Origin of the sequence: Microbacterium sulfonylureivorans, assembly GCF_003999995.1 — a bacterium.
GTDB classification, from domain to species: Bacteria; Actinomycetota; Actinomycetes; order Actinomycetales; family Microbacteriaceae; genus Microbacterium; species Microbacterium sulfonylureivorans.
Genome location: NZ_RJAD01000001.1, coordinates 1,888,176 through 2,003,518, shown reverse-complemented (window position 1 = coordinate 2,003,518; position 115,343 = coordinate 1,888,176). Strand labels below are relative to the sequence as shown.

General features: G+C 71.0%; 87 protein-coding genes (1 of these 87 only partly in view). 36 read left to right on the top strand and 51 right to left on the bottom strand.

Annotated elements, in window-relative coordinates; translation table 11 throughout:
* Window positions 1-620, bottom strand: partial view of a polysaccharide biosynthesis protein gene (locus EER34_RS08760; RefSeq protein ID WP_127474090.1) — the 5' portion only. Its footprint begins 790 nt before the window's first position; 620 of the gene's 1,410 nt are visible here — the first part of the coding sequence; the start codon lies at window positions 618-620; its stop codon lies beyond the left edge, outside the window.
* Window positions 621-914: 294 nt separating this feature from the next.
* On the opposite strand from EER34_RS08760, the gene EER34_RS08755 reads away from it, so the two are divergent.
* Window positions 915-1,730: a glycosyltransferase family 2 protein gene (locus EER34_RS08755; protein ID WP_338067940.1), complete on the top strand. Its 816-nt coding sequence runs from the start codon at window positions 915-917 to the stop codon at window positions 1,728-1,730.
* On the opposite strand, the gene EER34_RS08750 is transcribed toward EER34_RS08755, so the two are convergent.
* The 26 genes from EER34_RS08750 to EER34_RS08630 form a co-directional block, all read right to left on the bottom strand.
* Window positions 1,718-2,734: a Stealth CR1 domain-containing protein gene (locus EER34_RS08750; protein ID WP_127474088.1), complete on the bottom strand. Its 1,017-nt coding sequence runs from the start codon at window positions 2,732-2,734 to the stop codon at window positions 1,718-1,720. The genes EER34_RS08755 and EER34_RS08750 overlap by 13 nt on opposite strands.
* The gene (locus tag EER34_RS08745) at window positions 2,712-3,608 is read right to left on the bottom strand and encodes a glycosyltransferase family 2 protein (RefSeq protein WP_127474087.1); all 897 of its coding nucleotides are present in this window, start codon (window positions 3,606-3,608) and stop codon (window positions 2,712-2,714) included. The genes EER34_RS08750 and EER34_RS08745 overlap by 23 nt, the downstream gene beginning before the upstream one ends.
* Window positions 3,608-4,720, bottom strand: a complete 1,113-nt coding sequence (locus tag EER34_RS08740) for a glycosyltransferase (RefSeq protein ID WP_164743511.1) — start codon at window positions 4,718-4,720, stop codon at window positions 3,608-3,610. Before EER34_RS08740 ends, EER34_RS08745 begins: the two co-directional genes overlap by 1 nt.
* Window positions 4,721-4,764: 44 nt before the next feature.
* Window positions 4,765-5,784, bottom strand: coding sequence for a glycosyltransferase (locus EER34_RS08735; protein WP_127474085.1), 1,020 nt, complete (start codon window positions 5,782-5,784; stop codon window positions 4,765-4,767).
* A 98-nt stretch (window positions 5,785-5,882) separates the two neighbouring features.
* The gene (gene tuf / locus EER34_RS08730) at window positions 5,883-7,076 is read right to left on the bottom strand and encodes an elongation factor Tu (protein WP_127474084.1); all 1,194 of its coding nucleotides are present in this window, start codon (window positions 7,074-7,076) and stop codon (window positions 5,883-5,885) included.
* A 158-nt stretch (window positions 7,077-7,234) separates the two neighbouring features.
* Complete coding sequence (gene fusA, locus EER34_RS08725) at window positions 7,235-9,349, bottom strand: elongation factor G (protein WP_127474083.1); 2,115 nt, start codon at window positions 9,347-9,349, stop codon at window positions 7,235-7,237.
* A 101-nt stretch (window positions 9,350-9,450) separates the two neighbouring features.
* Window positions 9,451-9,921 (bottom strand): 30S ribosomal protein S7, encoded by a 471-nt coding sequence (gene rpsG, locus EER34_RS08720; RefSeq protein ID WP_056117669.1) that lies wholly within the window; start codon window positions 9,919-9,921, stop codon window positions 9,451-9,453.
* 5 nt (window positions 9,922-9,926) lie between these two features.
* Window positions 9,927-10,295 (bottom strand): 30S ribosomal protein S12, encoded by a 369-nt coding sequence (gene rpsL, locus EER34_RS08715; protein WP_018171438.1) that lies wholly within the window; start codon window positions 10,293-10,295, stop codon window positions 9,927-9,929.
* A 326-nt stretch (window positions 10,296-10,621) separates the two neighbouring features.
* Complete coding sequence (locus EER34_RS08710; RefSeq protein ID WP_127474082.1) at window positions 10,622-11,248, bottom strand: hypothetical protein; 627 nt, start codon at window positions 11,246-11,248, stop codon at window positions 10,622-10,624.
* Window positions 11,245-12,057 carry a hypothetical protein gene (locus EER34_RS17475; RefSeq protein WP_164743510.1) on the bottom strand — a complete coding sequence of 271 codons (813 nt, stop codon included), beginning with the start codon at window positions 12,055-12,057 and terminating at the stop codon, window positions 11,245-11,247. Before EER34_RS17475 ends, EER34_RS08710 begins: the two co-directional genes overlap by 4 nt.
* Window positions 12,050-12,643 (bottom strand): hypothetical protein, encoded by a 594-nt coding sequence (locus EER34_RS08700; protein WP_127474081.1) that lies wholly within the window; start codon window positions 12,641-12,643, stop codon window positions 12,050-12,052. The genes EER34_RS17475 and EER34_RS08700 overlap by 8 nt, the downstream gene beginning before the upstream one ends.
* A gap of 33 nt (window positions 12,644-12,676) precedes the next feature.
* Complete coding sequence (locus tag EER34_RS17470; RefSeq protein WP_164743509.1) at window positions 12,677-14,050, bottom strand: hypothetical protein; 1,374 nt, start codon at window positions 14,048-14,050, stop codon at window positions 12,677-12,679.
* A complete protein-coding gene (locus EER34_RS08695; protein WP_127474080.1) occupies window positions 14,047-14,343 on the bottom strand; it encodes a flagellar protein FlgN in 297 nt (98 codons plus the stop codon). The genes EER34_RS17470 and EER34_RS08695 overlap by 4 nt, the downstream gene beginning before the upstream one ends.
* 78 nt (window positions 14,344-14,421) lie before the next feature.
* The gene (locus EER34_RS08690; RefSeq protein ID WP_127473386.1) at window positions 14,422-14,709 is read right to left on the bottom strand and encodes a WXG100 family type VII secretion target; all 288 of its coding nucleotides are present in this window, start codon (window positions 14,707-14,709) and stop codon (window positions 14,422-14,424) included.
* A 95-nt stretch (window positions 14,710-14,804) separates the two neighbouring features.
* Complete coding sequence (locus tag EER34_RS08685) at window positions 14,805-19,289, bottom strand: FtsK/SpoIIIE domain-containing protein (RefSeq protein WP_127474079.1); 4,485 nt, start codon at window positions 19,287-19,289, stop codon at window positions 14,805-14,807.
* On the bottom strand, window positions 19,286-20,656 hold the full coding sequence (locus EER34_RS17840; RefSeq protein WP_164743508.1) for an RDD family protein: 1,371 nt from the start codon (window positions 20,654-20,656) through the stop codon (window positions 19,286-19,288). Before EER34_RS17840 ends, EER34_RS08685 begins: the two co-directional genes overlap by 4 nt.
* Window positions 20,657-20,682: 26 nt before the next feature.
* A complete protein-coding gene (locus EER34_RS08675; RefSeq protein WP_127474077.1) occupies window positions 20,683-21,480 on the bottom strand; it encodes a hypothetical protein in 798 nt (265 codons plus the stop codon).
* Complete coding sequence (locus EER34_RS08670) at window positions 21,477-22,931, bottom strand: DUF5684 domain-containing protein (protein ID WP_127474076.1); 1,455 nt, start codon at window positions 22,929-22,931, stop codon at window positions 21,477-21,479. The genes EER34_RS08675 and EER34_RS08670 overlap by 4 nt, the downstream gene beginning before the upstream one ends.
* On the bottom strand, window positions 22,928-25,441 hold the full coding sequence (locus EER34_RS08665; protein ID WP_127474075.1) for a transglutaminase-like domain-containing protein: 2,514 nt from the start codon (window positions 25,439-25,441) through the stop codon (window positions 22,928-22,930). Before EER34_RS08665 ends, EER34_RS08670 begins: the two co-directional genes overlap by 4 nt.
* Window positions 25,438-26,811 carry a DUF58 domain-containing protein gene (locus EER34_RS08660; RefSeq protein WP_127474074.1) on the bottom strand — a complete coding sequence of 458 codons (1,374 nt, stop codon included), beginning with the start codon at window positions 26,809-26,811 and terminating at the stop codon, window positions 25,438-25,440. The genes EER34_RS08665 and EER34_RS08660 overlap by 4 nt, the downstream gene beginning before the upstream one ends.
* Window positions 26,808-27,773, bottom strand: a complete 966-nt coding sequence (locus EER34_RS08655) for an AAA family ATPase (RefSeq protein WP_127474073.1) — start codon at window positions 27,771-27,773, stop codon at window positions 26,808-26,810. Before EER34_RS08655 ends, EER34_RS08660 begins: the two co-directional genes overlap by 4 nt.
* Before the next feature lie 44 nt (window positions 27,774-27,817).
* Window positions 27,818-33,766, bottom strand: a complete 5,949-nt coding sequence (locus EER34_RS08650; protein ID WP_127474072.1) for an Ig-like domain-containing protein — start codon at window positions 33,764-33,766, stop codon at window positions 27,818-27,820.
* Window positions 33,766-34,902, bottom strand: a complete 1,137-nt coding sequence (locus tag EER34_RS08645; protein ID WP_127474071.1) for a serine/threonine-protein kinase — start codon at window positions 34,900-34,902, stop codon at window positions 33,766-33,768. Before EER34_RS08645 ends, EER34_RS08650 begins: the two co-directional genes overlap by 1 nt.
* 130 nt (window positions 34,903-35,032) lie before the next feature.
* Window positions 35,033-35,689 carry a spermidine/putrescine ABC transporter substrate-binding protein gene (locus tag EER34_RS08640; RefSeq protein ID WP_127474070.1) on the bottom strand — a complete coding sequence of 219 codons (657 nt, stop codon included), beginning with the start codon at window positions 35,687-35,689 and terminating at the stop codon, window positions 35,033-35,035.
* A gap of 83 nt (window positions 35,690-35,772) precedes the next feature.
* Complete coding sequence (locus EER34_RS08635) at window positions 35,773-36,258, bottom strand: hypothetical protein (protein WP_205791426.1); 486 nt, start codon at window positions 36,256-36,258, stop codon at window positions 35,773-35,775.
* Window positions 36,259-37,203, bottom strand: coding sequence for an ABC transporter (locus tag EER34_RS08630; RefSeq protein WP_127474069.1), 945 nt, complete (start codon window positions 37,201-37,203; stop codon window positions 36,259-36,261).
* A gap of 136 nt (window positions 37,204-37,339) precedes the next feature.
* On the opposite strand from EER34_RS08630, the gene EER34_RS08625 reads away from it, so the two are divergent.
* Window positions 37,340-37,933 (top strand): hypothetical protein, encoded by a 594-nt coding sequence (locus EER34_RS08625; protein WP_127474068.1) that lies wholly within the window; start codon window positions 37,340-37,342, stop codon window positions 37,931-37,933.
* 1 nt (window position 37,934) lies between these two features.
* Here EER34_RS08625 and EER34_RS08620 read toward each other — a convergent pair whose 3' ends face one another.
* The 3 genes from EER34_RS08620 to rpoB form a co-directional block, all read right to left on the bottom strand.
* The gene (locus EER34_RS08620; protein WP_127474067.1) at window positions 37,935-38,552 is read right to left on the bottom strand and encodes a hypothetical protein; all 618 of its coding nucleotides are present in this window, start codon (window positions 38,550-38,552) and stop codon (window positions 37,935-37,937) included.
* Between the two features lie 171 nt (window positions 38,553-38,723).
* The gene (rpoC, locus tag EER34_RS08615; protein WP_127474066.1) at window positions 38,724-42,614 is read right to left on the bottom strand and encodes a DNA-directed RNA polymerase subunit beta'; all 3,891 of its coding nucleotides are present in this window, start codon (window positions 42,612-42,614) and stop codon (window positions 38,724-38,726) included.
* Between the two features lie 40 nt (window positions 42,615-42,654).
* The gene (gene rpoB, locus EER34_RS08610; RefSeq protein ID WP_127474065.1) at window positions 42,655-46,149 is read right to left on the bottom strand and encodes a DNA-directed RNA polymerase subunit beta; all 3,495 of its coding nucleotides are present in this window, start codon (window positions 46,147-46,149) and stop codon (window positions 42,655-42,657) included.
* Window positions 46,150-46,463: 314 nt separating this feature from the next.
* On the opposite strand from rpoB, the gene EER34_RS08605 reads away from it, so the two are divergent.
* Together EER34_RS08605 and EER34_RS08600 are read left to right on the top strand one after the other, a co-directional pair.
* Window positions 46,464-49,088 carry an ATP-binding protein gene (locus tag EER34_RS08605; protein ID WP_127474064.1) on the top strand — a complete coding sequence of 875 codons (2,625 nt, stop codon included), beginning with the start codon at window positions 46,464-46,466 and terminating at the stop codon, window positions 49,086-49,088.
* A complete protein-coding gene (locus EER34_RS08600; RefSeq protein WP_127474063.1) occupies window positions 49,082-51,721 on the top strand; it encodes a DUF4062 domain-containing protein in 2,640 nt (879 codons plus the stop codon). Before EER34_RS08605 ends, EER34_RS08600 begins: the two co-directional genes overlap by 7 nt.
* A gap of 28 nt (window positions 51,722-51,749) precedes the next feature.
* Here EER34_RS08600 and EER34_RS08595 read toward each other — a convergent pair whose 3' ends face one another.
* Both EER34_RS08595 and EER34_RS08590 read right to left on the bottom strand, forming a co-directional pair.
* Entirely contained in the window at window positions 51,750-53,291 is a 1,542-nt protein-coding gene (locus EER34_RS08595) for a 5-oxoprolinase subunit B/C family protein (protein WP_240642197.1), read from the bottom strand.
* Entirely contained in the window at window positions 53,285-54,040 is a 756-nt protein-coding gene (locus tag EER34_RS08590; protein WP_127474062.1) for a 5-oxoprolinase subunit PxpA, read from the bottom strand. Before EER34_RS08590 ends, EER34_RS08595 begins: the two co-directional genes overlap by 7 nt.
* 103 nt (window positions 54,041-54,143) lie before the next feature.
* Here EER34_RS08590 and EER34_RS08585 point away from each other — a divergent pair, with 103 nt between their 5' ends.
* Complete coding sequence (locus EER34_RS08585) at window positions 54,144-55,895, top strand: ABC transporter ATP-binding protein (RefSeq protein WP_127474061.1); 1,752 nt, start codon at window positions 54,144-54,146, stop codon at window positions 55,893-55,895.
* 75 nt (window positions 55,896-55,970) lie between these two features.
* Here EER34_RS08585 and EER34_RS08580 read toward each other — a convergent pair whose 3' ends face one another.
* The 3 genes from EER34_RS08580 to EER34_RS08570 all read right to left on the bottom strand — a co-directional run bounded on the left by EER34_RS08580 (window position 55,971) and on the right by EER34_RS08570 (window position 59,729).
* On the bottom strand, window positions 55,971-56,933 hold the full coding sequence (locus EER34_RS08580) for an ABC transporter permease (RefSeq protein ID WP_127474060.1): 963 nt from the start codon (window positions 56,931-56,933) through the stop codon (window positions 55,971-55,973).
* Between the two features lie 34 nt (window positions 56,934-56,967).
* A complete protein-coding gene (locus tag EER34_RS08575) occupies window positions 56,968-57,972 on the bottom strand; it encodes an ABC transporter permease (RefSeq protein ID WP_127474059.1) in 1,005 nt (334 codons plus the stop codon).
* A gap of 89 nt (window positions 57,973-58,061) precedes the next feature.
* Window positions 58,062-59,729, bottom strand: coding sequence for an ABC transporter substrate-binding protein (locus tag EER34_RS08570; RefSeq protein ID WP_127474058.1), 1,668 nt, complete (start codon window positions 59,727-59,729; stop codon window positions 58,062-58,064).
* Window positions 59,730-59,985: 256 nt separating this feature from the next.
* On the opposite strand from EER34_RS08570, the gene EER34_RS08565 reads away from it, so the two are divergent.
* The 3 genes from EER34_RS08565 (at window position 59,986) to EER34_RS08555 (ending at window position 62,040) form a co-directional block, all read left to right on the top strand.
* A complete protein-coding gene (locus EER34_RS08565) occupies window positions 59,986-60,849 on the top strand; it encodes a spermidine synthase (protein WP_127474057.1) in 864 nt (287 codons plus the stop codon).
* 141 nt (window positions 60,850-60,990) lie between these two features.
* Entirely contained in the window at window positions 60,991-61,518 is a 528-nt protein-coding gene (locus EER34_RS08560) for a hypothetical protein (protein ID WP_127474056.1), read from the top strand.
* 30 nt (window positions 61,519-61,548) lie between these two features.
* A complete protein-coding gene (locus EER34_RS08555) occupies window positions 61,549-62,040 on the top strand; it encodes a SprT-like domain-containing protein (RefSeq protein WP_127474055.1) in 492 nt (163 codons plus the stop codon).
* A 3-nt stretch (window positions 62,041-62,043) separates the two neighbouring features.
* On the opposite strand, the gene EER34_RS08550 is transcribed toward EER34_RS08555, so the two are convergent.
* Window positions 62,044-62,694, bottom strand: coding sequence for a 2-phosphosulfolactate phosphatase (locus EER34_RS08550; protein WP_127474054.1), 651 nt, complete (start codon window positions 62,692-62,694; stop codon window positions 62,044-62,046).
* A gap of 99 nt (window positions 62,695-62,793) precedes the next feature.
* Here EER34_RS08550 and EER34_RS08545 point away from each other — a divergent pair, with 99 nt between their 5' ends.
* The gene (locus tag EER34_RS08545; protein WP_127474053.1) at window positions 62,794-63,297 is read left to right on the top strand and encodes a hypothetical protein; all 504 of its coding nucleotides are present in this window, start codon (window positions 62,794-62,796) and stop codon (window positions 63,295-63,297) included.
* A 75-nt stretch (window positions 63,298-63,372) separates the two neighbouring features.
* Here the strand turns inward: EER34_RS08545 and EER34_RS08540 are convergent, their stop codons facing one another.
* Window positions 63,373-64,842, bottom strand: a complete 1,470-nt coding sequence (locus EER34_RS08540; RefSeq protein WP_420845970.1) for an ABC transporter permease — start codon at window positions 64,840-64,842, stop codon at window positions 63,373-63,375.
* Complete coding sequence (locus tag EER34_RS08535; RefSeq protein WP_127474052.1) at window positions 64,839-65,624, bottom strand: ABC transporter ATP-binding protein; 786 nt, start codon at window positions 65,622-65,624, stop codon at window positions 64,839-64,841. Before EER34_RS08535 ends, EER34_RS08540 begins: the two co-directional genes overlap by 4 nt.
* 138 nt (window positions 65,625-65,762) lie before the next feature.
* Here EER34_RS08535 and EER34_RS08530 point away from each other — a divergent pair, with 138 nt between their 5' ends.
* Window positions 65,763-66,452, top strand: a complete 690-nt coding sequence (locus EER34_RS08530; protein ID WP_127474051.1) for a hemerythrin domain-containing protein — start codon at window positions 65,763-65,765, stop codon at window positions 66,450-66,452.
* A gap of 53 nt (window positions 66,453-66,505) precedes the next feature.
* On the opposite strand, the gene EER34_RS08525 is transcribed toward EER34_RS08530, so the two are convergent.
* Entirely contained in the window at window positions 66,506-67,024 is a 519-nt protein-coding gene (locus tag EER34_RS08525; RefSeq protein WP_127474050.1) for an SRPBCC family protein, read from the bottom strand.
* Between the two features lie 85 nt (window positions 67,025-67,109).
* On the opposite strand from EER34_RS08525, the gene EER34_RS08520 reads away from it, so the two are divergent.
* On the top strand, window positions 67,110-67,583 hold the full coding sequence (locus EER34_RS08520; protein ID WP_127474049.1) for a winged helix-turn-helix transcriptional regulator: 474 nt from the start codon (window positions 67,110-67,112) through the stop codon (window positions 67,581-67,583).
* 5 nt (window positions 67,584-67,588) lie between these two features.
* Here EER34_RS08520 and EER34_RS08515 read toward each other — a convergent pair whose 3' ends face one another.
* Both EER34_RS08515 and EER34_RS08510 read right to left on the bottom strand, forming a co-directional pair.
* Window positions 67,589-68,233, bottom strand: coding sequence for a response regulator (locus EER34_RS08515; RefSeq protein WP_127474048.1), 645 nt, complete (start codon window positions 68,231-68,233; stop codon window positions 67,589-67,591).
* Between the two features lie 256 nt (window positions 68,234-68,489).
* Window positions 68,490-69,671 carry a sensor histidine kinase gene (locus tag EER34_RS08510; protein WP_127474047.1) on the bottom strand — a complete coding sequence of 394 codons (1,182 nt, stop codon included), beginning with the start codon at window positions 69,669-69,671 and terminating at the stop codon, window positions 68,490-68,492.
* A 282-nt stretch (window positions 69,672-69,953) separates the two neighbouring features.
* Between EER34_RS08510 and EER34_RS08505 the strand changes: the two genes are divergently transcribed.
* The 9 genes from EER34_RS08505 (at window position 69,954) to EER34_RS08465 (ending at window position 80,452) form a co-directional block, all read left to right on the top strand.
* Window positions 69,954-70,802 carry a nitrilase-related carbon-nitrogen hydrolase gene (locus EER34_RS08505; RefSeq protein WP_127474046.1) on the top strand — a complete coding sequence of 283 codons (849 nt, stop codon included), beginning with the start codon at window positions 69,954-69,956 and terminating at the stop codon, window positions 70,800-70,802.
* A gap of 142 nt (window positions 70,803-70,944) precedes the next feature.
* Complete coding sequence (hydA, locus tag EER34_RS08500) at window positions 70,945-72,408, top strand: dihydropyrimidinase (RefSeq protein WP_127474045.1); 1,464 nt, start codon at window positions 70,945-70,947, stop codon at window positions 72,406-72,408.
* A gap of 129 nt (window positions 72,409-72,537) precedes the next feature.
* Entirely contained in the window at window positions 72,538-73,554 is a 1,017-nt protein-coding gene (locus EER34_RS08495; protein ID WP_127474044.1) for a TIGR03842 family LLM class F420-dependent oxidoreductase, read from the top strand.
* Window positions 73,551-74,507, top strand: coding sequence for an ABC transporter permease (locus tag EER34_RS08490; protein WP_240642194.1), 957 nt, complete (start codon window positions 73,551-73,553; stop codon window positions 74,505-74,507). Before EER34_RS08495 ends, EER34_RS08490 begins: the two co-directional genes overlap by 4 nt.
* Entirely contained in the window at window positions 74,507-75,343 is an 837-nt protein-coding gene (locus tag EER34_RS08485; RefSeq protein WP_127474043.1) for an ABC transporter ATP-binding protein, read from the top strand. The genes EER34_RS08490 and EER34_RS08485 overlap by 1 nt, the downstream gene beginning before the upstream one ends.
* On the top strand, window positions 75,340-76,173 hold the full coding sequence (locus tag EER34_RS08480) for an ABC transporter permease (RefSeq protein ID WP_127474042.1): 834 nt from the start codon (window positions 75,340-75,342) through the stop codon (window positions 76,171-76,173). The genes EER34_RS08485 and EER34_RS08480 overlap by 4 nt, the downstream gene beginning before the upstream one ends.
* Before the next feature lie 87 nt (window positions 76,174-76,260).
* On the top strand, window positions 76,261-77,415 hold the full coding sequence (locus EER34_RS08475) for an ABC transporter substrate-binding protein (protein ID WP_127474041.1): 1,155 nt from the start codon (window positions 76,261-76,263) through the stop codon (window positions 77,413-77,415).
* 114 nt (window positions 77,416-77,529) lie between these two features.
* Complete coding sequence (locus EER34_RS08470; RefSeq protein WP_127474040.1) at window positions 77,530-78,867, top strand: aspartate aminotransferase family protein; 1,338 nt, start codon at window positions 77,530-77,532, stop codon at window positions 78,865-78,867.
* Window positions 78,868-78,919: 52 nt separating this feature from the next.
* Window positions 78,920-80,452 carry a CoA-acylating methylmalonate-semialdehyde dehydrogenase gene (locus tag EER34_RS08465; RefSeq protein WP_127474039.1) on the top strand — a complete coding sequence of 511 codons (1,533 nt, stop codon included), beginning with the start codon at window positions 78,920-78,922 and terminating at the stop codon, window positions 80,450-80,452.
* Between the two features lie 468 nt (window positions 80,453-80,920).
* On the opposite strand, the gene EER34_RS08460 is transcribed toward EER34_RS08465, so the two are convergent.
* Together EER34_RS08460 and EER34_RS08455 are read right to left on the bottom strand one after the other, a co-directional pair.
* Complete coding sequence (locus EER34_RS08460; protein ID WP_240642192.1) at window positions 80,921-81,883, bottom strand: diacylglycerol/lipid kinase family protein; 963 nt, start codon at window positions 81,881-81,883, stop codon at window positions 80,921-80,923.
* 446 nt (window positions 81,884-82,329) lie between these two features.
* Window positions 82,330-82,812, bottom strand: a complete 483-nt coding sequence (locus EER34_RS08455; RefSeq protein ID WP_127474038.1) for an Lrp/AsnC family transcriptional regulator — start codon at window positions 82,810-82,812, stop codon at window positions 82,330-82,332.
* Between the two features lie 117 nt (window positions 82,813-82,929).
* Between EER34_RS08455 and EER34_RS08450 the strand changes: the two genes are divergently transcribed.
* The 3 genes from EER34_RS08450 (at window position 82,930) to EER34_RS08440 (ending at window position 86,283) form a co-directional block, all read left to right on the top strand.
* Complete coding sequence (locus EER34_RS08450; protein ID WP_164743507.1) at window positions 82,930-84,372, top strand: DUF6421 family protein; 1,443 nt, start codon at window positions 82,930-82,932, stop codon at window positions 84,370-84,372.
* Window positions 84,365-85,060 (top strand): SDR family NAD(P)-dependent oxidoreductase, encoded by a 696-nt coding sequence (locus EER34_RS08445; protein WP_127474037.1) that lies wholly within the window; start codon window positions 84,365-84,367, stop codon window positions 85,058-85,060. Before EER34_RS08450 ends, EER34_RS08445 begins: the two co-directional genes overlap by 8 nt.
* Window positions 85,061-85,212: 152 nt before the next feature.
* Entirely contained in the window at window positions 85,213-86,283 is a 1,071-nt protein-coding gene (locus EER34_RS08440) for a threonine aldolase family protein (protein WP_127474036.1), read from the top strand.
* 93 nt (window positions 86,284-86,376) lie between these two features.
* Here EER34_RS08440 and EER34_RS08435 read toward each other — a convergent pair whose 3' ends face one another.
* The 8 genes from EER34_RS08435 to EER34_RS08400 form a co-directional block, all read right to left on the bottom strand.
* Complete coding sequence (locus EER34_RS08435; RefSeq protein ID WP_127474035.1) at window positions 86,377-88,017, bottom strand: coiled-coil domain-containing protein; 1,641 nt, start codon at window positions 88,015-88,017, stop codon at window positions 86,377-86,379.
* 294 nt (window positions 88,018-88,311) lie between these two features.
* Complete coding sequence (locus EER34_RS08430) at window positions 88,312-90,234, bottom strand: M3 family metallopeptidase (protein WP_127474034.1); 1,923 nt, start codon at window positions 90,232-90,234, stop codon at window positions 88,312-88,314.
* 25 nt (window positions 90,235-90,259) lie between these two features.
* Complete coding sequence (locus EER34_RS08425; protein ID WP_127474033.1) at window positions 90,260-90,928, bottom strand: NUDIX hydrolase family protein; 669 nt, start codon at window positions 90,926-90,928, stop codon at window positions 90,260-90,262.
* A gap of 72 nt (window positions 90,929-91,000) precedes the next feature.
* Window positions 91,001-92,593 (bottom strand): dipeptide ABC transporter ATP-binding protein, encoded by a 1,593-nt coding sequence (locus tag EER34_RS08420; protein WP_127474032.1) that lies wholly within the window; start codon window positions 92,591-92,593, stop codon window positions 91,001-91,003.
* Window positions 92,590-93,453 (bottom strand): ABC transporter permease, encoded by an 864-nt coding sequence (locus EER34_RS08415; RefSeq protein ID WP_127474031.1) that lies wholly within the window; start codon window positions 93,451-93,453, stop codon window positions 92,590-92,592. Before EER34_RS08415 ends, EER34_RS08420 begins: the two co-directional genes overlap by 4 nt.
* Window positions 93,450-94,406, bottom strand: coding sequence for an ABC transporter permease (locus tag EER34_RS08410; protein WP_127474030.1), 957 nt, complete (start codon window positions 94,404-94,406; stop codon window positions 93,450-93,452). Before EER34_RS08410 ends, EER34_RS08415 begins: the two co-directional genes overlap by 4 nt.
* A 37-nt stretch (window positions 94,407-94,443) precedes the next feature.
* The gene (locus tag EER34_RS08405) at window positions 94,444-96,078 is read right to left on the bottom strand and encodes an ABC transporter substrate-binding protein (protein WP_127474029.1); all 1,635 of its coding nucleotides are present in this window, start codon (window positions 96,076-96,078) and stop codon (window positions 94,444-94,446) included.
* Complete coding sequence (locus EER34_RS08400; protein ID WP_127474028.1) at window positions 96,075-97,754, bottom strand: amidohydrolase; 1,680 nt, start codon at window positions 97,752-97,754, stop codon at window positions 96,075-96,077. The genes EER34_RS08405 and EER34_RS08400 overlap by 4 nt, the downstream gene beginning before the upstream one ends.
* A gap of 152 nt (window positions 97,755-97,906) precedes the next feature.
* Between EER34_RS08400 and EER34_RS08395 the strand changes: the two genes are divergently transcribed.
* The 13 genes from EER34_RS08395 (at window position 97,907) to EER34_RS08335 (ending at window position 115,258) form a co-directional block, all read left to right on the top strand.
* Window positions 97,907-98,590 (top strand): TetR/AcrR family transcriptional regulator, encoded by a 684-nt coding sequence (locus EER34_RS08395; protein ID WP_127474027.1) that lies wholly within the window; start codon window positions 97,907-97,909, stop codon window positions 98,588-98,590.
* A gap of 46 nt (window positions 98,591-98,636) precedes the next feature.
* Window positions 98,637-99,308: an alpha/beta hydrolase gene (locus EER34_RS08390; RefSeq protein WP_127474026.1), complete on the top strand. Its 672-nt coding sequence runs from the start codon at window positions 98,637-98,639 to the stop codon at window positions 99,306-99,308.
* Between the two features lie 282 nt (window positions 99,309-99,590).
* Complete coding sequence (locus tag EER34_RS08385) at window positions 99,591-101,246, top strand: ABC-F family ATP-binding cassette domain-containing protein (RefSeq protein WP_127474025.1); 1,656 nt, start codon at window positions 99,591-99,593, stop codon at window positions 101,244-101,246.
* Window positions 101,247-101,318: 72 nt separating this feature from the next.
* Window positions 101,319-101,501 (top strand): PspC domain-containing protein, encoded by a 183-nt coding sequence (locus EER34_RS08380; protein ID WP_127474024.1) that lies wholly within the window; start codon window positions 101,319-101,321, stop codon window positions 101,499-101,501.
* A 61-nt stretch (window positions 101,502-101,562) separates the two neighbouring features.
* Complete coding sequence (locus tag EER34_RS08375) at window positions 101,563-106,302, top strand: ATP-dependent helicase (protein ID WP_127474023.1); 4,740 nt, start codon at window positions 101,563-101,565, stop codon at window positions 106,300-106,302.
* A complete protein-coding gene (locus tag EER34_RS08370) occupies window positions 106,295-107,098 on the top strand; it encodes a DNA-formamidopyrimidine glycosylase family protein (protein ID WP_127474022.1) in 804 nt (267 codons plus the stop codon). Before EER34_RS08375 ends, EER34_RS08370 begins: the two co-directional genes overlap by 8 nt.
* Before the next feature lie 280 nt (window positions 107,099-107,378).
* Window positions 107,379-108,548 carry an ABC transporter ATP-binding protein gene (locus EER34_RS08365; RefSeq protein ID WP_127474021.1) on the top strand — a complete coding sequence of 390 codons (1,170 nt, stop codon included), beginning with the start codon at window positions 107,379-107,381 and terminating at the stop codon, window positions 108,546-108,548.
* Window positions 108,549-108,620: 72 nt separating this feature from the next.
* Window positions 108,621-109,805, top strand: a complete 1,185-nt coding sequence (locus tag EER34_RS08360) for a polyamine ABC transporter substrate-binding protein (RefSeq protein ID WP_127474020.1) — start codon at window positions 108,621-108,623, stop codon at window positions 109,803-109,805.
* Entirely contained in the window at window positions 109,798-110,739 is a 942-nt protein-coding gene (locus EER34_RS08355; RefSeq protein ID WP_127474019.1) for an ABC transporter permease, read from the top strand. The genes EER34_RS08360 and EER34_RS08355 overlap by 8 nt, the downstream gene beginning before the upstream one ends.
* On the top strand, window positions 110,736-111,653 hold the full coding sequence (locus tag EER34_RS08350) for an ABC transporter permease (RefSeq protein ID WP_127474018.1): 918 nt from the start codon (window positions 110,736-110,738) through the stop codon (window positions 111,651-111,653). Before EER34_RS08355 ends, EER34_RS08350 begins: the two co-directional genes overlap by 4 nt.
* A gap of 62 nt (window positions 111,654-111,715) precedes the next feature.
* Window positions 111,716-113,371, top strand: coding sequence for an amidohydrolase (locus EER34_RS08345; RefSeq protein WP_127474017.1), 1,656 nt, complete (start codon window positions 111,716-111,718; stop codon window positions 113,369-113,371).
* Between the two features lie 103 nt (window positions 113,372-113,474).
* Entirely contained in the window at window positions 113,475-114,911 is a 1,437-nt protein-coding gene (locus EER34_RS08340; RefSeq protein WP_127474016.1) for an NAD(P)/FAD-dependent oxidoreductase, read from the top strand.
* Complete coding sequence (locus tag EER34_RS08335; RefSeq protein WP_127474015.1) at window positions 114,908-115,258, top strand: cupin domain-containing protein; 351 nt, start codon at window positions 114,908-114,910, stop codon at window positions 115,256-115,258. The genes EER34_RS08340 and EER34_RS08335 overlap by 4 nt, the downstream gene beginning before the upstream one ends.
* Window positions 115,259-115,343: the final 85 nt, after the last annotated feature.

The window sequence follows — 115,343 nt, the reverse complement described above, 5'->3', positions numbered from 1 at the left end:
ATCCGCTCGACTCTTCTGCGGTTCTTCACATCCCCGACCACGATCCGCAGCCGGCTGTCACCCAGCCGATTGGCGAGGTGGAACAACCCGTTCTCCCACCAGTCGAAGGCGGTTACGGACTCCGCTCCGAGCTGCAAGAGATGTTCCGTCAGACGCGAACCGATCGAGCCCGCGGCACCCGTCACAAGCGCACGTCGCCCGGAAACCAGTGCCTCCACCTCGAGCAGGTCGTGCTTCACCGGCCGGCGTCCGACCAGCTGGAGGACATCGACATCGGTGAGATCGCCAATGCCCACCGTCTCGGTGCTGATGGTCTTGTATGTTCGCGGAAGCATCGACAGACGGAGGTCGGATTCGAAACCCGCGATGAACTCGCGCAATCGTCCAGCCTCGATCGTGGGAATAGCGAAGTAGATGGTGTCCACGTGGTTGTCGTGGACCACCTGGTTGACATCGGAGAGCCTGCCGAGGACATCAGGCGAGCTGGGGTTGTCGTCGAGGAATCCGACGACATTGTGGCCCTTCGCGCGGGCGTCGTCGGCGATACCCTGCCCAGCGACGCCGTGCCCGACCACGAGAATCCGCTGCGCGTCGATCGTAGGGGCTTCGTCGTCAGTCACTTGTCGATCCTAACGGAGCGCCCGAGGCGGGCAGAGCCCCGCTGAAGAGCGGCGTCGGTCTCTCGCCCTGCGCTCGAAGCACCGTGTGCGCAATGCTTGCGGCTCCAGCTGATCGCAACCCGGCACCGCGTCCTCGTCTGCCACGCGGACGAGTTGTCCCGGGGGCGGCCAGGTATGCTGGCTCGATGCTCTGGCGGCGACACGCGCCGCGGCGACTCGCCGACGGGTGCGGGCAATCCCGAGCAGTGCACCTGGGGCGGCGTCCGCCGAACGCCCGATTCATGAAAGCAGACCGTGGAAGGCACGTTGCCGGATTCAAGCCCGCGCCGGTCACTGATCACGGTGACCTTCAACAGTCGGGAAGCGCTGATGCGTTTCTGGCGCGACCGAGACGACGACGCTCAGACCGAGTGGATCGTGGTCGACAACTGCTCCAGCGATGACAGCGCGGCGCTCGCGGAGACGCTGGGGGCACGCGTCATAAGACTGCCGAAGAACGTCGGCTTCTCCGCTGCCAACAACATCGGCCTCGCGTCGGCGCGCGGAGACTTCATCGGATTCGTGAATCCGGACGTAGGGATCGACAAGGCCACGATCGATCGCCTCGAAGGCATCGCCCGCGAGACGGGCGCCGTCGTGGGCCCGCAGCTCCTCGACCCCGACGGGACGATCCAGCCCAACGGACGGGGCTACCCGTTGCTGACGGCCAAGATCCGAAATCGTCTGCGTGGGGACGACCACCGATACCTCCTGACCTCTGATGGCGCGGATCCTTATCCCGTCGTCTGGCTGATGGGCGCCGCGGTCTTCGGCACCCGCGCGACCATCGACCGGATCGGAGGCTGGGACTCGCGCTTCTTCATCTATTACGAAGACTCCGACATCGGGCTGCGCGCTTGGCAGGCGGGGGTGCCCGTCCTTCTCGCACCCGCGGCGACCGCTACCCACGGTTGGGCGCGCGAGACGTCGGGAAAGTTCCGCTGGATGCCCTGGCTCAGGGAGATCGCGTCGATGACGAAGTTCTACAGCCGGTACCCGGAGATGATCTGGTCCCACCGTGTCGCCAGTCGCGCTCACCCCGCCATCACCCGGGCCGTCTACCCCGGCTGAGTGGCCGGCTCCCGCTCGAAGGTGGAGGGATGCGGAAAACGTGCGTCCAGCAGGGCGTGCAGGCCTTCCCGCACACCGTCCGCGTCGGCCGCAGGTCCGTCATTCAGACAGACGAACATCGACGCGCTCGATCGCAGGTGTGCTTCGACAGCATCCAAGGACGCGGCGTTCACCTCGAAGAATCGGCCGTAGGCGTCGGGTGAGACCGGGCTGAAGTCACCGGTGCAGAGCTGCCAGTAGCGGTACAGGAAGGGACTGACGTCGCTGAGCGATCGCACCCGAGATCTTGTCGTCATGTCGATCAGCTCGGGAAGCCTACGTCGAACCTCTTCGAATGTCTCGGTGCGCAGAACCATCGGAACGTGCGGCTCGAAGAACCCCGTGAACGATCCCCACGGAAGCAGCGCGATGTTGCGGATCAGATAGCGTCCGTAGCGCGGGCTGAACCACTTCGCGGGTCGAGACCGCATCACACGGCGTTTGTCGAAGACGGCGTTCACGGCGCCCACCGCGTTGAGCACCCAGTGCGACCAGTCGTTGGAGGCAGTGAGGGCGTTCTGAACGGCGAATCCCGCCGGGCGACCCCTCGGGACGATGTCGCGGGCGGTCGTCTCCCGCAGGACGAGCATGTCGTCGTTGAAGTACACGAAGGTGGGGGCAAGATCCGGGATCCTGTCCAGGTTCACCTCCACAGCCATGGAATTGAACGAAGGCGACGCATCCGCTGGGAGGATCACACGCTGGTCGACCACCGAGAGGCGCGGATGGTCCTCAACCAGCCAGTGCGGAGCCTGGCCTGGCGTCACGAGATGAACTCGCCGTGCCCACGGGCAGTACTGTTCGATGCTCCGGAGGAGGTAGCGGAGCGTATCCCACTCGTTGTTCGCGCCGGTGTACCGCGTCTCTCCCGAGACCCCCGTCGCGGCGGCGCGAGCGGCCTGCCAAGCGGGATCGCCGACGTCGACCCACAAGATCACGACGTCAATAGGATCGACGGCGTCCATCGAGCCTCCGCTTCAACGTCCCGGTGTAGTCGCTGATCGACGAGAACCACATCACGCCCAGAGTATGACGCACCCGCTCCCGGATGCCGACCGCGGAGGCCGCTCTGGCGACACTGATGCGGCGCCTCACCAACCGGATGGACTTTCGGTCCATCTCCGATCGGTGCACCTCGATGAAGTGCTCCAAGCCGAGGGCCCGGCGCTCTGATGCCGACGAGAGGTGACCGGCTCCCCTGCCTTCGAGATACACGAGGCGCTCCCGCGCGGCGACGATACGAGTGCCGGCCGCGCGCGCACGGACGAAGAAGTCCACATCGTTCATCACCCACATAGCCGGATCGAATCCGTCGATGCGATCGAACGCTCTCCTGGTCACGACGATGTTCGATCCGGTCATCCCCGGACGGAAGGTCGAGAAGCTCGGCTCGCTGGGAGTCATGAACGGTCGCCGCTCCTCGTCGATGACGATCCAGTTCGGCGTCACCACCATCTCGGCGTTCTCGGCGCGCAGGGTGGTCATGGCTTGCGCCAGGTATTCGGCATCCCACCAGTCGTCGTCGTCGAGGAACGCGAGAACGTCGCCTCGCGAGACTCGGGCTCCGGTGTTCCTCGCGGCCGATGCCCCGTGGGCGTCCGGCGGCGTTCGCGCCAGCAGGAGTGACGGGCCGAATTCTTCCTCGAGCTCGGCCATGATCGCGCGGGTATCAGCATCATCCGCGTCGTCAACGACGATCACCTCGCTCGGCGCGAGACTCTGCGCGAAGGCGGCGCGCACGGCCCGCGGCAGGAGATCCGCGCGCTTGTAGGTGGGAATCACCACCGATATCAGCGGGCGCACCTCCACGCCGCCATCGGCGTCAGCCGGCTGCGCCACTACCCAGCACCTGCCACGCGGTCAAACTCGTCCTCCAGTTCGGCGGTGCACGCGCGGATGTCGAACTCGTCGACAACTCGGCGCCGGCCCGCGTCTCCCATCCGGCTGCGAAGCTCGGCGTCGCCGAGCAGCCGAGCGATGGCGTCGGCAAGCCCTACGGTATCCCCCTCGGGAACGAGGACTCCGGTGACTCCGTCAACGACGGCCTCGCCCACACCGCCGTGGTCGTACGCGATCACCGGGCGTCCCGCCCGCGCCGCCTCGAGGAAGACCATTCCGAATCCTTCCGCGTCGCCGTCGGGAGCTGTGCGAGAGGGTGCCACGAAGAGAAGGGAGCTCCGCATCGCCGCCTCCACCTCGTCGGGGCTTCGCGCGCCGACGAACGTCGCGTTCACACCCCGCGCCCGCGCTTCAGCCTCGAGCTGTTCCCGCAGCTTGCCGTCACCGATGATCGTGACCGACGGAGGAGGAATCCGGCGACCGGCCAGCTCGACCGCTGTCAGAAGATCGCTGACCCCCTTCTTCGCGACGAGTCGCCCCGCGAAGAGGATGTCTCGCTGAGGCTCTGTCGCCTCGGGTGACGACGCGGTCGGAACGCCGATTCGCAGCACCGTCACCTTGTGGGCGGGAACGGCATAGCCGGTGCATACCTGTCGCGCGATGAAGTGCGACACGGCTATCACGCTGGTCGCGTAGCGCAGCGCGGCCGTCAGTCGCCGTGCGTAGGCGCGTCCCTCGCGGTCACCCGTCCCCGACCGCAGGTCGGTCCGCGTCACGTCGTTGCCATGGACCGTCACGATGAGAGGGATTCCCAGGCGCCGCGCGGTGCGCGCGATACTGACCGCCCCCATGCCGAAGTGGGCATGGATGAGGGTGACTCCGCGCCTCTTCAGCAGACGGTCGAGCCGTGGAGACCAGCCCGACAGCGAGAAGAGCCGCCGTTCGACGCGTCCGAGGAACGATTCGTCGAAGAGCACGACGTCGGTGTCTCGCCGGATCGGTGACTCGATGCTGCGAACACCTGCCAGAACGGGTTCCCAACGCGTCATCGCGTCGACCTGGTTCCGGATGAACGTCTCTGAGCCCGGCAGCACGAGGTCACGCCACACCATCACGCGCCTCGCCGCCGTGGGCGGAGCAGCACTGCGCCGAAATCTCATGCAGTCGGCCCGTCGGAACGATTCCGACGCCACACGCGGCCCATCGGGTAGCCCGCCATCTTCGCCAGATCACCGGTGATCACGATCACCGGCGCCAGCAGCACGGCACGGACCAGTTCGCCTCGGGTGAACCGGGCACGCCGGGCGAGCACGCGCTGCTCCGGGCGGATCATGTAGACGGCGAAGCCCCCGCAGCCGACGAGAAACAGCACCGGCAGCTTGGTTATCAAGAGCAGCGATGCCAGCGCATACGAGTAGGCGACGTATCGTGCGACATGTCGTCGTGGAAACAGACCGGCCTTCCCGTCGCCTCTGGCATACCGGAAGTACTGCTTCGCGAACGCGCGGAGGTTCGGCCGTCCGATCCATCCCACGATCGCCTTCGGCTGGAACTCGAAGCGCGCGCCGGAATCGCGCAGCGCGAAGTCGAAGACCAGGTCCTCGCAATAATCGAGCCACTCCGGATAGCCGCCCGCTCGCATCCAGGCATCGCGGCTGAACAGCACGGATCTGCTGGACGGCATGAAGCTCTCGGGACGGATCTCGGCCGCAGTCGGGGTGATCGTCGCCGCGATGGCCCGCTGCGCGAACGTGCCGCCCGCGGGCTCGAAGAATCCACTGACCACGTCGGGCGGATCGGCGCGGGAGAGGGGCTCTGTGATCTGCTCGAGCCAGTCGCCGCGGAGTTCGGTCCCGGCGTCCGTGACGGCGATCCATCCCATGGGCGTCGCCGCGATCGCCGCATTGCGACCGGCGGCGATGCCCGCGCCGGGTTCGACGATGACACGGACCCTGCAGCCGCACGTCGGCCGCCACGCCTGCATCTCGGCGACGGTTCGGTCCGTGGAGCCGCCGTCGACGACGACGATCTCCTGCGGGTGGACGGTCTGGCGGCTCAGGCCATCCAGAAACGCGTGGATGGTCGACTCTTCGTTCCGGACCGTGGCGACAAGCGCCACGCCTTCGTGAACGCGGTGCCCGCTCATCTGGCTCCGCGCGTCCGGTTGCTCGATCATCTCCCGACCATCCTAGGCAACGGGGCGGAACCGCATCGACGACGGAACCCCCCAGGCCGAAGCCTGGGGGGTTCCGTGTCAGCGTTCTGAAGTGGCGATTACTTCAGGATCTTCGTGACCGTGCCGGCGCCGACGGTGCGGCCACCCTCACGGATCGCGTAGCCGAGGCCCTCTTCCATGGCGATGGGCTGGATCAGCTCAACGGTCATGTCGGTGGTGTCGCCGGGCATGACCATCTCGGTGCCCTCGGGCAGCGAGATGACGCCGGTGACGTCCGTGGTGCGGAAGTAGAACTGCGGGCGGTAGTTCGTGAAGAACGGGTTGTGACGGCCGCCCTCCTCCTTGGACAGGATGTACGCCGTGCCCTCGAAGTTGGTGTGCGGGGTGACCGAACCGGGCTTCACGACGACCTGGCCGCGCTCGACGTCGTCACGCTTGGTGCCGCGGAGGAGCAGACCACAGTTCTCGCCGGCCCAGGCCTCGTCGAGCTGCTTGTGGAACATCTCGATGCCGGTGACGATCGTCTTCTGCGTCGGGCGCAGACCCACGATCTCGACCTCGGAGTTGATCGCGAGGGTACCGCGCTCGGCGCGGCCCGTGACGACCGTGCCACGGCCGGTGATGGTGAAGACGTCCTCGATGGGCATGAGGAACGGCTTGTCCTTGTCACGCACCGGGTCGGGGATCGACTCGTCGACGGCGTCCATGAGCTCGACGATCTTCTCGACCCACTCGGCGTCGCCCTCGAGCGCCTTGAGGCCCGAGACGCGGACGACGGGGGCGTTGTCGCCGTCGAAGTCCTGCGACGAAAGCAGTTCGCGAACCTCGAGCTCGACGAGCTCCAGGATCTCCTCGTCGTCGACCATGTCGCTCTTGTTCAGCGCGACCAGCAGGTAGGGAACGCCGACCTGCTTGGCGAGCAGCACGTGCTCACGCGTCTGAGCCATCGGGCCGTCGGTGGCGGCGACCACGAGGATCGCGCCGTCCATCTGGGCAGCACCGGTGATCATGTTCTTGATGTAGTCGGCGTGACCCGGGGCGTCGACGTGCGCGTAGTGGCGCTTCGGCGTCTCGTACTCGACGTGCGAGATGTTGATCGTGATGCCGCGCTGGCGCTCCTCGGGAGCGGAGTCGATCGACGCGAAGTCGCGCTGCACGTTGGTGGCCGACGGGTACTTGTCGGCGAGCACCTTCGAGATCGCTGCGGTGAGCGTGGTCTTGCCGTGGTCGACGTGACCGATCGTTCCGATGTTCACGTGCGGCTTGGTGCGCTCGAACTTGGCCTTAGCCACTGGGTCCTCCTCAGGACGTTCGTGTAGTGATTGCCGGACGCTGGTGTGCGCCGGATCTCTACGGGGATTTCTCTAGCTTAGTAGAGAGGTTTCTGTTGAATCTGTGTGAAGTTGTGCCCCCGGGATGCTCGTCGCCGAGGCATCCCGGGGGAAAAGGGCTACTCGCCCTTGGTCTTCTGGACGATCTCGTCCATGACGTTGCGCGGGACCTCGGCGTAGCTGTCGAACTCCATGGAGTAGACGGCGCGGCCGGAGGTCTTCGAGCGGAGGTCGCCGATGTAGCCGAACATCTCGGACAGCGGAACCAGCGCGCGCACGACCTTGACGCCCTGAGCATCCTCCATGGACTGGATCTGCCCACGACGCGAGTTCAGGTCGCCGATGACGTCGCCCATGTACTCCTCGGGCGTACGCACCTCGACGGACATGAGCGGCTCGAGGATGACCGGGTTCGCGCGGCGGACGGCCTCCTTGAAGCCCATCGAGCCGGCGATCTTGAACGCCATCTCGGACGAGTCGACGTCGTGCGAGGCGCCGTCGAGGAGGATCGCCTTCACGCCCACCATGGGGTAGCCGGCGAGCACGCCGACGTTCATGGCGTCCTGGAAGCCCTGGTCGGTCGGGCTGATGTACTCGCGCGGGATGCGGCCACCGGTGACCTTGTTCTCGAACTCGTACGTCTTGTCGGCCGTGACCTCGAGGGGCTCGATCGTGAACTGGATCTTCGCGAACTGACCCGAGCCACCCGTCTGCTTCTTGTGGGTGTAGTCGTGCTTCTCGACCGACTTCTTGATCGTCTCGCGGTACGCGACCTGGGGCTTGCCGACGTTCGCCTCGACCTTGAACTCCCGCTTCATGCGGTCGACCAGGATGTCGAGGTGCAGCTCGCCCATGCCCTTGATGACGGTCTGACCGGTGTCGGAGTTCTGCTCGACGCGGAACGTCGGGTCCTCCTCTGCGAGCTTCTGGATCGCGAGACCCAGCTTCTCCTGGTCGGCCTTGGTCTTGGGCTCAATCGCGACCTCGATGACCGGCTCGGGGAACGTCATCGACTCGAGAACGACCTGGTTCTGCGAATCGCAGAGCGTGTCGCCCGTGGTCGTGTCCTTGAGTCCGATGACCGCGTAGATGTGACCGGCGGTGACCGCGGGGACCGGGTTCTCCTTGTTGGCGTACATCTGGAAGATCTTCCCGATGCGCTCCTTCTTGGACTTCGTCGAGTTGACGATCTGCGCGCCGGAATCCAGGTGACCGGAGTACACGCGGATGTAGGTGAGGCGACCGAAGAAGGGGTGCGTCACGATCTTGAACGCCAGCGCCGTGAAGGGCTCCTCGCGGTCGGAGTGGCGCAGGATGACGGTCTCTTCGTTCTTCGGGTCGTGGGCCTCGATGGCCGGCACGTCGAGCGGCGACGGGAGGTAGTCCACGACCGCGTCGAGCATCGGCTGCACGCCGCGGTTCTTGAACGCCGAGCCGCAGAGCACGGGGTAGATCTCCGAGTTGACGGTCAGCTTGCGGATCGCAGCCTTGATTTCAGCGACCGTGAGCTCCTCGCCACCGAAGTGCTTCTCGAGAAGCTCTTCGTCGGTCTCGGCAACCGTCTCGAGGAGGATCTCGCGGTACTCCGCGACCTTGTCGGCCATGTCGGCCGGGATCTCCTGGATGTCGTACTTGGCGCCCATGGTGACATCACCCTTGGCGTCGCCCGCCCACACCAGTGCGCGCATCTCCACGAGGTCGACGACGCCGATGAAGTCGTTCTCGACGCCGATCGGCAGCTGGATGACGAGGGGCTTGGCCTTGAGCTTGTTGATGATCGTGTCGACCGTGAAGTAGAAGTCGGCGCCGAGCTTGTCCATCTTGTTGACGAAGCAGATGCGCGGGACTTCATACTTGTCGGCCTGACGCCAGACGGTCTCGGACTGGGGCTCGACGCCCTCCTTGCCGTCGAAGACGGCGACGGCGCCGTCGAGGACGCGGAGCGAGCGCTCCACCTCGACCGTGAAGTCGACGTGACCGGGGGTGTCGATGATGTTGATCTGGTTCTTGTCCCAGAAGCACGTGACGGCGGCCGACGTGATCGTGATGCCGCGCTCCTGCTCCTGCTCCATCCAGTCGGTGGTCGACGCGCCATCGTGCGTCTCACCGATCTTGTGATTGGTGCCCGTGTAATACAGGATGCGCTCGGTCGTCGTCGTCTTGCCGGCATCGATGTGCGCCATGATGCCGATGTTGCGGACCTTGGTCAGGTCGGTGAGCACTTCTTGTGCCACGGGGTTCTTCCTTACTTTGGAAATCCAGTCGATCGTTCGTGACGATCAGGCGGGTGGGGCGGCCGGATCGAGGGGATGCCTCGACCCGGCCGCCGCGCTGGTTACCAGCGGTAGTGCGCGAAGGCGCGGTTCGACTCGGCCATCTTGTGGGTGTCTTCGCGGCGCTTGACCGCGGCACCCAGGCCGTTCGAGGCATCCAGGATCTCGTTCTGGAGGCGCTCGGTCATCGTCTTCTCACGACGACCCTTGGCGTAGCTCACGAGCCAGCGCAGGGCGAGCGTGTTGGCACGGTGAGGCTTGACCTCGACCGGCACCTGGTAGGTCGAGCCACCGACGCGGCGGCTCTTGACCTCGAGGGTCGGGCGCACGTTGTCGAGCGCCTTCTTGAGCGTGGCGACGGCGTCCTGGCCGTTCTTCGCCTCGACACCCTTGAGGGCCGTGTACACGATCGACTCGGCGAGCGACTTCTTGCCGTCGACGAGGATCTTGTTCACGAGCTGGCTGACGATCGGTGCGCCGTAGACCGGGTCGTTGACGACGGGGCGCTTCGGGGCGGGTCCCTTACGAGGCATGTTCCTTAACCCTTCTTCGCGCCGTAGCGGCTGCGAGCCTGCTTACGGTTCTTGACGGCCTGCGTGTCGAGCGCGCCACGGACGATCTTGTAACGGACACCCGGAAGGTCTTTCACACGGCCGCCGCGGACGAGCACGAGCGAGTGCTCCTGCAGGTTGTGGCCTTCGCCGGGGATGTACGCGGTGACCTCGGTGCCGTTGCGGAGCTTGACACGGGCGACCTTGCGCATCGCCGAGTTCGGCTTCTTGGGCGTGGTCGTGTACACACGGGTGCAGACACCCGCCTGCTGCGGGTTCGCCTTGAGCGCCGGCGCCTTGGTCTTCGAGACCTTGGGCGAGCGACCCTTGCGAACCAACTGCTGAATGGTTGGCACGTTCTCTCCTTGTTGTTGCTGCACGGTGACAGCATTCGTGTCTCCCCCGCAGCATCCGGATCTTGCGATTCGTGACGCGGCGGGCTCACATTCATCCACCGGCGAGGCATGATGGTGCCGCGCGGTTGTGTGGTGGATATGCCGTGGGGGTGACCTGTTCGCAGGCCGTTCCCTGAGATGCGGCGCTCGCAGACCGCCTCCGCGCCGAGGCACGGCGGACGGCGCGCGCGAACGCACACCCGGTCAATGATACGCGGGATGCCGGGGGCCGGTCAAACGCGGGCGGTCCGACGCTCGACGCCCTCAGCGAACGGGCTGGATCCGGGTCACCCGCGGGCGACGGGAGCGGGGCGCCAGCGCATGGTCCCCATGATGACGTCACCGAGCACCACGAGCGTCTCGGCCGCGGCGGCGGCCTCCTCGCTCGGCGCGACCAGCACCGAGAAGTGGAACAGCAGCGCCCTGCGGGGCGACTCCTCGGGGACCGGTACCAGGAAGTACGCGTCGCGCGACGCCATCGTCGTCTCGGAGTCCGCCACTCGGCCGTCACGCCGCCACACCCACATCCGGGTCTCGGTGAAGTCGGCGAGCTCCGCTCCGCGCCCCTGCGCGAGCCGGCCGATCGCCTCGTCCCACGTCGTCCCCGACGGGAGGACGAACGGCGAGACCTGCAGCACCGCCGGCGCCGGCGACTCCCCGTCGACCGTCGGCGGCAGGTAGACCTCGAAGACCTTGGACTCCATCGCGGCCCGGCGGTACTGGGCAAGCATGCCGCGCATCTGGAGGACGAGGTCGGCCCGCCCGGCGGCCTTCATCTGCGCGAGGCTCGAACGCGTCGCGTCGCCGTCCCACAGGTCGGCGGGAGCGACACGTCGCCACCCCGGGGGCAGGAGGATCGTGTACGGAGTCGGAACCGCAGCGCCGGCGCCGAGCTCATCGCGCAGCGAGCTCATGTCGCGAGGCTCTTCCACGCGGCCTGGGGCCCGCGCGTCGCGGCGGCCGCGGCATCCGCCTCGGTCAGCACCTTGCGCTCCTGCAGGCGGTCGAGCGCCGCGCTGTACGCAGTCTGCACGGCATCGCGCTCCTGAGGTGTGAGGACGCCGTCGACGTCGCGCCACCAGTGCGACATGTCAGGATCGCCGGCGTGCGCATCGACGGTCGTCTCGGCCGCCGCGTCCGCCTTCCGCGCCCGCAGCCAGAGCGGCACGGTCCCGGCGGCGGCGGCGAGCATCATGAGGATGCCGATGATCACGGGGGCGGGGTCGTCGACCTCGTCCCACCGGAGCAGGACGATCGACGCGGCGAGGAGCGTCCACACGATGCCGTACACGAGGTACAGGCGCGGCGGAGCGTTGTGCCCCGCGAAGAAGGCGCTGCTGCGGCGGTAGGGCTCGAGCCAGACGAAGAGTCCGAGCGTGGCGAGCGCGCACAGCCCCGCGGGGATCATCCCCGCGTTGAGCGACAGCGCGCTGGAACCGCCGCGCGGCGACAGCGCGACGAGACCCGGCACCAGCAGGCCGAGCACGACGGCGACGACGAAGAACACCTCGTGCACGCGGGTCGCCTGGCGCGCGCCGGCCGCGGGCGCGCCCGACGTGCGCGGCGCGTCGCCGCGGCGGACGGTGTCGTGACTGCGCTGCATGTCGGGGACCGCGGCGAACAGTGCGATGCGGGACGCCTCGCCCACCGCTCCCTCGCGGGTGCCGCCGGCGCGCAGCCACAGGTCGACGCGCTTGCGCGCCTCGCGGACAGGATCAGACATCTCCGACCTCCGATGCGATGTCGAGAGCGGCGAAGAGCGCGTCACCGTCGTCGAGACGTGCCCGCAGCTGCGCGACGTCATGGTCGCCGCTGACCGCATAGGCGACCCAGGTTCCGCTGATGCCCAGCCATTCGGCCTGGGGGAACAGCACCGGCTCGGCCTCTTCGCCGGGCAGCACCGCGTTGAGCGTCAGACGGCGCACGGCGGACGTGAAGCCGGGCGCCGCGAGCGGCTCGACGACCGGGTCGACCAGCGTGAATCCCGGCTCGGGGAGGAGATCGGCCGCCGCGGTGCCGTCGGCGTCGCGCTGCTGGACGAACAGGTCGATCATGCCCGTGGGGTCGCCGTCGACGGGGTAGTGCCAGAAGCGCGCCGTGACGTGCGCCGCGGGGAAACGGGCTGTCTCCAGCGCCTCCGCGCGGATCGCCTCCGCGATCTCGGCGCCCCCCTCGCGACCGCGGGTCGCGGACTCGGCGACCCACTGCGCCCACTCGGCGGCGTCCGCCCACGGGGTGCCGTCGTAGTCGAGCGGGACGTGGATCCACGCGTCCGGGTCATAGGGGACGCTCAGCGGGGTGGAAGGCACGACCGGCTCCGTTTCGAGTGGGACCGGGCCATGCTACCTGTCGCCCGTGCTGAGCTCGACGACGGCGTCGACCACGTCGGTCGCCCCCGGGATGTCGACGGCCAGCTGGACGACCTGGTAGTTGCCGTTCGCGAAGTTCCAGACGTTCACGCCCTGTGCGACAGCCCCGGGCATGCCGTTCTGCGCCATCCAGTTGAGCGCGCGGTGCGAGGCGCGCCCTGCGCCGGGCCACTCCGAGGCCATCCGCGACGACATCGTCTGAGCCATCCCGCCCCAGCGGTCGCCGCCGGTGCGGAGCGCGTTCAGCGCGTTGCGCCCCCACGCGCCCTCGACGCCGCGGAGGAAGTCGTCGGCGAGGCCCGGGGCGCGCAGCTCGCGGGCGGCGCGGTTGCCGACGTTGCGGCCGGCGCCCGTGATCGAGCGAAGGTCGAGCGCGACCGCGTTACGACCCGTGCGCAGGGTGGCGCTGGTCGCGCCGCCCATGCCGGACGCGACGCGGAGGGAGGCCATGACACCGCGGCCGGCCATCGCGCCCTTCGCGAACGATCCGAGGAAGGGCGCGACGGCGATCAGGTCGATGACGATGTCGCCCCATGAGACCCGCTTGGACCCGGCCGCCATCATCGTCAGGTGGGCGGCGAGGGTCACCACCGCCGCGATCGTGGCGATCACGAGGAAGATGGGGCCGCCGATCACGATGGCGAGGACGATCGCGATCGCTCCGATGACGGTCATCGCATCGGCGATGCCGTCGAGGAGGTCCTCCCACCAGGAGTCGTTGACGCCCGAGGCGTCGATCGCGTCGCCGACGCCCTCGACCGCGGCGTCGTACGCCTCCTCCCACGCGCCGTAGCCGCTCTCGAACGACTCCCACAGCGAGGTGAGGGTGCTGTTGGCGCTGTTCGCGGCGCGTCGCGCGTCGGAGAGGGCGGATGCCGCGGCCGCGCGGTCCTCGTCGGTGGGGTCGTCCTCCCAGATCCATGTGGTGTCGAGATCGTCGACCTTGCCCTGCGCGTCGTCGAGCGACTCCCCCGCCGTCTCGGCCGCTTCGTGAGCCGAGCGGATCCGCTCGACGTACGGGTCGACGGCGACGTTCCGCGCGGTGCGCAGCGCCCCGGCGTACGTGACGAGCACGGGCCCGGTCTGCACGTACCGCACGGCTGCCTTGCGCAGCTCGCCGTGCAGCTCGCCGGCCGATTCGCGCACCTTGTCGAGGCTGTCCGCCTTGTACTTGGTGTCGTCGGCGAGCTTCTTCAGCTCGTCCGCCGTCCAGTCCATCTGCTCGCCGATCGCGCTGTAGTGGAGTCCGGCCGCCTCGATGTCGTCGGGGTTCCCGTCGAGCTCCTGCAGCACGAAGTGGCGGTTCGGAGAGGTCAGTCCGCCGTTGTAGCCGTAGCCGTAGGTCATGAGCCGTCGCCTGCCATCTTCGTGTCGGTCTCCGAGAAGCCGTCCACGATCGCCTTGATGTGCTCGTGGACGTTCTTGAGGGACTCGAGGATCACCTCGCGGTTGCCGTTCCAGCCCTCTTCGAAGTCGTTGACCTTGGAGCGCAGGCGGCTGTCGCCCGCGGGCCGGCCGACGGCGCCCTCGACGTCGTCGGTCGTGTCGTCGATGTTCTCGAACTCGGTGACGAAGGTCCCGAGATTCGTGCTCATCACCCGCAGGTCATCCAGATTCAGATCGACGTCCGGCTCAGCCACGTGCGCGCGCTCCTCGTGTCAGTGGGGTGAGGACGAGCCCGGTCCGCCGCGGTGACGCGGTCGGCCGGGCTCGTCAGGTCAGTTGCCGGCGAGTGCCTGGTCGGTGTCCTTGATCGCCTGCTGCATCTTGCGCAGCGACTCGCCCATGTCGGAGATGCCCTCGATGGCCTTCTCCAGACCGGTCGTCAGCTCGGTGTAGCCCTCGCCGAACTTGCCCGACGCGTGCTGCGTCTTGAAGTCGTCGCCCAGCAGACGGTCCACATCGCTCTTCAGACGGCGAAGGACATCGCCGATCTCCTCACGACCGCTGTCGAGCTTGCCCGACATCGCTTCCATCTCGCCGTAAGAAGCCTTGAAGTCCGCCATGGTCATTCCCTTCGTCGGTGGAGCCGGAACCCGCCCGGCACCACCACGCTAACCGCACCCGCCGGATCCGCCCATGGGGAGGATTCCCCATGCCGCTACTCCGCGACGAGCGGGAGCTGCACCGTGACGATCTGGCCGTTCTCGACGAACAGCCCTCGGCCGGCGGGGAACTCATGGCGCTGCACCTTGGGGAAGGGAACCTTGAACAGCGAGTCTCCGTCGTAGGTCTCCGGGCGCAGGGCGATGCCGTGGCGACCCGCCTTGAGCTCGCCGATCAGGCCGTACCCGCTGCTGAGCTGGGAGACGTCGCCGTCTGCGACGAGGAAGTGATCGCTGCGGTTGATGGCCTGGAACAGCTCCTTGAGGGGCCGCTCGGCATCGGTGTCGCCGAACTCGGTGATGTTCTCGACGACCACCACGATGCGCTTCGAGACCGACTCGTCGATGACGATGTCCTTGAGTTCCTTCGCGAGCGTGCGCACGTCCTCGAGGGCCGAGACCGCGCGGCGCCAGGATCGGAAGTCCCGGAGCGCGGCGCGGCGCCCGCCCACATGGAAGAGCTCGACCTCGGGATCGAACCGCTCGATCGACGACACGATCGCCCGCAGGGCGGTCGTCTTCCCGCTCTGCGGCGGACCCGCCACGACGAAGGTGCCCACGGGCTCGAACGCCTTGGGCCCGAGGGTGTCGTCGCCGATGCCGAGGACCGGGAGCTCCCCGGCCCGCGCGGGCAGCTCGGACGCGGCGAGCTCGGTCGGCAGCGATCCGATGTTCTTCGCCTCGACCGCGCCGGCCGCGCGGAGCGTCGCCGCGAAGGCCTCCGCCGCCGCGTTCTGCTCGGCGACGTTCGTGGTGCCGCCGATGACGGCGACCTGCGTCTCGAGTCCGTCGACGATCGCACGACCGGGCGCGCTCCGCTCGTTGAGCACGTCCTTGGCGACGCCCAGGATGGAATACGCGCCTTCGTCCGACATCCGCAGCACGATGCGCTTGGTCACGTTCGCGCTCACCGCCGTCGGCACGGCGCCGTAGCGGTCGGCGGTCGCGACGACGTGGACGCCGAGCGGGCGCCCCTCGCCGAGCAGGCGCATGAAGATGCCGTAGAACGCCGCGCGAGTCGACGACGTCTCCCAGTCCTGCTTGAAGACGCCGAATCCGTCCAGCAGCACGAAGATGCGGGGTTCGGAGTCGTCGCCGGAGATCTGGCGGTACTCGGCGAGCGTCGCGGCGTTGACGTCGGAGTACCGCTTCGCCCGGTCGTCGAGCACGCCGCGCAGGGTGCGGAAGAGGCGCTGCACGCGTTCCACATCGTCGCCGGACACCACCGAGCCCACGTGGGGCATCGACTCGAGCGACCGGAGCGCGCCGGTGCCGAAGTCGATGCCGTAGACGGCGACGCGTCCGAGATCGGGTCGCGCGCCGGCCGCGATGCCGATCGTGCGCAGCGCGGCGCTCTTGCCCGCGCCGCTCGTCCCGTAGACGAGCATGTGGCCGTCGGTGTCGGGCTGGAAGTACACCGCCTCCTGCAGCTGGCGCTGTGGGATGTCGGCCAGGCCGATCGGAATGCGGGCGTCGCCGTCGAGCGGCAGGTCGCGCAGGTCGATCGTCGAGGCGAGGTCGTCGAGCCAGGGGCGGCGTGGGGCGGGGATGCCGGCATCCGACGACGCGCGCACGAGGTTGGCGACGAGCCGCTTCTGGTCGTTGGGACCCAGATCCTCGTCGTGGGTGTCGGAGTCGCTGTCGCCCTCCGCCTCCCACAGCGTCACGGAGCCGAAGCGGAGCTCGGCGACCCGCACCTGCGCGCGGTCGGGCTCCTCCGCGGTCCAGCCTCCGGCGTACCCCGACTGGAACGGCACCAGGCGTCCCGGCCCGGTCTTCGCGATTCCGCGGCCCGGGATCGACGGATCGAAGGTGGACGCCACCGCGTCGCCCACGACGTCGTTCGAGTCCGCGGCATCCGCCATCCGCAGGGCCACGCGCAGGTTCGTGTTGGCGCGCAGGTTGTCCTTGATGACGCCGGCGGGGCGCTGGGTCGCCATGATCAGGTGGATGCCGAGCGAGCGGCCGCGCTGGGCGATGTCGACGACCCCGTCGACGAACTCGGGCACCTCGGTCGCGAGGGCGGCGAACTCGTCGATGACGAGCACCAGCGCCGGCGGGGTCTCGGGGTCCTGCCGCTTCTCGAGCTCGAGGAGATCCTTCGCCTTCTTGCGGTTGAACAGGTGCTCGCGGTGGTGCAGCTCCGCCCGGAGGCTCGTCAGCGCGCGGCGGACGAGGTGGGGACTGAGGTCGGTCACGAGCCCCACGGTGTGCGGGAGCTCGACGCAGTCGGCGAACGCGGAGCCGCCCTTGTAGTCGACGAACAGGAACGTGACGCGGTCGGGGCTGTACTCCGCCGCCATGCCGAGCACCCACGCCTGCAGGAACTCCGACTTGCCCGATCCGGTCGTGCCGCCCACGAGCGCGTGCGGGCCCTGTGTGCGCAGGTCGAGCGACATCGCGTCGGGACTCCCCTGACCGACGTACGCCTTGAGCGTGCCCGCGCGCTTGAGGCGCGGCCGGGGCCCGCGGGCCCGGTCGATGATCGAGTTGTTCTGCCGCCAGCGCTCGATCGCCGCCGTCGGCTCGGCGGCCATGTCGGTGCCGATCAGGCGGAGGAGCGAGACGCTCGCAGGCAGGTCGGACGAGTCGGCGGCGACGGAGCTGGAGTCGACCACGGGCGCGAGACGCTTGGCGAAGATCTCGGCGTACTCGCGCGAGACGCCCTCGATGGCGACGCTCTGCGCGCGGTCGCCGGCACGGACCCACCCGACCATCGCGTCGTCGAGCCCGTTCGTGACGTCGATGAAGGTGCGGCACGACGCCGGGAGGGACTCCACCGTGGGCGCCACGAAGATCGTGTACACGCCGGCATCCGGTCCGCGCTCGATCACCTGGGTGAGTCGGGGACGGTCGATCGGGGCGTCGTGGGTCACGAACAGGACGAGCGACACGTCGCCCGCGGCCGAGCCGCCGCCGGTCTGCTCGCCGACGAACTTGCCCAGCGACATCGAGACGTCCTTGGCCGCGAGCGGCCCGCGGTGCGTCGCCGAGCCGGACAGCCGCTCCAGGATGGCCTCCTCGAGGCCGTTCAGCAGGGCCGTGCCGGCCGACTGGCTGTCGGCGAGCGCCATCTCGGCGAACGGCGATCGCGGACTCGTGGTGTGCGGCAGCCACTTCATCCACTCCATGTCGCCGGTCCAGCCCGGATCGACGATGGCGGCCGTGACGACCTCGTTGGGGGCGTGCAGGCCGAACAGCTGCACGCCGAGCCCGCGCACGACGTCCGCGGCGAGCTCGCGCGGCCCGGCGATGCCGATCGCGCCGGCCGACGGGAGCAGCTCGATGACCGGGACGTCGTCGATGCGCGCGAAGCGGTCGCGCAGCTGGCGCACCTGCTGCGAGTACTGGGCGATGCCGCGCTGGTCGTTGGCCTCCTGCACGGTGTTGCGGCTGTGCCCCGAGCCGACACCCAGCCGGAGTCCGAGGAAGTTCCAGTGCTCCGGCCTGCGCGTCCACAGCATCGGCCCGAGCGCCATCGCGTTCTCGTAGACCGTCGCGGTGGCGGGGGCCTCAGCCCGCCGCCGCTCGCGCTCGACCGTCTCCTCGACCTGGAGCTGGTCCTCGAGCTCCTCGAGCTGCGTCTCGAACGTCTCGATCTCGAGCTGCAGCTTCTTGCCCTGCTGGGTGCGCTGCCCGATGAAGTTGCCGAGCATCATGAGCGGCGCCATCGCGACGATGAGCAGCGACGTCGGGCGCTGCGTGACGGCGAACATCGCGAGACCGAGGAGTACCGGGGCCATGATCATCGGCCACGGGAAGATGCGCGGGTCCGCCTCGTTGGGGATGATCGGATGCCGGAACTCCTGGCCCGCGTAGCGGTCCTCGACGCGCGGCGAGCGGTTGAACATGAGCGCACCGCCGCGCTCGAGCACGAGGGAGGCGTCGCCGCCGACGCGCGGGACCGCCGAGAACGACACCTCGGTCGCGCCGATCGTGATCTTCTGGCCGAGGACGACGCGCACGCGCTGCACGAGGCCGCCGTCGACGATCAGGCCGTTCGCGGAGTTGAGGTCGATCAGCTCGATGCCCTGGTCGACCTCGACGCGGGCATGGCGCTTGGAGACCAGCGGGTCGTCGAGGAGCACCTGCGCCGGAGCGACCCGGCCGATCACGGTCGTCCCCGCCGGGAGCGGGATGGTGCGACCGGCATCGGGGCCGCTGTGGATGCGCATGACCGCGGCGGTGACCGCCCCGCCGGCGCCGGCGCTCGGCACGGCGGGGACGACGGAGGCGTCGAAGCCCGATCCGATCGGCGCGTCCGCGATCGACGCGGACGGGTCGAGCTGCACCGGCCGGCCCGCCGGCGACGCGACCAGCAGCGTCGGGACGTCGCTCGCGTTCACCCCGCCCTCGGCGGCCAGCGCGTCGCCTTCGGCAAGGGCGCGCGCGACATCCTGCACGCTCGCCGTCGAGTCGGCGGTGACGAGCACGTCGACGGTCGAGCCGGCGCCGCGGCGCAGACCCAGCTTCAGCTTCACGAATCAGCACCTCTCGGAACAAGCTCGAACGTCCTGCCCCCGACCTGCACGGTCCACCCCACGGGCACGCGCATCCGCTCGCCGGCAGCGACGTCGACGACGTCTCCACCGGGCGAGAGAAGCTGCGTGCCGTTGCGTGATCCTCGGTCCGAGACCCACACGCCCTCCGCGTCCTGCCCGAACGCGGCGTGCGTCTTCGACATCAGCCGCTCGGGGTCGTCGAGGCGGACCACCGCGTCGACGCTCTCCCCGGCGACGGGGCCGGGGTCACGGCCGATGAGCCCGAGCACGGGCACGCGGACGACCGAGCCGTCGTCGAAGCGGACCATCGCCTGGGCCCGGCGGAGCCCGGCCGGCGGAACGGCGCCGGCCGCCTGGACGACCTCGGCAGGAGCCGGCACGGGGGCCGGTGCGGCCAGGGGCGCCGAGGCGGGCGCGGGCGCGTGAGGCCGCTGCGCGGGTGCGTGAGGCCGCGCAGCGTCGGTGGACGGCGCGGCGGGCGCGGGCGGCGCGAAGGGGGTCGGAGACGCCGGGCCGGGCTCCGCGCGGCCCGTGTCGGGGGTGAGCCCGGGCAGGCCCGTCGACGCAGGAGACGCGGCATCCGCTCCGGGGACCCCGTCGATCAGCCCGCCATCGTCCGCGGACGCCGCGAGCGACCACTGCGCCCCGGTTCCGCCCGGTCCGACGACCCCGGCGCGCGATCGCGCGTCGGGGATGCGCAGCGCGCTCTCGACGGCGGCGCCGCTGGCCATCGAGGGGAGGTCCTCGTCGGCGCCCGGACGGCCGCGCATCGCGCGACGCGCATGGCGGAGCGCCTTGGCGTCGAAGGGGTCGAGTCCGGCGCGGGCGTCGATGACCCAGCATCCGCCCACCCGATCCAGGATGCTGCGTCCCCGAGCCTGCGGATCCCACAACGCCGAGGCGAACAGCACAGCCGGCCCGACGACGACGAGCACGAGGAAGCTCGCCGAGAGCACGAGGGCGCGCAGCACGACCCGCCAGAAGCCGGGGCGACCCAGGTCGGCGGCGGCGATCGAGCGCAGCCGCAGAGCGGCCTTGCCGACGGTCACCCCGCGCCGCCCGTGCGCGATCAGCTGGAACACTGCGAACAGGGTCGTGAGGAGCCAGCCGAGCCCGATGAGGACCACGGGAACGATCGTCGTGTCGCCGAGCACGAGCATCGCGGCGCCGAGCATGAGGGGCGCCGCGAGCACGAGCCAGATCGTGGCGTCGATCGCGAAGGCGAGCGAACGGTATCCCGCGCCGGCGGAGACGATCCCGAGCCGGGCCGCCGAGGCGGGATCCGCGTCGTTCCAGGGCGCCGCGTCGTCACCGGCGAGCAGGGCGGAGGGAGCAGGGTCGGTCATCGTCATCCTCAGGTCACCGGACGCCGTCAGGCCAGCAGCAGCGCGAGCGCGCCGGCCGACGCGAGAGCGACGACCGCGGCGCACACCACCACGAGCAGCACGCGGCGTCTCTCGCGGACATGGACGGCACGCTCCACACTCTCATGGTCGGGGAGAGCCGCCGGGTCATCCGGCGCCGGAGGCCGCTGCGGAGCGGGAGCCCGGACCGCCGTCACGGGCGGCGCCGCCCGCGGCGGGACCGGCGTCCGCAGCGCCGCGGCGTCCGGCACGCGGGCGTCGCGCGCGGGCGCCGGCGTCGCCGAGGCGGCGGATGCCGGCTGCGGTCGCGCACCGCCGCGGGTCGACGGCGCGACCGGACGCATCAGGGTGTCTTCGAGCTCAGGAAGGGTGTCGGCACCGGGCAGGGCGGGACGGCGCGCGAACACGGTGTCCCCGTCTGACGGAAGGGATGCCGCAGGGCGCGCGAGGTCCGCGCCGGCCGCCCCATCCGGATCCGTGGCCCGCCGCGCACGAGCCGAAGGCGCGGTCCGGTCCACCTCCGGCTCCATCCCCGTGCGCACGCGGGACGACAGGATCGTGTCGTCGAGGTCGTCCTCGACGACGGTGCGCCGACGGACGGACACCGCCGTCGGCTCGTCCGGCTCGTCCGCATCGCGCTCCGGCTCACCCGAGGCCTCGGCCGCGCCGGCGCCGCGCCGACGTGTCGACAGGACCGTGGCCTCCTCGACCTCGACCTCACCGCGCCGCCGGGTCGACAGGACCGTGGCCTCCTCGACCTCGGCCTCGCCGTCCTTCCCGGGGCCGGGGGTGCCGGCCGCCGTCATCGGCCGCCGTCGTCGGGACCGAGGCGGAGTTCGGCGTCGCCGAGGAGGAGGCGGCCCGGAGCCCGGTGCGCCGTGCCCGGCACGATCTCGCGCTCTGCGCCGTCCGACGCGACGAGGATCGTGCCGTTCGTCGAGTGCAGATCGGTCGCCGACCACTCCTCGCCGTGCCGCTCGAGGCGGAGGTGGGTCTTCGAGACGGTGCCGTCGTCCACCTCGACGAGCTGGGCGCTCGGGTACGCCGTGCTCGGGGCCGGGCGGCGGCCCACCAGGACGACGTCCGCCGTGAGCTCGACGCTCGATCCGGACGGGAGCATGAGCGACCACTTCGACCGGCGACGGTTGGCGATCACCGTCTCCTCGACGTCGTCGGGGATCTCCGGGAGCACATGCTGGGCGGACACCGAGGCACGAGCGGAGCGCGGGATGCCGGCATCCGGCGCTCCGGCGACCGCCGAGACCTCGCCGGAGGCCTCGGGGAACGCGTCCTCCTCCGGCAGCGGCGAGCGCGCGGGCGCCCACGGCTCGACATCGGGCACCGCCCGGGCGGCCGGGACGCGGGTGACGGCAGGGGTGGGCGGGACGGCATCGGCCTCGGGTCCGGTGCCCGCCGGCACCGCGGCGATCGGGTGCGGCGCGCCGCTCACGGCGGCGGTGACCTCGCTGGTCAGCTCGCCGACCGCGCCGAGGTCGAATCCGCCCCAGCCCTGGTTCGCCCGTGCAGACGACGCCGGCGCGGGAAGCGCGGGCGCCGGCTCGGTGTCGGGCACGGCGGGCGCCTGCGGAACCGGAGGGGCCGAGGGGGCCGACGCGGAGTGGACGGGCACGAACGAGATGGGCTCCTCCGGGTCGTCGGAGACAGCCGCGCCCACGGGTGCGGGGAACGACGGCATCGGCGGCACGGGAGGAGCCGGGCGAGGCGGTGTCGACGCGGCGGGCGCCCATCCCGCATTCGCATCGGGCCCGGAAAGCGGCACGGCCGATGCCGGGGGCAGCGGCGGCGGGCCGGCGTCGTCGGACGCGTAGCCGGCCGGTCGCGCAGACGCGCTGTCGGCCGAACGACGGACTCCGCCGGCGGGCTCGGCACCGACCCATCGCGCCGAGCCGAATCCGAGCACGGTCGCCCACGCCGGGAGCAGCAGCGCGGCGAGGACCGTCATGCCCACGCCGAACCCGAAGGCCACGTTGATCCGATAGCAGGCGAGCACGATGACGACCCAGAGCGCGAGCTGGCCGAGAACGGGAACCAGCGCCAGCAGGACCAGCCACGGCGACAGGCCGCCCAGCTGCAGCAGCACGATCGTGTTGAGGATCGGCACCCAGGCCTTCCACGCCTCCTCGCCGGACTTGCGGAAGACGGCGGACAGCGCGATCGCCGTCCACACGTAGAGAGCGGCGACGGCGATCAGCGAGATCAGGATCCCGGCGATGGTCGTGGATGCATCGGCATTCATGGCATCGAACGCACGGGCTGGACGGCCCGGCGCCTCCCCCTCTCGGCGAAACGCGTGCGGGCACCCGTCGCGGGTGCCAGGTGTCTGACGAACGATCTCAACGATACGGTCACGGCAAGCGTTCGCCAGAACCCTCGCTCCTTCGTGAGGAGGCGTCGCTGCTCGTCGACCGAGCGCCAGTACTCCTCGGCGTCGGCCTCCGTCTCGTCTCCGGAAGAGAATACGGCGCGATCGGCGGTGTCGGCGAGTCGCAGCCCGGCCTCGGACCCGAACCCGGCGGCCAGCTCGCGCCGGGTGTGGGTGCGCGGGGCCTCCCGGCCCGCATCCACCGCGGCATCCACGTATTCCTCCCACCCGCCGGCGATGCGCCCGGCGGGCGCGCCATTGCGCCGACGGCTCCGACGGCGGGACGCCTTGGCGCCGATGACCACGAGGAACGGCCCGAGCGCGAGTCCCAGGATCAGGAGCGCGACGCCGGTGGTGCGCAGCGTCGCCCAGAGCCACGCGAGCTCGGGCCCGGCAGCCTCCTCCGTGGACTCGCTCGTCGCGGAGTCCTCCTGCAGCGGGTCGGGTGGGATGACCTCCTCGACGGAGTCGGGGCGGACCTCGGTGACGACCTCCGGATCGCGCTGCTCGGTGACGTCCCGGCTCGGCGACTGCGCGAACTGCGGCGTCACGTCGACCGCCACCCATTCGCCGTCGGCGGACTGGACCTCGGTCCATGCGGAGAGATCCTGCGCGCGGCACACACCCTCGTCGCACGATGCCAGTCCCGGCTCGACCTCGCCCAGACGCGCCCCGAGGACCACGCGGGCAGGGAAGCCCAGCTCGCGGGCGATGAGCGCGACCGCGACGGCGAACTGCTCGTCGTCTCCGACGGCAGCGACGAAGTTGCCGGACTCCTTCGCGCGGGAGTCGACTTCGCGCTCGAGGAGTCGCGCGAACATGGCGTCGATGCGAGCGAGCGAATGACCCGACGCGCTCGGCTGGAACGTGTAGTCGGGAAGCGCCGCCGCCCACACCGGCTGCTCCTCGCCGACGGTCAGACCGTGGCTGAGGTATCCGCGTTCGCGCAGCAGCGAGACCAGACCGGCCAATGCTGCACCGCCGGTGCCCGACACGTGCTCCTCGACCCACGCCCGGAGGCTCTCCGGCGCGGCGACGGCGCCTCCCGCACCGCCGGGCGCCTCGATCTCGGCGAGGTCGGCCGCCTCCGGCTCCACCGCGTGGAGGAGGAATCGGTCTCCCGGCTCGAGCCCGCCGCCGGCCGTCTGCACCCCCGCCGCTGCGGCGGCGTTGTAGTAGAACCGGTCCGAGAGCGATGCGGCGCGGTCGCCCGAGAACTCGACACCGGACAGCCTGCCCGCGGTCGGCATCCAGATCCCGTCGAGGCCGTCGATCGTGACATCGGCCTCGACCGGCGCTCCCGCGCCCGGATCGAGTGTCGACGGCACGCGCACGAAGCGCCCGTCGTCGATGGCGCCCTCGCCGCCGCTGCGGAACACCTCGCCGTCGTAGGCGTCCAGAGTCGCCAGACGCACCCGCGCGGGAAGCGCGGCGTCGGACTCCACCGTGAACAGCACGTCCTCGGCACGGTCGTCTGTGAACAGCGACCGGTACTCGGCCAGGGGGCTCACCGCCGCCGACAGGTCGATCTCGGGGCCGACGGCCGTGCGGAGCACCTCGCGCTCCGCGCCGCGGGCGGCGAACGGCACGACGCCGACGGCGACGACCAGCGCGCCCGCGACCATCGCGGCGCCCAGCACCGTGCGGCGGCGGTCCGCACGCGAGGGGCGTCGCGAGATGCGGACGCCGCTGGATGCCGCGGCCCGCTGCAGCGCACGGAGGCGCTGATCGTGAGTCCGCCATGCCAGCCACAGCAGGCAGGCGAGGAGACTGGCGACCCCGAGCAGGGTCTCGACCGGCGCATGGAGCATGACCGGGCCGAGCTGCAGCGGCGCGCTGACCGTGGTGCGGCCGAAGAAGAGCCCGAACGAGACCATCCCCAGAGCGACGGGCACGGCACCGTACGCCACGCGATCCTCACGCCAGGAGAGCAGCAGGAGCGCGCACGTGCCGACGAGGAAGACGAGGAGCGCGGGCACCAGGAGATTGCGGTACGCCCCGATGGGCAGCTCGACGGTGACGAGGTCCTTCCAGGCCAGCACGGCGCCGGAGGTCAGCTCACCCAGCCCGCGGAGGAACTCGGCAGGCGCGCCCAGCCGAGACGGCACGGCCAGGGGCACCCCGAGCACCAGGAACGCGATCGCCAGCGCACCCGAGACCAGCCACCCGCCCCAGCGACGCTGCCACGCGACGGCCGCGATCGCCGCGGCCACGAGGACCGACACCCCCACGAGGAGGAGGAGATGCCACGAGCGATAGATCGGCCAGGCAGCCACGGCGGCGATCCCCACGACCGCCGCGGCGAAGACGGAGCCCGCAACGATGCGCGGCACGAACCGCGGCGTGCGCTCGGCGCGGGTCGCGGCATCCCTCATCCGACTCATGCGGTCGCCCCCCGGAGGAGGAGACCCGACAGGTCGTCGAGGGTGCCGACGGTGAGGACGGTGAGAGCCGACAGCGGCTGCATGCGCGGGTGCGCCCGCTCGTCGCAGATCACCGCGACCACGGCGGTGTCGACCGGGAAGGCGAGCGCGGCCTGCTGGAGGCGGGTCAGCGTGACCTTCGAGCCGACGACGACGAAGGCGATGGACAGCCGGTCGCCCGACTCCGCCGTCAGCCTGCACACCTCGGCCACGGGCATCGTGCTCTCGAGGGTCTCCACCCCGCTGAACCCGTCGAGCATGGGGCGCGGCGACCCGGCCGGGATGTGCCGGATCGCACGGAGGCGTCCGCGCACCACCCGAGGGATCTCCGACCCGGTGACGATCTCGACGTCGCGCGCGTCGCGCACGGCGCGCAGGCCGAGCGAAGCCGCGCATCCGACGGCGAGCTCGAACTCGTCGGCGTCGGCGTACTCGTGCTCGGCCACCCCGAGCACGACGGCCATGCGCGATCGCCTCGACTCCTCGTACTGGCGGACCATGAGCCGGCCGGTCTTGGCCGTGGACTTCCAATGGATCTGACGTCGCGAGTCGCCCGGGGCGTACTCGCGGATCGCGTGGAACGACATGTCGGAGTCGACCAGACGGCGGGTGGGGCTGCCCTCGAGGTCGCGGATGAGCCCGGCGCTCGTCGACGGCAGCGTCGTCGTGCGCGGGTGCACGTAGACCTCGTGGACGTCCTCGAACGCATGCTCGCGGCGGAGCAGGCCGATGGGATCGCTGCGCACGGTCGTCGCAGGACCGACCGTCACGATGCCCCGACGCAGCCCGGGGATCTCGAGCGGCTGCGACACCGTGTGACCGGGCCGCAGCAGCGGCACGCCGAACTCCACCAGCCCCGCGCCGACCGGGATGTCGATGCGGCCGGGCAGCGAGAGGCGGTGCCCGTCGTTGCGCACGACGATCTCGCCCGTCACCCCGTCGCCGGCGACGACCCGCTCGTGCGTGAGCGAGAGGTCGACGTCGTAGGACCGCGCGCCGAAGAGGAAGGGGACGGATGCCGCGAGCAGCACGAGCGCGGCGGCTCCGGCGACCATCCACTCCACCCAGCCGAAGACGATGCCGAGACCGAGACCCACCGTGGCGGCGGCGACCACCAGGACGCCCGCGGGACGGATGGTGCGCGCGCACCACGCCGCCGCCGCCGCGATCCCGCCGGCGAGCGCGGTCCACGCGCCGGCGCCCCACACGGCGGCGCGCACCAGCCGCCGGGAGCGGCCGGCCGACGTCACCGACGTCGAGGTGACGTGCGTGCGGCCGGTGCTGCCGGTGGACGCCGAGGTGCGGGTGAGACGGGACTCGGTGAGGCTCATACAGCCTCGCGACGGCTGGGGGGCGCCACGTCGAGCAGGACCTGGCCGATGACGGCCTCCTGGGTGACGCCGTCGAACTCGGCCTCGGGATGCAGGATCAGGCGGTGCGACAGCACCGGCACGGCGAGCGCCTTCACGTCGTCGGGGGTCGCGTAGGTGCGACCCTGCGACACGGCGCGCGTGCGGGAGGCCCGCGTGAGCGCGAGCGCTCCGCGGATGCTGACGCCGAGCCGCACCTCGTCGGCCGAGCGCGTGCTGTCGACGAGCCGGGCGATGTAGTCGAGCACGAGGGCGTCGACGTACACCTGCGCAGCGAGGTCTGCCATGCCCACGAGCGCCTGGGGCGTGATGATCGGCGGGAGGTCGGCGGTCGCCACTGCTGCGCCGTCGAGGATGCGCACGGTGGCTGCGTGGTCGGGGTAGCCGAGCGACGCGCGCATCATGAATCGGTCGAGCTGGGCCTCGGGCAGTCGGTACGTTCCCGCCTGCTCGATGGGGTTCTGGGTGGCGAGCACGAGGAACGGCACGCCCACCTGCCTCGTCACGCCGTCGATCGTGACGCGCCCCTCCTCCATGACCTCCAGAAGAGCGGACTGCGTCTTCGGGCTTGCGCGGTTGATCTCGTCGGCGAGCACGATGTTCGCGAAGATCGGGCCGGCGTGGAACTCGAAGACGCCCTCCTTCTGGTCGTACACGCTGATGCCGGTGATGTCGCCGGGGAGGAGGTCGGGCGTGAACTGGATGCGCGTGTTGGTGCCCTGCACGGTCTGGCCCATCGCCCGCGCGAGCGAGGTCTTGCCCGTGCCCGGCACATCCTCGAGCAGCACATGGCCGTCGCTGAGCATCGCGGTGAGGACGAGCTCGACCACGTGCCGCTTGCCGAGAACCGCGCGCTCCACGTTGTCCGCGAGCTGAGCGAACGTCTGCTCGAACCAGGTGGCCTGTTCCTGGGTGATCGTCATGTGCTGTCCTCTGTCGGGGGCTGGGGAAGAGTCGGATGCTGCTGCTACGGGGTGGGCGGCGGGTCCGCGCCGGGATCGCACTCGCCGCCGAACGACGATGTCGCAGGGCTGAGGTTCCACCCCGTCGACGCCCAGCCGACCGTCACGCCGATGCCCTCGACGCTGACGGCGCCGAGGGGCACGTCGAACGTGCCGGCGGTGTGCGGCAGCACCGCGCCGTCCTCATCGCGATAGACGAGACCGTCGTTCGCGAAGACGACGTTGGCGTCTCCGTTGCTCGAGGATGACCCGAGCGCGAGCGTGGAGCCCCCGACGCACGAGGTCAGCGTCCAGCTCGCCTGCACCTGATAGGGGGCGCTGCCGGCGGCCGGCGCGACGCGAGCGCTGGGCGTGCTCGTGCCCCACAGGCGGTGGACGTAGCGCACGTCGATGGCCGGGTCCCGATCGAAGATGCTCGTCCCGGGCCCCCAGCCGTCGAACACGACGTCGTTGTTGCGCGGCGGCTGCTCCGGCGAGGTCGGCGTGTCGGTGATGTGCCACCGGGCCCGCTGTCCTACGACGCGAGGGGCCGGATCCACCGCGAACGTCCACCCTGTCGGCGACTCGCGGCTCTGCTCGGCCCGCACGCTGCCCTCGGCGGTGCCTCGACCGAACGATCGATCCCCGTACCAGGACTCCACGCACACGAAGAAGCGGTACTCGCGCCCGTCCTCGAGGTCGGGGAAGGACTCGCTGGAAGCGCCGGCCCCGGGGGAGCAGCTCCCGCGTTCGTTCTCGGGGACGATGTCGTAGCGCAGCTCGGATCCGGTGCCGTTCGGGGATGCGGTGGCGACGGCCGAGACCGTCGATCGGCCGTCGCCGGTCGAGCGGGACGAGAGCGACAGCGTGACGTTCTGGGGGGCGCCGACGCCGTTCCCCGACACGGTCACCGCAGCGCCCGACGTCGATCCCGCGAGCCCGGGCGGGATCTCGAACCGCGAGTACGGGGTCACGGTGATCTGCGTCGCGGAGTTCGTGCCGACCCGGTAGTCCGATACATCCAGTCGCGTCTGCCTGCGGGAGACCGGAATGCTCACCGTCTCGCCGGTCTGGCTCGCGATCTCGATCCGGCCCGTCTCGGCGGGATCGATGCCCTCGATGGCCAGCGAGACGACGCCCCCCTCGCCGGCGGTCACGACGGGGCTCACCTCCACGCGCGACGGGGAGGGCGGCGGGTCGTACGCCCACGCCAGCGTCCGGACGCTCGACGGGGACTCCCCGACGTCGTTGACGGCGGTGGCCTCGTACGTGCGCTCCTCGCCGTTGGGCGCTGCGATCGCCGGGCACACCCCGTCGGCCGCGCACTCCGCCACCTCGGCGCCGTTCGAGCGGATGACGAAGCCGGTCAGCGCCGGATACGCCAGGCGCGCCTCGCCCGGGTCGACGCGGAGCGTGACGGTGCCGTCGTCGTACGCCGTCTGGGCCACGCTCGCGGGCGTCTTCGGATAGCCGAGCAGGTCGAGCAGCACGCGGCCGTCGCGCTCCGCGTTGGTCGACCTGCCCTGTGCGTCGCGAACGGAGAACGTCGCCGTGCAGGTCGCGCCCGGGGCGTCCTGCGTCCACGAGGCGAGGACGGAGGTGGACGACTCGACCTCGAAGCTCACGCCCGAACACGCGCCCGCCGGTCGCACGGAGACGACCTCGAGCGGCGTCCGCGGCAGCGGATTCACCTCGCCGCCGGCGCCGATGACCGAGATCGAGCAGGATGTGCCGGCCGCCTGCGAGCACTGCTGCGTCGCGGAGCCGCCCTGCGGCAGGGTCGAGGGCGCCGCTCCGACGCGGAGGATCAGGCGCACCGACGGGACGGCCGTGTGACTCGTGACCGAGACGATCGCCGCCTCCTCCGAGCCGGGGGTCGCGCGGTCGTCGCCGGTGACGGTGACGGTCGACCCGTCGAGCGAGACGTCGAAGGCCGATCCCGCGTACTCGACGGCGTACTGGATGCCGTCCCAGTCCTGCCGGAGCTGCCACGTCGTCATGTCGCGCAGGTCGAACGTGGCCGTCTCCCCGGGCCCGACGGTCATCGATCCGGGCCGCAGCACGGGCTGCGGGTCGAGCGCGTTCACGATGATCGGGACCGAGAGGTAGGTCCAGTCATCCTGGTTCTGGAGGCGCACCGGCACCTGGCAGGAGTCCGCCCACGGCGCGCCGGCGCCCGAGTCGTAGCGCACCACCGTGCCCGACTCGACGACGCACCTCGCTTCGTCACGGGCTCCCGAGACGCGCACATCCGTCCCGACCTCGATGCTGCTCCCCCGGGGCTTGGCGACGAGGTCCGCCATGTCGAAGGTCACCGACTCGAGCTCCGTCACCTCCGGCGGTGCCACGCCGGCACGGATCGTGAGGGCGAGGTCGTCGTCGCCGGGAACGCGGAGGAACGCGTAGGTCGTCACCTCTCCCGACGCCCCCTCACCGGTGACGGCGAACGGGATGAGTCGGGTCCGCGCGGGCAGATCGCCCTCGATCTCCCAGCCGTCGACCGAGACGCCGTCAGGGTCGCCCCACAGCGACACGTCGAGGTCGGAGACGTCCCCTCCCGACCAGGTGGCCTTGTCGGAGAGCACATCGACGCCGTCGGGGAAGTCCTCGCGGGTCTCCGCCGTCAGCATCGTGTCGGCGACGACGGGGTAGTCGGGAACGCTCTCGCGGACCACCTTCACGACGATGAGGCCCCGGCCGGTGTTGCCCGAGCTCGATTCGATGTCGTACAGGAACGACATCGTGGTCGGCTCGGACCCCGCCTCGATGACCACCGTGGCGTCGTCCGAGCGGAGGATCCGATCGTCGAGGCGGGCGAACTCGGGGTTGTCGTCGCCGTCCATGAGCGTGGCCGGGAGGTCGGGCCGCACGTCGGTGATCGCGAGCGAGCCCAGCGTCGGATCGACGTCGTTGGCCAGCGGGCTCACGCGGATGGTGTTGCCCTCGCCCGCCTGCACCTGCACGTAGTCCGTGAACGTCACCGGACTCGGGTTCGCCTCGCTGTCGAGCACGCCGATCCGCACGGAGGCCTCGCCGGCGTCGCCGAACGCATCGACGACGCGATAGCGGAACGACACCTGCCCGCTGTCACCCGGCACGCTCGAATAGAGGATGGATGCCCCGTCCGCCGAGATCGTCGCGGCGCCGCGGTCGGGCTGCTCGACGATCCGGTCGAGCGTCACGACGTCGCCGTCCGGATCCATGCCGAAGCCGTCGAACTCGATCAGCGCGGACTGGCCGCTGAGCACGCGGCCTTCGAGGGTGTCGGGCACGGGGGCGCGGTTGAGGTCGTCCGCGAGCACCCGCACCCGCACCCGCGCGGTGTCGGCGAGGGCAGGCGCCCCGGTCGTGAACACCGAGTAGTCGATGGTGTACTCGCCGGGCTCCGTCGGCGCGAGGTACCGCAGCAGGTCCCCCGCCCCGAACGCCAGCGCATCGTCGCTCGACGACACGACGGAGGCCGGATTGAGGGTCGGTCGGCCGCCCGCCGGCGCGATGTCGTTCTCCAGGACGGGGATGTCGATCTGGGCCCCGGCGCGCACGACGACCGAGTCGTCGACCGCGATCGGGGCGAGCTCGGGCGCGAGCGGAAGCAGATAGACGGTGGCCTCGCCCTGCACCTGCGAGCCCTCGTCCTCGGTGCCGTCGCTGACGACGTACGACACCGTGCCGAGGCGACCGGCGCCGCCGGTCTCGGTGGTGCCCGACACCCGAAGGTCGTTCTGCCCGACCGCGTCGACCGAGAGCGTCGCGCCGGAGTCGGCCGTCGCCACGACATCGCTCAGCAGCAGCACGCGCCGCGTCGGGTTGGAGACCGCGGCGAACACGTCGAGGGTGGCGTCCTGCTGCGGGTGGACGAACGCGACGACCGGCGACGTCGCCAGCTCGGCCGCCGCGTCGGCCGGGAGCAGGGTGATGCGGGCGGTGCCCGTCACATCGGTCGTGCCGTCGGTGACGGTGAAGTCGACACGGAACGTCCCGGGCTCTCGCGCCGAGAAGTCGAACTCCGTCGTGCCGTCGACGACGGTCGCCGTCGCCTTCGCGTCGTCGAGCACGCGCACCGAGTCGAGCGTCAGCATCCCCGCAGTTCCGGTCACGTGCGGCGCGACGTCGACCGTCAGGGCCGCGTCGACGGTGTCGAGGACGGCGAAGGACTGCGCCTGGAGCTGCGGCTCGGGCGACACCCTCACGAGCAGCGACTTCTGCGTCGTCTTCCCCTCCGTGTCGGCGATCGTGACCGCGAGCTCGATCAACTGCTCGCCGCCCTCGCCGTCATCGCTGTGCTGGTAGACGACGTCGCCCGCCGGAGTCGCGGCGACGGTGCCGACCGTGCTCTTGTTCTCGACCGACAGGAGCAGCAGCGGGTCGCCCTCCGGGTCCACCCACCCGGGAAGGACGGGCACGGTCAGTGTCCCGCCGCGCGCGACCTCGGGCTCGGGCCACTCGACGAGGCAGCGTTCGACTCCGCACCACTCGGGGGCGGAGTCGACGGATGCCCCGGCCACCGTGAGCGTCACGGTCGTCGTCTTCGACAGCAGGCCTCCGTCGGAGGTGCCGTCGGTGACCGCGTACGAGAACGTCGCCGACCCGGAGGCCCCCGGCGCCGTGCGGACGGCGAAGCGCTGGCCGTCGTCGGTGATCGACACGGAGCCGAAGCCCGGATCGAGCCCGGCCACCGAAGCGGGATCGATGCTCAGCACATCCTCGTTCGGGTCGTGGTCGTTCATCAGGACCGGCAGCGTCGTGAGGCTGCCCGCGCGCACGCCGAAGGCGTCCGGCTCGGCGATGGGGGGCTTCGGATCGATGACGACCGTGAGCTGCTCCTCACTGGGCACGGCGGCGGGATCGGTCCTGTCGTCGAGCGTCCAGTCCTGGCTCGACGGGATCAGCTCGCCGTCCGGGACCGTCCACGCCCACCCCGACCGAGTGTCGTTGAGGATCACGGCCTCGTCGCTCGCGACGAACACGGGGCGCCGCTCGTCCGCGATCGACTCGACGCCGTAGTCGAGGGCGACCTGATCGCCGTCGGAGCGCCACAGCGTGCCGCCGCTCTCGCCCTGGCCGAGCCACGCCGCGTACACCACCCCGTCCTGGACGATGGGGCGCGCAGCGGTGCCCAGCACATCGGTCGGCCCGCCGGCCTCGGTCTCGAAGGCGGAGCCGTCGACCGGCACCCGCACGAGCGTCGTCTCGTCCGCGAGGTAGACGTCCGTCCCTGCGGCATCCGGCTCGCTCACGACGACGGGGCCCGTCGTGGCCGCCTGGGTCGCGGCATCCGATCCCGGCAGCCACACGTCGCCGTCCTCGGTGTCGACCACCGCCCACAGATCGCCGGCCGCGGTGATCGCCGGCGCCGCGAGTCCCTCGGCGTCGAGCGGGTCGCGGCCCTTCACGTCTCCGGAGCGGATGTCGTAGCGCATCACGGAGGCGTCCTCACGCGAGTACGCGAACAGGATGCCGCGGTCGTCGACGGCGATCGCGTCGGCGGTGTACTGCGGGGCGTCCTCGTCGTCGGAGGGGAACGGGTCGAGCTGGGCCGCGTCGCCCGATGAGAGCTGACCCGCGAACAGGGAGCCCGCGTCGGTCCGGTACGCGACGAAGTCGCCCGCGGTGACGACGTCGGTCGTTCCCGACGGCGTCGACGCCGATGCGCGCAGCGCCTCCTCGTCGAGGTCGGTCGGGAGCGCCTCGTCGATGCGCGTGACCTTCGTCAGGCTGTCGCTGAAGATGTAGGCGGCGTCGCCGGTCTGCACGACCTTGTCGGGGTTGCTGATGCCCCGGACGGTGTCGAGCTCTCCGACGGAGGTGTTCACGCGCGCGTAGCGGCGTCCTTCGCCGGTCTGCAGCGCCCACACCGCGGTGTCGACCTCCGGCGTCTCCTGCGCGTCGAGGCCCGGCCAGACGATGCTCGCGCCGACGACGACCGCGACGACGGCCCCCGCCGCGACGAGGCCGGCGACGGTCCTCCGGCGCATCACAGCACTCCCGTCGCGAACAGCGCGGCGAAGAGCGCACCCGCTGCCACGACCACGCCGACCGCGGCGCCCACGACCCACGGCAGCACGGGGCGGCGCGCGCGCGACGGCGACGAGAACTCCGTCTCCTCGTCGCGGGCGAGACCGGACACGCCCGTCGACGCGCGATGCTTGCGCGTCGAGTCGCGCTCGAGGTGCGAGCGCGTGGGACCGCGCAGCGCCGAGTCCGAGAAGTCCACGGGCGCGGATGCCGGAGACCACTCCTCGTCGGGGATCTCGAGCGGCGTCGGCGAGAGCCCGAGCTCGGCCTGCACCGCACGCAGCGCGTCCGCGAACTCCCGGGCCGATGCCTGCCGGCGTCCGGGGTCACGGCTCATCGATGCGGCGAGCACGGCCTGCAGAGAGGCGGGCACGTCGGCACGGGGGATCTCGGTGTACGTCGCGCGGGCGATGCGCCGCCGGAGCAGTTCCTTCGTGTTCTGCCCTCGCTCGCGGCGCTCGAACGGGCTGTGCCCGGCGAGCAGCGAATAGACCGTCGCGCCCAGGCTCCACACCTCGCTCGCGATCGACCCGGCGGTCTGCTCCGCCACGACCTCGGGTGCGCTCCACGGGATCGACATCGCCAGCACCTCGTCCGCGCTCTTCTGCAGCAGCGACGACGAGATGCCGAAGTCGGCCAGCACAGGTGTGCCGAACGTCGTGATGAGGATGTTGCTCGGCTTCACGTCGCGATGCACCAGACCGGCGCGGTGCGCGGACTCGAGGGCGCCGGCCATGCGGACGCCGATCGCGAGGACCTCGTCGACCGGGATGCGCTCGATCCGGTAGCGCTGGGCGAGCGAGCCCGGGCAGAACTCCATCACGATGTACGGTCGGCCGTCGGCCGAGATTCCCGCCTGGTAGACCGTGACGATCGACGGATGCGCCGACAGGTGCGCCAGCACATCGGCCTCGGCGTTGAACATGCGACGCAGGTCGGGGTCACGGACGTCGCTGGGCATGACCTTCACGGCGACCTTGCGCCGCGGCATGTCCTGCTCGTAGAGGAAGACGTCGGCGAAGCCGCCCGATCCGAGCGGTCGGATGTACGCGAGCCCGGGCAGGATCGGGGGCGCGGACGGAAGCCTCGTGGCCACGTCACCTCCTCCGGATCAAGCCGCCGAAAGTGCCGGCGTGCCACAGCGCAGCAAACCTCGCCATGCTAACAAAACCACCCTCGTGAGCCTGTGCGTGCCCTGATGCTCTCGAGCCCGCCCGTTCGCGTCGTCAGCCCGTCGGTGGATCGTGGGGATCGAACGGCGCGTCGAGCGATCGGGTGAGCTCCTCGAGCATGGCCTCGATCTGCGGCTCGACGAACTCGGTGATCGCCGCCTGGATGCGCAGGCGATGGTGCAGGAGGATCGTGCAGACCTCGCGGCCGACCATGTTGGCGTAGTCGTCGGCGAGTCCGACCTCCTGCCGAAGGGCCGCCTTCGCCTCGTCGCTGAGCGGCGGGAGCGCGGGGATGTCGGCGTCGGCCTCCTCGGCCATGCCCGAGATCGTGAACAGGAACGGGGCGCCGGGAACGGGGTCGGGATCGAGGGGCAGCCCCTCGTACTCCGGATCGAGGTCGTCGGCCGGACGGTAGCTGCGCGAGCGGTTGCGCGCCGCCTGCTGGTCGAGCTCCGCCTGCAGCATCGGCAGGTTCAGCGAGGTGTATTCGGCGACGGACCGGTCCACGATGGTCTTGATGCGCGTCGACAGCCCGTGCTGGACGCCGTGCGGCACGTCCGCCCCGAGACCGGCGGCCGAGAGCACCGGCGAGCCGAAGCAGCGGCGGCACGGGGCGACCCTTCCCCGATGCGTGGCGGGCTCCCACCGGGGCAGCCACATCAGCCAGGCGTCCACCGCCTGGCTGACCTGCGTCTCGAGAGAGCGCTCCACGCTGTCAACGGTAGTACCGGAAGGCCGCGAGCGCCGGGATTCCGCGGCTCACGAGCTGAGAAGAGCGGATGCCGCGGCATCCGTCATTCGTCGAACTCGTCCTCCCACGGCCATCGCGGGCGGCGGGCATGGGTGCGCACGAGCGCGATGCCCGCCCACGAGGCGATGAATCCGGCAGCGGCGACCACGACGCCGAACCACGACGTCGCCACGCCGCCGGCGGCGGCCGTGGCCGCCGCGAGATCGGCGCCGGTCAGGATCCCGCCGAGCCAGATGCCGCCGACGTAGCCGAGGAGGCACGCGGTCGCCGTCCACGCCGAACCCCAGTACGACGCCGGCTTGCGTCGCACGGCCGCCCAGAGCCCCGCGGCGAACGCGGCGGTCGAGAGGGCCGTTCCGAGGATGCCGGGGATCTGCCCGAGTCCGCGGACGGCGATGACGTCCTGTCCGATGACCAGGCTGGTCATGCCCAGCCCGAAGATCAGCAGAGCGACGAATGCCGCCGTCGACAGGGCGAGCGAGGTGAGAGGGCGGACCGGTCCGCCCTGAGCCTGCCCCTCGCCTGCCATCTACTGACGGACGAGCTGCGGCCCCGCCTCGAGGGTGCGCTCGTACTCGCGCTGCGCCTCGATGTTGAGCTCGGTGACGCGCGCGCCGCGCGCGGCGGCCCAGGCGCCGAACCAGATCGTCAGCTCGCGCCCGATGATGAACGCGGAGATCGCAAGCGGAGCGAGCACGTGCTGCTCCATGAGCTCGGCGCCCTGCGTGGCGGTGATGTTCCAGAACTGCTCCTGGAAGAGGACTCCGAGCAGGTAGCCGCCCCACGTCGCGAAGCCCACGAGCAGGCCGAAGATGACCCACGAGCCCCAGCGACCGCGGTTGATGATCGCGCCGAGCAGCCAGAAGGCGAGGAAGAAGACGACCACGGGGACCCACAGGACCCACGAGGCGAGCCCCTCGAGCGCGACCGTCGCGACGTTGTCGGCCGTGACGTCGCCCGAGAACGCGGCGAGCGCGATCCACACCGCGTAGTACAGCACCGCGAAGGCGAGTGCGGCGACGAGGCCGATGGCGCCCGCGGCGGCACGATTGCCGCGCGGACGCGGGGCCTCCGGCGCCTGGACGAAGATCGGCTGCGGAGCGACCGGCGCTGCGACGACGGCGGCTTCGGCGACGGGCTCACTGGGGGTGACGACCGGCGCGACGACGACGGTCTCGGCGTTCGAGTCGTACGCCGTGGTGGCGGGAGATTCGTACACGGCCGTGTCTGCGGCAGCGGCCGGGGCCGACTGGTACTGCAGCGAGGCAGCCTCGGCCGAGTCCCAGGGGTCGGCAGCGGCGGGCTCTGCGGCGGCCGGCTCGACAGGGGCGTGCTCGGCAGGGGCGGGCTCGGCAGGGGCCGCCGCGGCGGCCTCGGCCTCCGCGAGACCCTCGTGCGCGCGACCGACGACATCCGCGTCGGCGGGCGTGGGCTCTTCGACCGGTTCGCCGTAGGACGACTTCGAGTCACTCATCGCGGGCACTCCTCACGCGGGGCACGTCCCCGCACAGCGAGAGTAGCCCGCTGCCCGCCGTCCACGGCGGAGGCATGCCGGGGCGAGTCGGCGCGGTCTCCTCCCGGCGTCGGCCGCCGAGCCTAGGGTGGATGCCATGTCACATCGAGTGTCGAGGCCCGCGGCCGCTGCGGCATCCGTCCTCCTCGCGGCGCTCGCGCTCGCTGCGTGCGCACCCGAGGCGCAGCCCGGCACCGCCCCCACAGCGACGGCGTCGTCCGATCCCTCGCCGACCCCGATCGCCACGATAACGCCGAGCGCGACGCCCACGGCCCAGGTGCAGATCCCCGACGACTGCCGCGAGATCCTCAACGCCGCCGTGCTGGCCGACCTCGACGGCGTGCCCCTCAACGACCCCGCGTTCGGGCCGTCCGGTCTGCAGACCGACGGAAGCCTCATCTGCGTGTGGCGCGACCCGGCGGCCGACACGACCGGTCTCGTGACCACCATCACCTACGTGTCGCGCGGACCGGCCCTCGACATGCTCAACTCGCTCGCCGACGACGACGGCTACACGTGCTACACGCCCGACGGCGGCACGCGCTGCGAGAAGACATGGGAGAACGAGGACTACCCCGTCACCGACGGGCGCACGCTGTTCTGGCGCGACGGCATCCTCATCGACACCCAGTTCTCGAACCTGGCGCCGTCGGGCTACACGTCCGCGATCGTGACGAGCATCTTCGCCTGAGTCAGCCGAAGACCCCTCGCTCCAGGCGGGCGGCGTAGTCGTCGGGATGCCAGGTCGACTCGACGCTGCAGAGCCACAGCCCGTCGCGGAACAGATGCGTCTCGAGCGCGTCGCCCTCGGCGCGCGTGCAGCGCAGCCCCGCATCGCCCGGCGCGCAGGAGAACCCCTGTCCTCGCAGCGCCGCCTCGGCGATGTCCGACGCATCGGAGGCGACGACCGCGAGCGTCGACACCACGTTCCCGCGGTCCCCGGCCGTCCACCCGCACGTCAGCCGCACGTCCGGGACGAGCACCTCGATGAGCGAGGTCACGGCGGTCGCCGGCGGATCGTACGACTGGTCGAGGATCGTCCGCCCCGTCCACGTCATCTCGTTCCACAGGGCGTCGGTGTAGATCGCCCGGCAGTCCAGTGCCGCCCCGGCCGCCGCACGTCGCGCAGGAGTGTCTCCCGGAGAAGGCTCCGGCTTCGGCGTCGTCGCGTTGCGGAGCATGTCGCCCGCCCACGCCACCGTCACCGGCACCATCGGCATCGACAGCCACACCAGGCCCGCGACGATCGCCGCGCAGGCCACGCCCGTGGGTACGGCGATCCACGAGTTGCGTCCACCCACGCGTGCCATGGCCCCCACCACCTCCTGCTCCACGGTAAGCCGGGCGGAGGGATGCCTCCGCGCGGCGCGCAGCGAAGGTGCAGGGCCGTGCGGAGCATCCGTCCGCGCACGACGAAGGGCCCCGGCGAACCGGGGCCCTTCGTGTGAACGCTACGTCACGGAGACGTCGGCGGGATCAGCTCAGTTGTAGTTGCCGCTGAAGTCGCCGTCGGTGGAGAAGCTGTCGAAATCGACGTAGCTCAGATCGGCGTCCGAGTAGGCGCCGTCCGAGGCGAAGATGCGGTTGGGGTACCGCTCGCTCTTGGCCTCCTCCGTCGCCTCGACCGAGACGTTGCGGTACTTCGCAAGTCCGGTTCCGGCGGGGATGAGCTTTCCGATGATGACGTTCTCCTTGAGGCCCATGAGCGGGTCGCTCTTGCCCTCCATCGCCGCCTGGGTGAGGACGCGCGTCGTCTCCTGGAACGACGCGGCCGACAGCCACGACTCGGTCGCGAGCGACGCCTTCGTGATACCCATCAGCTCGGGACGGCCCGACGCGGGGCGCTTGCCCTCGCCGACGGCCTCGCGGTTCATGTTCTGGTAGCGCTTGAAGTCCACCAGCTCGCCGGGGAGCAGCGTCGTCTCACCGTGGTCGACCACGGTGACCTTCCGCAGCATCTGGCGCACGATGACCTCGATGTGCTTGTCGTGGATCGGCACACCCTGCGAGCGGTACACGCCCTGGACGCCGTTCACGAGGTACTTCTGCACCTCGCGGGCACCCATGACACGCATGACCTCCTTGGGGTCGAGCGTGCCCACCAGGATCGGCTGTCCGACCGTGACGTGCTGGCCGTCCTCGACCAGCAGCGTCGCGCGCTTGAGCACCGGGTAGACGTGCGGCTCGTCGCCGTTGTCGGGCGTGAGGATGACCTTCTTGGCCTTGTCGGTCTCATCGATCGTGATGCGGCCGTCGGACTCGGCGATCGGGGAGGCACCCTTGGGGGTACGCGCCTCGAACAGCTCCTGCACGCGGGGCAGACCCTGCGTGATGTCGTCGGCCGATGCCGAACCACCGGTGTGGAAGGTACGCATCGTCAGCTGGGTACCGGGCTCACCGATCGACTGGGCGGCGATGATGCCGACCGCCTCGCCGATGTCGACGATCTTGCCGGTGGCCAGCGAACGGCCGTAGCACTTCGCGCAGACGCCGACCGCCGACTCGCAGGTGAGGACCGAGCGGACCTTGATCGACTCGACACCGCCCGCGACGAGCTTGTCGATGAGCACGTCGCCCACGTCGTCGCCGGCCGCGGCGAGGACCGCGCCCTTGGCATCGACGACATCGGCTGCGAGCGTGCGGGCGAACACCGAGTTCTCGACGTTCGCGTCGCGCACCAGCACGTTGTCGGCACCCAGAGCGGCGATGGGCAGCTCGAGGCCCTTCGTCGTGCCGCAGTCCTCCTCGCGGATGATGACATCCTGCGAGACGTCCACGAGACGACGCGTGAGGTAACCCGAGTCGGCCGTACGGAGGGCCGTGTCGGCCAGACCCTTGCGGGCACCGTGCGTCGCGATGAAGTACTCCGCCACCGACAGACCCTCGCGGTACGAGGAGATGATCGGACGGGGGATGATCTCACCCTTGGGGTTGTTCACCAGGCCTCGCATACCCGCGATGTTGCGGATCTGCAGCCAGTTACCACGAGCACCCGACGACACCATGCGGTTGATGGTGTTGTCCTCCGGGAAGTTGTCGCGCATCGCCTTCTGGACGGCGTCGGTCGCCTCGGTCCAGATCTTGATGAGCTCCTGGCGACGCTCGGAGTCGGTCGTGAGACCCTTCTCGAACTGCGCCTGGACCTTCGCGGCCTGCTTCTCGAAGCCGCCCACGATCTCGGCCTTGTTCGGCGGGGTGAGGATGTCGCTCAGCGCCACCGTGACACCCGAACGGGTGGCCCAGTAGAAGCCGGCGTCCTTGATGCGGTCGAGCGACGCAGCGACCTCCACCTTCGGGTACTCCTCGGCGAGCTTGTTGACGATCTGCGACAGCTTGCCCTTGTCTGCCTGCTCGCGGACGAACGGGTAGCCCTTGGGGAGCGTGTCGTTGAAGATCGCCTGACCGAGCGAGGTCTCGACGAGGCCGTTGCGCTCGTACGCGGCGATGCTCTCGGCGGTCTCGCCCTCGGACTCGAGGAACGTCATGCCGGGGATGCGGATGCGGACCTTGGCCTGCAGGTCGAGGGTGCCCTCGTCCTTGGCCAGGATCGCCTCGCCGACCGAGCCGAACACGCGGCCTTCGCCGGCTGCGCCCGCCTTGACGGTCGTCAGGTGGTGCAGGCCGATGATCATGTCCTGCGAGGGCAGGGTCACCGGACGGCCGTCCGACGGCTTCAGGATGTTGTTCGACGCCAGCATGAGGATGCGGGCCTCGGCCTGGGCCTCGACCGACAGCGGCAGGTGGACGGCCATCTGGTCACCGTCGAAGTCCGCGTTGAACGCGGCGCAGACGAGCGGGTGCAGCTGGATCGCCTTGCCCTCCACGAGCTGAGGCTCGAAGGCCTGGATGCCGAGGCGGTGCAGCGTGGGCGCACGGTTGAGCAGCACGGGACGCTCGCGGATGATCTCCTCGAGCACGTCCCAGACCTCGGGACGCGTGCGCTCGACGGCGCGCTTGGCGGCCTTGATGTTCTGCGAGTGACCGAGGTCGATCAGGCGCTTGATCACGAACGGCTTGAACAGCTCCAGGGCCATCTGCTTGGGCAGACCGCACTGGTGGAGCTTGAGCTGGGGTCCGACGATGATGACCGAACGACCCGAGTAGTCCACGCGCTTGCCGAGCAGGTTCTGGCGGAAGCGACCCTGCTTTCCCTTGAGCATGTCGCTCAGGGACTTCAGGGCGCGGTTGCCGGTGCCGGTGACGGGGCGACCGCGGCGGCCGTTGTCGAACAGCGCGTCGACGGCCTCCTGCAGCATCCGCTTCTCGTTGTTGACGATGATCTCGGGAGCACCGAGGTCGATCAGACGACGAAGACGGTTGTTGCGGTTGATCACGCGACGGTACAGGTCGTTGAGGTCGGAGGTCGCGAAGCGGCCACCGTCCAGCTGCACCATCGGGCGCAGCTCCGGCGGGATCACCGGAACGACGTCGAGCACCATCGAGGCCGGGCTCATGCCGGTCTGCAGGAACGAGTTGACGACCTTCAGGCGCTTGATCGCACGGATCTTGCGCTGGCCCTTGCCCTCCGAGATCTGCAGGTGCAGGCTCTCGGCCTCGCCGGCCAGGTCGAACGCCTCAAGACGGCGCTTGATCGACTCCGCGCCCATGTGGGCCTCGAAGTACTGACCGAAGCGGTCCTGGAGCTCGTGGAAGATCTCGTCCTCGCCCTTGAGCGCGCCGACCTCGAGCGTGCGGAAGTCCTCCCACACGCGCTCGAGACGGGCGATCTGGTCGTCCGAGGTCTTGCGGATCGACGCCATCTCCTTCTCGGCGGCGTCCTTGACCTTCTTCTTCTGGTCGGCCTTGGCGCCTTCCTCCTCGAGAGCGGCGAGCTCCTCCTCCAGCTTCTGGAGGCGGGTCGCGATGCGCGAGTCGCGGCGGTCGGCCAGCGTCTTCAGCTCGAGACGGATGTTGTTCTCCTGCGTCGCGAGGTCGCGGTGACGCGCCTCCTCGTCGACGGAGATCACCATGTAGGCGGCGAAGTAGATGACCTTCTCGAGGTCCTTCGGCGCCATGTCCAGCAGGTATCCGAGGCGCGAAGGCACGCCCTTGAAGTACCAGATGTGGGTGACGGGTGCGGCGAGCTCGATGTGGCCCATGCGCTCACGACGCACGGAGGACTTGGTGACCTCCACGCCGCAGCGCTCGCAGACGATGCCCTTGAAGCGGACGCGCTTGTACTTGCCGCACGCGCACTCCCAGTCACGCGAAGGTCCGAAGATCTGCTCTCCGAAGAGACCGTCCTTCTCCGGCTTCAGCGTGCGGTAGTTGATGGTCTCGGGCTTCTTGACCTCGCCGAAGGACCAACGACGGATGTCGTCGGCAGTGGCCAGGCCGATGCGAAGCTGATCGAAAGTGGTTGATTCGAGCACTGGTTCTCCTGTGTCGGAATTCGTTCGTTGCCTGGCCGGGTCAGATCTCGTCGATGGACGAGGACTCGAAGCGGCTGGAGATGTTGATGCCGAGCTCTTCCGCGGCGCGGAAGGCGTCGTCGTCGGTGTCGCGGAGGTTGACAGCCGTGCCGTCCGCCGAGAGGACCTCGACGTTCAGGCAGAGCGACTGCATCTCCTTCATGAGCACCTTGAACGACTCGGGGATGCCGGGCTCCTGGATGTTCTCGCCCTTGACGATCGCCTCGTAGACCTTGACGCGGCCGAGGATGTCGTCGGACTTGATCGTGAGGAGCTCCTGGAGGGCGTACGCGGCGCCGTAGGCCTCGAGGGCCCACACCTCCATCTCACCGAAGCGCTGACCGCCGAACTGGGCCTTACCACCGAGCGGCTGCTGGGTGATCATCGAGTACGGGCCCGTCGACCGCGCGTGGATCTTGTCGTCCACGAGGTGGTGCAGCTTCAGGATGTACATGTAGCCGACCGAGACGGGAGCCGGGAACGGGTCGCCGGAGCGGCCGTCGAACAGAAGCGTCTTCCCGCTGGAGCCGATGAGGCGCTCGCCGTCGCGCGTGACGTTCGTCGAGTCGAGGAGACCTGCGATCTCCTCCTCGAACGCACCGTCGAACACGGGGGTCGCGACCTTGGTGCCGGCCGGAGCCTCGAGAGCCTCCTGGGGCAGACGCGCCGCCCACTCCGGGGTGCCTTCGACCTTCCAGCCCTGCTGGGCGATCCATCCGAGGTGCAGCTCGAGGACCTGGCCGAAGTTCATTCGACCGGGGATGCCGAGCGGGTTCAGGATGACCTGGACCGGCGTGCCGTCCGCGAGGAACGGCATGTCCTCGACGGGGAGGATCTTCGCGATGACGCCCTTGTTGCCGTGACGACCGGCGAGCTTGTCACCCTCGGTGATCTTGCGCTTCTGGGCGATGTAGACCACGACGCGGCGGTTGACGCCCGAGCCGAGCTCGTCGTCGCCGTCCTCGGCGTTGAACTCCTTGACGGCGATGATCGTGCCCTGCTCGCCGTGGGGGACCTTCAGCGACGTGTCGCGGACCTCGCGGCTCTTCTCGTTGAAGATCGCGCGCAGCAGACGCTCCTCGGCCGACAGCTCGGTCTCGCCCTTCGGCGTGACCTTGCCGACGAGGATGTCGCCCGGACGGACCTCGGCGCCGATGCGGATGATGCCGCGCTCGTCGAGGTCCTTGAGGAGGTCGGGGCTCACGTTGGGGAGATCACGGGTGATCTCCTCCTTGCCGAGCTTCGTGTCGCGGGCGTCGACCTCGTACTCCTCGATGTGGATCGAGGAGAGGGTGTCGTCCTTCACGAGGTCCTGGCTGAGGATGATCGCGTCCTCGAAGTTGTGACCCTCCCACGTCATGAACGCGACGAGGAGGTTCTTGCCGAGCGCGAGCTCGCCGTTCTCCGTCGCCGGTCCGTCCGCGATGACCTCGCCGACCTCGATGCGGTCGCCCGCCGAGACCACGACGCGCTGGTTGTAGCTCGTGCCCTGGTTGGAGCGGTCGAACTTGCGCAGGAAGTAGTCCTGCGTGCCGCCCTCGTCGAGCTGCACGGTCACGACGTCGGCCGAGACCTCGAGGACCACGCCGGCCTTGTCGGCGGTGACCACGTCACCGGCGTCGATGGCCGCGAAGCCCTCCATGCCGGTGCCGACCACGGGCGACTCCGAGCGGAGCAGCGGCACGGCCTGGCGCTGCATGTTCGCACCCATGAGGGCGCGGTTCGCGTCGTCGTGCTCGAGGAAGGGGATGAGCGACGTCGCGACCGACACCATCTGGCGGGGCGAGACATCCATGTAGCCGATCTCATCGGCGTGGAAGAGGTCGACCTCGCCGCCCTGGCCGCGGCGGGCCAGGATGCGGTCCTGTGCGAAGTGGCCGTCGGCCTTCAGCTCGGCGCCGGCCTGGGCGACGATGTAGTCGCTCTCCTCGCTGGCGGTCAGGTAGTCGATCTGCTCGGTGACCTTGCCGCCGACGACCTTGCGGTACGGCGTCTCGATGAAGCCGAACGCGTTGATGCGCGCGAACGACGCGAGCGAGCCGATCAGGCCGATGTTCGGGCCTTCCGGGGTCTCGATCGGGCACATGCGGCCGTAGTGCGAGGGGTGGACGTCGCGGACCTCGACGCCTGCACGCTCACGCGAGAGACCGCCGGGGCCGAGCGCCGACAGGCGGCGCTTGTGGGTCAGACCCGCGAGCGGGTTGTTCTGGTCCATGAACTGCGACAGCTGCGACGTGCCGAAGAACTCCTTGATCGCGGCCACCACGGGGCGGACGTTGATCAGGGTCTGCGGCGTGATCGCCTCGATGTCCTGCGTGGTCATGCGCTCGCGGACGACGCGCTCCATGCGGGACAGACCGGTGCGGACCTGGTTCTGGATGAGCTCGCCGACCGCACGGATGCGGCGGTTGCCGAAGTTGTCGATGTCGTCGACGTCGAGACGGATCTCGGCGGGCTTGCCCGCGCGGACGCCGTCGAAGGTCGCGTCGCCGCGGTGGATGCGCACGAGGTACTTGATGGTGGCGACGATGTCGTCGACCGTGAGCACCGAGTCGGACAGCGGCTTGTCGAGGCCGAGCTTCTGGTTGATCTTGTAGCGACCCACCTTGGCGAGGTCGTAGCGCTTCGGGTTGAAGTAGAAGTTGTCCAGCAGCGCGCGGGCGGCCTCGGCGGCGACCTGCTCGCCCGGACGGAGCTTGCGGTAGATGTCGCGGAGCGCGTCCTCCTTGGAGAGGATCGTGTCCTTCGAGAGGGTCTCCTCGATCGACTCGAAGCCGGCGAACTCGGCGAGGATGTCCTCGCTGGTCAGGCCGAGGGCCTTGAGGAAGACGGTGACCGACTGCTTGCGCTTGCGGTCGATGCGGACGCCGACCTGGTCGCGCTTGTCGATCTCGAACTCGAGCCACGCACCGCGGCTGGGGATGACGCGCGCCGAGACGATGTCCTTGTCGGACGTCTTGTCGGCGGTCTTGTCGAAGTAGACGCCGGGCGACCGGACGAGCTGCGACACGACGACGCGCTCGGTGCCGTTGATGATGAACGTGCCCTTGCCGGTCTGGAGCGGGAAGTCGCCCATGAAGACCGTCTGGGTCTTGATCTCACCGGTCTGGTGGTTCATGAACTCGGCCTCGACGTAGAGCGGGGCGGCGTACGTCTTGCCGCGCTCCTTGCACTCCTCGATGGAGTACTTCTCGGGCTCGAGGTAGGGGTTCGTGAACGAGAGCTGCATGGTCTCGCTCAGGTCCTCGATCGGGCTGATCTCCTCGAAGATCTCCTCGAGACCGCTGATCTCGGGGACGTCCGAGCGACCGTCCTTCTTCGCCTCGGCGACACGGGCCTTCCAGGCCTCATTGCCGACGAGCCAGTCGAAGGACTCGGTCTGAAGCGCCAGCAGGTCGGGGACCGTCAGCGTGTCGGAGATCTTGGCGAACGAGAGGCGGGATGCTCCGCGGCCGTTCTTGGGGGTGGTGGTGGATGCGTTGCGCGCAGCAGCCAAGGGGATTACCTCCGTGGGCCCGTGTAGGGGCTCGTTTCCTTGTCGTCAGGTGTGGAGTGCTCAGTCGTCCCCGATAGCCCGCGCGTCACGCCTCGCATGAAGCGAGGGCGCGCAGGCACAGCCAACCACCATATGAGGGCAGGGGGAATCCAAGAGCGCAAGGACCTACTATACGTGGAATGACTCGCCGTGTCCAGCCGGATCCTTGACGAGTTTCGAATGCTGCGGTATAACTGCGGCCGATCGCCCGCAGACCCGCGAATTCGTGCGCACAATGCTGGCGAGACCGGTCCCACCAGGTCCATGATGTGCACATGACTGGGGTGCAACACCCCGTGATCCGCACTCCCGACCAGCGGATCCGGGTGTTCGTGAGCTCGACCCTGCGCGAGCTCGCCGACGAGCGTCGGGTGGTGCGCGCGGCCGTCGAGCGACTGCGCCTCGCGCCGGTCATGTTCGAGCTGGGCGCTCGCCCGCATCCGCCGCGCGAGCTCTACCGTTCGTACCTCGAGCAGAGCGACGTCTTCGTGGGCATCTACGGGGAGAGCTACGGGTGGGTCGCTCCCGACGAGGCGGTCTCCGGGCTGGAGGACGAGTACAACCTCGCTCCGCCGGGCATGCCGAAGCTCATCTACATCAAGTCGTCGGAGACTCGGGATGCGCGGCTCACCGAGCTGATCGCCCGGATCCAGGCGGACGACACCGCCGCGTATCTCCGGTTCGACTCTCCGGAGGATCTCGGCGACCTCGTCGCCGCCGACCTCGCCACCCTGCTCGCCGAGCGGTTCGACCAGTCGCGCAGCGACCCGGCCGTCGCCGCCGCGGGGGCCGAGGCATCCCTCGCCGCACGCGTGCCGGTGCCGTACACCGCCACCATCGGCCGCGAGGGCGAGCTCGCCGAGCTGCGCGCCCTGCTCTCGGGCGGCGAACATCGCGTCGTCAGCCTCATCGGGCCGGGCGGGGTCGGCAAGAGCCGGCTCGCGATCGAGACCGCCCACGCGAGCGCCGGCCTGTTCCCCGACGGCACGTACTTCGTGCCGCTCGAAGGGGTCCTCGAGCCGGGGCTCCTGCTGCCCACGATCGCCTACGTCCTCGGCGTGCGCGACACCGGCGAGGGCTCCCCCGAGGAGCGCATCGCCCGCTCGCTGGGCGAGCGCCGCGTGCTGATCGTGCTCGACAACTTCGAGCAGATCATCGACGAGGCGCCGGTGCTGGTACGCCTCTACACGCTCGCGCCGCGCGCCGTGTTCCTCGTCACCAGTCGCAGCATCCTGCGCATCCGAGGCGAGCAGGTCTTCGAGGTCGAGGCTCTGGCGACGCCGGATGACGCGTCCCCGGCGACGCTCGAGAGGGCGCAGTCCTCGCCGGCGTGCGTGCTCTTCGCAGAGCGCGCGCGAGCCGCCAAGCCCGAGTTCGAGCTCACCACGGCCAATGCGCCCGATGTGATCGCGATCTGCCGTGCGCTGGAGGGCCTTCCGCTCGCGATCGAACTCGCCGCGGCGAAGGCGCGGCTGCTGACCGCCCATGACATCTCCCAGCGGCTCGAGCGGAGCCTCCCGCTGCTGTCGTCGTCGGCCCGCGACCTTCCCGAGCGGCATCGCACGATGCGCGCCGCGATCGACTGGAGCGTGAGCCTCCTCACGGATGAGCAGCGGGCGATGCTCGAAGACCTGGGTGTCTTCGCGGCACGGTTCTCCCTCGAGGCGGTGGAGTCCGTGGGTGCCGGGCGGCCGTGGGGCGACAGCGCGTTCGAGACGCTGGCCGCCCTCATCGACGCCTCACTGGTGAAACAGGTCGACACGGCGGGGCGCTCCGCGTTCTCGCTCCTCGCGATCGTGCGCGAGTACGCGCTCGCCCGGCTCGAGGAGCGCGGGGATGCCGATGCGCTGAGGATCGCCCACGCGGAGTACTACCGATCCCTCGTGGGCGCGGTGTCTCCGAGGCTGCGGGGCCCCGATCAGGTCGCCGCGGTCGCCGAGCTGGGGCTCGAGGTGCCCAATCTGCGCGCGGCGGCCCGCCACCTCATCCACACGGCCCGCTTCGACGACGCCGCCGACTTCGCGTGGAGCCTCCTCGTCTACTGGTGGATCTCGAGCCTGTTCGCCGAGGTGCGGCTGTGGATGCTCGAACTCCTCGAGACACCGCAGCCGATCACCGATCGCGCGCGCGCCATCGCGACGTTCTTCTCCCTGTGGGGCGAGATGTGGCAGCGCCCGAGCGACCAGGTCGTCGACGGCCTGGGCGAATGCGTGCGCCTGTTCGCCGCCGACGGCGACGAGGACGCGGCCGCCATGGCCCTCGCCGCGCGCGCGACCACGCGGCTGAAGTTCCCCGGGCTCGACCCGCAGACCGTCGAGGACGAGCTGACGCGGGCAGTGGCGACGCTCCATCGGCTGGGCGACGGCTGGGGCGAGTCCATGGCCGAGGTGGGTCTCGGCTTCCTGGGGATCGTCCGCGGAGACGTCGCCGAGGCGCGCGCACACTTCGACCGCTCGGCCGAGGTCGCCGCTGAGGAGCAGGACGTCTTCACGAGGGCCGTCGCCGGCAACAACCGCGCGCGGGTGTTCGTCATGCTCGGCGAGATCGAGGAGGCGGAGCGGGAGTACTTCCTGACCCTGGAGCTCTCGACCCGCCTCCACTTCGCCGAGGGCGCCGCGTACGCCCTCGAGGGCATGTGCGCGATCGCCGCCATCCGCGGGGACGCGTGGCGCGCGGGCATGTTCTCCGTCGTCACCGAGACCCTCCGGCAGACGACGGGGATGTTCGACGTCGAGGGCTTCGCCGTGCACATCGCCCCCCTGGCCGCGCTGCGCGCACAGGATCCCGACGGCGTGGCCGAGGGCGAGCGCGCCGGCGCCGAGCTGAGCGCCGGCGAGGCGATCCTGCTGGCCCTGCCCGACGTCGACGCACCGGCCCGAGAGGCGCTCGCGCGATGGTGAGCGAGACGTCGCCGCACGCCGTGATCCGCACTCCCGACCAGCGGATCCGGGTCTTCGTGAGCTCGACGCTGCGCGAGCTCGCCGACGAGCGCCGGGTGGTGCGCGACGCGATCGAGCGGATGCGGCTCGCTCCCGTCATGTTCGAGCTCGGCGCCCGCCCCCATCCCCCGCGCGAGCTCTACCGCTCCTACCTCGCCCAGAGCGACGTCTTCATCGGCATCTACGGCGCCAGCTACGGCTGGGTCGCCCCGGACGAGGAGATCTCCGGCCTCGAGGACGAATACAACCTCGCCCCCAAGGCGATGCCCAAGCTCATCTACATCAAGGCTTCGGAGCAGCGCGACGAGCGCCTCCAGGACCTCATCGCCCGGATCCAGGCCGACGACACCGCCGCCTACCTCCACTTCCACTCCCCCGAAGACCTCGAAGACCAGGTCGCGAGCGACCTCGCGATGCTCCTCGCCGAGCGCTTCGACGAGTCGAAGCTCGTCGAGGAGCCCGACGCGGAGGAGGCCGCGGCATCCCTCATCGCCCGCGTCCCCGTCCCGTACACGACGACGATCGGGCGGGAGGACGACATCGCGGCCGTCCGCGATCTGCTCGCCCGCGGCACCGACCGCGTGGTGAGCCTGATCGGGCCCGGCGGCATCGGCAAGAGCCGCCTCGCGATCGAGACCGCACTCGCCACCGAGGACCTCTTCCCCGACGGCACGTACTTCGTCCTGCTCGAGGGTGTGCTCGAGCCGGGCCTGCTCCTGCCGACGATCGCCTACACGCTCGGCATCCGCGACAACGGCGAAGCCGCCCTCGAGGAGCGCATCTCGCACGCGCTCGCAGGCCGCAAGGTGCTGGTGGTGCTCGACAACTTCGAGCAGATCGTCGACGCCGCCCCGGTGCTCGTCCGGCTGTACACGGTCGCGCCGACGGCGACCTTCCTGGTGACGAGCCGCATCGTCCTGCGCATCCGGGGCGAGCGCGTGTTCGAGGTGCCGACGCTCACGACGCCGGCGGGCGACGGCCCGGCCAGCATCGACCGGACGACGCGCTCGGCCGCGGTCGCGCTGTTCGTCGACCGGGCGCAGGCGGTCAAGCCGGGCTTCGACGTGAACGAGGAGAACGCCGCCGACCTCGCCGCGATCTGCCGTCGGCTCGAAGGCCTCCCCCTCGCCATCGAGCTCGCCGCCGCCAAGATCCGCATCCTCACTCCGAGGGGGATCGCCGATCGGCTCGAGAAGAGCCTCCCGCTGCTGACGGCGGCGGTGCGCGATCTGCCCGAGCGGCATCGCACGATGCGGGCGACGATCGACTGGAGCGTGAGCCTCCTTCCCGACGTGCAGCGCGAGCTGCTCGAAGACCTCGGGGTGTTCGCGACCCGATTCACACTCGAGGCCGTCGAGGCGCTGGGCGTCGACCGGTCATGGGAGGGTCAGGAGATCGACGCCCTGGCCGCGCTGGTCGACGGGTCGCTGGTGAAGCAGTCCGAGATGGGCGGGCGGTCGGTCTTCTCGCTCCTCGCGATCGTGCGCGAGTACTCGCTCGGGCGACTCAAGGCCCGGGGCGAGGCCGATCGCGTGCGGGCGGCGCACGCCGACTACTACGTCGCCTTCGTGCGGCGCACCGCCCCCGATCTGGGCGGTCGCGACCAGGCCCAGGCCGTCGTGCAGCTGGGGCTGGAGCTGCCCAACCTCCGTGCGGCGGTGCGGCACCTCATCTACACGAACCGCCTCGACGACGCGGGCGACTTCGCGTGGAGCCTCCTCATCTACTGGTGGATCTCGGGCTTCTTCGCCGAGGTGCGGCTGTGGATGCTCGAGCTGCTCGAGAAGCAGCACGAGCACCCGATCACCCAGCACACCCGGGCGGTCGCCTGGTTCCTCGCGCTGTGGGGGGAGATGTGGCAGCGGCCGAGCGAGCAGGTGGTCGCAGGGCTCGGCGAGTGCGTGCGGCTGTTCACCGAGAGCGGGGACGAGGATGCCGCGGCCATGGCGCTCGCGGCGCGCGCGACGGCGCGCGTGCAGCTGCCCGACCCGAACGCGGTCAAGGCCGAGAAGGAGCTGCGCAAGGCCGTGGCGAAGCTCCGCGAGCTGGGCAACGGCTGGGCCGAGGCGATCACGGAGGTCTCGCTCGGACGGCTCGCGTGGGTGCGCGGCGCGAGCGACGACGCGCTCGCGCACTTCGACCGCGCGACCGAAGTCGCCTTCGCCGGCGGCGACCTGTTCACCACGTCCGTCGCCGGCAATCTGCGGGCGCGCTTGAACTTCCAGCTCGGACACCTCGAAGCGGCGGAGGAGGAGTTCATCCAGACCCTGCTCCTGTCGGTCGAGCTCCACTACGAGGAGGGCGTCGCGTACGGGCTCGAGGGCGTGTGCGCCGTGGCCGCCGCGCACGGCGAGGCATGGCGGGCCTCCGCCCTCGCGGTGGCCGCGGGGGTGATCCGGCGGCGCATCGGCATCTTCGACGTCGAGGCGTTCACCGTGCACACCCCCTACCTCGACATCCTGCGCGGGCGTGATCCGCAGAGCGTCACCGCCGGCGAGGCGGCGGGGGCCGAGCTGAGCGTTCCGGAGGCGGTGCGGCTCGCGCTGCCCGCGGACGAGCACGCGACCGTGGAGGAGGCGCTGCGCCACTGGTGAGCGCCGCCGCGTCTGCCGCAGGCGACGGCTACTCTGATGGTCGCGCGTGGCGGAAGCGGATGCGGGTGCCCGGCCGCGCCTGCGCCACGCGGTCGAGCGAGGCATCCGTCACGACCGCGATCACCGGATAGCCGCCGGTCACCGGTCCGTCCGCCAGGAGGATCGTCGGCCGGCCGTTCGGGGGCACCTGCAGGGCACCCGGCACCATGCCCTCGCTCGGCAGCTCGTCGGTGCGGATACGGGCGAGCTCGGGCCCGTCGAGCCGTGCACCGACGCGGTCGGCGTCGTTCGAGACCGTCCACACCGACTCGAACAGCGTGGCCGCGGCATCCGGGCCGAACCAGTCCGCCCGCGGACCGGGAGCGAGCTCCAGCACGATCTCGTCGTCGTGCGGCGCACCCCACGGAGCGAGGGACGCCACCGGGATGGGGACGGATGCCGCGTCCCCCACGCCCAGCTCGTCGCCCGCGCGCAGCGGCGCCGGCCCGAGTCCCGCCATCACGTCTGTCGCGAGCGAGCCCAGCGCGGCGCGACCGACGAAGCCGCCGCGGACGGCGAGGTACGCACGCGCGCCGTGCGCGAACCAGTCGAGGTGCAGCTCCGCGCCGGCAGGCCACGGGTGCGCCTCGTACGGATCGACCTCACGCCCGTCGAGCCGCACCGGGCCCCACGCGCCCGTGACGGCGAACCAGAGGTCGCGCCGGGCGACGGCGCGCACGCCGCCCATCGTCGCCTCGATCGCGGCGGCGCCCTCGTCGTTGCCGAGCAGCCGGTTCGCGGTGCGCAGCGCGGACCGGTCGAGGGCGCCCGACGAGGCGACGCCGAGCGCGCCTGACCCCGGGCGACCGAGGTCCTGCAGGGTCGCGAGGAGCCCGGCCTCGACGATCTCGATGCCCGCCGCGGCCGGAGCGGGAGGAACCGCGGGGACGGGGGGCGCCGCGAGCATCTCCGCGCCGCGGAACCTCACGCGCGTTCCCGGCGCGAGAAGCGCAGGGGACGCGGCATCCGCATCGAACAGACTCGCATCGGTCCTGCCGATCAGACGCCAGCCGCCGGGGGTCTCGCGCGGATACGCGCCGGAGAAGCCCGCGGCGAGACCGACCGATCCTGCGGGCACGCGCGTGCGGGGCGTCGACAGACGCGGCACGTCGAAGGGCCAGTCCTCGCTCACGAGGTATCCGAAGCCGGGGGCGAATCCGGTGAAGGCGACGGTCCAGCGCACGGCGGCGTGCCGGCGGACCAGCTCCGCGGGCGCCATCCCCAGCAGGTCCGCCGCATCGGCGAGATCGGCGCCGTCGTACGCGACGTCGAGCACGACCTCCCGTGCGTCCGCGGCCTGGGGCGTCGGGGGCTCGGCCGCGACGCCGGCCGCCCACGCACGGGCGGCAGGCAGCGGCATCACCCGTGGGTCGACCCGCACGAGCACCGTCCGCGCCGCGGGCACGAGATCGACCACTCCGTCCGGCCGGGATGCCTCGAGCCCCGTGTGCAGCGCGAGCACGTCGTCGAGCGATCCGGTCTCGAGCAGGAACGCCTGCCCGCCGACCGGCAGCATCCGCACGCTCACCACGGCGCGCGCACCTCGACGCCGGCGTCGTCGAGCGCGGCCCGCACGGCTCTGGCGAGGGCCACCGCCGACGGCGAGTCGCCGTGGAGGCAGAGCGATGCGGCGTCGACCTCGACGAGTGAGCCGCCGACCGCTTCGACGACTCCCTCCCGAACGAGCCGCACGGCCTGCGCCGCGACCGCGCCGGGGTCGTCGAGCAGCGCGCCGGGGGCCGTCCTCGGCACCAGACCGCCGTCGGCGGTGTACCCGCGGTCGAGGAAGGCCTCGCGCACGAACGGAAGGCCGACGGATGCCGCGGCGGCCGCGATCTCGCCGCCGAGGCCCAGGATCGGCAGAGCCCGGCCGAGAAGGCCCGACTGGTCGGCCACGGCGCGGGCGACGGCAACCGCCTGTCGGCGATCGACGGCGACCGCATGGTAGAGCGCGCCGTGGGCCTTGACGTAGAAGAGGTCGGCGCCCGCGGCGACGAGAGCGCCCAGCTGCACGGCGACGGAGGCGGAGAGCTCGTCGGGCGACATCGCCATCGCCGCGCGGCCGAAGTTCGCGGGGTCGGGGTAGGACGGATGCGCCCCGACGGCGACGGCGTGACGCGCTGCGCGGTCGACCGCCTCACGCATGGCCGCGGCATCCCCCGCATGCCCGCCGCAGGCGACGCTCGCGCTCGAGATCACCGCGAACATCGCCTCGTCGTCGGCGGTGGGCACCCCGTCGACGGTCTCGCCCAGATCGGCGTTGAGGTCGATGGCCGCCATGGTCCAACGCTAGCCCGCTCCCCGCGGGCGACGCGCGTTACGACTGAGTAAAGGCTGTGGCCCGGGGCGTGCGCTGACGACCCGCGGAAGGCAGGATGGACGAATGGCCCGATCCTCTGAACGACTCGCGGCCGGGGCGCCGCTGCTCCAGGTCCGCGACCTCGCCGTCACGTTCCAGACCATAGACGGCCCGGTGCACGCGGTGGAGGGCGTCGACCTCGAGATCGCCGCCGGTGAGACCCTGGCGATCGTCGGGGAATCCGGCTCGGGCAAGTCGACCACGGCGATGGCGGTCATCGGCCTCCTCCCCGGCAACGGCAAGGTCGCCGGCGGCAGCATCATGCTCGAGGGCGAAGACCTCGTCGGCGCGCCCGAGAGCATCATGCGCACGGTCCGGGGTCGCTCGATCGGGCTGGTGCCGCAGGACCCGATGTCCAATCTCAACCCGGTCGCGAAGATCGGCACCCAGATCGCCGAGACGCTGCTCGCGCACGGTCTCGCCACCCGCAAGAACGTCGACCGCCGCGTCGTCGAGACCCTCGCCGCAGCGGGCCTGCCCAATGCCGAAGACCGCGCGAAGCAGTACCCCCACGAGTTCTCCGGCGGCATGCGCCAGCGCGCGCTGATCGCGATCGGCCTCGCGTGCAACCCCAAGCTGCTCATCGCCGACGAACCGACCAGCGCCCTCGACGTGACCGTGCAGAAGACGATCCTCGACCAGCTCGGACGCATGACCGACGAGCTGGGCACCGCGGTCATGCTCATCACCCACGACCTCGGCCTCGCCGCCGAGCGCGCCTCGCGCGTGGTCGTGATGAACCGCGGCCGCATCATCGAGCAGGGACCGGCACGGCAGATCCTCGAAGACCCGCAGCAGCCGTACACGCAGGCGCTCGTGAAGGCCGCGCCGTCGGTGGCGGCCGTGCGCCTCCGACCCGAGGTGTTCCGCACCGCTGTCCCCGGGCTGCCGAAGCCCGGCGCCACGCCGACGGAAGCGGCCGGCCCCGCCGCCCTCGCCGAGCCGCGTGCCGCCGAGCCCGCGGAGACCGCGGCCGAGGCATCCGCTCCCGACAACATCGTCGAGGTCGAAGGCCTCACGAAGGTGTACAAGGTGCGCGGCAGCAAGGAGGACTTCGTCGCGGTGAACGACGTCTCGTTCGCGATCCCCCGCGGCGAGACCGTGGCGATCGTGGGCGAGTCCGGTTCGGGCAAGACGACGACCGCGCGCATGATGCTGAAGGTCGTCGAGCCGACCAGCGGCGCGATCCGCTTCGACGGGATGGATGTCGCGGCCCTCAAGGGCAGCGACCTCAAGGCCTTCCGCCAGCGCGTCCAGCCGATCTTCCAAGACCCGTACTCGTCGCTGAACCCCATGTTCTCGATCGAGCGGATCATCTCCGAGCCGCTCGAGTTCTACAAGCGCGGCTCGTCGAAGGAGCGCGCGGCGCGCGTGCGGCAGCTGCTCGACGACGTCGCCCTCCCGCAGACGATGCTGCGCCGCTACCCGTCGGAGCTGTCCGGCGGGCAGCGGCAGCGCATCGCCATCGCGCGGGCGCTCGCGCTCTCGCCCGACCTCATCGTGTGCGACGAGCCCGTCTCGGCGCTCGACGTGCTCGTGCAGGATCAGGTGCTCAGCCTGCTGCGCGACCTCCAGCGCGAGTACGGCCTCAGCTACCTCTTCATCTCGCACGACCTCGCCGTGGTGCGACTCATCAGCGACTACGTCTGCGTCATGAAGGACGGCGCACTGGTCGAAGCGGCCTCCAGCGAGGAGATCTTCACGAATCCGCGCGATCCGTACACCCGCCGGCTCCTCGCCTCGATTCCGGGGAACGAGCTGGACATCGCCGTCTGACCCCCGATCGGTCACCGCGCAGAAGACCCCCGGTCCGCATCTCGCGGCCGGGGGTCTTCGGCGTTCGAGCGCCGCTCAGCGCGCGCGGGTGCGCGGGTCCATGGCCTCGCGCAGCGCCTCGCCGAGCAGCGTGAAGCCCAGTGCGGTGACCATGATGCAGATGCCCGGCAGGAATGCGAGCCACGGCGCGATGGCGAGCTCGGCCTGCGCGTATGTGAGCATGCGCCCCCACTCCGCCGTCTCGGGGCGTCCGCCGCCGAGACCGAGGTACGACAGCGCGGCCGCGTCGATCACGGCGGTGGCCAGGCTCAGCGTGCCCTGCACGATGACCGGTCCGACCGAGTTGGGCAGCACGTGGCTCATCGTGATCCGGCCCCTGCCGAGGCCCAGCGTCTGGGCCGACAGCACGTAGTCGGCGCTGCGCTGCTGGAGCATCGACGACCGCAGCAGACGCGCGAACACCGGGATCTGCGAGACACCGATGGCGATCATCACCGACATCGGCGTCTGTCCGAGGAGCGCCGCGATCGACACCGCGAGCAGAAGGCTCGGCACCGACAGCAGGATGTCGACGAACCGCATCAGGATGTTGTCGACCTGGCCGCCGAACATGCCGGCGATGAGACCGATCAGCATGCCGCCGATCAGCCCGAACGCCGTCGACACGACGCCGATGATGAGCGACGCCTGGGCGCCCCAGATGAGCTTCGACAGCACGTCGCCGCCGAAGCGGTCGAGCCCGAGCGGGAACTGCTCCAGCTCGCCGGGGCCGGGGATGTAGGTCGGCGTGATGTACGCCTGGCCGGGCAGCGCGTTCGGAGGGTACGGCGCGAGCCACGGCGCGAGGACGGCGACGATGACGAAGAACAGGACGATGAGCCCGCCCACCCACGCCGAGGGGTTGTGGAGCAGGCGGCGGAAGACGTCGCGCCAGAACCCGCCGCCGCCGGTGCGGGCGGCGAGCAGTTCGGCGTCGGTGACGGCGGTGTCGTCGACCGGGCCGCCCGCAGGCGCGGGAGGAAGCATCGCGGAGGTCATGAGGCACCTCCGTCCAGAGTGTCGGTGAGAACGATCATGAGACCCTCACTCTCGGGTCGATGAAGCCGTACGACACGTCGACGGCGAGGTTGATGAGCGCATAGCCGATGGCGATGAAGATGATGAACCCCTGGAGCACGGCGTAGTCGCGCTCGAAGATCGCGTCGGCCATGAACTGCCCGACGCCGGGATAGGCGAACACCTTCTCGGTGAGCACCGCCCCGGAGATCAGCAGGCCCGTCTGCAGGCCCACGGTGGTCACCACGGGCAGCATGGAGTTGCGGAGGATGAACCGATTGCGGATCGTGCCGCGCGAGATGCCCTTCGCACGTCCGGTGCGGACGTAGTCGGAGTTCTGCACCTCGAGCACCGACGCGCGCGTGATGCGCACGATGATGGCCAGCGGGATCGTGCCGAGCGCGATCGCCGGGAGGATCAGGTGGAGGATCGCATCCCACGCCGCGTCGAACTCGCCGGTGAGGATGCCGTCCAGGACGTAGAACCCGGTCGGGTGGGTCGCATCGATGCGCGGGTCCTGGCGGCCGTCGGACGGCAGCCAGCCGAGCTGCACCGCGAAGACGTACTTGAGGATGAACGCCAGGAAGAAGACGGGGATCGTGATGCCGATGAGGCTGGCGGTCACCGCGAAGTGGTCGGCGGCCTTGCCGTGTCGGCGGGCCGCCCAGTAGCCGAGCGGGATGCCGAAGCCGACGGCGAAGATGAGCGCGGCGATCGCGAGCTCGAGCGTCGCCGGGAAGCGGAGCGCGAACTCCTCCAGGACGAGACGGCCGCTCATGACGGAGGCGCCGAAATTGCCCTGCAGGAGCGAGCCGACCCAGACGAAGTACTGCTCGAAGATGGGCCGGTCGAACCCGTAGAGCTCGTTGATCCGGGCGATGGCCTCGGGGGTGGCCTTCTCGCCGAGGATCGCGACGGCGGGTCCGCCGGGGAGAGAGCGGACCCAGATGAACAGCAGGATCGACAGACCGAACAGCGTGGGGATGAGATAGAGGATTCGTTTGCCGATGACGCGCAGCACTGCAGAGAACTCCGGGGGTATCCGTGGCGGGAGGCGGATGCGGATGCCGCGGACGGGCGCGAAGCCCGCCCGCGGCATCCGTCAGGACGTCACTCGGTGAGGACGATCTGGTTGAACACCTCGTCGTTCACCGGGCTCGCCGGGTACGACTCGACACGCGAGTCGAACGCGAGCGAGGGCGCGGGGTGCGCCAGCGGGATGCCCGGGTTGAACTCGGCGATCATCTCGTTGATCGCCTGGTACTGCGCGGTCTGCTCCTCGATGTCGGCGGTGCCGCGCGCCGCGGTGAGCGCCTCGAACAGCTCCGGGTTGTCGAAGCCCCACTCGTTCGACTCCTGGCCGAAGAAGACACCCACGAAGTTGTCGGTGTCGTTGTAGTCACCGGTCCAGCCGAGGAGGTGCAGACCGTGGTCCGCGCCGCCCTGGATGCGGTCGAGGTACGCCGGGTTCCACTCGTTGCCCGCGGGCGTGACCGTGATGCCCACGGCCTCGAGCTGAGACGCGAGGTTCGTGAAGATCTGCTCGGGGTTGGGCATGTACGGCCGCGACACGTTCGTCGGGTAGTTGAACATGAGCGTCAGGCCGTCGGGGTAGCCGGCCTCGGCCAGCAGCTCCTTCGCCTTCTCGGGGTCGTACTCGTACGTGGTGACGTCCTCGTTCCAGCCGGTGACGACCGGCGGGATGAACTGCGAGGCGACCTCGGTGCCCTCGGGCAGGACCTGGGTGACGAGGGCCTCCTTGTCGATGGCGTGGGCGATCGCCTCACGGACCAGCGGGTTCGCGAGCTCCGGGACGGCCTGGTTCATGCCGAGGTAGAGGATCGTGAACGGGTCGCGCTGCATCACGTTGTAGCCGGCGTCCTCGAGGGCGGCGGTGTCGGCCGGCGCAACGAGGTCGTAGCCGTCGATGCTGCCCGACTCGAGCGCCTGACGGCGTGCGGTCGGGTCGCCGATCGTGCGGAAGATGATCTCCTGCACCTGGCCCTGGTCGCCCCAGTAGTCCTCGTTGGCCTGGAGCGTGACCTGCTCGCCGGGCTCCCACGAGTCGAAGACGAAGGGTCCGGTGCCGGTCGGGTGCGCGTTCGCGTACTCGCTGAGCGTCGGGGACTCCTCGGTGCCGCCGACGCTGTCCGCCTCGTACTCGGCGAGAGCCGTCGGGCTCTGCATCGAGAAGGCCGGGAGCGACAGTGCGGCGATGAAGCCGGCGAACGGCTGCGTCAGGGTGACGGTCGCGTGGGTCGCGTCGTCGGCCGTGCACGACTCGTAGACGGCGGCGTCGGGGGCGTCGGCGAAGCCCTTGAACAGCGAGCCGTAGTAGTACGACAGGCTCTCCGACTGCGCGAGGCCGGTCCAGTTGTACCAGCGGTCGAAGTTGGCGCAGACCGCCTCCGCGTCGAAGTCGGTGCCGTCGTGGAACGTCACGCCCTCCTTGAGGGTGAACGTGTACGACAGGCCGTCCTCGGACTGCTCCCAGCTCTCGGCGAGCAGGGGTGCGGGGTCGGCCGTGCCGGGCTCGACGCCGACGAGGCCCTCGAAGATCTGACGCGAGACGCGGAACGTCTCGCCGTCGCTCGCGAAGGCCGGGTCGAGGCCGGCGGGGTCGTTCGACGCGGCGAAGACGAACGTCGAGTCGACGTCGCTCGCCTCGCCGGTGTCGCCGCCGTCGCCACGCTCGCTGGCGCAGGCGGTGAGGACGACCGCGCCTACGGCGATGGCCGCGGCGCCGGCGAGCAGGCGCCTCTTCGGGGTGTGGAGCATGTGCTGTGCACCTTCCATGTCATGTGGGCGCCGCTGCACAACGCTGTGGAGCAGAGGTGCGCGATGCCCTCAGGGGGTGTGATGCATCGACGCTACCCGGACACGACCGCCGCGACGATTACACCTGTGTCTCGATTATGTTTCGACGGGAACGACGCAGATCGACTCAGCGATATGCGTGGCGGACACCGAGAGGCCGGTGCAGAAGTGTCAACCCGAGGCGGTCGCACCGGCGCGTGAGGGCTAACGTGAGGGGATGGCGCGCACGCGGAACGACGAGCCCTCCCCCGAGGTGCGCCTCTCCGACGGCACCCTCGCCCGGGTCGTCCCCTCCGCGTACGGCGGCGGATGGGAGCTCGACGTCGACGGCACCCCGCAGTCGCACGTCGACCTCGACGACCCGACCCACCTGCATTTCGAGTACATCGCACGCATGGGCGCGGTGATCGACCGCCTCCGGATGCCCGGGCAGCCGCTCACCGCGATCCACCTCGGTGCCGGCGCCCTCACCATCCCGCGGTACGTCGAGGCGACACGGCCGGGCTCGCGACAGCAGGTGATCGAGCTCGAGCCGGCGCTGTGGGACCTCGTGCGCGAGAATCTGGCACTCCCCCGCGGCGCCTCGATCCGCGTCCGCATCGGCGATGCGCGCGAGGGTCTCGGCCGTCTCCCCCCGGGGCTCGTCGGCGCGGCCGACCTCGTGGTGTCGGACGTCTACTCGGGCGCGCAGACCCCCGCACACCTCACGACCGTCGAGTTCTACGGCGAGGCGGCTCGCTTCCTCGCGCCCGAGGGCGTGCTGCTCGTGAACGTCGCCGACGGCGCAGGGCTCGCGTTCGCGCGGCGGCAGGTCGCGACGATCTCGTCGGTGCTCGAGCACGTCATCGTCCTCGCCGAGGTCCAGACGCTGAAGGGCCGGCGCTTCGGCAATCTCGTGATCGCGGCATCCCGCGCTCCGCTGCCCACCGCATGGCTCCCGAGGCTCATGGCGGCCGGACCGCACCCCGCCAAGGTCGCGCAGGGCGCCGAGGTGGCCGAGTTCGCGCGCGGCGCCCGGGTGGCCACGGACTCCGACGCGACAGCGTCGCCGAAGCCGTCCTCGTCGCTGTTCGACCGCTGACCCTCAGGGAGCTCGCGAGAGAGGGGCGGCACGCGGGATCACCGCGCGAAACGGATGCGCGAACGGCGTGCCACAGCGGGGGATCCGCCGTTCACGCGGCACACTGGGATGAGCGATCGAGCATGTGCGAAGGGAGTCGCTGTGAGCTACATCCGCGGGTACGACCCCGACACCCTCCGCGAGCGGGTCGACGCCCGCCAGTGCAAGGAGCGCCTCGACGAGATCGGGGAGCAGCGGAGTCTTCCGGCGCTCCTCGAGCGGGTCTGGCTGCTCAAGGTGCTCGACCGCTCCGAGGACGCGCTCGTCGTGTCCGAGCAGTCGGTGCGGGTCGCACGCATGGCGGGCACTCGCAAGGACCTGCTGCGCGCCCGGATCCTGCACGCATCCGTGCTCCAGGCCCGCGGAGCGTTCGCCGCCGCCGACCAGGAGCTCACCACGTGCGCCGAGGAGGCCGAAGGCCAGGGGTGGGCCGGCATCGCCGCGTTCGCGTGCCAGCACCGCGGAAAGGTCCACTACGAAGCGGGCGACTTCGACGCCGCACGCCGCGACTTCAAGCGCGCGCTCTTCCTCCGCCAGGAGTCGGGTGCGCCCGACGACCAGCTCGAGTCCACGCTGCTCGCGATCGATGCGGCCGACCGTCGCCGGGCCGCGGCATCCGTCGCGAGCTGACTGTCGCAGGCACGACCTAACCTCGCCTCCATGTCGGATCTCCACCGCGTGCGCCATTGGGCGGAGGCGCTCATCGCCGCCCACCTCGACGACTCGTGGACGTTCGGGTTCGACAACGCGAAGCGCCGCGCCGGACTGTGCGACTACACCAGCAGGCGGATCAGCGTCTCGCGATACCTCGCCGCGCGGCACGACGACGACACGAACCACCAGACGCTGCTGCACGAGGTCGCGCACGCACTGGCCGGTCCGACCGCCGGGCACGGCCCGAAGTGGAAGACCGTCGCCCGCGAGCTCGGCTACGTCGGCGGCACGACCCACCGCGGTGAGACCGCGACCGACCTCGCGCCCTGGGTCGGCGTCTGCCCCTCCGGGCACGTCGCCTACCGGCACCGCCGAGCGACGCGGCCGACGTCGTGCGCGAAGTGCGCGCCCCGATTCGACGAGCGCTTCGCCTTCACATGGACGCGGCGCGAGATCACTCCGGCGACGCGTCTGGCCGCGATGACCCCGCGCGAGTAGCGCTCAGAACGCGACGAACGTCCCGTCGCGAAGGACGGGCACGACGGATGCCGCGTCCACGGCCGCGGCGGCGAGCACCTCGTCGCGCCGTCCCCGGGCGTCGAGCTCCCGGCCCGATCCGCTGGCGGTGAGCAGGTGACGCACCGCGCCGCGGAGCGACCGGAACCCCTCGCCGGCGACCGCGGCGTCGGGCGACGAGTGGTCGATCCCGAGGTCGGACAGGGCGTCGACGACGGCGCCGGCGCCGAGATGGTCCTCGACCGCGAAGCGGAGCGGGGCACCGTGCTCGGACGAGGCGAGCTCGCCGCACGCGATGACCGCGATGCTCGTGCGGGCGCCGCGCTCCACCTGCACGGCCATAACCGCGCGTGCGACGGCAGCCGCGTTGCGCAGCGATCCGAGCAGCACCGTCGCCGAGCCGCCGGCGGCGGCGTGGGCGGCCACGACGGCGCCGTTGATCGAGACGGCACGGGCCGAGGCATCCAGCGCCACCGACTCGCCGCGCTCGACCGCCCGGGTCACGGTCGACGAGAACCGCAGCACGTCGACCACGACGACGACGTCGCTCGGAGCAAGGCGGGCCAGCCCGTCGACACCCCACTCGAGGCGCACCTGGTAGGCGGACTGATCGTGGGGAGCGGCCGGCGAGGACATCCGTCCAGCCTAGACCGCGCGCAGCCGCTCGCCCCTGCCAGACGGACCGCTCCGACGCCACCCCCGCGGCGACCCGATGCTCCGATGCGACACTGGAGCATGCGCATCCTGCTGAAGCTCGTGATCGACTGCGACGCGGATGCCGCGTGGCGGGCCGTGCACTCCCCGCGCGCGGTCGCCGAGCTCTACGGCCCCCTGATGAACCTCGAGCCGCTCGTGCCGCACGGGCTGCCCACCGCCTGGTCTCCGGGCGACGACGTGCCGGTGCAGCTGTCCGCGATCGGCGGCATCCCTGCCGGACGCCAGCTGATCCACGTGAGCGAGCGCATCGTCGACGAGCCCGACGGCCGGGTGAGGATCTTCCGCGACAGCGGCATCCCGCTCACCGGCCCGCTCGCGAGCCTCGACGTGTGGGACCACCAGATGGCGGTGTCGCCCGCTCCGGGCGATCCGTCGAAGACGCTGTGGCGCGACCGTCTCGTGATCGGCGGTCCGACGGCGCCCGCCCTCTGGCCGGCGCTGTGGGCTGTCTGGCAATGGCGCGCCGCGCGCATCCGCGCGCTCGCGCCGACGTGGGCGCACGACCCCGGGTCCGAGCTCTGACCCGAGACGGGCGGATGCCGCGACCGAAGCCAGGCCGCGGCATCCGGTGGGGCACCCCGATGCCCCGTCCCCGGCTCAGTCGGCGAGCGCCTCGATCGGCGCGACCCGCGTCGCGAGGCGCGTGGGAACCACCGCCGCCACGAGTGTCAGCACTGCCGTCGCCACGACGATGATCACGACCGGGATCCAGGGCACCGCCGGCGCGACCAGCGTGGGCGACTGCCAGAGCGGCGGCATCGCGACCGAGCCGAGCAGCGACTGCGCGCCCGCCCAGCCGTAGGCCGTGCCGAGCACGAGGCCCGTGGCCACGGCCGCGATCGTGATGTGTGCCGCCTCGAAGAGCACCATGCTGCGCACCTGGCCGGTCGACACGCCGAGCGAGCGCAGCAGCCCGAGCTCGCGGCGACGCTGCACGACGCCGATCGTGAGGAGGTTCACCAGTCCCACGGCGGCGATCACCGCGGAGACGGCGACGAGACCCATCATGATCCCCGCGAACGTGTCGATGACGGTGTTGAGCTCCGTGTCGACCTCACCGCCCGCCGAGGCGGTGATGACGGACTTCACGGTCTCCAGCGCCACGGCGAACATCGTCACGAGCGTCACGCCGATGACGACGCCGATGGCCATCCGGCTGGAGCGCTCGGGGTATCGCAGCGCGTTCTCGGCGGCGAGCCGTGCGGTCGCCGAGCCCCCGAACAGCCTGCCCACGAGACGGAGCACCGGCGGCATGATCATCGTCGAGCCGAGCACGAGTCCGGTGAAGGACAGCAGCCCGCCGAAGAAGGCGATGATCACACCGAGCGGACTGACCAGCCCGACCGCGATACCGGCCGCGAGCAGCGCGGCGCCCGCGGCGAACAGCCCGATGGCGACGCCGTTGCGGCCCTTCCTGCGCGCGTAGGAGTCGTGGGACGCCTCGACGGACCCGCCGAGCGCCTGCAGCGGCGTCACCGTCAGCACGCGCCGCGAACCCGCCCACGCCGCCGCCCAGGTGGTGAGCGCGACGATCACCGCGGGGACGAGCAGCACGGCCTGCACGACGCCGTACCCGACGTCGTCGATGCCGAGGAGCGTCTCCGCCAGCGCGACGCCGCCGGCCGACACGGCCGTCCCGACGACCAGCCCGACGGACGATCCGATCACGCCGACGACGAGTCCCTGCCGGGCGACCTCGCCGCGCTGCGACGCGGCCGAGGCCCCGATGAGGCGCATGAGCGCGATGCGGCGCGTGCGTCCGGCCACGACGGTCGAGAAGGTGTTCGCGGTGACGATCGCGGCGACGTAGACCGCGACGCCGACGAGGATGACGGTCATGACCGCCAGGACGACCGCCAGCACGGCGGACTCGCCGATGTAGGGGTTGGCCCGCATGATCGCCGCGATGAACCCGGTGGCGCTCAGCAGCACCGCCCCGAACGCGCTCGAGATCGCCGCGACGAGGATGCTCGCGCCCATCCCCCGTTCGCGCAGCCACGCGAGGGGAGCGGGCGCCGCGGGCCGAGGCATCCGCTCGGCCCGTGTCGGCGCCGTCACCGCGGTCACGACGCCACCGTCGCCGTGGTGTCGGCGCCGAGCTCGGTCGCGAGCATGTAGGCCGAGATCTCCTCGGCGCTCTGGCGCGGCTTGTCGGCGACGATGCGCCCGTCGCCGAGGAACAGCACCCGGTCGGCGTGACTTGCCGCGACCGGGTCGTGCGTCACCATCGCGATCGACTGGCCGTGGTCGCGGCTCGCGGCGGCGAGGAGCCCGAGCACCTCGCGGCCGCTGCGCGAGTCGAGGTTGCCCGTGGGCTCGTCGGCGAAGACGAGGTCGGGCGCCGTGGCGAGCGCGCGGGCGATCGCGACGCGCTGCTGCTGGCCGCCGGAGAGCTCGTGCGGACGGTGCCCGAGACGCGGAGTCAGGCCGAGCGTCTCGATGAGTCCGTCGATGCGGGCCCTCTCGATCGCGGTGGGCCGGCGGCCGTCGAGGTCGAAGGGCAGGAGGATGTTGCCGATCGCGTCGAGGGTGGGCACGAGGTTGAACGCCTGGAAGACGAAGCCGACGCGCCGCCGGCGCAGGATCGTCAGCTCGAGGTCGGAGAGGTCGGTGATGTCGGTGTCGCCGATCCAGGCGCGGCCGGACGTCGGGGCATCCAGTCCCGCCATGATGTGCATGAGCGTGGACTTGCCCGACCCGGACGGCCCCATGATCGCGGTGAACTCGCCGCGGCGGATGCCGACCGAGACCCCGTCCAGCGCGCGCACGGTGCTCTCGCCGGCGCCGTAGGTCTTCGTGAGCTGCTGCACCCGGGCGGCGAGGCCCAGGTCGGTCGATGTGATCTCCATGCCTACGACGCTATGGACGACGAATGCCGCGTCGCGTCGGCCTGGCGGGGCATCCGCGTACATCTCGAGGATGATCTCTTCCGCGAGGCCGGGCACGGGGCTATCGTCGCGACAGGCTCATGACGACGAGGAGACCCGATGCCCGCCACGCCTCTGCCGCCGAGCGGCGACCTGCCCACGGGGCCGAAGACCTGCGACGCGAGCGGCATGATCGAGATCCACCGCATGTTCCGCCGCGGGTTCGGAGAAGGACCCGACCTCGTCCGCGCCGTCTCCGAGGAGGACACCGTCCACGCCGAGGCGGTCGCGACGCAGCTCGAGACGCTGTCGATCGGGCTCCACGCGCACCACGAGGCCGAGGACGAACGACTGTGGGACGCGCTCGACGAGCGCGCGCCGTCGTGCTCGGCTCACGTCGCGCGCATGAAGGAGCAGCACGCCGAGCTGCTCGTGCACCTGATGGAGCTCGACGCCGCGCTTCCGGCCTGGCGCGAGTCCGGGTCGAGCACGGATGCCCCGCCCGTGCTCGACGCCCTCGCGGGCATCAACGGGGCCATCGCCGTGCACCTGCCGGACGAGGAGACGAACATCGTGCCCGTCATGGAGTACACGATCACCCAGCCCGAGGTCGAGTGGTTCGCCGAGCACGGCCGCAAGTCCGTGCCGAAGGGGCAGACGTGGCAGCAGCTGGGCGAGATCCTGGCGTCGCAGCCCGACGGCGGCCACGATTGGCTCCACAAGCACATGCCCGCGCCGGGACGGCTGGCGTGGCGGCTGATCGGCAAGCGCGCCTACGCGAAGCACCGCGCCGCGCTCGAAGGGCGCTGAGGCCCGGCCGAGCTCTCGGCCGCCGAGGACGCGCCGCCCTCGCCGGCGGGGCGTCAGGGCCTGTCGGCGGCGAGCGCGTCCACGACTCCCCGGTGCAGCGCCTCATGGTCGTCGGCGCCGAGCGCCTCGGCGCCTCCGAACTCGTACGGCATCCCGTCGCCGGTCTCGATGAATGCCTTGAGGCTGCCGTTGACGAACGAGCTCCATGCATTGCTGCAGATCTCGTAGCACTCGTCCTCGTCGGTCAGTCCGTCGTGCGTGAAGGCCACGGCCACGCCGTCCGGCGTGCCGGAGATCTCGAACCGCACGGTGGTGCCGTTCCACTCCTGAGCGCTGTCCACGAAGTCGAGATAGCTGCCGGTGACCGTCCATTCCACCAGCCGGCCGGGCTCGAGCGCCGTGACCCGGAAGCCGGAGTAGTGCAGTCCGGGAACGACGTAGACGAACTCGTCGCCGACGGCGCCGGTCGTCCCGGTGATGCGTCCCCACCAGCCGGCGACGTCGCAGACGGCGTCGAACGCCTGCTGCGGCGTGGCCGCGGCCGTGATCGTGGTCGAGAAATTCGCTGACATGGCCTTCTCCTTCGAAGCGAGACTTGCGTGATGCAAGTGACGATAGTCCCGGATGCTTTCATCACGCAAGTGCTAGATTCGACCCATGCTCGGCCGGATGTACGACTCGCAGGTGTGCTCGATCGCTCGATCCCTGGAGCAGATCGGCGAGCGATGGAGTCTGCTGATCGTGCGCGACGCCCTCTTCGCCGGCGTGACCCGGTTCGGCGACTTCCAGCACAACCTCGGCATCGCGACCAATGTGCTGGCGTCGCGACTGGACTCGTTCGTCGCCGCCGGCGTCATGGAGCGCCGGGGCTCGGCCGACTACGTGCTGACCGAGAAGGGCCGCCGGCTGGCCATCGCGCTCATCGCACTGACCGAATGGGGCGACGAGTTCGCCTCCGAGATCGAGCCTCCGATCCTCTACCGGCACACGGCGTGCGGCGGGGCGGTGCATGCGGTCTCCGCGTGCGAGACCTGCGGCATCATCCCGAGTGGCCAGGTCGAGCCGCAGATCGGCCCGGGAATGCCGCCCGAGTTCCTCTCGACGCGTCGGGGCTCGCCGGAGCGGCGCTGACCGGTTCAGGCGAGGCCGTGCTCGAACGCGAAGACGACGAGCTGCACCCGGTCGCGTACGCCGAGCTTGGCGAGGATGCGGCTGATGTGGGTCTTGACGGTCGCCTCGCTGAGGAACTCGCGTGCGGCGATCTCGGAGTTCGACAGGCCCCGCGCGGCGAGCGCGAAGATCTCGCGCTCGCGCTCGGTGAGGTCGCCGTAGGCGGGCGGAACGGGCCGGGGCGCGGCATCCGCGAAGTGCGCGAACAGGTCGCGCGTGGCGGATGCCGCGATCACGGCCGAGCCGGAGTGCACGGTGCGGATCGCGGCGAGCAGGAACTCGGGGTCGGCGTCCTTCAGCAGGAACCCGCTCGCACCCTGGCGGATCGCCCGGGCCGCCGCTTCGTCGAGGTCGAAGGTGGTGAGCATGACGATGCGGGGCGGTGCGGGATCCTCGAGCAGCTCGGCCGTCGCGGCGAGACCGTCCATGACAGGCATCCGGATGTCCATCAGCACGACGTCGGGTCGCGCGGCGCGGACCGCGTCGAGCGCCTCGCGCCCGTCGGACGCCTCGGCCACCACCTCGAGGTCGGGCTGCGAGTCGACGAGCATGCGGATGCCCGCACGGAACAGCGCCTGGTCGTCGACGAGTGCGACGCGGATGACGGTCATGCCCGCCCCCTCCTGTCCCGGTTGCTCCGCCTCACGCCCGGGTCGCTCCGGCTCATGTCCCGGTTGCTCCGGCTCATGTCCCACTCTGCGCCGGTTGAGGCGCCCGATGGCGACACGAAACGGGACACGCCCGAGGGGCCCGCGCCGATTGAGGCGCCCGATGGCGAGACGAAACGGGACACGCCCGAGGGGCCTGCGCCGGTTGAGGCGCCCGATGGCGACACGAAACGGGACACGCCCGAGGGGCCCGCGCCGGTCACGACGCCGTCCCGATCGGCAGCGAGGCCCGCACGGCGAATCGCCCTCCTTCGGCCGCAGCCGTGAGGGTGCCGCCGGCGAGCTGGGCGCGCTCGCGCATCCCGATGACGCCGTGGCCGCCTGTCGCCGGCACCGCCGCGGCGGGCGCGGGGTTGCCGACTTCGAGGTCGACGCGATCGGGATGCCACGCCAGACGCACGTCGACAGGACCGCCCTCGCCGTGCCGAAGGGCGTTGGTGAGCGCCTCCTGCAGGATCCGGTAGACGGCGAGCTGAACTCCGGCCGGCGGCTCGCCCGGCGGGGTGGGATCGACGTCGATGCGGAGGTCCGCGCCGGCCGCCCGCACCTGGGCGTACAGTCCCTCGAGGTCGGCGAGCCTGGGCTGCGGTCCGTCGGCCTGACTGTGGCGCAGCTGCGTGAGGAGCAGACGCACGTCGGCGAGCGCGGATCGCGCGGTCGTCGAGATCGTGCCGAGCGCGGCCGTGGCGACCGCGGGATCGGATGCCGCGGCATACCGCGCCCCGTCGGCCTGCGCGATCACCACTGCGAGCGAGTGGGCGACGACGTCGTGCATGTCGCGTGCGATCCGCACGCGCTCCTGCTCGACGACCGCCTCGGCCTCGGCCCGCTCCTGCGCCTGACGGTTCTCGCGGGCGCGGACGGCCGTGCGCACGAGCGCGCCGATCGTCCACGACAGGCCGAGCGCGAAGGCCGCGGCGACGAGCATGACGAGCGCGAGCGGCAGGTTCTGCCACGACAGCCCGCCCTGGACGAACACGGGTCCGACCGTCAGGTACAGCGTGATGACCAGCGCACCCACCAGTGCTGAACCGAATCCGGCCCAGTACACGCGGGACGATCCGTACGCGGCGGTCGCGTAGAGCACCCCGAAGATCGCGACGTCGGCGATGCTCGGCGGGCGGCCGAGCCCCATCTGGACGATCGCCCCGGCCCACGCGACGGCGAGTGCGAGTCCGGGCGAGAGGCGCCGCAGGGCGAGAGCCGCCGCGAACACGGCGACCACCGCCCCCGCACCGACGAACGGGATCGCGAGCCCGAAGCTGGGCTCGAGTCCGGTTCGCGCGACCACCAGGGTCTCGATCGGCCACGCCACGAGGAAGAACAGCACGGCCACCACCACGTCGACGACGATCTGGTACGGCTTCAGGCTGCGGAACACCGTTTCACGGTACGGGAGAACGGATGCCGCGGCATCCGTCCCCGGATGTATACGCGCGGCGGGCGGCATCCACCCCCCGATGTACGGCCCGGCGGGGGGTCCCACTCGCTAAGGTCGGCTCACCCGACCATTGCGGGGGCGCGAGCGAGGCTTTACTGTCGCGTCACAGGCCGAAACCGACGGGAAACGTCGAATCGACAGGATCGGGGAGCGGGGCCGCTCCATCGATGCCGCCCCGTCGGTCCCGGCCCGAGGGACCACTCGAGCACGGACGGAGACACGATGACGACGGTACGCGCGGCCATCACGCAGACCACCTGGACGGGCGACAAGGAGTCGATGCTCGACAAGCACGAGCAGTTCGCCCGGGATGCCGCGGCCCAGGGCGCGCAGGTGATCTGCTTCCAGGAGCTGTTCTACGGGCCGTACTTCGGCATCACCGAGGACAAGAAGTACTACCGCTACGCCGAGCCCGCCGACGGCCCCATCGTCCAGCGATTCGCCGCGCTCGCCGCCGAGCTGAACATGGTCATGATCCTCCCCATCTACGAGGAGGACATCACGGGCGTGTACTACAACACCGCGGTCGTCGTCGACGCCGACGGGACGATCCTCGGCAAGTACCGCAAGCACCACCTCCCGCACCTCGACCGGTTCTGGGAGAAGTTCTACTTCCGCCCGGGAAACCTCGGCTACCCGGTGTTCGACACCGCGGTCGGCAAGATCGGCGTCTACATCTGCTACGACCGCCACTTCCCGGAAGGATGGCGCGAGCTCGGCCTGAACGGCGCGCACATCGTCTTCAACCCGAACGCCACGAAGCCCGGGCTGTCGAACCGCCTGTGGGAGGTCGAGGGCCCGTGCGCCGCCGTCGCGAACGGCTACTTCGTGCTCCAGCCGAACCGGGTCGGTCTCGAGGACAACGAGTACGGAGAGCTCGCGGTCGACTTCTACGGCACCAGCCAGGTCATCGACCCTCGGGGCAACTTCGTGGGCGAGCGAGGGTCGGGCACGCACGAGGAGGTCCTCATCCGCGACCTCGACATGGACATGGTCCAGCAGATGCGCGACGACTGGCAGTTCTACCGCGACCGCCGGCCGGACTCGTACACGATGATCGCGAAGCCGTGACCGTGACCGTGACCGTGGGCGGAGGCGAGGCGGTGCGGGCTGCGGCGTCGGGTCTGGCGGGAGGCGACCGACGACGGAGGCCGCCGGGGGCATGCGACGAGGCAGCCCGCACCGCGAAGCCGACTCGAGGACAGGGGACAGCATGACCACCACACTCATCACCGGCGGCACGGTCGTCTCGGCAACGGGCCGCGGCGAGGCCGACGTCCTCATCGACGGCGAGACCATCGTCGCTGTGCTGCAGCCCGGCTCCGAGCTTCTGGGGACGGATGTCGCGGCATCCGTCGACACCGTCATCGACGCCACCGGGAAATACGTCATCCCCGGCGGCATCGACGCCCACACCCACATGGAGCTGCCCTTCGGCGGCACGAACGCGTCCGACACATTCGAGACCGGAACGCGCGCCGCGGCGTGGGGCGGCACGACGTCGATCATCGACTTCGCCGTGCAGCGCTACGGAGAGCGCGTGCAGGACGGCCTGGCCGCGTGGCACGAGAAGGCGGCGGGCAACTGCGCGATCGACTACGGCTTCCACCAGATCATCGGCGGCGTCGACGAGGACTCCCTGCAGGCCATGGACGGACTCATCGACGAGGGGATCACGAGCTTCAAGCTCTTCATGGCCTACCCCGGGGTCTTCTACTCGGACGACGCGCAGATCCTCCGGGCGATGCAGAAGTCGGCCGAGACCGGCCTGCTCACGATGATGCACGCCGAGAACGGTCCCGCCATCGACGTGCTCGCGGCGCAGCTCGCCGAGGCCGGCAAGAAGGCGCCGTACTACCACGGCATCGCGCGCGCCTGGCAGATGGAGGAGGAGGCGACCCACCGCGCGATCATGCTGGCCAACCTGACCGGCGCGCCCCTGTACGTCGTGCACGTGTCGGCGAAGCAGGCCGTCGAGCAGCTCGCCTGGGCGCGCGATCAGGGATGGAACGTCTTCGGCGAGACGTGCCCGCAGTACCTGTACCTCTCGCTCGAAGAGCAGCTCGGCGCGTTCAGCCAGGAGTGGGGCCAGTTCGAGGGCGCCAAGTGGGTGTGCTCGACGCCGCTGCGCAGCCGCGACGAGGGCCACCAGCACCACATGTGGCAGGCACTGCGCACCAACGACATCCAGATGGTGTCGACCGACCACTGCCCGTTCTGCATGAAAGGCCAGAAGGACCTCGGGCTCGACGACTTCCGGGCCATCCCGAACGGCATCGGCTCGGTCGAGCACCGCATGGACCTGATGTACCAGGGCGTGGTGACCGGCAAGATCACGCTCGAGCGCTGGGTGGAGCTGACGAGCACGACCCCCGCGCGCATGTTCGGCCTGTACGGGCGGAAGGGCGTCATCCAGCCCGGTGCCGACGGCGACGTCGTCGTGTACGACCCGAACGGCCACACGTCGATCGGGTACGGCCTGGGGCCGGATGGCTCGCCCAACGGCAAGACCCACCACATGAACATGGATCACTCCGCGTGGGAGGGCTACGAGATCGACGGGCACGTCGACACCGTGATCTCGCGCGGCAAGGTCGTCGTCGACGGCGGCGAGTACCTCGGCGCGAAGGGCGACGGGCGCTTCCTCAAGCGCGGCCTGTCGCAGTACCTGACGTGATCCGCGACGACCTGAGCCCCCGTGTCCCGATTCGTCCCGCTGCGCGGGGCGCAGAGCGGGACGAATCGGGACACGTACCGGATGAAGTGGGACACGACAGGTGCAACATGAGTGACGGGATCGAGTGACATGGACTTCGGAGTCGTCCTTCAGACCAACCCGCCCGCCGCGCGCACGGTCCAGCTCGCGCAGCTCGCCGAGGCGCACGGCTTCAGCCACGTGTGGACGTTCGACTCGCACCTGCTGTGGCAGGAGCCGTACGTCATCCATTCGGCGATCCTGAATGCGACCAAGCGCGTCACCGTCGGCCCGTTCGTGACGAACCCCGCCACACGGGACTGGACCGTCACGGCATCCGTCTTCGCCACGCTCAACGAGATGTACGGCAACCGCACGGTCTGCGGCATCGGCCGTGGCGACTCGGCGGTGCGCGTGACCAACGGCAAGCCGGTGACGATGTCCGAGCTGCGAGAGTCGATCCACGTGATCCGCGAGCTCGCGAACTCGCGGCCGGTCGAGTACAAGGGCGCGACGCTGCAGTTCCCGTGGAGCCGCGGGTCGGAGCTCGAGGTGTGGGTCGCCGCGTACGGCCCGCTCGCGCTCAAGCTCACCGGCGAGGTCGGCGACGGCTTCATCCTGCAGCTCGCCGACGTCGACATCGCCGCCTGGATGATCAAGACGGTGAAGGATGCCGCGGCCGCCGCCGGGCGCGACCCCGACTCGATCGCCTTCTGCGTCGCCGCCCCGATGTACATCGGAGAGGACCGGCAGCACATGCGCGACCAGTGCCGGTGGTTCGGCGGGATGGTCGGCAACCACGTCGCCGACATCGTCGCCAAGTACGGCGAGCACGGGGCCGTGCCCGAAGCGCTCACCGAGTACATCGCGGGTCGGCAGGGGTACGACTACAACACCCACGGCAAGGCCGACAACGACCACGTCGACTTCGTGCCCGACGAGATCGTCGACCGGTTCTGCATCCTCGGAACCGCCGACGAGCACATCGCGAAGCTCGAGCAGCTGCGCGCGCTCGGCGTCACGCAGTTCGCGGGCTACCTCCAGCACGACAACAAGGAGGAGACGATGCGGGTGTACGGCGAGACCGTGATCCCCGCACTCTCCGCCCATGTGACGGCGAAGGCATGACGTCAGCGCCCCCGACCGACGCGCAGGTCGCCCCGGCGGCGCCGGGCGATCCGGCCCGTCCCGCGCGCGCCCCGCGCCCCCGCGCGCGCCGCTCCGGGCTGGCGTGGCTGTGGGGGATCGTCGGCGTCTCGGCCGTCGTCATCGTGTGGGAGCTGTACAAGCTGCTCGCCCCCGAGGACGGCGTTGTCATCGTCGGCGTGCGCATCCTGCCACGGACGACCGACCTCGCGATGCCCCACGTGTGGGTCATGGCGGGCCGCCTGTTCGAGCCGGTCACCCGTCAGGAGGGGTCGCCGCCGCTGTGGGGCGTCATCGCCCTCGGCGCGCTCACGACCCTCGGGATCGCCGCGGTCGGCTGGATCGTCGGGACGATCGTCGGCTTCGCGTTCGCGCTGCTGATGCAGCGGTGGCGCCTGGCCGAGTGGGGCCTGCTCCCGTGGATCATCCTGAGTCAGACCGTGCCGCTCATCGCCTTCGCTCCGATCGTCAAGAGCTGGGGCTCGCGCATCGAGATCGGCGGGTGGGAGTGGCAGGACTGGATGTCGGTGGCCCTCATCGCGTCGTACCTCGCGTTCTTCCCCATCGCGGTCGGCGCGCTGCGCGGACTCCAATCGCCCGACGCCATCCACACCGAGCTCATGCACACCTACGCCGCGGGCTACTGGCCGACGCTCGTGAAGCTGCGACTGCCGGCATCCGTCCCGTATCTGCTTCCCGCGCTGCGGCTCGGTGCGGCGAACGCGGTCATCGGCGCCGTCGTCGCCGAGGTGTCGACGGGCCTGCAGGGCGGGATCGGCCGGCTGCTGATCCAGTTCGCCGGTCAGGCGTCGGGCGATCCGGCGAAGGCGTGGGCGCCGATCTTCGGCGCGATCGCACTCGGGCTCGTCGCCGCAGGGTCGGTGGCGCTGCTCGGAGTGTTCCTGAAGGACTATCGGCGAGGAGAGGCGGCCTGATGACCGACACGGCGAACGCGGAGGTCGCGGTGAAGACCGCGGCGGTGACGGTGCGGGATGCCTCGAAGGAGTTCCCCTCGAAGGCCGGCGACGTCACCGCGCTCGACGGCATCGGGCTCACCGTCGCCGAGGGCGAGTTCGTCTCGCTGATCGGCCCGTCCGGGTGCGGCAAGTCGACGCTGCTGCGACTCATCGCCGACCTCGACTCGGCGACCTCCGGAACCGTGGAGGTCTTCGGCAAGCCCGCCGACCGCGCCCGGCGCGACCAGGACTACGGCATCGCCTTCCAGCAGGCGGGGCTCCTGCCCTGGCGGACGGTCGCCGCCAACATCGCGCTCCCGCTCGAGATCCACGGCGTCGGCGCCGCCGAGCGGAAGGCGCGGGTCGCGGAGCTGGCCGACCTCGTCGGCCTGTCGGACTTCGCGGACCGGCATCCCGATCAGCTCTCCGGCGGCATGCAGCAGCGCGTCGCGATCGCCCGCGCGCTGGCCGAACGGCCGCGGCTGCTGCTGATGGACGAGCCCTTCGGCGCGCTCGACGAGATGACGCGCGAGCGAATGCAGGCGGAGCTGTCGCGCATCGCCGCCGAGACGGGGGCAGCCGTCGTGTTCGTGACGCACTCGATCCCCGAGGCGGTCTTCCTGTCCGACCGCGTCGTGGTCATGTCGCCCCGGCCCGGACGCATCACCGACGTGATCGAGACCGGGTTCGGGACGGATGTCGCGCGCGACGACACGCTGCGCGAGACGCCGGCGTTCTTCGCGAAGGTCACGGCCGTGCGCGAAGCGCTGCACGGCACGCCGGCCCCGGCCACGCGGGGAGCGGAGGAGCGATGACCGCCGCGCCCGCGACGTCGAGCCCGGCTACCCCCCTGCGGCGCACGGGATGGAGCCCCGCCGCCGAGCGGCGCCTCCGCGTCATCGCGCCGATCGTCGTCGGCCTTCTGGGGCTCGCCCTGTGGCAGTTCCTCGTCACCGTCGTCGGCGTCTCGGACTACCTGCTGCCGAGCCCCGAAGCGATCCTGCAGCAGCTCGTGGAGTTCTGGCCGGCGATCCTGTCGGCGACGATCGTCACCGGCACCAACGCGCTCATCGGCCTCGTGGTCGGAACGCTGCTGGCGATCCTGCTCGCCGCCCTCGCGTCGCGCTGGCGGGCGATCGACGGGATGTCGGCGCCCATCGTCGCATCACTCGCGGTCGTCCCCATCGTCGCCCTGGCGCCCGTGCTCAATTCCATGTTCGGCGCCGACAGCCAATTCGGCCGGCAGGCGATCGCCGCGCTCGCGGCGTTCGTGCCGGTGTTCGTCAACACCCTTCGCGGCCTGCTCCAGACGCGGCCCGTGCACCGCGACCTCATGCGCGTGTACGCCGCCTCGGGCGGCGAGACGTTCCGCAAGGTGACCCTCCCCACCGCCGTGCCGTACCTCATGACCGGCATCCGGATCGCCAGCTCGCTCGCGGTGATCTCGGCCCTCGTCGCGGAGTACTTCGGCGGCCCGCGCGGCGGGCTCGGCACCTTCATCGCGACCTCGGCCGCCACGAGCGCCTACGCCCGCGCCTGGGCGTACGTCGCGGCCGCGATCGCGCTCGGACTCGTCTTCTACCTGGCGACGGCCCTGCTCGAGTGGCTCGTGCTCCGCCGCATCCCGACCGGAGGCCCGCGATGACGCGCGCCGCCTCACCGCGTCCTCGCCCCGCGAGGCCGGCACTGCACCACCGCAGCGAACCCCCGCGAGGGGACTGAAAGGAACGACATGAGACACAGCACACGTCGCGCGCTCGCGACAGGCGCGTTCGCCCTGTCGGCCGCGCTTCTGCTCGCCGGATGCTCCGGCGGAGACGACGCCCCCTCCGAAAGCGGCGACCCCGAAGCCGGTGACCTGACGCCGGTGAAGCTCCAGCTCCAGTGGCTCCCCCAGGCGCAGTTCGCCGGCTATTTCGCGGCGATCGACCAGGGGTACTTCGAGGAGGAGGGTCTGGAGGTCGAGATCATCCCGTCCGGCGGCGACATCGTGCCGCAGGATGCCCTCGCCAACGGCGACGTCGACTACGCGATCGCGTGGGTGCCGAAGGTGCTCGGATCGATCGAGGCCGGCGCCAACCTGACCGACATCGCGCAGATCTTCCAGCGCTCGGGCACGCTCCAGGTGTCGTGGGCCGATTCGGGCATCGACTCGGTCGCCGACTTCGAGGGCAAGACGATCGGCTCCTGGGGCTTCGGCAACGAGTGGGAGATCTTCGCGGCGATGGCCGCGGAGGGCCTCGACTCGACCACGGTGCAGATCATCACGCAGGACTTCAACATGAACGCCTTCCTGCAGGGCGACATCGACGCGGCCCAGGCGATGACCTACAACGAGTACGCGCAGCTGCTCGAGACCGTCGACCCCGACACCGGCGAGCTCTACCAGCCAGAGGACTTCAACGTCATCAGCTACCAGGACACGGTCGGCGCCATGCTGCAGGACGCGATCTGGGCCGACACCGCGCGACTCGAGAGCGACGAGGAGTACGCCGCGACGACGGTGGCCTTCCTGAAGGCCGTCGTCAAGGGCTGGGCGTTCGCGCGCGACAACCCCGACGAGGCCGCGGCGATCACGCTCGCGAACGGCTCCGCCTGGGGTCCGAGCCACGAGCTGTGGATGATGAACGAGATCAACAAGCTCATCTGGCCGTCGCCGGACGGCATCGGCATCATCGACGAGGCGGCGTGGCAGCAGACGGTCGACGGGGCCCTGGCCGCCGTCAACGAGACCGGCGCGCACCTCATCACCGAGGAGCCGCCGGCGAGCGCCTGGTCGAACGAGTACATCCAGCAGGCGCTGGACGAGCTCGAGGCCGATGGCGTCGACCTCACCGGCGACGGGTTCAGCCCGATCGAGGTCGAACTGCAGGAGGGCGGCAACTAGTCGCCAGACGTTCCGTCTCGTTTCGCTCGCTCGGCGGCCGGGTTGCCGGTTGACCCCCGGCCGTCGAGCGACGAGCGTTGCGGGTGGGGAGCGGCTCACCGAAGGGAATCGGGCATGACCACACCAGACCTGGACGCCATGGCGAAGGCGCTCGACCGCGAGCACGTCTTCCACTCCTGGTCGGCGCAGGCGGGCCTCGATCTCCCCGTGATCGCCGGCGGCTCCGGCACCGTCGTGTGGGACCACGCGGGCAATCGGATGCTCGACTTCGCCAGTCAGCTCGTCAACGTCAACATCGGGCACCAGCATCCCGCTGTCGTCGCGGCGATCCAGAAGCAGGCCGGCGAGCTCGCGACGATCGGCCCCGCCACCGCCAACCTCACCCGCGGCCAGGCCGCCGAGCGCATCCTGTCGAAGGCGCCCGACGGGTTCGCGAAGGTGTTCTTCACCAACGGCGGCGCCGACGCCAACGAGAACGCCATCCGCATGGCCCGCCTCCACTGTGCCGCCAGAGGGGATGTGGGCCGCGAGACGATCCTGTCGACGTACCGCTCGTACCACGGCAACACCGGCGCGGCGATCGTCGCGACGGGCGACTGGCGACGGATGCCGAACCAGTACGCCCGCGGACACGCGCACTTCTTCGGCCCCTACCTCTACCGCAGCGAGTTCTGGGCGACGACGCCCGAGGAGGAGTCCGCGCGGGCCCTGCACCACCTCGAGCGGGTGATCCAGTCCGAGGGGCCGGCGACGATCGCCGCGATCCTCCTCGAGTCGGTGCCCGGCACGGCCGGCATCCTCCTGCCGCCGCCCGGGTACCTCGCCGGTGTGCGCGCCCTGTGCGACCGCTACGGCATCCTGCTGATCCTCGACGAGGTCATGTGCGGGTTCGGCCGCACCGGGCGCTGGTTCGCGTTCCAGGGGTACGACGTCGTGCCCGACCTCATCGTCTTCGCGAAGGGCGTCAACTCCGGCTACGTGCCGGTGGGCGGCGTCGTCATCTCGGACGCGGTGTCGGCGACGTTCGACGAGCGGGTCTTCCCCGGTGGGCTGACCTACTCCGGGCACCCGCTGGCCGCGGCATCCATCATCGCCTCCATCGACGCGATGGAGGACGAGGGCATCGTCGAGCACGCCCGGCGCATCGGCGCCGAGGCGATCGGCCCCGGACTGCGCGACCTCGAGGCGCGGCATCCGCTGATCGGCGAGGTCCGCGGCGAGGGCGTCTTCTGGGCCATGGAGCTCGTCTCCGATCGCGAGACGCGCGAGCCCGTCGGGGCCGACGTGATCGGAAAGCTCAAGAAGGAGCTGTCGTCGCGGGGCCTGCTGCCGTTCGCCGCCGACAACCGGATCCACGTCGTGCCGCCCTGCGTCGTCACGGACGCAGAGGTATCCCAGGCCATGACGATTTACGATGAAGCCTTGACGAGCGTCGAAGAAGACCTCTTCTGACGCGTGCACGTCCTCTCACGAGGAGGGCTTCCCAATGAAGGGCAGGAACACGATGACCGACACCACGACCCTGGAGCGGACCGACCAGTCCGCGACCACGATCCTCGAGCACTGGGTGCGGGGGGCGGCCTGGGCCGGCGAGTCCGAACGGACCGGGTCCGTCTACAACCCCGCGCTGGGAACGGTGCAGAAGCAGGTGAGGTTCGCCTCGACAGCGGATGTCGGAGCCGCCGTCGACGTGGCGTCCGAGGCCTGGGCGGGATGGCGCGACGCGTCGATCGCCAAGCGGCAGGGCGTGCTGTTCGCCTTCCGCGAGCTGCTGAACGCCCGCAAGGGCGAGCTCGCCGAGATCCTCACCTCGGAGCACGGCAAGGTCCTCTCCGATGCGCTCGGCGAGATCGCGCGAGGCATGGAGGTCGTCGAGTTCGCGTGCGGCCTCGGCCACCTCACGAAGGGCGCCTACTCCGAGAACGTCTCGACGGGCATCGACGTCTACACGCTGCGCCAGCCGCTCGGCGTCGTGGGCATCATCAGCCCGTTCAACTTCCCGGCGATGGTTCCGCTGTGGTTCTTCTCCGTGGCCCTCGCGGCCGGCAACGCCGTGATCCTGAAGCCCAGCGAGAAGGACCCGACCGCCGCGAACTGGATGGCGGCGCTCCTCAAGGAGGCAGGGCTCCCCGACGGCGTGCTGAACGTCGTGCACGGCGACAAGGAGGCGGTCGACGCCCTCCTCGAGCACCCCGACGTCAAGGCGATCTCTTTCGTCGGCTCGACGCCGATCGCGAAGTACGTCTACGAGACGGCGACCGGTCACGGCAAGCGCGTGCAGGCCCTCGGCGGCGCCAAGAACCACATGCTGATCCTCCCGGACGCCGACCTCGACCTCGCCGCCGACGCCGCGGTCAACGCCGGCTTCGGCTCGGCGGGCGAGCGCTGCATGGCGATCTCGGTCGTCCTCGCCGTCGACACGATCGCCGACGAGTTCGTGCAGAAGGTGTCCGAGCGCATGGCGACCCTGCGCACCGGCGACGGCATGCGCGGCTGCGACATGGGCCCGCTCATCACCGGCCAGCACCGCGACAAGGTCACGTCCTACATCGACGTCGCCTCGTCCGACGGCGCCTCCGTCGTCGTCGACGGCCGCGACGTCGAGATCGACGGCGACCCCGGCGGCTTCTGGCTCGGACCCACCCTCATCGACAAGGTGCCGACGACCTCGTCCGTGTACAAGGACGAGATCTTCGGCCCGGTGCTCTCGGTCGTCCGCGTCGAGGGCTACGAGGACGGCCTCGGCATCATCAACTCGAGCCTCTACGGCAACGGCACCGCGATCTTCACGAACGACGGCGGCGCAGCCCGGCGCTTCCAGCGCGAAGCGCAGGTCGGCATGATCGGCATCAACGTGCCGATCCCCGTCCCGGTCGCGTACCACTCGTTCGGCGGCTGGAAGGCCTCGCTGTTCGGCGACGCGAAGGCGTACGGTCCGCACGGCTTCGAGTTCTTCACGGCCGAGAAGGCGATCACGTCGCGCTGGCTCGACCCGTCGCACGGAGGCCTGAACCTGGGCTTCCCGCAGCACGACTGAGTGCGATTCCCGGATGCCGCGACCCACGCCGGGCCGCGGCATCCGTCGTTCGCCGAGGGATCCGCCGTTCGCCGAGGGATCCGCTGTTCGCCGGGGGATCCGTCGTTCGCCGGGGGATCCGCTGTCGGCCGCAATTCGGGACATCGGCCGCAGGAACTGCTGCGGAAGTTGCACGGACCTGCGGCTGACGCGGTGGCTGCGGCCCGGGGCGAGGCACTCGGCGTGACCGCATCTCGGGACATCGGCCGCAGGAACTGCTGCGGAAGTTGCACGGACCTACGGCTGACGCGAAGCGCGCTACGGCCCGGGGCGACGCACTCGGCGTAGCCGCATCTCGGGACATCGGCCGCAGGAACTGCTGCGGAAGTTGCACGGACCTGCGGCTGACGCGCTGGCTGCGGCCCGGGGCTGGACCTAGGGCGCGGGGCCTAGGGCGCCGAGGGGCGTCGACCCAGGGGGACGCGGGGCCTAGGGCGCGGGGGCGTAGACCCGGAGCGACGCGGGGACGGCGACGCAGTGCAGGGTGAATCCCGCGGCGTCGCGCTCGACGAGTTCGCCGTCGTGCACGAAGACGGACGGACGCCCGGGCTGCGGCCTCACGAGGAGCTCGATCTCGGGCACGACGAGACGCTCGATGTCGGCGTCGCGCGGGAACAGCCGCACCGCCCGCAGCACCGCGGCGGTGCGCTTGCCGAATGCGAGCGACGCGAGGGCTCGCAGCCGGGACCCTCGGGCGTGGTGGATGCGGACGTCGAGCACATCGGCGGCGAGATCCTGCCGCTGCATCGTCGCGACGCGCTCGGGGTCGTTGCGACCGACGCTGACGAACACCGACCACACCCGTGCCCGCCGGCCGTCGCGCACGACGGTCAGCGGTTCCGCGCGTCGCAGGGCCGTCCACGTGGCCGCTACGCCGCCGAGCCATTTGCCGAGGCTGCTGCGTCGCTCGCGCTCCTCGATCAGCTCCGGGTAGGCGCCCACCGACACGACGTTGAGCACGGTGATCGGTTCGCCGCCGTCCGCGGTCGCCTCCACGACACCCGTGGTCACGGCGGACCCGGCCAGGAGCGCGTCGATCGCGATGTCGACGCTGTCGATGCCGAGCGCGCGGACGAAATGGTTGAACGTCCCGCCGGGCATCGCGAGCAGCGGACGCTCGTGGCGGCGGGCGAGGTGCGCCAGGCGCGACACCGAGCCGTCGCCGCCGTAGACGCCGAGCACATCGGGCGGGGCATCCGATTCCATCGCCGCGACCACGACGTCGTCGACGTCTTCTCCGTCCGCGAGCACGTGCACCACGGCATCCGGCAGCCGTTGCGCGAACGTGTCGGCGGGATCTGCGCGTATCACCGCGGTACCCGACTGCGTGTTGCGCACGATGAGCACCCCACGTCCGGACGCGGGCGTGCCGATCTCGCTGGACCCCTCCACAGGGCTGAGCGTACCCCGGCGGAAGGGCGCGAACCGGCGAGCGTCGACGGGCGATGTCAAGGATTCAGGAGACACGCCGCCGCGGGTGCCGTTCGGCGGGTTCCGCACGGCGTGTTTCCTGAATCCTTGACGCCGGGCGGCGGGGACGCCGGGCGCGGGGACTCCGGGCGGCGGGGACTCCGGGCGGGGATTCCGGGCGCGGGGACTCCGGGCGGGGTGGGACGCCGGGCGCTGCGGGGACTCAGGGCGGGGTGGGACGCCGGGCGGGGACTCCTGGCGCGGCGGTGACTCCGGGGGGGGCGCCGGGCGGCGGGGACTCCGGGCGGGGTGGGGCGCCGGGCGGCGGAGACGCCGGGCGGGGGACGCCGGGCGGGGGACGCCGGGCGGGGATTCCGGGCGGGGTGGGACTCCGGGCGGTAGAGACGCCGGGCGGCGGGCCGTCCGGATCAGGCGGGAAGGATCGGCCGGTTCTCGTAGAACGTCTGGAGCACGACGGTCGTCCGCGTGTTCACCGAGGCGGCGAGGCGGATGTCGCGGATCAGCGACTCGAGGTGGCGCGGCGAGCTCACCCGGACGAACAGGATGTAACTGGCGTCGCCGGCGATCGAGTGGCACGCCTCGATCTCGGCGAGGTGCTCGAGCATCTCGGGGGCGTTGTCGGGCTGCGCGGGGTCGAGGGGGGTGATCTCGATGAAGGCCGAGAGCGGCTTGCCCACAGCCTCGGCGTCGACGACGGCGCGGTAGCCGGTGATGACGCCGCGCGACTCGAGCCGACGCAGCCGCGTCTGGACGGCGGAGACGGAGAGCCCTGCGGCGGTCGACAGCTCGGCGAGCGTCGCTCGCGCGTTCAGCGAGACCTCGCGCACGATCACCGCGTCGATGGAGTCGTCGATCGACGCGGTGCTCGGGGTCTCCTCGGGACTCAGCATGGTCCGACCCTACCAATCCACCGACCTCCGACAGGAAGTCTTCCTGTCGGAGGGATGAAGCACAGGAAGTTCTCCCGTAGACTTGGCCGCAAGCCCATCCAGGATCGGAGGTTCACCATGCCCAGCAGCCCCACGTCGATGACGAAGGCGATCGTCGGCGAGCCCGAGGTCGTGGAGGACGCCCGCGCCTCCGTCGACGGCGTCGAGACCTCCTCGGCCTGGATCTCGCTCAAGACGGCCGCCACCTCGCTGCAGGCGCTGCAGATCAAGGACGGCTCGGTGCCCGAGGCATCCGATCATCCGGCCGCCCGCGAGCACGTCCGCACGATCGTCGCGGCGATCGTGGAGCTCGCTCCGCGCTTCCCGCACGACGCGGAGTACCTCGCCGCGAGCGTCCGCGACTTCGAGCGCTGGGCGGAGGGCGGCTTCGGCGTGCCCGACTTCCTCGACTCGCTGGTCGCCTTCCAGCCGCAGCGACACCGCGTCGACGGCATCCGTCACCTCGTCGTGTTCCCGATGTACACGCAGAACGGCTCGTCGGACCGCTTCGTCGAGGCGGTGCTCGTCGAGGTGATCTGGCCGGAGTTCATTGCGGAGCTCGAGACCGAGTACACGAACAAGCTCTTCGTTTCGCTGCGGTTCCTCGACTTCACGCCCGGCTACGACACCAACTCGGCCGTGCTGTTCCCCGAGACGGTCGCGATGCGCGAGATCCCGCCGTTCACCTGGGGGGCGATCTTCCAGGACCGCGAGGCCGCGCGCTACCGGCGCGTGGTGCGCGCGGCAGCAGAGGTCACGAAGCTCGAGCTGCCCGCCGACGCGGCGCGCATGCTCGACGACCAGGCGCTCACGGAGAAGACCTTCGTGATGTGGGACATCATCCACGACCGCACGCACATGCGCGGCGACCTGCCGTTCGACCCGTTCATGATCAAGCAGCGGATGCCGTACTTCCTGTACTCGCTGGAAGAGCTCCGGTGCGACCTGACGGCGTTCCGCGAGTGCGTCGCGATCACGTCCCGCCTGCGGGCGCGCGTCGACGCCGGCGAGGTGCTGGACGCCGCCGAGGCAGAGATGCTCGAGCACGCGGTGCTCGTCCAGTACGCGGTGATCTTCGACCGGATCTTCCGCTTCTCGATCACCGGTTCGCGCGTGCGCAACTACGACGGGCTCGGGGGTCAGCTGCTGTTCGCCTGGCTGCACCAGCGCGGCGTGCTGCACTGGACCGACACGTCGCTCGCGTTCGACTGGCCCGAGGTCCCCGCCGCGGTCGTCGCCTTGGCCGACGCGATCGACGAGCTCTACTGGCGCTCGATCGACCGGCCGAAGGTCGCGCACTGGCTCGCCGCGTACGACCTCGTGCGCGGCACGCTCACGCCGAACCCGGCGTCGGTGTGGGCCCGCGGCCTGTCCGACGAGATCCTCGCCGGACCCCCGAAGGGCTACACCGACGCGGTCATGGACGACGAGTTCCCGCTCTCGATGTTCTTCGAGGCGCTCGACAAGAAGATGAAGCCGGTCATCGAGTCGACGACGGGCATCACCGGCGCCGATGCCTGACGACGTCACGCGCAGCGTCGAGGGACGGCTCGTCCTGATCGCGGGCGCGACCAGCGCCTCCGGCCTCGCGGCGGCCCGCGTCCTGGCGTCGGCCGGGGCGCGGGTCGTCGCCGTCGGCCGGGATGCCGCGAAGCTCGACGAGCTCGCGGCGGCCGTGCCGGGCATCCGCACCGAGGCGTGCGACCTGACCGACGAGGCCGACGTGGCCGGTCTGGCCGAGCGCGTGCACGCTGCCGACGGCCGGGTCGACGGCATCCTGCATCTCGTCGGCGGGTGGCGCGGCGGCGGCGGACTCGCCGGGCAGACCGAGGCCGACTACCGCTTCCTGGAAGGTTCGTTCTCCGCGCTGCGGCACGTCAGCCGCGCCTTCGACGCCGACCTCCGCGCCTCGAGCGCCGGCCGGCTCGCGGTGGTGTCTTCGACGGCGGTGGCCCGTCCCCTCGCGGGAGGCGCCAACTACGCAGCGGTCAAGGCGGCGACCGAGGCGTGGACGCGCGCGGTCGCGCAGGGCTTCGCCAAGGCGGCCCGGGATGCCGGCACCCCGCCGGCCGCGGCATCCGTCGTCTTCCGGGTCAAGGCGCTCTCCGGGCTCGAGGACGCCCTCGCGCAGCGGTTCGCCGGCCTGTGGGCGGCAGATGCGGCCGAGGGGAACGACACGATCGTCGAGCTGACCGACCCCGCGCAATAGACAGCCAGGACACCGGACTGCGCGGCGCCGACGCGTACCGTATTCAGGCTCCGCACGCTCGACGGCGCGGCCCGCCCGCATGAATCCGGGATCCCTGATCCCGACCCCGACCGCTCATGCTGAGTTGTGACACGCAGCTAGATTGGAACACCGTGACCACGATCCACGACCCGAACCTCCGCGGCTTCGCCTCCGACAACTACTCCGGCATCCACCCCGAGGTGCTCGCGGCCATCGCCGCCGCCAACGACGGCCACCAGGTGGCCTACGGCGAGGACGTGTACACAGAGCGGCTGCAGGACGTCATGGCCCGTCACTTCGGCGACGGCGTCGAGGCGTACCCCGTGTTCAACGGCACCGGGGCGAACGTCGTGGGCCTGCAGTCGATGCTCCCCCGCTGGGGCGCCGTGATCGCGGCGACGACGGCGCACATCAACGTCGACGAGGGCGGGGCGCCGGAGCGCGTCGGCGGCATCAAGATCCTCAACGTCCCGACCGACGACGGCAAGCTCACCCCCGAGCTCATCGACCGCGAGGCGTGGGGCTGGGGCGACGAGCACCGCGCGCAGCCGCTCGTGGTGTCCATCACGCAGTCGACCGAGCTCGGCACGCTCTACACGCCCGACGAGCTCCGCACGATCGCCGACCACGTCCACGGGCACGGCATGCGCCTCCACATGGACGGCTCGCGCATCTCGAACGCGGCCGCATCCCTCGGAGTCCCCCTGGCGGCGATCACCCGTGACGTCGGCGTCGACGTGCTCAGCTTCGGCGGCACCAAGAACGGGGCGATGCTCGGCGAGGCGATCGTCGTGCTCAACCCCGAGGCATCCCAGGGACTCACGTACCTGCGCAAGCTCGACATGCAGCTCTCGTCGAAGATGCGGTTCGTGTCGGCCCAGCTCGTGGCGCTGCTCGAGGGCGACCTGTGGCTGCGCAACGCGTCGCACTCCAACGCGATGGCGCAGCGTCTGCGCACGGGCGTCGAGGCCGGCCTCGCCGACGGGTCGATCCGGGGCGTGGCGTTCACCCAGCCGACGCAGGCGAACGGCGTCTTCGCGACCCTTCCCGACGGAGTCGCCGATCGACTGCGCGAGTCGTTCCGCTTCTACGACTGGGATGCCGCGAGGAACGAGGTCCGGTGGATGTGCGCGTTCGACACCTCCGAGAACGACATCGACGCGTTCCTCGCGGCGATCGCGCGCGAGACCACGCGCGACTGACGGCTTTCGTGCGGCGGCGGCGCCCGACCGCTCCGACGACGAAGGGGATCCTCGCACCCGATGCGAGGATCCCCTTCCGTTCGTGCGCGGGGCTCAGCCTTCGACGCGCTCGAGCTCCTCGCCGGCCTCGGAACCATCCGAGCCCTCGGCCGCCTGCTCGCCCTCACCGGCCTCGGAACCATCCGAGCCCTCGGCCGCCTGCTCTCCCTCGCCGGCCTCGGAGCCCTCGGCGATCTCGGAAACCTCGGCGGTCTCGGAATCCTCGGCCGTCTCCGCCGGAGCGTCCTCAGCGGCCTCGGCCGCGGCATCCTGCGCCTCGTGCTCGGCGTCGACGTCTTCGGAGTGGAGCACGTGCTCGATCGGCGCGGCGTCGTCGAGGGTGTCGACCACCGGCTGCGCGGACGAGTCCGACAGGTCGAGCGGCGCGGCGGGACGGATGAGATCCTTGACCTCGGCCATGAAGCTCGTCAGCTGGTGCTGCTGCCAGCGCAGCGTGCGGGTGCGGTCCTCGGCGTCGCGGAGAACGGCCTGCGAGTGGGTCGTGACGAGGTCGATGATCTGCTGCGCCTTGGCACGGGCCTGGTCGAGCTGCTCGCGGGCGCGGACGTTCGCGTCGGCCTCGACCTGCTGCGCCTGCGCTCGCACGAGGCGCTCGAAGTCGTCGGCCTTCGCCGACACGCGCTGAGCGTGCTCGAGCGATGCCGCGACCTGGTCGTTGGCGTCCTGCGTGATGCGCTCGGCGTGCGCGACGGCCTGGTTGTGGAGCACGAGGAACTCCTGCTGCGCGTCGTCCTGGCGACGGGTGAGGGATGCCTCGAACTCGAGGGCGCGCACGCGCAGCTCGCGGACGGCCTCCTCGGCCTCGGAGCGCGAGTGCGCGGTCTCACGCGCCACCATCGAGCGCAGCGTCGCGACGCCCTTCTCCGCCTCCGAGCGGATGGCGGCAGCCTCGCGCTCGGCCTGGGAGACCTTCTCGGCGGCGTGCGCGGCCTCGCGCTCGATGCGGGCCTGATGCGCGGTCAGCTCGGTCTCGATGCGCAGGCGCGTCTGCTGCGCCTCGCTCTGTGCCTGCGAGACGATCGCCTCCGCCTCGACCTTCGCGTCCTTGCGGCGGTTCTCGATCTCCTCGAGGGCGGCCGCGAGGAGGCGCTCGCCCTGGACCGTGGCGTTGCGGAGCACGACGCCTGCCTGGTCCTCGGCGACGCGCAGGATCTCCTCGAACTGCGGGCGGTTCGGCGACGACGACTCCTCGGTCGCGCTGACGAGCTCCTCGGTGAGCGCCTGCACGCGGTGCTCGGCCGAAGCGAGCTTCGCCTGCGCTGCGGAGAGCTCGGACTCCAGTCGCGCCACGGCGTCGCGGTCGCGGGAGCCGGCCTCGGCGACCTCGGACTCGAGACGCGCGAGCGCCTCCTCGCGCTGCGCGGTCGCGGCGGCGAGCTCGGACTCGAGGCGCTCGGCCTTCTCCCGGCTCTGCGACACGGCGGCGCCGGCGCGGCGCTGGTTCTGCTTCAGAAGCGCGACCTGCTCGCTCGCGGCACGCACGCGCGCGTTGAGGCCGGCGATCGCGGTGTCGACCTCGTCCTTGTCGTAGCCGCGGAAGGCAGTGGTGAAAGCGGCCTCGGCCGGCGTGGCCGCAGCGGTCGCGCTGCTGCTGCTGCCGATCAGCCGGTCGAACGGGTGGGTGCTGGTGTCTTCGGCCGCGTCATTACGGGCGGGCGAGGCGTTGTCGGACATCGGGTGTCTCCGCTTCTTCGGATGCGGTGTCGTCGAGCATCGGGGGGCGGAGGCGGCGTCCCGGATCCTCGTGCCGGCGGCGGGTGCTTTCGGCGGCGGCGGAGATCACGGGTGGGACGACGCCCTCAGCGACACCAGGGGGTTCGGGGCGCAGGAATCTGCGGCTCGGGCACGTGAAGAATACCTCCCCGACCTGTGTGTCAGGCATGCGACGGATGCACCGTGTGGACAGAGCCGTCCGGAAGGGCGCGAACGCGAACGCAGGGCGCGGGCACCCCCTCCGCGGCCCCTGAGTCACTCCCCTTCGAGCCAGCTCCGGTAGGCCTCGAAGGAGTATTCCCGGCCGAGGAACGCCTCGACGAGATCGCGCGCGTCGCGCGACCCGCCGGGCTCGAGGATCTCGCGACGGTAGCGATGCGCGGTCTCCTCGTCCATCAGCCCGTCGTCGAAGGCCGACAGCAGGTCGCGAGCGATCACCAGGCTCCACTGGTACGTGTAGTAGCAGGCGCCGTACCCGGTCAGGTGGCCGAATCCCGCGTAGGGGTGGAGCCCGGGCAGTGGCTGCACCGGGCTGGTCGTGGCGTAGAGCCGCTCCGTCTCGGCCTGAAGGTCTGCCGGGCGGTCGGCGTGCAGGTGGTACGAGACGTTCGCGTGCCCCAGCTGGCGCCGGACCTCCAGCGCGCGGCCGAACGCGTCGGCCACCCGCATCCTCTCCACGAGCGCGGCCGGGATCGGCTCGCCCGCGGCGTTCGCCGTGAAGGAGCCGAGGACGTCGGCGTCCCACGCCCACTCCTCGAGGAGCTGGCTCGGGGCCTCGACGAAGTCCCATTCGGTGGCGACCCCGCTGAAGCGCACCCACCGGTGGTCGCCGCCGAGGATGTCGTGCACGAGGTGCCCGAACTCGTGGAAGTAGGTCACGACCTCGTCGTGCTCCAGGAGCCCGCGCGAGAAGTTGCACAGGAGCACGGCCTCCGGCAGCGAGCGGCCCGTGACACCGGGAGCGAGCGGGAAGCACGCGGCGTGGTTGAACTTTCCGTCACGCGGGTGCAGGTCGAGGTGGATGCGGCCGATCCGCACGCCGTCGCGGACGACGTCGAAGCTCGAGACGTCCTCATGCCACGTCGGCACATCGACGGGCACGTACTCGACGCCCAGCAGTCGGGCCGTCACGTCGAGCACTCCGCGCTTGACCCGGTCGAACGGGAAGTAGGAGCGCACCAGCTGCGCGTCGACGTCGTACTCCTCGCGCTTGAGCGCGCTCAGCAGGTACCAGAAATCGGCGATCGTCACGGGTCCGGCATCGGGGATGTCGCGGCGCAGCCGCTCCTCGAGCCGTGCGTACTCCGCGGCGGCGGCATCGGCGGACGCGGCATCCAGTCTCGACAGGAAGGCGAGGATCCCGGCACCCGAGCCGATCATGCGCGTCTCGGTCTCGTAGTCCGCCCAGCCGCCGAAGCCGAGCAGCTCGGCGCGCTCGGCGCGCACCGCGAGGAGCTCCGCGAGGACGGCATCGTTGTCCGGCCAGGCGAGGTCGTTGTAGGCGCTGAGCAGCGCGATGCGGGTGTCGCGGTCGGACGCGTATTCGCGCACCGGCATGAGGTCGGTGTACTCGGTCGTGAGGGTCACGCGCCCGTCGGCGTCGACGGGGTGGGCGTCGACGAAGTCCTGCGGGAGACCGGCGAGCCCAGCGGCAGGCACGGTGATCTCGCGGCGGCCGTCGCGCACGTTCCGCGAGAAGGTCAGCGACAGCTCGGTATCGCGGTCCGTCAGGGCGCGGACGCGCTCGCGGGCGTCGTCGTCGAGGTCGACGCCCCCGCGGCGGAAGTCGCGGAGCAGGTGGGCGAGGAGCCGCGCGGCGGCGTCGTCGAGGCCGGTGGCGTCGGCATCCGCGAAGACCGCCCACAGCTCGCGATCGAGCAGTCGTGAGCTGCTGAGCGCCTCGACGGCCTGCACCTGCGCCTCGGCGGCCTCGCGCACGGCCGGGTCGGGGTGCGCCTCGCTGAGCAGGTATGCCCCGCTCAGCGCCTCGGCGAGCGCGATCTCGGTGTCGTTCCACAACTCGAGCAGCGCGACCGTGGAGAGGTCGTGCGCGCCTTTCAGCTCCGCGTCGATCCGGGCGACGCGCGCGATCCGTTCGGCCGGCCTGTCTGACGCGAAGGCGAGCCATCCCTCCGCGTCGGTCGGGAAGGACAGAGGTTCGAGGGCGTCCGTGCTCACCCGACGAGCCTACGACGCGGGCCCGTCAGCGCAGTGCGCCGACGCTCGCCAGTGCCAGGCGCACGAGCGTGCCGCGGCCGCCCTCCATCTCGGCCGAGAGGGCGTCGGATGCCGCTTCCTCCGGCTTCAGCCATGTGACCTCGAGCGCGTCCTGACGCGGCTCGCACGTGCCGGTCACGGGTACGACGAAGGCGAGCGAGACGGCGTGCTGGCGGTCGTCGTGGAACGCGCTCATCCCCGGGAGCGGGAAGTACTCGGCGACCGTGAACGGCGTCGGCTGCGGCGGGAGGAGCGGGAAGGCCATCGGACCGAGATCGTTCTCGACGTGACGGAAGAGCGCGTCGCGCACGGTCTCGCCGTAGCGGACGCGGCCGGAGACGAGGGTGCGCGTCATCTCGCCGAGCGGCGTCGCGCGCAGCAGGATCCCGACCTCCGTGACGGCGCCGACCCCGTCGGTGCGCACGGGGAGCGCCTCGACGTACAGCATCGGCAGCCGGCGACGGGCCTCGGCGAGCTCGACGTCGCTCAGCCAGCCGGGGTTCCCGGCGGCCTCCGGCGACGGCGACCCGAAGGATCCGTCGCCCAGCGGCCGTCCCCCTGTGCCGAACGACGCGCCGACGCCGCCGAGCGGATCACGGGGCGTGCCGTCGTCGTCGCGCTCGTTGGGGTCGGGGTCGGGGGTGCGGACCGGCATGGTTCCTGTATACCCCAGCGCGGGCGCGCACACCGAGGAACGGGCGCGAGGTCTCGCCTCGAGGCGCGTCGCTCAGCCGGCGACGGGCGCGGGCACCGACTCGATGAGCCGCCGCGTGTACGCGTGGGACGGCGCGGCGAGCAGCTGTGCCGTCGCACCGCGTTCGACGATCTCGCCGTGGCGCATGACCACGGTCTCGTCGCACACCCGCCGGACGACGGCGAGGTCGTGGCTGATGAAGAGCAGCGTGAGTCCGCGATCTCGCCGCACCTCCGCGACGACGTCGAGCACCTGCGCCTGCACCGACACGTCGAGCGCGCTGGTCGCCTCGTCCATCACGAGCAGGTCCGGCCCCACCGCGAGCGCCCGGGCGATCGCGACGCGCTGCCGCTGGCCGCCCGACAGGGTGCGGGGCCGAGCGGCTGCGTGCTTCTCCTCGAGCCCGACCGACTCGAGGAGCGTGACGACGCGGGCGCGGGCATCCGCCGTCGTCAGCGTCGCGTGCAGGCGCAGCGCGTCCTCGATCGCACGACCGGCCGTGATCCGCGGGTCGAGCGAGAGGTACGGGTCCTGGAACACCATCTGCACGCTGCGGGCGCGGGCGAGGCGCTCGGCGCGTGAGCGCGGGAGCGCGGTTCGCTCGCCGCCTCCGATGCGGATGTCGCCCTCATCGGGCTGCTCGAGGCCGACGATCATGCGTGCGAGGGTCGACTTGCCCGATCCTGACTCGCCCACGACCGCGAGCGCCGCGCCGGGTGCGATCTCGATCGACACGTCGCGGACGGCGGCGACCGGAGGCTTCCCCCGACGGTGGTACGTCTTCGAGACGCCCCGCGCGACGAGCTGGGGCTCCGCGCCTGCGGGAGCGGCCGACGCGACCGGACCGATCGTCCCCGTGAGGGTGGGGGTCGTCGCGACGAGGCGCTGGGTGTACTCCGCCTTCGGGTGCCGGAACACCGTGGCCGCTTCCCCCTCCTCGACGACGCTGCCGGCCCGCATGACCACGACACGATCGCACAGGGATGCCGCGAGGTTGAGGTCGTGCGTGATGAAGAGCATCCCCATCCCGCGCGCGTCGCGGAGGTCGCCGAGCAAGGCGATGATGTCGGCCTGGGTCGTCACGTCGAGCGCGGTCGTCGGCTCGTCGCAGACGAGCAGCCGGGGGTCGCTCGTCAGCGCGCCCGCGATCATCACGCGCTGCAGCATCCCGCCGGAGAGCTCGTGGGGGAACTGGCGCAGGTGCTCCTCGGGCCGCGGCAGGCCGACGGCCTCGAGCAGCTCGAGAGCCCGCCCCCTCGCGCGCGCCGCGGGCCATCCCTCGCACAGCCGCAGCGACTCGGTCATGTGGTCGCCGATCGTGCGCATCGGGTTGATGCCGGCCCGCGGATCCTGGAAGACCATCGCGGCGCGATGCCGGCGCAGGTCGAGCAGCTCGCCCGTGCGCGCGGCGAGCACCTCGCGTCCTTCGACGAGGACCGATCCGTCGGTGCCCGCGCGGTCGGGGAGGAGGCCGAGCACCGCGCGGGCGGTCAGGGACTTGCCCGACCCGGACTCGCCCACGAGCCCGACGGTCTCCCCCGCCGCGACCGACAGGGAGATCCCGCGCAGCAGCGCGGTGCCGTCGGGGAGTCGGATGCCGAGCCCCTCGATCTCGAGCAGGCTCATGACGCTCTCCCTCCGACTCGGCGGGAGAGCTCCTCGCCGACGATGTTGACGGCGACGACGACGATCACGACCGCGACCGCCGGCACGAGCGCAGGCAGGAAGTACCCGCCGACGAGCCCCGGCTGCGCCTCGTTGATCATCGATCCCCAGTCCGGGGTCGGCGGCTGCACGCCGAGCCCCAGGAACGACAGCGCCGCGAGCTCGGCGAGGACGTAGCCGAAGTTCAGGGTGGACTGCGCGCCGACGACGGGTGTGACGTTGGGCAGCACCCGCCGGGCGGCGATCCACGGTCCCGAGAAGCCCTGCACCCGGTACGCCGAGACGTACGGCCGGTGCTTCTCCGAGGTGACGAGCGTTCGCGTCAGACGTGCGACGAACGGGATGTACGCGATGGTCATGGCGATCACGGGGGCGACGAGGCCCTTGCCGAAGAGGGCGACGGCCATGATCGCGATGAGCAGCGACGGGAAGGCGAACACCACGTCGAACAGGCGTGCGAGGGCGGCGTCGAGCCATCCGCCCCGCCAGCCGGCGACGAGGCCCAGCAGGGCGCCGAGCACGGTCGACAGCAGCACGACGAGGAGCGGGCCGAGCAGCGCCGTGCGGGCGCCGAAGATGAGGCGGCTCAGGATGTCGCGCCCCAGCGCGTCGGTGCCGAGCCAGTGCGCCGGGCTCGGGCCGGCGTGCACGGCCGCGAAGTCGACGGCGTCCGGGTCGTAGGGTGCGAGGAATGGCGCGAACACGGCGGCGAGCGCGAAGGCCGCGAGCACGCCGACGGCGACCCACAGCACCAGATCGCCGCGGGCGGCCCGGGATGTGCGCAGCACGCGCATCGCGAGCGTGGGGGTGGGCGTGGTCATCGGGCACCCGCTCCCGCCGCCGTGCGCGGATCGATCCACGGCTCGAGCACGTCGACGACGGCGTTGACGAGCACGAACGCCGTGACGATGAGGAGGACGATCGCCTGCACGACCGGGAAGTCCAGGCGATCGACGGACTGCACGAGCAGCGACCCGATGCCGGCCAGGCCGAACGCGGCCTCGACGATCGAGCTGGCCACGAGAAGACCCGCGACCAGGAGTCCGCTGACCGTCAGGATCGGCCACAGCGCGTTGCGGAACACGTGCCGCCGCACGACGGTGCCGCGACGGATGCCCCGGCTCGTCGCCACCTCGACGTGCTCGCGGTCGAGCTGCTCGACCATCGCCGAGCGGGTGACCTTGCCGACGAGCACGGTGAACACGATCGCGAGCGCCGTCGCCGGCAGCACGAGGTGGTAGAGCTGGTCGAAGAACCCCTCGCCGGCGCCGAACGACGGGAACCAGCCGAGCTGGACCGCGAACACCGCGATGAGGACGATCGAGCCGACGAACGACGGGATCGCGCCGAGGATCGTCAGCCCGATCAGCACGGCCCGGTCGAGCGCCCTCCCCTGGCTCACCGCGGCGAGGGCGCCTGCGGCGATCCCGACGACCGCGATCATCGTGCCCGCCATGACGACGAGCATCAGGGTGACCGGCAGCCGATCCCCGATCACCGTCGTGACGTCCTGGCGGAACTGCAGCGAGCGTCCGAAGTCGCCGTGCAGCACCCCGGTCACCCAGTTCAGGTACTGCTGCCACGGCGGCAGGTCGAGCCCGTACATCGCCGTGACCTCGGCGACCGCCTCGGGGCTGGGCTTGCGACCGCGCAGCAGGAACTGCACGGGATCCCCCGGCACCAGGAAGCGGGAGAAGAAGACGAGGAGCGAGGCGAGGAAGAGGGTGAGCAGGAGCCCGCCCAGCTTCCCCGCGACGCGACGTGCTGCGATCATGTCCGGCCGTTCGGGGTGGAGGAGGCGACGGCCGGCGCTACCGCGCGCCGACGGTCGCCGCCCACGGGTAGTAGAGGAAGGCGATCGAGGGGGCGACGCCGGTGATGCGCTCGCCGACGAACACCGACATCGGCGCGGTGTAGATCGGCAGCCACGGCAGCTGCTCGTTCGCGATCTGCTGCGCCTTGGCCGTCTCGGCGTTGCGCTCCTCGGCATCCTTCATGCCCGACGCCGCGGTGACGATCTCGTCGAACTCCGGATCGCTCCACCCGCCGTAGTTGCTGAACTCCCCCGTGCGCAGCACGCTGTACATCTCGAGCGGGTCGGGGCTGGAGAGGTACCAGTTCGTGTAGAAGAGGTCGATGCCCTCCCGCGCGCTCGGGTCGGAGAAGAGCGCCGTGTACGCACCGGGGGTCACGGTCTCGATCGTGGCGGTGAGGCCGATCGACTCCGCGGCGGCGGCCGTGGCCTGGGCGAGCATCGTCACGTCGGGTCCGAGCGGCGCGGTGGCGATCACGATCTCGCCGCCTGCGGCGCCGGCCTCCTCGACGAGCGCCTTCGCCGCCTCGACGTCGTACGGGTACGACTCGATGTCGTCGAACGCCGTGGTGCGGGTCGCGTCGTCCGCCGCGCCCCACACCGACTCGGTGGTGAGCACGTCGGTGACCTCGCCGACGCCCTCGGCCGCGGCATCCACGATCCCCTGCCGGTCGAGCGCCATGAGCAGGGCCTTGCGCACCCGGAGATCGCCGAGCGGGCCTTCGAGGTCGCTCACGACGAGGCTCGAGACCGCCGACGTGAGACCGAAGTACAGGTCGCCGTCCGACGAGTCCTGCAGCTGCCGGTACGAGGCAGGCGGGATCATCCACGACCCGTCCACGTCGCCCGACTTCAGTGCGTTGACGCGCGCGTTCGCATCGGTCATGAAGAGGAACTCGACCTCGCCCGCGCGGGCCGCGAGCTCCGGGTCCCAGTAGTCGTCGTAGCGCGTCAGTGTGATCGACTCGCCCGACTTCCACTCGGCGAGCTCGAACGGCCCGGTGCAGTTCACTCCGCCGGTCGAGTTGCCGTAGTCAGCGCCGGCGGCGGCGAGCGCGGCCGCCGACTCGATGACGCCGGCTGATCCGCCCATGGAGAGCGCGAACTGCACGTCGGGGACCGCGGTGGTGACCGTCACCTCACGGTCGCCGGTCTGCTCGATCGAGACGACGTTCTGGTACACCGAGTACCAGAACGAGCCCACCGCCGGATCGAGGTGGCGGCTGAGCGAGGCGACCACGTCGGCGGCCGTGAGGGGCGTGCCGTCGTGGAAGGTGACCCCGTCGCGGATCGTGAAGACCGACGTCGTCGGAGTCGGGTTCTCCCACGATTCGGCGAGCCCCGGGCCGAGGGTGTAGTCGGGGTTCAGCCGCAGGAGCGACTCGCACACGTTCGCGAGCACCTGGTTGTCGGCGTAGTCGAACGCGTAGGCGTAGTCGAGGGAGAACGGCTCGGCGTACGACGCCCACGAGAACGAGTCGATGTCGCCCGAGGGATCCGCGGTCGTCTCGGTGAGCTCCCATTCGACGGGGCCGTCGGCGGGCGCGGCGGGCGCGCACGCGCTGAGAGCCAGAGCGGATGCCGCGATCCCCGCGGCGAGTGCGAGCGAGCGTGGTGCGGTGGAGCGGATCATGCGAAGTCCCTTTCCCTGGCGGCGGTGCGGTCGTAGGCGGGCCGGCCCTGGATCCATGTGGAGTCGACGGTGGCGAGGTGGATGTCCTCCTCCGGAAGGGAGAAGGGGTCGGGGGAGAGCACGACGAGGTTCGCGAGGTACCCCTCGCGAATGTGCCCGGTGTCGTGGTCGCGGTGGTTCACGTACGCGGATCCCGACGTGTAGGCGGTCATCGCGGTGACGAGGTCGAGTCGCTGGTGGGCGCCGCCCAGCGGCGGCCGATCGCTGCCCGGGTAGGCGCGGTTGACCGCGATGTGGATGGCGTCGATCGGGTCGGCGCTCGAGACGGGCCAGTCGCTCCCCGCGGCGAGGCGGGCGCCTGCTCGAGCCAGGTCGCCGAACGGGTACTGCCGCGCCTCGGCACCGTCGCGCAGGAACGGCAGGGTCAGCTCGTCCAGCTGCGCCTCGTGCGTCGCCCACAGCGCCTGCATGTTCGCGACGGCGTCGGCGTCGGCGAACCGCGGAACGTCGGCCTCGTCGACGACCTGGAGATGTGCGAGGTGATGGCGCGCATCGCTCGGGCCGTTCGCGGCGCGCGCGGCGGCGACGGCGTCGAGCGCCTCGCGGACCGCCCGATCGCCCAGCGCGTGGAAGTGCACCTGCATCCCGGCGGCGTCGAGCGCGGTGACGGCGGCCGCGACGAGCGCCGGGTCGACGAACGACAGTCCGCAGTTGTGGGTCGCGTGACCATCGGCGTCCTTGTACGGCGTGAGCATCGCGGCCGTCTGGTTCTCGGCGACGCCGTCGACCATGATCTTCGTCGCGCCGATCGTGAGCCTCGACGCGGGGACGAGGGCCTCGATCGCGTCGCGCCGCGCCGTCATGTGCTCGACCTGCTCGAGCCCGCCGTCGCGCTCCCACCACTGCGCCCCTGTGACATGCACCTGCAGGCGCCCCTCGCGGACGGCGCGGAGGTAGGCGTCGAGGGGGTCGGCGATGATCGAGATCGCCCCGACTGCGGCATCCTGCCAGCCGGTGATCCCGAGGGCGATGAGCTTCTCCTGCGCGGCGAGCAGGCCGCGGTAGGCGAGCTCGGAGTCGTGCGGGGGCCGCACCCCGGTGAACAGCTCGCCGGCGCCCTCGTGGAAGGTGCCCGCCGGAGTGCCGTCGGCCTCGCGCTCGATGCGCCCGTCGACCGGATCCGAAGTGTCTGCGTCGATCCGGGCGAGGGCGATCGCCGTCGTGTTCGCCCACGTGCTGTGGTGGTCGCGGCTGAGGAGCAGGACCGGCCGATCGGGCACCACCGCGTCGAGCAGCCCCCGCAGGGGGGCGCCGCCGGGGAAGTGGTCCATCGACCATCCGCCGCCGAGGATCCACGGCTCATCGGGGTTCTCGTCGGCGTAGCGTCGCACGCGCTCGACGGCGTCCGCGGCATCCTCCGCCTCACTGAGGTCGCACTGCAGCAGCTCCATTCCGCCGCCGACGGGGTGGATGTGCGCGTCCTGGAATCCGGGCGCCAGGAGCGCGCCGTCGAGGTCCACGACCCGCGTCTCCGGTCCGACGAGCTCGGCGATCGCGGCGTCGGGCACGATCGCGGCGATGCGCTCGCCGACGACGGCGACGCTCATGCCCGTCAGGGGTTCGCCGGATCCGGTGAACACGCGTCCGCCGGTGAACAGGACTTCCGCAACGGCCATCGCCGCCTCGCTTCCTCGCTGAGATCGATGCTTGCTGCGGGGGAGACTATGCCGGTGACAACAGTAGTGTCAACACTGTTGACTGAACTGTTGCGGACTCGGATAAGGTGGAGCCGAATCAGCCGGGGCGGACCCGGCCCGGAGAGGCGACGATGGCGAACGACGGCGCGCGGGGCGCAACGGCGGCCAGGAAGCCGCGCCTGGACCGGCAGACGATCGTCGCCGGCGCGCTCGAGCTCGCCGAGACGCCGGGAGTCGCCGTCATCTCGTTCCGCGAGCTCGGCGCGCACCTCGGCGTCGACCCGACGGCGATGTACCGGCACTTCCGCAGCAAGGACGAGCTGAACGCCGCTCTCCTGGAGCAGCTCACCGAGCAGGCGCTCGCCCGAGTGACTGCCCCGCCCGAGGACTGGCGCGACCGCCTTCGCCAGCTCGCCCACGCGACGCTGACGGAGTTCGAGCGCTACCCGGCGATCGGCGTCGAGGCGATGTCGATCACCACGCACGGCGCCGCCGAACGGCGCGCGATCGAGCTGATGCTCGACGCGTTCTCGCGTGCCGGCCTCGACGGCGAGGACCTCGTGCGCCACTACGCGCTGCTCGCTCTGCACTCGCTCGCCGGCGCAGCGAACATGGCCCGCGCCCGCATCGAGCGCGGATCGGACCCCGAGGTCGCCGAAACGTGGCTCGACCGGCCGATCCTCGCCGATCCCCGCGAGTTCCCGCTGCTCGCCGCGCACGCCGGGGAGCTGGCGGCGCTCCAGGACCGCGAGCTGTTCGCGGCCGGCGTCGAGCTCGTGATCGAGTCCGCCGAACGAGCCGCCCTCGCACGCTGACCCGAGGAGAGTGCGCCGTCCGCACGAGGCGCGGCAGGATGGAGCCGTGAGCATCCACCCGCCCCTCGACGCCGACGCCGTGCTGTGGTCCGCCGGACCGGCCGAGCGAGAGGGCCGTCCGCTGCTGGTGCTGCTCCACGGCTACGGTGCCGACGAGCGCGACCTGTTCGGGCTCGTGCCCTATCTGCCGCCCGAGTTCACGGTCGCCGCGGTGCGCGCGCCGCTCGCACCCCCCTTCCCCGCCCCGGGCTACTCCTGGTATCCGATCGAGGGGCTGGACGGCCGCGACCCCGTGCACACCACCGCCGCGGCCTCCCGGCTCCTCGAATGGACGGATGCCGCGGCATCCGCCCACCCGTCCGTCGGGCTGCTCGGCTTCTCGCAGGGTGCCGCCGTCGCGCTGCAGGCGATGCGTCTCGACCCGCAGCGCTTCGCCTTCGCGGTGAACCTCTCGGGCTACGCGACCCCTGGCGACCTCCCCGGCGATGCCGAGCTCGCGGAGCTCCGGCCGCCGGTGTTCTGGGGACGCGGGACCAACGACGACGTCATCCCCGGGTTCCTCGTCGACCACACGACGCAGTGGCTTCCCGGATACGCCGACCTGAGCGGGCGGGTCTACCCCGGCCTCACGCACAGCGTGTCGGAGCAGGAGCTGGCCGACGTCCGGGTGTTCCTCGACAAGCGGCTCGAGGCCCTGCGGGACGGCGACCCGACCTAGGGCGTCGCCGATTCGTGGAGAGATCTCCCAGCACAGCAGGCCGAGGCATCCGCTATCGTGGCTCCTGGCCTTGTCCCCTCTGTGAGGAACTCCCTTGAAGCTGATCGTCGCGACCGCGCTGTAATCGCGCTGCTCCGTCGATCCCTCGACGTGCCAGCGCTTCCGATTCCGCGCTGACCGTCGATCCTGCCGCTTCCTCCTCGGCTTCTGCCGGCCCATCCGCCGGCGTCGGGCGATTCGCGGCATCCGGTGTCAGCGCATTCCGACACCACGGAGGCCCTCATGACCGCTCATACCCTCACCCCGTCCGTCCTCCTCGACCGCGTCTCGTTCGCGTGGCAGGACGGCACCCCCGCACTGACGGAGATCTCCGGCGCGTTCGGCGCCGGCCGCACCGGCCTCGTCGGCCGCAACGGCTCCGGCAAGTCCACGCTGCTCCGGCTCATCGCCGGGGAGCTCACGCCCGCCGCAGGCCAGATCACGACGTCCGCGGATGTCGCGTACCTCCCGCAGCAGCTCACCCTCGACGTCGATCGACCCGTCGCCGAGCTCCTCGGCGTGTCCCGGCCGCTCGCGGCGCTGCGCGCCATCGAGTCCGGCGACGTCGACCCGCGCCACTTCGACGCCGTCGGCTCCGACTGGGACATCGAGGCGCGCTCGCACGCGGCCCTCGCGGAGGCGGGACTCTCCCCCGAGATGCTCGACCGTCGCATCGGCGAGCTCTCGGGCGGGGAGGCCGTGCTCACCGCGATCGCCGGGATCCGGCTGCGCGCGGCGCCGGTGACCCTTCTCGACGAGCCGACGAACAACCTCGACCGCGTCGCCCGTGCCCGCCTCGGAGACATGATCCGGGGATGGCGCGGCACGCTCATCGTGGTCAGCCACGACGTGACGCTGCTCGAGCTGATGGACGACACCGCCGAGCTCTACGCGAACGCGCTGTCGGTCTACGGAGGTGCGTACTCCGAGTGGCGCGCGTGGCTCGACGCCGAGCAGGATGCGGCGAAGCGAGCGGAGAAGACCGCCGCCCAGGCCGTGCGGCGCGAGAAGCGTCAGCGGATCGAGGCCGAGACCACCATCGCCCACCGCCAGGCGATGGGGCGCAAGGCGCAGGCGGAGAAGCGCGTGCCGCCCATCGTCGCGGGCAACCTCCAGCGCGCCGCGCAGGTCTCGGCCGGAAAGCTCCGCGGCGAGAAGGCCGATCGAGAGGCCTCGGCGCGCGAGGCGCTCGACGCCGCAGAGCGACGGGTGCGCGACGATGCCACGATCCGCATCGACCTGCCCGATCCGGATGTGCCGGCCGGGCGCCGCATCGCGACGGTCGGCGACGGCGAGCACTCGTGGGTCGTCCAGGGTCCGGAGCGCGTCGCGATCATCGGGCCGAACGGGGTCGGCAAGACGACGCTGCTCGAGCGACTGGTCCGCGGCGCGGTGAAACGGCCGGGAGGAATCGACGCCTTCGGAGATGCCGGGGCATCGACGGTTGCGTTCGTCCCGCCCGTTTCACACGCGATGCTCCACACCGACCGCGTCGGCTACCTGCCGCAGCGGGTCGACGGCCTCGACGACGACGCGTCGGTGCTCGACAACGTCGGGGCCGCGGCATCCGCCGTGCCGATCCCCGAGCTGCGCAACCGGCTCGCGCGATTCCTCATCCGAGGGTCCGCGGTCGAGCGGCCGGTGTCGACGCTGTCGGGCGGTGAGCGGTTCCGGGTCGCCCTGGCGCGGCTCCTGCTCGCCGATCCCGCGCCGCAGCTCATCGTGCTCGACGAGCCGACGAACAACCTCGACCTCGACACGGTCGGGCAGCTCGTCGACGCCCTCGCCGCCTACCGCGGCGCGGTGCTGGTCGTCAGCCACGACGACGCGTTCCTGAACCGGCTCGGGATCGACACGACGCTCGAGCTCGCGCCAGACGGGAGCCTCACCGAGAGGTGACCCGTCGCTCGACGCCCGGTCCCCTTGGAGGACCGGGTGTCGGGCGGGGGCGCGATCGGCCATGATGTGCACATGAACCAACTCGTCCGGCCCCGCGAGGGGCGCATGATCGCCGGCGCGTGCCTCGCCGTCGCCAACAGGTTCGGCGTGAACGTCACGGCGGTGCGCATCCTCACCGTCCTCGCGATGGTCTTCTTCGGCCTGTCGATCTGGGTATACCTGCTGCTCTGGGTCCTCATCCCCTCGGAGGCTTGACAGCGCCCCGCTCCCCGCGCAACCCCGCCCGGATGTCGCCGCCAGCGACCAAGATGGAGGGATGAGCGACGTGCTCGAGCGGTTCGGCCCTGCCACACAGGACTGGTTCCGCGGCGCCTTCCCGCGGCCGACCGACGCGCAGATCGGCGCGTGGGACGCGATCTCGCACGGAAAGCACGCGCTCGTGGTCGCCCCGACCGGCTCGGGCAAGACGCTGTCGGCGTTCCTCTGGGCGATCGACCGGGTCTTCCGCGAGAAGCAGGCGACGAAGCCCTCGTCCGCGGCGACCGCGCGCAAGCGCCGGGCGGATGCCTCGGCCTCCCCCACCCGCATCCTCTACATCTCACCGCTCAAGGCACTCGGCGTCGACGTCGAGCGCAACCTCCGCTCGCCCCTCGTGGGGATCGGCCAGTCCGGGCGCCGCCTCGGCATCGCCGTGCCCGACGTCAGCGTGGGCGTCCGCTCCGGCGACACGACGTCGAGCGATCGCCGCAAGCTGGTCACCGCTCCACCCGACATCCTCATCACGACGCCCGAGTCGCTGTACCTCATGCTCACGAGCGCCGCCGGCGAGACGCTCAAGAACGTGCACACCGTCATCGTCGACGAGGTGCACGCGGTCGCCGCGACCAAGCGCGGCGCGCACCTCGCGGTGAGCCTCGAGCGCCTCGACGCGACCCTTGAGCGGCCGGCGCAGCGCATCGGCCTGTCCGCCACGGTCCGCCCGATCGACGAGGTCGCCCGGTTCCTCGGCGGATCGGCGCCCGTCGAGATCGTCGCGCCCCGGGCGACGAAGGCGTTCGACATGCGCGTCGTCGTGCCCATCGACGACATGCTCAATCCGCCCCCTCCGCCGGGAACTGCTCCGCTGCCCGCCGACGAGGGCGATCCGGTCGACGAGGACTGGTTCGCCGAAGGCGCGACCGGCGCGAAGACCCGCGCGAGCGGCTCCGGCGAGACCGAGATGACCGGCTCGGTGTGGCCGCACGTCGAGGAGGCGATCGTCGACCGCATCCTGCAGCAGCGGTCGACCATCGTGTTCTGCAACTCGCGACGGCTGGCCGAGCGTCTGACCGGCCGGCTCAACGAGATCTACTCCGAGCGCCTCGGGCTCGACCTGCCCGAGGCATCCGTCCCCGCGGCCATGATGGCGCAGGCAGGTGCGACGGCCGGCGCCGATCCCGTCCTGGCCAAGGCCCACCACGGCTCGGTGTCGAAGGAGCAGCGGGCCCAGGTCGAGGAGGAGCTCAAGTCGGGCGTGCTGCGGTGCGTGGTGGCGACGAGCAGCCTCGAGCTCGGCATCGACATGGGCGCGGTCGATCTCGTCATCCAGGTCGAGGCGCCGCCGAGCGCGGCATCCGGTCTCCAGCGCATCGGCCGCGCAGGTCACCAGGTCGGCGAGGTCAGCCGCGCGGCGCTCTTCCCCAAGCACCGCGGCGACGTGCTGCACACGGCGATCGTCACCGAGCGGATGCTCGCCGGCCAGATCGAGGCGATCTCGATCCCGCAGAACCCGCTCGACATCCTGGCTCAGCAGACCGTCGCCGCCTCCGCCCTCGGACCTGTCGACGTCGAAGGCTGGTACGAGACGCTCAAGCGCAGCGCGCCGTTCCGCTCGCTGCCGCGCTCGGCCTACGAGGCCACGCTCGATCTCCTCGCCGGCCGCTTCCCGTCCGACGAGTTCGCCGAGCTCCGCCCTCGACTCATCTGGGACCGCGATCACGGCACGCTGACGGGCAGACCGGGATCGCAGCGGATCGCCGTGACCAGCGGCGGCACCATCCCCGACCGCGGCCTGTTCGGGGTGTTCGTCGCGGGCGAGTCGCAGAACGCCCGCGTCGGCGAGCTCGACGAGGAGATGGTCTACGAGTCACGCGTCAACGACGTGTTCACGCTCGGCACCACGAGCTGGCGCATCGTCGAGATCACGCACGACAGGGTCAACGTCGTGCCGGCCTTCGGGCAGCCCGGCAAGGTGCCGTTCTGGCACGGCGACGGCATCGGCCGCCCCGCCGAGCTCGGCGAGGCGCTCGGAAAGTTCTCCCGCGAGGTGTCGACCGCCAAGCCCGACAGAGCGGAGGAGCGCCTGCGCGACGCCGGCCTCGACGACAACGCGCAGGGCAACCTGCTCGCCTATCTGGCCGAGCAGCGCGAGTCGACCGGCACGCTCCCGACCGACCGGCAGCTGACCGTCGAGCGCGGCCGCGACGAGGTCGGCGACTGGCGCGTGATCCTGCATTCCCCGTACGGCATGCAGGTGCACGCACCGTGGGCGCTGGCCGTGAACGCGCGCATCCGCGAGCGTCTCGGTGTCGAAGGATCCGCCGTGGCGAGCGACGACGGCATCATCGCCCGGATTCCGGATGCCTCGGCCGAGCCCCCCGGTGCCGAACTGTTCGTCTTCGATCCCGACGAGCTCGAGCAGATCGTGACCGACGAGGTGGGCGGGTCGGCGCTGTTCGCCTCGCGATTCCGGGAGTGCGCGGCGCGAGCTCTCCTCATGCCGCGGCGCAACCCCGGCCGGCGCAGTCCGCTCTGGCAGCAGCGCCAGCGCTCCGCGCAGCTGCTCGAGGTCGCCCGGCGCTACCCGACGTTCCCTATCATCCTCGAGACGCTCCGCGAGGTCCTGCAGGACGTCTACGACGTGCCGTCACTCCTGCGGATCGCGCGCAGCATCGGCGATCGCCGCATCCGCCTCATCGAGACCGAGCCCGCCCAGCCGTCGCCCTTCGCGCGCGACCTCCTGTTCGGATATGTCGGCGCGTTCATGTACGAGGGCGACTCGCCCCTCGCCGAGCGGCGCGCAGCCGCCCTGTCGGTCGACCCGGCGCTCCTGTCGGAGCTGCTGGGCAAGATCGAGATGCGGGAACTGCTCGACCCCGACGTCATGGCGCAGTTCGAGCGCGAGGCGCAGCGGCTCGATCCCGAGCGCCGCGCCCGCGGGATCGAAGGCGTCGCCGACCTCCTCCGCCTGCTCGGCCCGCTCGACGCGGCCGAGATCGCGGCCCGGCTCCAGCCCGCCGACGACCCGCTCGGCACGGCGACGGAGGGCGAGGCATCCGCTCTCCTCGACGCTCTGATCGAGGCGCGTCGCGCGATCCCGGTCACGATCGCCGGCGTCCGCCGCGGCGCTGCGATCGAAGACGCCGGACGCCTGCGCGATGCGATCGGCGTGGCGCTGCCCGTCGGCATCCCCACCGCATTCCTCGAACCTCTGGCAGATCCGCTGGGCGACCTCGTCGCACGGCATGCCCGTACCCACGGGCCGTTCACGGCCGATGCCGTGGCCCAGCGCCTCGGCATCGGCATCGCCGTCGCGCGCCACACCCTGCAGCGCCTCGAATCGCAGGGGAGGCTGACGAGCGGCTTCTTCCTGCCGACGTCGACCGCGGGGGCCGGCGACGACACCGAATGGTGCGACACCGAGGTGCTCCGACGACTCCGGATGCGTTCGCTCGCGGCCATCCGGGGCAGCGTCGAGCCCGTGCCGCAGGACGCCTACGCGCGCTTCCTCCCGGTGTGGCAGCACATCACGAGGCCTCTCGAAGGCGTCGACGGCGTCGCCGCGGTGGTGGAGCAGCTCGCCGGAGTGCCGATCCCCGCGAGTGCCTGGGAATCGCTGATCCTCCCCGCCCGCGTCGCCGACTACGCGCCCGCCATGCTCGACGAGCTCACGGCGTCGGGCGAGGTCGTCTGGTCGGGGCACGGAAGCCTTCCCGGCCGTGACGGGTGGGTGGCGCTGCATCCGGCCGACGCCCTGCCGCTCACCCTCACCGCGGCGGACGACGAGATCGCCCCCGGCTCGCTCGACGAGCAGCTCCTGTCGGCGCTGAGCGCGGGCGGCGGCTACTTCGCGGCCCAGCTGCGCGGACTCACCGGAGCCGAGAACGAACAGTCCGTCGTCGAGGCGCTCTGGCGCCTGACCTGGGCGGGGCGGGTCTCGAACGACACATTCGCTCCCGTCCGCACTCTCGTCGGCGGCGGATCGCAGGCTCACCGCGTCGCGCGCAAGGCACCGCGCACACGGCTCTACCGCGGCGCGGCGGTACGGACCGTCGCGGCGTCGGTCCCGCCCCGTCCGCCGGCCATCGGCGGACGCTGGTCGCTGCTTCCCTCGCCCGAGGCCGACGCGGCCCTGCGGGCGACGGCGGCCGCGAGCCTGCTGCTCGACCGGTACGGCGTCGTCACGCGCGGAGCGGTGCAGGCAGAGGGCCTCCCTGGCGGCTTCGCCCAGGCGTACCGGGTGCTCGCAGGATTCGAAGAGGCCGGGCACTGCCGCCGCGGGTACGTCGTGGAGAAGCTGGGAGCGGCGCAGTTCGCGGCATCCGCCACCGTCGACCGGCTGCGCGAGTACGCCGGGCTCCCTGATCCGCCGCCGCTGCGGGCCGTGACCCTCGCGGCCACCGATCCCGCGAACCCGTACGGCGCGGCGCTCGCGTGGCCGGCCCTCGAGGGGGTCGGGCATCGCCCCGGGCGCAAGGCGGGGGCGCTGGTGGTGCTCGTCGACGGGGCGCTGGTGCTGTACCTCGAGCGCGGCGGCAAGTCCGCGCTCGCATTCACCGGAGACGAGGGCGAGATCACGGCAGCCACGCGCGACCTCGCCGCGACCGCGCGGGCCCGCCGACTCGACACGCTCACGATCGAACAGGTCAACGGCGCGTTCGTGCACGGGACGGGCTGGGGCCGATCCCTCCGCGATGCCGGATTCGTCGAGTCGCCGCGCGGCCTGACGCTCCGGCGGCTGACCGCGGGCGACGCCGAACGTGCGGCACGCCAGGCCGCAGGATCGCCGAATGCCTGAGGGCGACACCGTCTACCGCACCGCCCGCCGGCTCGACGACGTGCTCGCGGGAGCGGAGGTCACCCGATTCGAACTGCGGGTGCCGCAGGTCGCGACGGTCGACCTGACCGGTCGGACCGTGCACGGCGTGGTGGCCCGCGGCAAGCACCTGCTCCATCGCATCGGCGATCACACGCTGCACTCGCACCTCAAGATGGAGGGCGAGTGGCACGTCTACCGCCGCGGCGAGCGCTGGCGGGCTGCAGGGTTCAAGGCACGCGCGGTGATCGGCGCCACGGCGCCCGGCGGCACCGAATGGGAGACCGTCGGCTTCGACCTCGCCGACATCGCCGTCGTCCCCTCGACCGACGAGGCCTCGCTCGTCGGTCACCTCGGCCCCGACCCGCTCTCCGAGGAGTGGGACCCGGGCGAGGCGGCGCGGCGCCTCGCCGCCGACGACCGCCCGGTGCACGTCGCGATCCAGGACCAGCGCAACGTCGCGGGGTTCGGCAACGAGTACGCCAACGAGATCCTGTTCGTCCGCGGCATCCTGCCCACTGCTCCGGCGAGCGGGACGGATGCCGCGGCACTCGTCGACCTCGGCGCCCGCATGATCCGCGCGAACCGCGACCGCCGTGACCGCACGTTCACCGGCGACGCGAGACCCGGCCGGACGACCTGGGTGTATGGACGGAAAGGGCGTCCGTGCCGGCGATGCGGCACGCTCATCCGCGGCGGCGCACTCGGCGCCGACCCGACGAAGGAGCGGATCGTGTTCTGGTGCCCGGTGTGCCAGACATCGCCCGGGCCCCCGTGACAGCACGCGCGGGGCAGCCACCACGGACGATCTGTCGGCGGTTCTTCGCCGATGTCAGGCTCATGAGACGCCGCTCCGTCGGGAGCGGCCCGAAACCCCGCGGTTTCCTGACCGTTACACAACTCCGGACGATCTGTCAGGGCGAGGCCCTGCGCACCCCGGATCGTCCGGTTCGGCGACCGCCGCATTGCGGGGTGCGAGCGGCCGATATTGAATACCCCACACATCCACCCCCGGCCGCGCAACGTCGCGCGGCCCGCGAGCAAGAGGACCTCACCAGGTGACCACGGCGACTGACGCGGAGACGGCTCCGGCGACCAACCCCGTCTCGACAGAGGGCCGCGGTGCGGTGATCCTCGACAGGATCACGAAGCGGTACGGGGATCAGCTCGCCGTCGACGACCTGTCACTGACGATCCAGCCAGGCGAGTTCATCTCGCTGCTGGGTCCATCCGGCTGTGGAAAGACCACGACCCTGCGCATGATCGCCGGGTTCGAGCATCCGGACTCCGGAGACATCAGCGTGTCGGGACGCTCGGTGCTGAACGCACCGCCGTACCGCCGCGACGTCAACACCGTCTTCCAGGCGTACGCGCTCTTCCCGCACCTGTCGGTGGCCGAGAACGTCGCCTACGGCCTTCAGCAGCGACGGACTCCGAAGTCCGAGATCCGCGAGAAGGTGACGCAGGCCCTCGATCTCGTGCAGATGCGCCGGTTCGGCGACCGCAAGCCCACGCAGCTCTCGGGCGGGCAGCAGCAGCGCATCGCGCTCGCCCGCGCCCTCGTCAACCGCCCCGCCGTGCTCCTCCTCGACGAGCCGCTCGGCGCCCTCGACCGCCAGCTGCGTGAAGAGATGCAGCTCGAGCTCAAGCTGCTCCAGTCGCGTCTGGGCATCACGTTCGTCTTCGTGACCCACGATCAGGGCGAGGCGCTCTCGATGAGCGACCGGATCGCGATCATGCGCGCGGGCCGCATCGAGCAGCTCGCCGACGCCGACACCGTCTACGCACGACCGGCGTCGGCGTACGTCGCCGCGTTCGTCGGGCAGCAGAACTTCTTCCGCGGCGGGATCGCCGAGTCGGGCGCCGCCATCGCCTCGCCGCACGCACTCGTGCGAGCCGCGGGCGCGACGCTCTCCGGCGTCGCGCAGGGCGAGGCGGCCGTCCGGCCGGAGTACATCCGCATCGAGGCCGACGGCGGCGCGACGACCTCCGCGCCCAACGTGGCGCGAGGCGAGCTCATCGGTGTCTCCCACCTCGGCGACACGATGCAGTACCTGGTGCGACTCGGCGACGACCAGAGCCTCATCGTCCGCCGCCCCACACCCGACGCGCCGTCGCTGCAGGTCGGCGATGCCGTCGTCTGCAGCTGGGCCGCGCACCACGTGATGCTCTTCCCCGCCGACGACGCCGCCCAGGAGGGCGGCTACGTCGCACCGCCGACGCTCTGACCTTCCTGCACAACACCACAGCCGCAGCATCCGCTGTCCCCCCGGCTCCCCGACCCGAACCAGGAGACCCCGATGACCGATTCCCCCAACCCTCTCCGCATCCTCGCCCCCGAGGGCTCGGCCCCGGCCATCGTCCGCGAACTCTCGCGTCGCCGCTTCCTCAGCATCGCGGCGATCGCGGGCGGCGCGGCCGCGCTGGCGGCGTGCTCGCCGTCCGGCGGAGGATCGCCGCAGCCTCAGGCGACCGGCGGCACGCTCGAAGACAACGTCTCGGTGTACACGTGGGGCGACTACGACTCGCCCGACGTCGTGTCGTCGTTCACGTCGGAGCTCGGCCCGAAGGTCACGCTCGACTCGTACAGCTCCAACGAGGAGCTCATCGCCAAGCTCGTCGCGGCGAAGGGCACGTCGGGATACGACATCGTCGTGCCGACGGGCGTCTTCATCCCGCAGATGATCGAGAACGGCCTCCTGACGAAGTTCAACAAGGACCTCCTGCCGAACATGGCGAACATGGATCCGGCGTACCTCGGTCGCGCCTGGGACCCGGGCAACGACTACTCCGTCTGCAAGGCGTGGGGCACCACCGGCTACGTCTACGACAAGACCGTGATCACGCGCGAGCTCACCACGTGGGCCGACTTCTTCGACGCCGCGCAGAACGAGGCGAGCGGCAAGACGTCGATGTCGGACGACCCGGCCGGCATCATCGGCTCGTACTTCTGGGCGAACGACATGGATTGGAACACCGAGGACCCGGAGGAGCTCGAGGCTGCCCGCCAGTTCCTCGTCGAGGAGATCGCGCCGCACATCTCGGCGTTCGACTCCTACCCCGGCACCAACGCCATTCCGCAGGGGACGCAGGTGCTGCTGCAGGCGTGGAACGGTGACGCGCGACTCGGACTCCAGGAGAGCAGCGACCCCGATCGCTGGCAGTGGGTGCTCCCCGGCCCCGTCACCGAACTGTGGATGGACAACTGGGCCATCGCCGCGGGCGCCCCGCACCCGGAGGCGGCGCACGCGTTCATCGACTACTCGATGTCGCCCGAGAGCCTCGCGCTCAATCTCGACTACATCGGCTACAACGTCGGGGGCAAGGACATGGAGGCCGCAGCGGTCGAGGCCGGCCTCGACTACACCGACCTGATCTTCTTCACGCCCGAGCAGCTCGAGACGATGCACGAGCAGGAGCTCAACGACTCGCAGACCACCCGCGTGGAGATCTACAACGAGATGAAGGCCGCGGCTGGTGCGTAGTCGCTCTGCGGGGGCCGCGCTCGCCGCTCCGGCGTGGGCGTGGCTCCTGCTTTTCTTCGTCGCCCCCGTCGCGATGGTCGTGTACTTCAGCTTCGGGTACAAGCCCGGCGTGTTCGGCACGCACGCGACCGACATCCTGTCGTTCGACCGCTATGGCGAGGCCCTCTCGCCCACGTTCTTCGCGACGTTCCAGAACACGCTGTGGGTCGGCATCCTCGGCACGGTCCTGTGCTTCCTCATCGGGGCCCCGGTCGCGTACTGGATGGCCTTCAAGGTGCGCCCGTCGCGCCGCGGCATCCTCATCGCCCTCGTCCTGGTGCCGTTCTGGACGAACTTCCTCGTCCGGACGATCGGGTGGCAGGTCATCCTGGCCCCGGAGGGGTGGCTCTCGACGGTCCTGCAGGGCATCGGCGTCCTGGACGGGCCGCTGGCCCTGATGTACACGAGGACCGCCGTGGTCATCGGCGTCGTCTACAACTACCTGCCGCTGATGATCCTGCCCCTGTTCGTCGCGTTCGACCGCGTCGGCCCGGCGCTGCGTGAAGCGTCGAAGGACCTCGGCGCCGGCAAGTGGACGACGTTCTTCCGCGTCACGCTGCCACTGTCGCAGCCGGGCATCATCGCCGGCGTGCTTCTCGTCTTCATCCCGCTCATGGGCGATTACATCACGGCCACCGTGCTGGGCGGCGCACAGGGCAACATGGTCGGCCAGCTCGTCGCGAGCCAGTTCCAGACCGCACAGAACTGGGCGCTCGGCTCGGCGATGGCCGTGCTGCTCATGCTCGTGATCATGCTCACGATCGGCTTCGCGGCCGTCGTCATCTGGCTCGCGACGCTGCCGTTGCGCATGCGCAGCCGTCTCGTGCTCGGGCCGGCTCCCGAGTCGGTGCGAGCGGATGCCGCGACCACGACCCCCGCGGAGGTGGCGTCATGACCAGCACCGAGACCGAGACGATGCTCCGCGCTCAGTCCGCAGCACAGCCGGGCGCACGCGTCAAAGCGCCGAAGGCCACCCGCTCCTGGTCGGATGTCGCGTTCGCCGTGTGGGGCGTGATCGTCATGCTCTTCCTGTTCCTGCCGATCATCGTCATCGTCATCTACTCGTTCAACACCGGGCGACTGCTCGTGTCGTGGGACGGCTTCGGCTTCGACGCCTTCCTCACGATCCTCGAGAAGCCGGCGATCCAGAGCGCCGTGCGCGTCTCGCTGATCACGGCGTTCATCGCCGCGATCATCGCGACCGTGCTCGGCACGCTCGCCGGCATCGCAATGGCGCGCCATCCCGGCAAGTGGGTGTGGTGGTTCCTCGGGCTCCTCCTCCTCGTGTCGGTCACCCCCGAGATCGTCGACGCGGTGGCGCTGCTGCCCTGGATGGTGTTCCTCGGCCAGGACGTCGGACTCGGCATGTTCAACGACGGCATCGTGCGCCTCTCGATCGGCTCGTCGCTGTTCGCGACCGCCGTCGTGTCGTACATCGTGCGCGCGCGCCTCGTCGGCATGGACGCGAATCTCGAAGAGGCGTCGGCCGACCTCTACGCGAAGCCGATCACGACGTTCCGCCGCGTCACGCTCGCCCTTGCGATGCCGGCCGTGCTCGCCGGCTTCCTGCTGGCGTTCACCCTGAGCCTCGACAACACGATCGTCGCGGCCTTCGTGCAGGTCTCGGGCACGACGCCGTGGCCGGTGTACGTGCTGAGCGCGGTGCGCTCGGGACTGCGCCCCGAGATCGCGGCCGTGTCGACGATCATGCTGCTGCTCACTCTCGTGGCCCTCGCCCTGGTCGCGCTGGTGCTCAAGCGTGCAGGAGACTCGGCGACGCAGATCGCCCGCACGATGACCGGCGGCTGACCCGCCCCTGCGCCGCACGGCCGTGGCGCGGCATCCGTCCCCTCGACACCGGAGGTACCCCCATGCCCTACGCCGACCTCGTCTTCTCGGGCGGCCCCGTCTTCACGGCGAATACGGTCCGCTCGCGCGCGAGCGCCGTGGCCGTGTCGGGCGGGCGCATCGTCGCGGTCGGCGGCGACGAGGTCCATGACCTCGTCGGCCCGAAGACCGAGCTCGTGGATCTGCGCGGGCGGATGCTGCTGCCGGGGTTCCAGGACGCGCACGTGCATCCGGTCTGGGGCGGGCTCGACATGCTGCGCTGCGACCTCGCCGGTCTCGGGACCGCCGCGGAGTACCTCGAGGCCATCGGCGCATACGCCGCCGATCACCCGCACGATGAGTGGGTCCTCGGCGGCGGGTGGCAGATGTCGGCGTTCCCCGGCGGCACGCCGACCGCCGCCGCACTCGACGCCGTCGTGCCCGATCGTCCGGCGTTCTTCCCCAATCGCGACGGCCACGGGGCATGGGTCAACTCCGCCGCGCTGCGCCTCGCCGGCATCGACCGCGACACCCCCGATCCGGCCGACGGCCGCATCGAGCGCGATGCCGGCGGCCGCCCGTCGGGCACGCTGCACGAGGGCGCGATGGGTCTCGTCAACCGGCACCTGCCGGAGGAGCCGCTGGAGCGGCTGACGGAGGCCCTCCTCGTCGGACAGCGGTACCTGCACTCGTACGGGGTCACGGCCTGGCAGGACGCGATCGTCGGGTCGTACGGCGACGCCGGCGACCCCGCACCGGCGTACCTCCGGGCCGCGGCGGACGGCACGCTGACCGCCCGCGTCGTCGGCGCGATCTGGTGGGACCGCACGCGGGGCCTCGAGCAGATCCCCTCGATCCTCGAACGCCGCGAGCGCTACCGCGGCGGCCGCTTCGCCGCGACGAGCGTGAAGGTCATGCAGGACGGGGTGGCCGAGAACTTCACCGCCGCGATGCTCGAGCCTTACTGCGACGGGCACGGCCACTTCACCGACAACTCGGGCATCTCGTTCGTCCCGCCCGAGATCCTCAACGAGGCCGTGCCGCTCCTCGACGCCGAGGGCTTCCAGGTGCACTTCCATGCCATCGGAGACCGCGCCGTCCGCGAGTGCCTCGACGCGGTCGAGCACGCGATCGCCCGCAACGGCCGCGGCGACAACCGACACCACATCGCGCATATCCAGGTCGTCCACCCCGAAGACATCCCCCGCTTCCGCGAGCTCGACGTCGCCGCGAACATGCAGTCGCTGTGGGCCGCCCTCGAGCCGCAGATGGTCGATCTCACCCTGCCCTTCCTGGGCTCGCCGCGCGATGCGTGGCAGTACCCGTTCGGCGACCTGCTCCGCGCCGGCGCCGTGCTCGCCGCCGGGAGCGACTGGTCGGTGTCGACGCCCGACCCGCTCGCAGCGATTCACGTCGCCGTCAACCGCATCGCCGCGCCCGGGCACGAGGAGGGCGAGTACGAGGCGTTCCTCCCGGAGCAGGCGATCGACCTCGCGACGTCGCTCACCGCGTACACCGCCGGGTCGGCCTGGGTGAACCACCTCGAGGAGACGACCGGCACCGTCGAGCTCGGCAAGCACGCCGACCTCGTGGTGCTCGATCGCGATCCCTTCGATCGCCCGGTGGACGAGATCGGCGCGACCCGCGTGCTGCAGACCTATGTCGAAGGACAGCGCGTGTACGCGGCGCCCGACGCCTGACAGGCCGTCCGGTGGGTCGCCGGGTTCGCGACAGGCCGGGGCTCGCGTGCCTCGGCGCGCGCGGCGAGGATGGGAACAACGACCGAACAGGGAAGTGATACCCGTGGGCACGACCGTCTTCGAACGACAGCGGCCGGCAGCATCCGCCATCCAGCACAGCCTCGCGCAGGCGCGTCAGAGCGTGTTCTGGCTCGACGACCTGCCCGAGCCGCCCACGCGGCCCCGCGTGCCGGCCGAGTCGACGGCCGACCTCGTGGTCGTCGGCGCCGGGTATACCGGCCTGTGGACCGCGCTCCAGGCGAAGCGCCGCGACCCCGGGAGCCGGGTCGTCGTGGTGGAGGCGCGCACGGTCGGCTGGGCGGCGTCCGGTCGCAACGGCGGCTTCTGCGAGGCGAGCCTCACGCACGGCCGCGACAACGGCCTGAGCCGCTGGCCCACCGAGATCGACCGTCTCGACGAGCTGGGTCTCGCGAACCTCGACGCGATGGGCGAAGACATCGCCCGCTACGGCATCGACGCCGACTGGGAGCGCACCGGTTCGCTCGGCGTCGCCACCGAGCCGCACCAGATCGAATGGCTCGACGACTGGGCGGCGGATGCCGCGGCCCGCGGCGACGACTCCGTGAAGCGCCTCACCCAGGCCGAGATCCAGGCATCCATCGCCTCTCCGACGTATCTCGGCGCCGTGTGGGAGACCGAGTCGACCGCGCTCGTGCACCCCGGCAAGCTCGCGTCCGGCCTCGCCCGCGCCGCCGAGGAGGCCGGCGTGGAGATCTTCGAGGGATCGCCGGTCCACGCGATCGACGAGGCGGGCGAGTCCGTCAAGGTCGTGACGACCCACGGCCGCATCACTGCGAAGCGGGTCGCGCTCGCGACGAACGTGTTCCCCTCGATCCTCAAGCGCAACCGGCTCATGACCGTGCCGGTCTACGACTACGTGCTGATGACCGAGCCCCTCACGGACGACCAGCTCGACGAGATCGGCTGGGGCGACCGTCAGGGGATCAGCGATCTGGCGAACCAGTTCCACTACTACCGCCTCAGCCGCGACAACCGCGTGCTGTTCGGCGGCTACGATGCCGTCTACCACTACGGGCGCCGCGTCCGCTCGCAGTACGAGGAGCGTCCCGAGACCTTCGAGCGGCTCGCGAGCCACTTCTTCACGACGTTCCCACAGCTCGAGGGCCTGCGATTCACCCATAAGTGGGCGGGCGCCATCGACACGTCGACGCAGTTCTGCGCGTTCTTCGGAACGGCGCGCAAGGGCCGGATCGCCTACGCCGCGGGCTTCACCGGGCTCGGCGTCGCCGCGACCCGCTTCGCCGCCGACGTGATGCTCGATATGCTGTCGGGCGAGCGCACCGAGCGCACCGAGCTGGAGATGGTGCGCAGGCGCCCGCTGCCGTTCCCGCCAGAGCCGGCCGCCGCGATGGGCATCAACGCGACCCGGTGGTCGCTCGACCGCGCCGACCACGACCGCGGCCGACGCAACGTGCTGCTGAAGACCCTCGACGCCCTCGGGCTGGGGTTCGACTCATGACCCGCCTGAGCGCGGGGACGGTGACGGATGCCGCGCACCTTCCGGTCGCGTACGAGCCCGTCGACGACGACCAGGTCGTGGCGGGAGCGCCCGCGACCCGGTACGTCGAGTTGGACGAGGCGTCCGGCCGCTCGATCGGCGTGTGGGAGATGACCGCCGGCGCGATGCGCGACGTCGAGGCCGACGAGGTGTTCGTCGTGCTCGCGGGCGACGCGACCGTGGAGTTCGACGACGCCGCACTGCCGGCGATCGAGCTGCGACCGGGGTCGATCGTCCGCCTCGAGGCGGGGATGCGCACGGTCTGGACCGTGCGCGAGACCCTCCGCAAGGTCTGCATCGCGCCATAGCGGCCCTCCGTGCCGGGAGCTGCCCAGGAGCGTTCCAGATCCAGAAGCCGGCCCCACCCATGGTCCTGAGGTGACGGCGCGGCGT

Excerpts from the sequence above, each read along its gene's own strand:
- EER34_RS08475 (WP_127474041.1), top strand. The coding sequence starts at position 76,261 with ATGAGACACAGCACACGTCGCGCGCTCGCGACAGGCGCGTTCGCCCTG.
- EER34_RS08415 (WP_127474031.1), bottom strand. The coding sequence starts at position 93,453 with ATGACCACGCCCACCCCCACGCTCGCGATGCGCGTGCTGCGCACATCC.
- EER34_RS08550 (WP_127474054.1), bottom strand. The coding sequence starts at position 62,694 with ATGTCCTCGCCGGCCGCTCCCCACGATCAGTCCGCCTACCAGGTGCGC.
- EER34_RS08590 (WP_127474062.1), bottom strand. The coding sequence starts at position 54,040 with ATGGCGGCCATCGACCTCAACGCCGATCTGGGCGAGACCGTCGACGGG.
- EER34_RS08360 (WP_127474020.1), top strand. The coding sequence starts at position 108,621 with ATGACCGATTCCCCCAACCCTCTCCGCATCCTCGCCCCCGAGGGCTCG.
- EER34_RS08555 (WP_127474055.1), top strand. The coding sequence starts at position 61,549 with ATGTCGGATCTCCACCGCGTGCGCCATTGGGCGGAGGCGCTCATCGCC.
- EER34_RS08435 (WP_127474035.1), bottom strand. The coding sequence starts at position 88,017 with ATGTCCGACAACGCCTCGCCCGCCCGTAATGACGCGGCCGAAGACACC.
- EER34_RS08565 (WP_127474057.1), top strand. The coding sequence starts at position 59,986 with ATGGCGCGCACGCGGAACGACGAGCCCTCCCCCGAGGTGCGCCTCTCC.
- EER34_RS08660 (WP_127474074.1), bottom strand. The coding sequence starts at position 26,811 with ATGAGCCTCACCGAGTCCCGTCTCACCCGCACCTCGGCGTCCACCGGC.
- EER34_RS08370 (WP_127474022.1), top strand. The coding sequence starts at position 106,295 with ATGCCTGAGGGCGACACCGTCTACCGCACCGCCCGCCGGCTCGACGAC.
- EER34_RS08605 (WP_127474064.1), top strand. The coding sequence starts at position 46,464 with ATGACTGGGGTGCAACACCCCGTGATCCGCACTCCCGACCAGCGGATC.
- EER34_RS08655 (WP_127474073.1), bottom strand. The coding sequence starts at position 27,773 with ATGACGATCACCCAGGAACAGGCCACCTGGTTCGAGCAGACGTTCGCT.
- EER34_RS08335 (WP_127474015.1), top strand. The coding sequence starts at position 114,908 with ATGACCCGCCTGAGCGCGGGGACGGTGACGGATGCCGCGCACCTTCCG.
- EER34_RS08485 (WP_127474043.1), top strand. The coding sequence starts at position 74,507 with ATGACCGACACGGCGAACGCGGAGGTCGCGGTGAAGACCGCGGCGGTG.
- EER34_RS08470 (WP_127474040.1), top strand. The coding sequence starts at position 77,530 with ATGACCACACCAGACCTGGACGCCATGGCGAAGGCGCTCGACCGCGAG.
- EER34_RS08675 (WP_127474077.1), bottom strand. The coding sequence starts at position 21,480 with ATGACGGCGGCCGGCACCCCCGGCCCCGGGAAGGACGGCGAGGCCGAG.
- rpsG (WP_056117669.1), bottom strand. The coding sequence starts at position 9,921 with ATGCCTCGTAAGGGACCCGCCCCGAAGCGCCCCGTCGTCAACGACCCG.
- EER34_RS08515 (WP_127474048.1), bottom strand. The coding sequence starts at position 68,233 with ATGACCGTCATCCGCGTCGCACTCGTCGACGACCAGGCGCTGTTCCGT.
- EER34_RS08690 (WP_127473386.1), bottom strand. The coding sequence starts at position 14,709 with ATGGCGGACTTCAAGGCTTCTTACGGCGAGATGGAAGCGATGTCGGGC.
- EER34_RS08395 (WP_127474027.1), top strand. The coding sequence starts at position 97,907 with ATGGCGAACGACGGCGCGCGGGGCGCAACGGCGGCCAGGAAGCCGCGC.
- EER34_RS08625 (WP_127474068.1), top strand. The coding sequence starts at position 37,340 with ATGTCACATCGAGTGTCGAGGCCCGCGGCCGCTGCGGCATCCGTCCTC.
- EER34_RS08465 (WP_127474039.1), top strand. The coding sequence starts at position 78,920 with ATGACCGACACCACGACCCTGGAGCGGACCGACCAGTCCGCGACCACG.
- EER34_RS08525 (WP_127474050.1), bottom strand. The coding sequence starts at position 67,024 with ATGTCAGCGAATTTCTCGACCACGATCACGGCCGCGGCCACGCCGCAG.
- EER34_RS08635 (WP_205791426.1), bottom strand. The coding sequence starts at position 36,258 with ATGGCAGGCGAGGGGCAGGCTCAGGGCGGACCGGTCCGCCCTCTCACC.
- EER34_RS08620 (WP_127474067.1), bottom strand. The coding sequence starts at position 38,552 with ATGGCACGCGTGGGTGGACGCAACTCGTGGATCGCCGTACCCACGGGC.
- EER34_RS08750 (WP_127474088.1), bottom strand. The coding sequence starts at position 2,734 with ATGGACGCCGTCGATCCTATTGACGTCGTGATCTTGTGGGTCGACGTC.
- EER34_RS08400 (WP_127474028.1), bottom strand. The coding sequence starts at position 97,754 with ATGGCCGTTGCGGAAGTCCTGTTCACCGGCGGACGCGTGTTCACCGGA.
- EER34_RS08545 (WP_127474053.1), top strand. The coding sequence starts at position 62,794 with ATGCGCATCCTGCTGAAGCTCGTGATCGACTGCGACGCGGATGCCGCG.
- EER34_RS08580 (WP_127474060.1), bottom strand. The coding sequence starts at position 56,933 with ATGACCTCCGCGATGCTTCCTCCCGCGCCTGCGGGCGGCCCGGTCGAC.
- EER34_RS08735 (WP_127474085.1), bottom strand. The coding sequence starts at position 5,784 with ATGATCGAGCAACCGGACGCGCGGAGCCAGATGAGCGGGCACCGCGTT.
- EER34_RS08710 (WP_127474082.1), bottom strand. The coding sequence starts at position 11,248 with ATGAGCTCGCTGCGCGATGAGCTCGGCGCCGGCGCTGCGGTTCCGACT.
- EER34_RS08535 (WP_127474052.1), bottom strand. The coding sequence starts at position 65,624 with ATGGAGATCACATCGACCGACCTGGGCCTCGCCGCCCGGGTGCAGCAG.
- EER34_RS08585 (WP_127474061.1), top strand. The coding sequence starts at position 54,144 with ATGGCCCGATCCTCTGAACGACTCGCGGCCGGGGCGCCGCTGCTCCAG.
- EER34_RS08385 (WP_127474025.1), top strand. The coding sequence starts at position 99,591 with ATGACCGCTCATACCCTCACCCCGTCCGTCCTCCTCGACCGCGTCTCG.
- EER34_RS08600 (WP_127474063.1), top strand. The coding sequence starts at position 49,082 with ATGGTGAGCGAGACGTCGCCGCACGCCGTGATCCGCACTCCCGACCAG.
- EER34_RS17840 (WP_164743508.1), bottom strand. The coding sequence starts at position 20,656 with ATGACCGACCCTGCTCCCTCCGCCCTGCTCGCCGGTGACGACGCGGCG.
- EER34_RS17470 (WP_164743509.1), bottom strand. The coding sequence starts at position 14,050 with ATGACCTACGGCTACGGCTACAACGGCGGACTGACCTCTCCGAACCGC.
- EER34_RS08495 (WP_127474044.1), top strand. The coding sequence starts at position 72,538 with ATGGACTTCGGAGTCGTCCTTCAGACCAACCCGCCCGCCGCGCGCACG.
- EER34_RS08740 (WP_164743511.1), bottom strand. The coding sequence starts at position 4,720 with ATGGTGTGGCGTGACCTCGTGCTGCCGGGCTCAGAGACGTTCATCCGG.
- EER34_RS08665 (WP_127474075.1), bottom strand. The coding sequence starts at position 25,441 with ATGAGTCGGATGAGGGATGCCGCGACCCGCGCCGAGCGCACGCCGCGG.
- EER34_RS08410 (WP_127474030.1), bottom strand. The coding sequence starts at position 94,406 with ATGATCGCAGCACGTCGCGTCGCGGGGAAGCTGGGCGGGCTCCTGCTC.
- EER34_RS08630 (WP_127474069.1), bottom strand. The coding sequence starts at position 37,203 with ATGAGTGACTCGAAGTCGTCCTACGGCGAACCGGTCGAAGAGCCCACG.
- EER34_RS08450 (WP_164743507.1), top strand. The coding sequence starts at position 82,930 with ATGCCCAGCAGCCCCACGTCGATGACGAAGGCGATCGTCGGCGAGCCC.
- EER34_RS08480 (WP_127474042.1), top strand. The coding sequence starts at position 75,340 with ATGACCGCCGCGCCCGCGACGTCGAGCCCGGCTACCCCCCTGCGGCGC.
- EER34_RS08505 (WP_127474046.1), top strand. The coding sequence starts at position 69,954 with ATGACGACGGTACGCGCGGCCATCACGCAGACCACCTGGACGGGCGAC.
- EER34_RS08650 (WP_127474072.1), bottom strand. The coding sequence starts at position 33,766 with ATGCGCCGGAGGACCGTCGCCGGCCTCGTCGCGGCGGGGGCCGTCGTC.
- hydA (WP_127474045.1), top strand. The coding sequence starts at position 70,945 with ATGACCACCACACTCATCACCGGCGGCACGGTCGTCTCGGCAACGGGC.
- EER34_RS17475 (WP_164743510.1), bottom strand. The coding sequence starts at position 12,057 with ATGTCTGATCCTGTCCGCGAGGCGCGCAAGCGCGTCGACCTGTGGCTG.
- EER34_RS08670 (WP_127474076.1), bottom strand. The coding sequence starts at position 22,931 with ATGAATGCCGATGCATCCACGACCATCGCCGGGATCCTGATCTCGCTG.
- EER34_RS08420 (WP_127474032.1), bottom strand. The coding sequence starts at position 92,593 with ATGAGCCTGCTCGAGATCGAGGGGCTCGGCATCCGACTCCCCGACGGC.
- EER34_RS08530 (WP_127474051.1), top strand. The coding sequence starts at position 65,763 with ATGCCCGCCACGCCTCTGCCGCCGAGCGGCGACCTGCCCACGGGGCCG.
- EER34_RS08490 (WP_240642194.1), top strand. The coding sequence starts at position 73,551 with ATGACGTCAGCGCCCCCGACCGACGCGCAGGTCGCCCCGGCGGCGCCG.
- EER34_RS08520 (WP_127474049.1), top strand. The coding sequence starts at position 67,110 with ATGCTCGGCCGGATGTACGACTCGCAGGTGTGCTCGATCGCTCGATCC.
- EER34_RS08445 (WP_127474037.1), top strand. The coding sequence starts at position 84,365 with ATGCCTGACGACGTCACGCGCAGCGTCGAGGGACGGCTCGTCCTGATC.
- EER34_RS08455 (WP_127474038.1), bottom strand. The coding sequence starts at position 82,812 with ATGCTGAGTCCCGAGGAGACCCCGAGCACCGCGTCGATCGACGACTCC.
- EER34_RS08380 (WP_127474024.1), top strand. The coding sequence starts at position 101,319 with ATGAACCAACTCGTCCGGCCCCGCGAGGGGCGCATGATCGCCGGCGCG.
- EER34_RS08425 (WP_127474033.1), bottom strand. The coding sequence starts at position 90,928 with ATGCCGGTCCGCACCCCCGACCCCGACCCCAACGAGCGCGACGACGAC.
- EER34_RS08345 (WP_127474017.1), top strand. The coding sequence starts at position 111,716 with ATGCCCTACGCCGACCTCGTCTTCTCGGGCGGCCCCGTCTTCACGGCG.
- EER34_RS08405 (WP_127474029.1), bottom strand. The coding sequence starts at position 96,078 with ATGATCCGCTCCACCGCACCACGCTCGCTCGCACTCGCCGCGGGGATC.
- EER34_RS08350 (WP_127474018.1), top strand. The coding sequence starts at position 110,736 with ATGACCAGCACCGAGACCGAGACGATGCTCCGCGCTCAGTCCGCAGCA.
- EER34_RS08375 (WP_127474023.1), top strand. The coding sequence starts at position 101,563 with ATGAGCGACGTGCTCGAGCGGTTCGGCCCTGCCACACAGGACTGGTTC.
- EER34_RS08570 (WP_127474058.1), bottom strand. The coding sequence starts at position 59,729 with ATGCTCCACACCCCGAAGAGGCGCCTGCTCGCCGGCGCCGCGGCCATC.